This window comes from Planobispora longispora (assembly GCF_016863135.1).
Lineage (GTDB): Bacteria > Actinomycetota > Actinomycetes > Streptosporangiales > Streptosporangiaceae > Planobispora > Planobispora longispora.
Map to the genome: position 1 here is coordinate 226,981 of NZ_BOOH01000001.1, position 112,621 is coordinate 339,601.

The 112,621-nt window shown below is 72.9% G+C and carries 101 protein-coding genes and 3 pseudogenes (2 of these 104 running past the window's edge); 40 read left to right on the plus strand and 64 right to left on the minus strand.

Going from position 1 to position 112,621, the window contains the following annotated elements:
- A protein-coding gene (cydD, locus tag Plo01_RS00990) for a thiol reductant ABC exporter subunit CydD (protein WP_203888515.1) crosses the window boundary here: on the plus strand, window positions 1-435 show its 3' end. Its footprint begins 1,290 nt before the window's first position; only the last 435 of its 1,725 coding nucleotides appear in the window; its start codon lies off the left edge, out of view; its stop codon occupies window positions 433-435.
- A complete protein-coding gene (cydC, locus tag Plo01_RS00995) occupies window positions 432-2,126 on the plus strand; it encodes a thiol reductant ABC exporter subunit CydC (protein WP_203888516.1) in 1,695 nt (564 codons plus the stop codon). Before cydD ends, cydC begins: the two co-directional genes overlap by 4 nt.
- A gap of 47 nt (window positions 2,127-2,173) precedes the next feature.
- On the opposite strand, the gene Plo01_RS01000 is transcribed toward cydC, so the two are convergent.
- From Plo01_RS01000 to Plo01_RS01020, 5 genes are all read right to left on the minus strand, one after another.
- Window positions 2,174-3,331 carry an alpha/beta hydrolase family protein gene (locus Plo01_RS01000; RefSeq protein WP_203888517.1) on the minus strand — a complete coding sequence of 386 codons (1,158 nt, stop codon included), beginning with the start codon at window positions 3,329-3,331 and terminating at the stop codon, window positions 2,174-2,176.
- A 13-nt stretch (window positions 3,332-3,344) separates the two neighbouring features.
- Window positions 3,345-4,763 (minus strand): S41 family peptidase, encoded by a 1,419-nt coding sequence (locus Plo01_RS01005; RefSeq protein ID WP_203888518.1) that lies wholly within the window; start codon window positions 4,761-4,763, stop codon window positions 3,345-3,347.
- Between the two features lie 64 nt (window positions 4,764-4,827).
- The gene (locus Plo01_RS01010) at window positions 4,828-5,871 is read right to left on the minus strand and encodes an ABC-2 membrane transporter-related protein (protein ID WP_203888519.1); all 1,044 of its coding nucleotides are present in this window, start codon (window positions 5,869-5,871) and stop codon (window positions 4,828-4,830) included.
- Complete coding sequence (locus tag Plo01_RS01015; protein WP_203888520.1) at window positions 5,868-6,758, minus strand: ABC transporter ATP-binding protein; 891 nt, start codon at window positions 6,756-6,758, stop codon at window positions 5,868-5,870. Before Plo01_RS01015 ends, Plo01_RS01010 begins: the two co-directional genes overlap by 4 nt.
- Window positions 6,755-7,147 carry a GntR family transcriptional regulator gene (locus Plo01_RS01020; protein ID WP_239315723.1) on the minus strand — a complete coding sequence of 131 codons (393 nt, stop codon included), beginning with the start codon at window positions 7,145-7,147 and terminating at the stop codon, window positions 6,755-6,757. The genes Plo01_RS01015 and Plo01_RS01020 overlap by 4 nt, the downstream gene beginning before the upstream one ends.
- Before the next feature lie 280 nt (window positions 7,148-7,427).
- Here Plo01_RS01020 and Plo01_RS01025 point away from each other — a divergent pair, with 280 nt between their 5' ends.
- From Plo01_RS01025 to Plo01_RS01040, 4 genes are all read left to right on the plus strand, one after another.
- A complete protein-coding gene (locus tag Plo01_RS01025; RefSeq protein ID WP_203888522.1) occupies window positions 7,428-8,069 on the plus strand; it encodes a hypothetical protein in 642 nt (213 codons plus the stop codon).
- On the plus strand, window positions 8,066-8,386 hold the full coding sequence (locus Plo01_RS01030) for a winged helix-turn-helix domain-containing protein (protein ID WP_203888523.1): 321 nt from the start codon (window positions 8,066-8,068) through the stop codon (window positions 8,384-8,386). Before Plo01_RS01025 ends, Plo01_RS01030 begins: the two co-directional genes overlap by 4 nt.
- A gap of 26 nt (window positions 8,387-8,412) precedes the next feature.
- Entirely contained in the window at window positions 8,413-9,387 is a 975-nt protein-coding gene (locus Plo01_RS01035; protein ID WP_203888524.1) for an ABC transporter ATP-binding protein, read from the plus strand.
- A gap of 82 nt (window positions 9,388-9,469) precedes the next feature.
- Complete coding sequence (locus Plo01_RS01040) at window positions 9,470-10,207, plus strand: ABC transporter permease (RefSeq protein WP_203888525.1); 738 nt, start codon at window positions 9,470-9,472, stop codon at window positions 10,205-10,207.
- 166 nt (window positions 10,208-10,373) lie between these two features.
- Here the strand turns inward: Plo01_RS01040 and Plo01_RS01045 are convergent, their stop codons facing one another.
- From Plo01_RS01045 to Plo01_RS01080, 8 genes are all read right to left on the minus strand, one after another.
- Window positions 10,374-11,900 carry a S1C family serine protease gene (locus Plo01_RS01045; RefSeq protein ID WP_239315724.1) on the minus strand — a complete coding sequence of 509 codons (1,527 nt, stop codon included), beginning with the start codon at window positions 11,898-11,900 and terminating at the stop codon, window positions 10,374-10,376.
- A gap of 189 nt (window positions 11,901-12,089) precedes the next feature.
- The gene (locus Plo01_RS01050) at window positions 12,090-13,625 is read right to left on the minus strand and encodes an acyl-CoA synthetase (protein ID WP_203888526.1); all 1,536 of its coding nucleotides are present in this window, start codon (window positions 13,623-13,625) and stop codon (window positions 12,090-12,092) included.
- Window positions 13,626-13,769: 144 nt separating this feature from the next.
- Window positions 13,770-14,381, minus strand: coding sequence for a hypothetical protein (locus Plo01_RS01055; protein ID WP_203888527.1), 612 nt, complete (start codon window positions 14,379-14,381; stop codon window positions 13,770-13,772).
- A gap of 239 nt (window positions 14,382-14,620) precedes the next feature.
- On the minus strand, window positions 14,621-15,469 hold the full coding sequence (locus Plo01_RS01060; protein WP_203888528.1) for a MetQ/NlpA family ABC transporter substrate-binding protein: 849 nt from the start codon (window positions 15,467-15,469) through the stop codon (window positions 14,621-14,623).
- Between the two features lie 100 nt (window positions 15,470-15,569).
- Window positions 15,570-16,226, minus strand: a complete 657-nt coding sequence (locus Plo01_RS01065) for a methionine ABC transporter permease (protein ID WP_203888529.1) — start codon at window positions 16,224-16,226, stop codon at window positions 15,570-15,572.
- The gene (locus Plo01_RS01070) at window positions 16,223-17,185 is read right to left on the minus strand and encodes a methionine ABC transporter ATP-binding protein (RefSeq protein WP_203888530.1); all 963 of its coding nucleotides are present in this window, start codon (window positions 17,183-17,185) and stop codon (window positions 16,223-16,225) included. Before Plo01_RS01070 ends, Plo01_RS01065 begins: the two co-directional genes overlap by 4 nt.
- Window positions 17,186-17,620: 435 nt before the next feature.
- A complete protein-coding gene (locus Plo01_RS01075; RefSeq protein ID WP_203888531.1) occupies window positions 17,621-18,358 on the minus strand; it encodes a response regulator in 738 nt (245 codons plus the stop codon).
- On the minus strand, window positions 18,355-19,626 hold the full coding sequence (locus tag Plo01_RS01080) for a sensor histidine kinase (RefSeq protein WP_203888532.1): 1,272 nt from the start codon (window positions 19,624-19,626) through the stop codon (window positions 18,355-18,357). Before Plo01_RS01080 ends, Plo01_RS01075 begins: the two co-directional genes overlap by 4 nt.
- Window positions 19,627-19,994: 368 nt before the next feature.
- Here Plo01_RS01080 and Plo01_RS01085 point away from each other — a divergent pair, with 368 nt between their 5' ends.
- The gene (locus Plo01_RS01085) at window positions 19,995-21,248 is read left to right on the plus strand and encodes a serine hydrolase domain-containing protein (RefSeq protein WP_203888533.1); all 1,254 of its coding nucleotides are present in this window, start codon (window positions 19,995-19,997) and stop codon (window positions 21,246-21,248) included.
- 253 nt (window positions 21,249-21,501) lie between these two features.
- Here the strand turns inward: Plo01_RS01085 and Plo01_RS01090 are convergent, their stop codons facing one another.
- The 4 genes from Plo01_RS01090 to lon form a co-directional block, all read right to left on the minus strand.
- Window positions 21,502-22,695, minus strand: coding sequence for a cytochrome P450 (locus Plo01_RS01090; protein ID WP_239315726.1), 1,194 nt, complete (start codon window positions 22,693-22,695; stop codon window positions 21,502-21,504).
- Between the two features lie 210 nt (window positions 22,696-22,905).
- On the minus strand, window positions 22,906-23,268 hold the full coding sequence (locus Plo01_RS01095) for a VOC family protein (RefSeq protein WP_203888535.1): 363 nt from the start codon (window positions 23,266-23,268) through the stop codon (window positions 22,906-22,908).
- Window positions 23,269-23,408: 140 nt separating this feature from the next.
- A complete protein-coding gene (locus tag Plo01_RS40800) occupies window positions 23,409-23,744 on the minus strand; it encodes an ATP-binding protein (protein ID WP_275415346.1) in 336 nt (111 codons plus the stop codon).
- Between the two features lie 211 nt (window positions 23,745-23,955).
- Window positions 23,956-26,331, minus strand: a complete 2,376-nt coding sequence (gene lon / locus Plo01_RS01105) for an endopeptidase La (protein WP_203888537.1) — start codon at window positions 26,329-26,331, stop codon at window positions 23,956-23,958.
- Window positions 26,332-26,539: 208 nt separating this feature from the next.
- On the opposite strand from lon, the gene Plo01_RS01110 reads away from it, so the two are divergent.
- The 5 genes from Plo01_RS01110 (at window position 26,540) to Plo01_RS01130 (ending at window position 31,441) form a co-directional block, all read left to right on the plus strand.
- Complete coding sequence (locus tag Plo01_RS01110; RefSeq protein WP_203888538.1) at window positions 26,540-27,868, plus strand: sensor histidine kinase; 1,329 nt, start codon at window positions 26,540-26,542, stop codon at window positions 27,866-27,868.
- A 25-nt stretch (window positions 27,869-27,893) separates the two neighbouring features.
- Window positions 27,894-28,604 carry a response regulator gene (locus Plo01_RS01115; RefSeq protein ID WP_203888539.1) on the plus strand — a complete coding sequence of 237 codons (711 nt, stop codon included), beginning with the start codon at window positions 27,894-27,896 and terminating at the stop codon, window positions 28,602-28,604.
- A 157-nt stretch (window positions 28,605-28,761) separates the two neighbouring features.
- Entirely contained in the window at window positions 28,762-29,502 is a 741-nt protein-coding gene (locus Plo01_RS01120) for an alpha/beta hydrolase (RefSeq protein ID WP_203888540.1), read from the plus strand.
- On the plus strand, window positions 29,495-30,727 hold the full coding sequence (locus Plo01_RS01125) for an acyltransferase family protein (protein WP_239315727.1): 1,233 nt from the start codon (window positions 29,495-29,497) through the stop codon (window positions 30,725-30,727). The genes Plo01_RS01120 and Plo01_RS01125 overlap by 8 nt, the downstream gene beginning before the upstream one ends.
- Before the next feature lie 60 nt (window positions 30,728-30,787).
- A complete protein-coding gene (locus Plo01_RS01130; RefSeq protein WP_203888541.1) occupies window positions 30,788-31,441 on the plus strand; it encodes a biliverdin-producing heme oxygenase in 654 nt (217 codons plus the stop codon).
- 136 nt (window positions 31,442-31,577) lie between these two features.
- Here the strand turns inward: Plo01_RS01130 and Plo01_RS01135 are convergent, their stop codons facing one another.
- Window positions 31,578-32,684 (minus strand): winged helix DNA-binding domain-containing protein, encoded by a 1,107-nt coding sequence (locus tag Plo01_RS01135; RefSeq protein WP_203888542.1) that lies wholly within the window; start codon window positions 32,682-32,684, stop codon window positions 31,578-31,580.
- Window positions 32,685-32,844: 160 nt separating this feature from the next.
- Between Plo01_RS01135 and Plo01_RS01140 the strand changes: the two genes are divergently transcribed.
- The 3 genes and pseudogenes from Plo01_RS01140 to Plo01_RS41260 all read left to right on the plus strand — a co-directional run.
- Window positions 32,845-33,441, plus strand: coding sequence for a TetR/AcrR family transcriptional regulator (locus tag Plo01_RS01140; protein WP_203888543.1), 597 nt, complete (start codon window positions 32,845-32,847; stop codon window positions 33,439-33,441).
- A 191-nt stretch (window positions 33,442-33,632) separates the two neighbouring features.
- Window positions 33,633-33,836 (plus strand): annotated as a pseudogene (locus Plo01_RS41255) (MASE4 domain-containing protein); the annotation flags it as partial.
- A 49-nt stretch (window positions 33,837-33,885) separates the two neighbouring features.
- Window positions 33,886-34,356, plus strand: a pseudogene (locus tag Plo01_RS41260) (MASE4 domain-containing protein); the annotation flags it as partial.
- 258 nt (window positions 34,357-34,614) lie between these two features.
- On the opposite strand, the gene Plo01_RS01155 reads toward Plo01_RS41260, so the two are convergent.
- Together Plo01_RS01155 and Plo01_RS01160 are read right to left on the minus strand one after the other, a co-directional pair.
- A complete protein-coding gene (locus Plo01_RS01155) occupies window positions 34,615-35,088 on the minus strand; it encodes a carboxymuconolactone decarboxylase family protein (protein ID WP_203888544.1) in 474 nt (157 codons plus the stop codon).
- A 35-nt stretch (window positions 35,089-35,123) separates the two neighbouring features.
- The gene (locus Plo01_RS01160; protein ID WP_239315729.1) at window positions 35,124-35,498 is read right to left on the minus strand and encodes an RNA polymerase sigma factor; all 375 of its coding nucleotides are present in this window, start codon (window positions 35,496-35,498) and stop codon (window positions 35,124-35,126) included.
- 109 nt (window positions 35,499-35,607) lie between these two features.
- Here Plo01_RS01160 and Plo01_RS01165 point away from each other — a divergent pair, with 109 nt between their 5' ends.
- From Plo01_RS01165 to Plo01_RS01180, 4 genes are all read left to right on the plus strand, one after another.
- On the plus strand, window positions 35,608-35,934 hold the full coding sequence (locus Plo01_RS01165; protein WP_203888546.1) for a DUF8820 family protein: 327 nt from the start codon (window positions 35,608-35,610) through the stop codon (window positions 35,932-35,934).
- 50 nt (window positions 35,935-35,984) lie between these two features.
- A complete protein-coding gene (locus tag Plo01_RS01170; RefSeq protein WP_203888547.1) occupies window positions 35,985-37,016 on the plus strand; it encodes a DUF6745 domain-containing protein in 1,032 nt (343 codons plus the stop codon).
- Window positions 37,017-37,247: 231 nt separating this feature from the next.
- Window positions 37,248-37,442, plus strand: a complete 195-nt coding sequence (locus Plo01_RS01175) for a hypothetical protein (protein ID WP_203888548.1) — start codon at window positions 37,248-37,250, stop codon at window positions 37,440-37,442.
- A 447-nt stretch (window positions 37,443-37,889) separates the two neighbouring features.
- Complete coding sequence (locus tag Plo01_RS01180) at window positions 37,890-38,087, plus strand: hypothetical protein (RefSeq protein ID WP_203888549.1); 198 nt, start codon at window positions 37,890-37,892, stop codon at window positions 38,085-38,087.
- Window positions 38,088-38,165: 78 nt separating this feature from the next.
- Here Plo01_RS01180 and Plo01_RS01185 read toward each other — a convergent pair whose 3' ends face one another.
- From Plo01_RS01185 to Plo01_RS01225, 9 genes are all read right to left on the minus strand, one after another.
- On the minus strand, window positions 38,166-39,011 hold the full coding sequence (locus Plo01_RS01185) for an STM4011 family radical SAM protein (RefSeq protein WP_203888636.1): 846 nt from the start codon (window positions 39,009-39,011) through the stop codon (window positions 38,166-38,168).
- A 139-nt stretch (window positions 39,012-39,150) separates the two neighbouring features.
- On the minus strand, window positions 39,151-40,479 hold the full coding sequence (locus Plo01_RS01190) for an STM4012 family radical SAM protein (protein ID WP_239315787.1): 1,329 nt from the start codon (window positions 40,477-40,479) through the stop codon (window positions 39,151-39,153).
- A gap of 146 nt (window positions 40,480-40,625) precedes the next feature.
- Window positions 40,626-41,444, minus strand: coding sequence for an STM4013/SEN3800 family hydrolase (locus Plo01_RS01195; protein WP_203888550.1), 819 nt, complete (start codon window positions 41,442-41,444; stop codon window positions 40,626-40,628).
- Window positions 41,441-42,529 carry an STM4014 family protein gene (locus Plo01_RS01200; RefSeq protein WP_239315730.1) on the minus strand — a complete coding sequence of 363 codons (1,089 nt, stop codon included), beginning with the start codon at window positions 42,527-42,529 and terminating at the stop codon, window positions 41,441-41,443. The genes Plo01_RS01195 and Plo01_RS01200 overlap by 4 nt, the downstream gene beginning before the upstream one ends.
- The gene (locus tag Plo01_RS01205) at window positions 42,526-43,536 is read right to left on the minus strand and encodes an STM4015 family protein (protein ID WP_239315731.1); all 1,011 of its coding nucleotides are present in this window, start codon (window positions 43,534-43,536) and stop codon (window positions 42,526-42,528) included. Before Plo01_RS01205 ends, Plo01_RS01200 begins: the two co-directional genes overlap by 4 nt.
- Before the next feature lie 168 nt (window positions 43,537-43,704).
- Window positions 43,705-44,655 carry an STM4015 family protein gene (locus Plo01_RS01210; RefSeq protein WP_203888552.1) on the minus strand — a complete coding sequence of 317 codons (951 nt, stop codon included), beginning with the start codon at window positions 44,653-44,655 and terminating at the stop codon, window positions 43,705-43,707.
- Between the two features lie 117 nt (window positions 44,656-44,772).
- Window positions 44,773-45,726: an STM4015 family protein gene (locus Plo01_RS01215; protein ID WP_203888553.1), complete on the minus strand. Its 954-nt coding sequence runs from the start codon at window positions 45,724-45,726 to the stop codon at window positions 44,773-44,775.
- Window positions 45,727-45,805: 79 nt separating this feature from the next.
- Complete coding sequence (locus tag Plo01_RS01220; RefSeq protein WP_203888554.1) at window positions 45,806-46,696, minus strand: STM4015 family protein; 891 nt, start codon at window positions 46,694-46,696, stop codon at window positions 45,806-45,808.
- A 239-nt stretch (window positions 46,697-46,935) separates the two neighbouring features.
- Window positions 46,936-47,877 (minus strand): STM4015 family protein, encoded by a 942-nt coding sequence (locus Plo01_RS01225; protein ID WP_203888555.1) that lies wholly within the window; start codon window positions 47,875-47,877, stop codon window positions 46,936-46,938.
- A gap of 295 nt (window positions 47,878-48,172) precedes the next feature.
- Here Plo01_RS01225 and Plo01_RS01230 point away from each other — a divergent pair, with 295 nt between their 5' ends.
- The 4 genes from Plo01_RS01230 (at window position 48,173) to Plo01_RS01245 (ending at window position 52,138) form a co-directional block, all read left to right on the plus strand.
- A complete protein-coding gene (locus tag Plo01_RS01230; RefSeq protein ID WP_203888556.1) occupies window positions 48,173-49,648 on the plus strand; it encodes an MFS transporter in 1,476 nt (491 codons plus the stop codon).
- Between the two features lie 120 nt (window positions 49,649-49,768).
- Window positions 49,769-50,224, plus strand: coding sequence for a hypothetical protein (locus Plo01_RS01235; protein WP_203888557.1), 456 nt, complete (start codon window positions 49,769-49,771; stop codon window positions 50,222-50,224).
- Entirely contained in the window at window positions 50,221-50,577 is a 357-nt protein-coding gene (locus Plo01_RS01240) for a hypothetical protein (protein ID WP_203888558.1), read from the plus strand. The genes Plo01_RS01235 and Plo01_RS01240 overlap by 4 nt, the downstream gene beginning before the upstream one ends.
- Before the next feature lie 1,018 nt (window positions 50,578-51,595).
- A complete protein-coding gene (locus Plo01_RS01245) occupies window positions 51,596-52,138 on the plus strand; it encodes a hypothetical protein (protein ID WP_203888559.1) in 543 nt (180 codons plus the stop codon).
- Between the two features lie 136 nt (window positions 52,139-52,274).
- On the opposite strand, the gene Plo01_RS01250 is transcribed toward Plo01_RS01245, so the two are convergent.
- Window positions 52,275-53,507, minus strand: a complete 1,233-nt coding sequence (locus Plo01_RS01250; RefSeq protein WP_203888560.1) for a cytochrome P450 — start codon at window positions 53,505-53,507, stop codon at window positions 52,275-52,277.
- A 117-nt stretch (window positions 53,508-53,624) separates the two neighbouring features.
- Here Plo01_RS01250 and Plo01_RS01255 point away from each other — a divergent pair, with 117 nt between their 5' ends.
- Window positions 53,625-55,076, plus strand: coding sequence for an FG-GAP and VCBS repeat-containing protein (locus tag Plo01_RS01255; protein ID WP_239315732.1), 1,452 nt, complete (start codon window positions 53,625-53,627; stop codon window positions 55,074-55,076).
- Window positions 55,077-55,125: 49 nt separating this feature from the next.
- Here Plo01_RS01255 and Plo01_RS01260 read toward each other — a convergent pair whose 3' ends face one another.
- From Plo01_RS01260 to Plo01_RS01270, 3 genes are all read right to left on the minus strand, one after another.
- Window positions 55,126-55,647: a DUF11 domain-containing protein gene (locus Plo01_RS01260; protein WP_203888561.1), complete on the minus strand. Its 522-nt coding sequence runs from the start codon at window positions 55,645-55,647 to the stop codon at window positions 55,126-55,128.
- Window positions 55,648-55,708: 61 nt separating this feature from the next.
- Window positions 55,709-57,286, minus strand: a complete 1,578-nt coding sequence (locus Plo01_RS01265) for an alkaline phosphatase D family protein (RefSeq protein ID WP_203888562.1) — start codon at window positions 57,284-57,286, stop codon at window positions 55,709-55,711.
- Window positions 57,287-57,457: 171 nt separating this feature from the next.
- Window positions 57,458-58,294 (minus strand): hypothetical protein, encoded by an 837-nt coding sequence (locus tag Plo01_RS01270; protein WP_203888563.1) that lies wholly within the window; start codon window positions 58,292-58,294, stop codon window positions 57,458-57,460.
- A gap of 292 nt (window positions 58,295-58,586) precedes the next feature.
- On the opposite strand from Plo01_RS01270, the gene arfB reads away from it, so the two are divergent.
- A complete protein-coding gene (gene arfB, locus Plo01_RS01275; protein WP_203888564.1) occupies window positions 58,587-59,006 on the plus strand; it encodes an alternative ribosome rescue aminoacyl-tRNA hydrolase ArfB in 420 nt (139 codons plus the stop codon).
- On the opposite strand, the gene Plo01_RS01280 is transcribed toward arfB, so the two are convergent.
- Window positions 58,981-60,249: an MFS transporter gene (locus tag Plo01_RS01280; RefSeq protein WP_203888565.1), complete on the minus strand. Its 1,269-nt coding sequence runs from the start codon at window positions 60,247-60,249 to the stop codon at window positions 58,981-58,983. The two genes, arfB and Plo01_RS01280, sit on opposite strands and share 26 nt — an antisense overlap.
- 95 nt (window positions 60,250-60,344) lie before the next feature.
- On the opposite strand from Plo01_RS01280, the gene Plo01_RS01285 reads away from it, so the two are divergent.
- Window positions 60,345-60,794: an NUDIX hydrolase gene (locus tag Plo01_RS01285; protein WP_203888566.1), complete on the plus strand. Its 450-nt coding sequence runs from the start codon at window positions 60,345-60,347 to the stop codon at window positions 60,792-60,794.
- Window positions 60,795-60,798: 4 nt separating this feature from the next.
- Here Plo01_RS01285 and Plo01_RS01290 read toward each other — a convergent pair whose 3' ends face one another.
- The 4 genes from Plo01_RS01290 to Plo01_RS01305 all read right to left on the minus strand — a co-directional run bounded on the left by Plo01_RS01290 (window position 60,799) and on the right by Plo01_RS01305 (window position 63,804).
- Window positions 60,799-61,698 carry a TIGR03619 family F420-dependent LLM class oxidoreductase gene (locus tag Plo01_RS01290; protein ID WP_203888567.1) on the minus strand — a complete coding sequence of 300 codons (900 nt, stop codon included), beginning with the start codon at window positions 61,696-61,698 and terminating at the stop codon, window positions 60,799-60,801.
- Window positions 61,699-61,747: 49 nt separating this feature from the next.
- Complete coding sequence (locus Plo01_RS01295) at window positions 61,748-62,380, minus strand: hypothetical protein (protein WP_203888568.1); 633 nt, start codon at window positions 62,378-62,380, stop codon at window positions 61,748-61,750.
- A 44-nt stretch (window positions 62,381-62,424) separates the two neighbouring features.
- Window positions 62,425-63,207, minus strand: coding sequence for an HAD-IIA family hydrolase (locus tag Plo01_RS01300; protein ID WP_203888569.1), 783 nt, complete (start codon window positions 63,205-63,207; stop codon window positions 62,425-62,427).
- 165 nt (window positions 63,208-63,372) lie between these two features.
- Window positions 63,373-63,804, minus strand: a complete 432-nt coding sequence (locus Plo01_RS01305) for a nuclear transport factor 2 family protein (protein WP_203888570.1) — start codon at window positions 63,802-63,804, stop codon at window positions 63,373-63,375.
- 185 nt (window positions 63,805-63,989) lie between these two features.
- On the opposite strand from Plo01_RS01305, the gene Plo01_RS01310 reads away from it, so the two are divergent.
- Together Plo01_RS01310 and Plo01_RS01315 are read left to right on the plus strand one after the other, a co-directional pair.
- Window positions 63,990-64,904, plus strand: coding sequence for a phosphotransferase (locus Plo01_RS01310; RefSeq protein WP_203888571.1), 915 nt, complete (start codon window positions 63,990-63,992; stop codon window positions 64,902-64,904).
- 42 nt (window positions 64,905-64,946) lie between these two features.
- Entirely contained in the window at window positions 64,947-65,231 is a 285-nt protein-coding gene (locus tag Plo01_RS01315) for a TFIIB-type zinc ribbon-containing protein (RefSeq protein WP_203888572.1), read from the plus strand.
- 164 nt (window positions 65,232-65,395) lie between these two features.
- Here the strand turns inward: Plo01_RS01315 and Plo01_RS01320 are convergent, their stop codons facing one another.
- The 3 genes from Plo01_RS01320 to Plo01_RS01330 form a co-directional block, all read right to left on the minus strand.
- Complete coding sequence (locus Plo01_RS01320) at window positions 65,396-66,418, minus strand: hypothetical protein (protein ID WP_203888573.1); 1,023 nt, start codon at window positions 66,416-66,418, stop codon at window positions 65,396-65,398.
- A 26-nt stretch (window positions 66,419-66,444) separates the two neighbouring features.
- A complete protein-coding gene (locus Plo01_RS01325) occupies window positions 66,445-68,097 on the minus strand; it encodes an ABC-F family ATP-binding cassette domain-containing protein (RefSeq protein ID WP_203888574.1) in 1,653 nt (550 codons plus the stop codon).
- A 364-nt stretch (window positions 68,098-68,461) separates the two neighbouring features.
- Window positions 68,462-69,001, minus strand: a complete 540-nt coding sequence (locus tag Plo01_RS01330) for a TetR/AcrR family transcriptional regulator (protein WP_203888575.1) — start codon at window positions 68,999-69,001, stop codon at window positions 68,462-68,464.
- Between the two features lie 89 nt (window positions 69,002-69,090).
- Here Plo01_RS01330 and Plo01_RS01335 point away from each other — a divergent pair, with 89 nt between their 5' ends.
- On the plus strand, window positions 69,091-70,938 hold the full coding sequence (locus Plo01_RS01335; RefSeq protein WP_239315734.1) for an AMP-dependent synthetase/ligase: 1,848 nt from the start codon (window positions 69,091-69,093) through the stop codon (window positions 70,936-70,938).
- Here the strand turns inward: Plo01_RS01335 and Plo01_RS01340 are convergent.
- The 15 genes and pseudogenes from Plo01_RS01340 to Plo01_RS01410 all read right to left on the minus strand — a co-directional run bounded on the left by Plo01_RS01340 (window position 70,911) and on the right by Plo01_RS01410 (window position 89,793).
- Window positions 70,911-71,375: a hypothetical protein gene (locus tag Plo01_RS01340; protein WP_203888576.1), complete on the minus strand. Its 465-nt coding sequence runs from the start codon at window positions 71,373-71,375 to the stop codon at window positions 70,911-70,913. The genes Plo01_RS01335 and Plo01_RS01340 overlap by 28 nt on opposite strands.
- 127 nt (window positions 71,376-71,502) lie before the next feature.
- A complete protein-coding gene (locus Plo01_RS01345) occupies window positions 71,503-72,285 on the minus strand; it encodes a polyphosphate kinase 2 family protein (protein ID WP_203888577.1) in 783 nt (260 codons plus the stop codon).
- 70 nt (window positions 72,286-72,355) lie between these two features.
- Complete coding sequence (locus Plo01_RS01350) at window positions 72,356-72,784, minus strand: protease inhibitor I42 family protein (protein WP_203888578.1); 429 nt, start codon at window positions 72,782-72,784, stop codon at window positions 72,356-72,358.
- A gap of 97 nt (window positions 72,785-72,881) precedes the next feature.
- Window positions 72,882-74,906 carry a CehA/McbA family metallohydrolase gene (locus tag Plo01_RS01355; RefSeq protein ID WP_203888579.1) on the minus strand — a complete coding sequence of 675 codons (2,025 nt, stop codon included), beginning with the start codon at window positions 74,904-74,906 and terminating at the stop codon, window positions 72,882-72,884.
- Window positions 74,907-75,025: 119 nt separating this feature from the next.
- Window positions 75,026-75,655 (minus strand): GTP-binding protein, encoded by a 630-nt coding sequence (locus Plo01_RS01360; protein ID WP_203888580.1) that lies wholly within the window; start codon window positions 75,653-75,655, stop codon window positions 75,026-75,028.
- On the minus strand, window positions 75,636-76,022 hold the full coding sequence (locus Plo01_RS01365; protein WP_203888581.1) for a DUF742 domain-containing protein: 387 nt from the start codon (window positions 76,020-76,022) through the stop codon (window positions 75,636-75,638). The genes Plo01_RS01360 and Plo01_RS01365 overlap by 20 nt, the downstream gene beginning before the upstream one ends.
- The gene (locus tag Plo01_RS01370) at window positions 76,019-76,450 is read right to left on the minus strand and encodes a roadblock/LC7 domain-containing protein (protein ID WP_239315735.1); all 432 of its coding nucleotides are present in this window, start codon (window positions 76,448-76,450) and stop codon (window positions 76,019-76,021) included. The genes Plo01_RS01365 and Plo01_RS01370 overlap by 4 nt, the downstream gene beginning before the upstream one ends.
- Before the next feature lie 795 nt (window positions 76,451-77,245).
- Window positions 77,246-79,099: pseudogene (locus Plo01_RS01375) on the minus strand (sensor histidine kinase); the annotation flags it as partial.
- Between the two features lie 212 nt (window positions 79,100-79,311).
- Window positions 79,312-81,045 (minus strand): prenyltransferase/squalene oxidase repeat-containing protein, encoded by a 1,734-nt coding sequence (locus Plo01_RS01380; RefSeq protein ID WP_239315736.1) that lies wholly within the window; start codon window positions 81,043-81,045, stop codon window positions 79,312-79,314.
- A gap of 11 nt (window positions 81,046-81,056) precedes the next feature.
- Window positions 81,057-81,938, minus strand: a complete 882-nt coding sequence (locus Plo01_RS01385) for a terpene synthase family protein (RefSeq protein WP_203888583.1) — start codon at window positions 81,936-81,938, stop codon at window positions 81,057-81,059.
- Window positions 81,935-83,329: a cytochrome P450 gene (locus Plo01_RS01390; protein WP_239315788.1), complete on the minus strand. Its 1,395-nt coding sequence runs from the start codon at window positions 83,327-83,329 to the stop codon at window positions 81,935-81,937. The genes Plo01_RS01385 and Plo01_RS01390 overlap by 4 nt, the downstream gene beginning before the upstream one ends.
- A 321-nt stretch (window positions 83,330-83,650) precedes the next feature.
- Window positions 83,651-84,682, minus strand: a complete 1,032-nt coding sequence (gene meaB, locus Plo01_RS01395) for a methylmalonyl Co-A mutase-associated GTPase MeaB (protein WP_203888585.1) — start codon at window positions 84,680-84,682, stop codon at window positions 83,651-83,653.
- Window positions 84,683-84,685: 3 nt separating this feature from the next.
- On the minus strand, window positions 84,686-86,893 hold the full coding sequence (gene scpA, locus Plo01_RS01400; RefSeq protein ID WP_203888586.1) for a methylmalonyl-CoA mutase: 2,208 nt from the start codon (window positions 86,891-86,893) through the stop codon (window positions 84,686-84,688).
- 133 nt (window positions 86,894-87,026) lie between these two features.
- On the minus strand, window positions 87,027-89,060 hold the full coding sequence (locus tag Plo01_RS01405; RefSeq protein ID WP_203888587.1) for a methylmalonyl-CoA mutase family protein: 2,034 nt from the start codon (window positions 89,058-89,060) through the stop codon (window positions 87,027-87,029).
- A 76-nt stretch (window positions 89,061-89,136) separates the two neighbouring features.
- Window positions 89,137-89,793, minus strand: coding sequence for a TetR family transcriptional regulator (locus Plo01_RS01410; RefSeq protein ID WP_203888588.1), 657 nt, complete (start codon window positions 89,791-89,793; stop codon window positions 89,137-89,139).
- A 359-nt stretch (window positions 89,794-90,152) separates the two neighbouring features.
- Between Plo01_RS01410 and Plo01_RS01415 the strand changes: the two genes are divergently transcribed.
- The 4 genes from Plo01_RS01415 to Plo01_RS01430 are packed head-to-tail and all read left to right on the plus strand — an operon-like array spanning window position 90,153 to window position 95,628.
- Entirely contained in the window at window positions 90,153-91,571 is a 1,419-nt protein-coding gene (locus Plo01_RS01415) for an ABC transporter substrate-binding protein (RefSeq protein WP_203888589.1), read from the plus strand.
- Window positions 91,568-92,503 carry an ABC transporter permease gene (locus tag Plo01_RS01420; RefSeq protein WP_203888590.1) on the plus strand — a complete coding sequence of 312 codons (936 nt, stop codon included), beginning with the start codon at window positions 91,568-91,570 and terminating at the stop codon, window positions 92,501-92,503. The genes Plo01_RS01415 and Plo01_RS01420 overlap by 4 nt, the downstream gene beginning before the upstream one ends.
- Window positions 92,496-94,526, plus strand: coding sequence for a dipeptide/oligopeptide/nickel ABC transporter permease/ATP-binding protein (locus tag Plo01_RS39900; RefSeq protein ID WP_239315737.1), 2,031 nt, complete (start codon window positions 92,496-92,498; stop codon window positions 94,524-94,526). The genes Plo01_RS01420 and Plo01_RS39900 overlap by 8 nt, the downstream gene beginning before the upstream one ends.
- Window positions 94,516-95,628 (plus strand): ABC transporter ATP-binding protein, encoded by a 1,113-nt coding sequence (locus tag Plo01_RS01430; protein ID WP_203888591.1) that lies wholly within the window; start codon window positions 94,516-94,518, stop codon window positions 95,626-95,628. The genes Plo01_RS39900 and Plo01_RS01430 overlap by 11 nt, the downstream gene beginning before the upstream one ends.
- On the opposite strand, the gene Plo01_RS01435 is transcribed toward Plo01_RS01430, so the two are convergent.
- A complete protein-coding gene (locus Plo01_RS01435) occupies window positions 95,621-96,178 on the minus strand; it encodes a peptidoglycan recognition protein family protein (RefSeq protein ID WP_239315738.1) in 558 nt (185 codons plus the stop codon). The genes Plo01_RS01430 and Plo01_RS01435 overlap by 8 nt on opposite strands.
- A 416-nt stretch (window positions 96,179-96,594) precedes the next feature.
- Here Plo01_RS01435 and Plo01_RS01440 point away from each other — a divergent pair, with 416 nt between their 5' ends.
- The 3 genes from Plo01_RS01440 to Plo01_RS01450 all read left to right on the plus strand — a co-directional run bounded on the left by Plo01_RS01440 (window position 96,595) and on the right by Plo01_RS01450 (window position 101,566).
- Window positions 96,595-98,229 (plus strand): serine/threonine-protein kinase, encoded by a 1,635-nt coding sequence (locus Plo01_RS01440; RefSeq protein WP_203888593.1) that lies wholly within the window; start codon window positions 96,595-96,597, stop codon window positions 98,227-98,229.
- A gap of 116 nt (window positions 98,230-98,345) precedes the next feature.
- Window positions 98,346-99,473 carry a DUF5925 domain-containing protein gene (locus Plo01_RS01445; RefSeq protein WP_239315739.1) on the plus strand — a complete coding sequence of 376 codons (1,128 nt, stop codon included), beginning with the start codon at window positions 98,346-98,348 and terminating at the stop codon, window positions 99,471-99,473.
- A gap of 122 nt (window positions 99,474-99,595) precedes the next feature.
- A complete protein-coding gene (locus Plo01_RS01450) occupies window positions 99,596-101,566 on the plus strand; it encodes an FHA domain-containing protein (RefSeq protein ID WP_203888594.1) in 1,971 nt (656 codons plus the stop codon).
- 91 nt (window positions 101,567-101,657) lie between these two features.
- Here the strand turns inward: Plo01_RS01450 and Plo01_RS01455 are convergent, their stop codons facing one another.
- The gene (locus tag Plo01_RS01455) at window positions 101,658-102,209 is read right to left on the minus strand and encodes an SDR family oxidoreductase (RefSeq protein WP_203888595.1); all 552 of its coding nucleotides are present in this window, start codon (window positions 102,207-102,209) and stop codon (window positions 101,658-101,660) included.
- Between Plo01_RS01455 and Plo01_RS01460 the strand changes: the two genes are divergently transcribed.
- Complete coding sequence (locus tag Plo01_RS01460; protein ID WP_239315740.1) at window positions 102,196-103,113, plus strand: helix-turn-helix transcriptional regulator; 918 nt, start codon at window positions 102,196-102,198, stop codon at window positions 103,111-103,113. The genes Plo01_RS01455 and Plo01_RS01460 overlap by 14 nt on opposite strands.
- Here the strand turns inward: Plo01_RS01460 and Plo01_RS01465 are convergent.
- Window positions 103,103-103,636: a SecDF P1 head subdomain-containing protein gene (locus tag Plo01_RS01465; RefSeq protein WP_203888597.1), complete on the minus strand. Its 534-nt coding sequence runs from the start codon at window positions 103,634-103,636 to the stop codon at window positions 103,103-103,105. The two genes, Plo01_RS01460 and Plo01_RS01465, sit on opposite strands and share 11 nt — an antisense overlap.
- A gap of 173 nt (window positions 103,637-103,809) precedes the next feature.
- Here Plo01_RS01465 and Plo01_RS01470 point away from each other — a divergent pair, with 173 nt between their 5' ends.
- A complete protein-coding gene (locus tag Plo01_RS01470) occupies window positions 103,810-104,286 on the plus strand; it encodes a hypothetical protein (RefSeq protein WP_203888598.1) in 477 nt (158 codons plus the stop codon).
- Here the strand turns inward: Plo01_RS01470 and Plo01_RS01475 are convergent.
- From Plo01_RS01475 to Plo01_RS01490, 4 genes are all read right to left on the minus strand, one after another.
- Window positions 104,276-104,782, minus strand: coding sequence for an anthrone oxygenase family protein (locus Plo01_RS01475; protein WP_203888599.1), 507 nt, complete (start codon window positions 104,780-104,782; stop codon window positions 104,276-104,278). The two genes, Plo01_RS01470 and Plo01_RS01475, sit on opposite strands and share 11 nt — an antisense overlap.
- 117 nt (window positions 104,783-104,899) lie before the next feature.
- Window positions 104,900-105,784 (minus strand): phosphatidate cytidylyltransferase, encoded by an 885-nt coding sequence (locus Plo01_RS01480; protein WP_239315741.1) that lies wholly within the window; start codon window positions 105,782-105,784, stop codon window positions 104,900-104,902.
- Window positions 105,781-107,514: a histidinol-phosphate aminotransferase family protein gene (locus Plo01_RS01485; RefSeq protein ID WP_203888600.1), complete on the minus strand. Its 1,734-nt coding sequence runs from the start codon at window positions 107,512-107,514 to the stop codon at window positions 105,781-105,783. Before Plo01_RS01485 ends, Plo01_RS01480 begins: the two co-directional genes overlap by 4 nt.
- Window positions 107,515-107,870: 356 nt before the next feature.
- Window positions 107,871-108,590, minus strand: a complete 720-nt coding sequence (locus Plo01_RS01490) for an ArsR/SmtB family transcription factor (protein ID WP_203888601.1) — start codon at window positions 108,588-108,590, stop codon at window positions 107,871-107,873.
- A gap of 137 nt (window positions 108,591-108,727) precedes the next feature.
- On the opposite strand from Plo01_RS01490, the gene Plo01_RS01495 reads away from it, so the two are divergent.
- Together Plo01_RS01495 and Plo01_RS01500 are read left to right on the plus strand one after the other, a co-directional pair.
- Window positions 108,728-109,399 carry a PadR family transcriptional regulator gene (locus Plo01_RS01495; RefSeq protein WP_203888602.1) on the plus strand — a complete coding sequence of 224 codons (672 nt, stop codon included), beginning with the start codon at window positions 108,728-108,730 and terminating at the stop codon, window positions 109,397-109,399.
- Window positions 109,396-109,839 (plus strand): hypothetical protein, encoded by a 444-nt coding sequence (locus Plo01_RS01500; RefSeq protein ID WP_203888603.1) that lies wholly within the window; start codon window positions 109,396-109,398, stop codon window positions 109,837-109,839. Before Plo01_RS01495 ends, Plo01_RS01500 begins: the two co-directional genes overlap by 4 nt.
- A gap of 18 nt (window positions 109,840-109,857) precedes the next feature.
- On the opposite strand, the gene Plo01_RS01505 is transcribed toward Plo01_RS01500, so the two are convergent.
- Window positions 109,858-112,621: the 3' portion of a DUF7824 domain-containing protein gene (locus tag Plo01_RS01505; RefSeq protein ID WP_203888604.1), read on the minus strand. It continues 113 nt past the right edge of the window; the window shows 2,764 of its 2,877 coding nt (coding positions 114-2,877); its start codon lies beyond the right edge, outside the window — the gene reads right to left on this strand; it ends in the stop codon at window positions 109,858-109,860.

Below are 112,621 nucleotides of genomic sequence, written 5' to 3' on the forward strand. Positions count from 1 at the left end.
CGCCCGCACCTGTTCGCCGCCTCGGTGGCCGACAACATCCGGCTGGGCTCGCCCGCCGCGACGATCGAGGAGGTCTGGGCGGCGGCGCGGGCCGCGCACGCCGACGGGTTCACCGCGGAGCTGCCGGAGGGCTACGACACGGTCCTCGGCGAGCGCGGCGCGAACCTCTCGGCCGGGCAGCGGCAGCGGGTCGCGCTGGCCCGCGCGTTCTGCCGCCCGGGAGCCGACGTCCTGCTGCTGGACGAGCCGACCGCGCGTCTGGACGGCCGGAGCGAGGCCGCGATCGTCGCGGCCACCCGGGACCTCTCCGCGGGCCGGACCGCGGTGATCGTGGCCCACCGGCCCGCGATGATCGACCTCGCCGACCGGGTGATCCGGATCGCCGACGGCCGGGTCGTGTCGGATTCGGCGTCGATGATCGAGGAGTCGCGATGAAGCGGATGGGCGGGCGGCTCGCCCTGGCGGCGGCGGCCGGGGCCGCGGCGGAGCTCGCCGGGCTGGGACTGATCGGGTCCGCGGCGTGGCTCATCGCCAGGGCGGCCGAGCAGCCGCCGCTGGCGGCGCTGAGCGTGGCGATCGTCGGCGTGCGCGCGTTCGCGACGAGCAAGGGCGTCTTCCGGTACGGCGAACGCCTGGCCGGGCACGACGTCGCGCTCCGCGCCCAGGCGACGACCCGCGAGCGGCTCTACCGGGCGCTCATCCCGGCGGGGCCGCGCGACCAGGGCGGGGCCGACCTGCTCAGCCGGATGGTCGACGACACCGACGCGGTCCAGGACCTGCTCGTCAGAGGGCTGCTCCCGGCGCTCGCGGCGCTGGTCACCGGGGTCGCGGCCGTCACGGTCGGGTTCTTCCTGCTCCCGGCGGCGGCGCTGGTGCTGCTGGCCGGGCTGCTGGCCGCCGGGATCGTGCTCCCCGCCGGGGTGACCGCCGTCACGCGGCGCCGGGCGGCGCGGCTCGCCCCGGCCCGCGCCGAGCTGGCCGCCCGGGTCGCCGACCTGCTGCACGGGGCCGCCGACCTGGCCGCCTACGGGGCGGGCGACCGGGCGCTGGCGGCCTCCGCCGAGGCCGACGCCCGGCTGGCCGCGCTGGAGCGGGGCCAGGCGCGGGTGAACGCGGCCGCCGCCTGTCTGGGGGTGCTCGCCCAGGGACTGACCGTCGTCGGGGTGGTGCTGGTGGCCCAGGCGGCGGACGCCGGGTCCGTGGCGACCGCCGTGCTCGCGCTGACCTCGCTGGTCTCCTTCGAGCCGGTCCTGCCGATGGCCGCCGCCGCCGAGCGGATGGCCGGGGTGTCCGCCGCCCTGCGCCGCCTGAGGGAGGTCCGGGCGGCGCCGCCCGCCGTCGCCGAGCCCGGCCGGCCGGCGGCCGTTCCGGCCGGCCCGCTGACGGTGGAGGTCGAGGACCTGGTCGTCCGGCACGCCCCCGGCCGCTCCCCCGCCCTGAACGGCGTCGGCCTGACCCTCACCCCGGGCAGGCGCGTGGCGATCGTCGGCCCGAGCGGCGCGGGCAAGAGCACTCTGCTGTCGGCCCTGATGCGCCTGGTCGAGCCCGAGTCGGGCACGCTCCGGCTGCGCGGGGAGGACGGGCCTGCGGTCGATCTGCGGGAGCTGCCCTCGGACGAGGCCCGGCGGGTGATGACGGGGCTGACGCAGGACCCGTACGTGTTCCAGGCCCCGCTCCGGGACAACCTGCGGCTGGCCGGCCCCGAGGCCGGTGAGGAGGAGCTGGCCGAGGCCGTACGGCGGGCGCGGCTGGACGGGTGGGTCGAGCGGGTCGGGTGGGACGCCGCGCTCGGCGAGGACGGGCGGACGGTCTCCGGCGGCCAGCTGCAGCGGCTGGCGCTGGCGCGGGCCCTGCTGAACGACCCGCCCGTGCTCCTGCTGGACGAGCCCGCCGAGGCCCTCGACGAGGAGACCGCCGACGCGCTCATGGCCGACCTGCTCGACGCCACCCGGGGCCGTACGACGCTGCTGGTCACGCACCGGCTGCGCGGCCTGGAGGAGGTGGACGAGATCGTCGTGCTGGAGAACGGCTCGGTCGTCCAGCGGGGCGCCCACGACGAGCTGGTCGGCGTCCCCGGCTACTACCGGGACCTGTGGCGCGCGGAGGCGATGGTCTCCCGCCGGTGACCGCGGCCGGAGGTCTCCCTCTCCCCGGGAGCCTCCGGCCGCGGGCCTCAGGACCGGCCGCACGCCTCGGGGCAGAACTTGACCTCGGGGTGGTCCGCCGACGGCTCGTCCAGCAGGGGCTGCGGCTGGGACTTCAGGTGCCGGTCGAGGAAGGCGGCCACGTACGTGCGGGTGAGCTCGGCGGCGCGCTTGGCGTCCAGGGCGCCGTAGGCGGGCGTGATGCCGAGGGCGCCCGCCAGCAGCGGCAGGTCGGTGGAGGACTGGTGATCCGCGCCCGTCAGCACGAGCCAGCGCTTCCAGCCGGTCAGCAGCTTCCAGTCGCGGTCCCAGGAGATGTCGCGACCGCCGGGGACGTGCTGCGGCGAACCGATGAACATGAACGGCCGGGTGAAACCGCCCTTGGGGATGCGGGCGTAGGTGGTGCCGTCCATGTCGATCCCGGCGCGCACGCGGGAGTCCTTGATCAGGGTCGCCATGGCGCTGGCCCCGCCGATCGACTGGCCCGCCATCGCGATGCGGGAGCGGTCGATCCGGCCGGAGCCGTCCCACTCCGACGGCAGCCGGTCGAGCACGAAGGAGACGTCGGCCGCCCGGCCCTGGACCACGCCCGTGCCGAAGCCCGGGTCGCTGTCGCTGTCACACGCGATGCATTCGGCGAACCGCCCGTCGGGCAGGGCCGTGACGTAGCTCTCGTAGGGGTGGTCGATCCCGACCACGACGTATCCCCGGCTGGCCAGATCCTCGGCCAGGGACGTGAGGGTGCTCACCGGCTTGGTGAAGCCGGGTGAGAGCACCACCAGCGGAAGCCCGCGCCCGGAGGGGGCGGCGTCCTTGACGGCGTGCGTGCGCGTCTTGCTCAGCGTGTCGTACGGCACGCCGACGATCTTGGAGCCCTTCAGGAGGAGTTCCGATTCCTTCGGCGTCATGTACGGCGCCCGCTGCCCGTCACGCTGCTCGGTCGGATACCAGAGGGTGACCTTGAGCTCCCTGGCGTCGGCGTCGAGGTTCCAGGGATCGGGGCGGGAGGTGTCCTTCAGGTACAGGACGGTGGTGCCGACCGGATGGGGACCGGTGGGGGCCGGCAGGGTGACGGGGCCGGTCGGCGTGGCCGCCGCGCCGGCGGGTCTGGGCGGGGCGGGCGCGGTGCAGGCGGACGCGGCCAGGACGGTCAGGCCCGCCGCGGCGACGGCCAGGAGCTGTCTCATCGGCAGGTCCCTTTCACTTGTGCAGCAAGGTCAGGGCCTTGGCCAGCGCGGGGTCGCGTCCGGCGGCCGCGTCCTCGGCGGTCGGGGGCACGTGGTGGTCGGGCGGCACGCCGATCCGGTCGATCACCTCGCGGTTGGGCCCGAGGTGGTGCTTGGACGGAAAGCCCAGCAGGGTGTTGTTGCTCAGCAGGTAGGAGGAGGCCGGGCCCGATACCGCCCCCGCGGTCCTGGTGCCGACCAGCTGGCCGAGGCGCAGGTCCTTGACCGCGGCGCTGAAGTGCTCGCACGCCGAGGGGCAGCCGGGGCCGATGAGCACCACCAGCGGCAGGCCGAGCAGCTCGACGGTGTCGTCGGTCCGCATGGCCTCGCATTCGCCGTCCACGGTGCACTGGTAGGCGGTGACCTTGCCGTGGCCGAACGCGCTGAGCAGCCGGGTGGTCTCGGCGGGGCTGCCGCCGCCGTTGTCGCGCAGGTCCAGCACGACGCCCGACAGCGTCCGGCCGGTGCGCAGCCGGGCGATCGCCTTGAAGACCCTGTTCGCGGCGTCGGAGGCGAACCCGCGCAGCCGCACGTAGGCGACGTCGTCTTCCAGCAGCTTCGACTGCACCACCCGCAGGGCGGCCGGATCCTGCGGGAAGAGGCCGGGTGTGAGCGTCACGCTCCAGCGGCGGCCGGTGGCCTGCCGCAGCAGCCGCAGCTCGACCGGGCGCGCCTCGGGGTAGTCGGGGTAGAGGGCGGCGACGGCGGGGGTGGCCCTGCCGTCGATGAAGGGCGCCGAGTCGTTGACGGCTTCGATGATGTCGCCGGGGCGCAGCCCGGCGGCCTGCGCGGCGCCGCCCTGCACGGCGGTGACGAACAGCGGGGGGATCGCGGCGCCGGGGTCGCCGCCCGCCTGCAGGGAGGTGACGCTGACCTGCAGGCCCAGGCCGTAGCCGTCGACGTCGTAGGAGTCGGGCGGCCGTCCGGCGTCGTGCGCCCAGCGGGCGTGGTCGTCGCCGAGGGCGGCCACGATGGCCTCCAGGGTGGTGACGGCCAGCTTGTCGCGGAGATCGGGGACCCGGTCGGTGACCTTGCGGTAGGCGGTCTCGAAAGCGGCCCAGTCGGCTTTCCTGTCGCCGGTCAGCGCGGGCATGATCGCCTCGGGCACGTCGCGCCCGTTGCGGTTGAGCTCCTGGGTCAGGGCGAGGAATCCGGCGGCCAGCAGCGAGCGGGCGTCCAGCACGGCGCCGGCGTGGTAGCGGTCGAGGATGCAGAAGTACGCCTGCTCGATCACGTCGACCGTGGTGGGCGTCTCCGCCCCGAGGGATCCCGAAGGCCGCGCGCAGGCCGTACCGGCCGCCGCGCTGGCCTGGCTGCGCGGCGGCGTCGGCGCGGTGCAGGCGGCGGCCAGGAGCAGGGCGAGTCCGGCGGCCGCGGTCCTGACGGCGGTCATGGGCCCTCCTTCGCCGGCCTCATGACCGAGGTGCTGTGTCCGTTGATGACCTCGACAAGCCCGGTCATGAGAGCCGCCTGCGGATCCACCGGAAGCAGAGTCCCGTGAGACCGGCGGTGAGCAGGGCGTAGATCCCGGTCTCGATCCACTGCAGCGGCCAGAAGCGCTCCAGGGGCTGGTAGGTCGCCTTCTGCCGGTAGCCGAGCCGGTTGACCTCGGCCGGGCACCCGTCCGGTGAGCCCGCTGCCGGCGCGCAGGCCCCCGACGTGGTGGAGACCCCCGTGATACGGCCGTCCTGGCCGCTGACGGCGATCGTGCGCCCGGACGGATCGACCAGTTCGCTGGACAGGACCCATGCGCCCGTGTGCCCGGGGATCGCCGCTTTTATGCGGACGTCGAAGGTGCCGTCACGGTTGATGCCGAAGCCGTCCACGTTCTCCCGGCCGAGCTCGAAGGCCGAGGTGACCGGGGGGATCAGGTGGGGCCGGACCAGCAGGGGCATGGCGAGCTGGACGGCGGCGAAGGCGACCAAGGTGAGGGCCATGGCGGGAAGGGTGCGGCGCACCAGCATCCCCACGGTCACCCCGAGGGCGAAGGCGAAGGCCGCATACCCCAGGGGGGCGATCCCGCGCGCGCTGAACACCAGGGGGTCCATGAGCGCGAAGCCCTCCGGGGCGGATTGGTCCAGCGGGCCGGACCACCAGGTCACCGCCAGACCGGCCGTTCCCGCGGCGGCCACGGCGATCAGGCCGGTGAACCCGAGCTTGACCGCCAGCCACCGGGTCCTGGTGATGCTCTGGTTCCACACCAGCAGGTGCGTGTCCGCCTCCAGCTCGCGGGTGATCAGCGGCGCCCCCCAGAAGAGGCCGATCATGGCGGGCAGGATCAGCACGACGAGGATGCTGGCCAGGAAGGGGATCTCGTAGTCGTCGAACAGCTGGTCGTAGAAGCCCACGCAGTCATCGCCCCGTATGCAGGCGGCGAGCCCGCCGGTGTAGTCGGCGGCCAGCTGGGAGCCGGTCGGGACCAGGACCGCGGCGAGCAGCCCGAGCAGGATCGCCGTCATCACGGCGGCGCCGCGGAGCTGGCGCCAGGTCAGCCAGATCATCGCTGGACCTCCAGGGGGGCACGCCGATCGGCGGCGGCGGGCTTGTCCATGTAGGCCAGGACGAGGTCCTCCAGGCTGAGCCGGGTGACCGTCCAGGCGGGGTCGTGGATCGGGGCGTCGGTGCGGACCACGTACGTGCTCTGCCGGTCGGTGTGGCGCGCGGAGACCACGTGCTGGCCTGCGGGGAGCCGGTCGGGGTCGCGGCGCGGGCCGGTGAGCCGGTGGTGGGCGGCCAGCAGCCTGTCGGTCTCCCCGGCGACCTGCACGCGCGAGTCGACGAGGACGATCAGGTAGTCACAGATCCGTTCCAGGTCGGAGACCAGGTGGGAGGAGAGCACGACGCTGAGCTCGTGCTCGGCGGTGGCCTCCATCAGCCCCTGCAGGAACTCGCGGCGGGCCAGCGGGTCGAGCGAGGCCACGGGCTCGTCCAGGATCAGCAGCTCGGGCCGCTTGGCCAGCCCCAGGGTGAGGGCGAGCTGGGCGCGCTGGCCGCCCGACAGCTTGCCCGCCCGCTGGGCGGGATCGAGACCGAGCCGCGCGACGCGCTCCCGCGCCATGCCGTCGTCCCAGCGGGGGTTGAGCCGCGCCCCCAGCCGCAGATGCTCGGCGACGGTCAGTCCCGCGTAGGCGGGGGTGTCCTGGGCGACGAACCCGACCCTGGCCAGCTGCGCGGGCGTGCCCCCGGGCCGCCCGCCCAGCACGGCGATGTCGCCGGCCGTCGGTTCGAGCTGGCCGCTGGCGAGCTTCAGCAGCGTGGTCTTGCCGGCCCCGTTGGGGCCCACCAGCCCGACGACGTGGCCGGCCGGGATGTCGATGGTGCACTCGCGCAGCGCCCAGCGCCTGCCGTACCTCTTGCCCAGTGCCTGGGCCGTTAAGACGGTGGTCACGCTATGTCCTCCTGAGCGGTGGTCCGAAAGGTGGTCATGAAGAGGGCCTCGATGCTCTCCTCGTCGAGGCCGGCCCGGCGCGCCTTGGCCAGCCAGCGCTGCAGCTCCAGCCGGAGCGGGCCGTGCGCGGCCAGCGAGGCGCCGGTGAGGGTCGCGGTCACGAACGTCCCGACCCCCGGCCGGGCGGTGATCAGGCCCTCGTGCTCGAGTTCCCGGTAGGCCTTGAGGACGGTGTTGGGATTGATCGCCAGCTGCGCCACGACCTCCTTGACCGTCGGCAGCTGATCGCCCTCGTCCAGGAGGCCGAGCCGGAGCGCGTGCCGTACCTGCCGGACCAGCTGCAGGTACGGCGAGACGCCGGTCTTGGCGTCCAGATGGAACTCGATCACCGGTTCCTCCATTTATCTAATGTCCTAGGACTTTAGATACTGGCATGTATGGAGCCGGTTAACGATCAGCACGCGGGAAATGCCGCGCCGGGCGGGCCACTCCGCCGCCGAGGCGTCACCGCCCCGCCGCCGTCTCCGGAGGGCGGCGGGCCGCCGGATCCGGAGGGGTCGGGCCGCCGGATCCGGAGGGGGCGGGGCCTTGAGTTGACACCGCAGTGTGGTTTACAGTTCAAACCACAGGTTTGCGATGCAAACTCGTTTGAGCCTTCAAGAGGGTCGCATGAACATGGATGACGACGAGCTCGCGCTGAGTCCGGAGGAGACGCTCCGGCTGATCGAGCAGCAGGAGACGGCGACGGTGAACCGCATCGTCCCCGACCCCGTCCCGCACTACCTGGCATGGGGCGTCGCCTGGTTCGTCGGGTTCGGTATGTTCTTCCTGCACCACGGCCTGTCCGGCACGCCGTACGTGGAGATTCCCATCGGGGTCGTGCTGGCGCTGCTGTTCGGGCTGATGGCGATGGCGATGCTCGTCAGCGCCATGACGACGTGGCAGCTGCGCAGCCCCGTGCGGGGCGCGTCCCAGGAGCGCGGCACGATGTACGGCATGGCCTGGGGCTTCGGCTTCTTCGCCATGTGGGTGATCGCCGTCAGGTTCGGCCCGCTCCTGCCCGCCCCGGAGCGGAGCCTGCTGTGGTCGAGCCTGTCGATGCTGGTGGTCGCCCTCCTCTACATGGCGGGCGGGATCATCTTGTCGTTGCGGCCGATGTTCGTCCTCGGCGCGGGCCTGGCCGTGCTCAACGCGGTCGGCGCCGCCGCCGGGCCGGGCTGGCACGCCCTCCTGATGTCGGTGGGCGCCGGGGGCGGATCCATCGTCACCGCGCTCGTGCTGCGCCGGAAGCGCCGGAGGCTCCGCCGGTGACCCCCGACCTCGACCCGGTGATCCACGCGCAGGCCCGGCTCCGGGTGGTCGCCACGCTCAACACCCTCGCCCAGGGCGATCAGATCACCTTCCCGGGGCTGAAGGACCTCCTCGGCATGACGGCCGGCAACCTCTCGGTGCACCTGAGCAAGCTCGAGGAGGCCGGATACGTGGAGATCGTCAAGACCCACAAGGGCCGCACCCCCGTCACCTACGTCGCCCTCACCCGCCGCGGCCGCCTCGCCTTCGAGGAGTACACCGCGGCGATCCGCGAGCTGCTGGACACGGCCAGGGCGCCGGCGTCCGGCGACACCTGACCCCTCCGAGAAAGGAAACCCCTCCGATGGCGGAGCCCACCGCGGGACCCCTCGCAGAATCCACCGCGGCGCCGGTCGCGGCCCCCTCCACGGACCCGGCGGCCGGAACGCGGGCGCGGCCCGAGACCCTGGCCCGCGCCGTCGGGGTCACCCGCCGCTACGGGGACGTCCTGGCGCTGGACGGCCTCTCCCTCGACATCCGCTCCGGCGAGCTGGTCGGCCTGCTCGGCCCGAACGGCGCGGGCAAGTCCACCCTGATCAACCTGTTCGTCGGGCTGCGCAAGCCGAGCTCCGGCCGGGTGGAGCTGCTCGGCGGCTCCCCCGCCGACCCCGCGCGCAGGCGCGGCATCGGCGTCACGCCCCAGGAGACCGGGCTCCCGGCGACCCTGCGGGTCCGCGAGGTCGTCGACTTCGTCGCCGCCCACTACCCCCGGAGCGTCGAGCGCGGGGCCCTGCTGGAGCGGTTCGGCCTGTCCGGGCTGGAGCGCCGCCAGATCGGCGGGCTGTCGGGCGGGCAGAAGCGGCGGCTCGCGGTGGCGCTGGCGTTCGTCGGCGACCCCCGGCTGGTCTTCCTCGACGAGCCGACCACCGGCCTGGACGTCGAGGCGCGGCGGTCGCTCTGGGAGGCCGTCCGGCACTTCCACGCCGAGGGCGGCACCGTGGTGCTGACCAGCCACTACCTGGAGGAGGTCGAGGCGCTGGCCGAGCGGGTCGTGGTCATCGGGCAGGGCCGGATCCTCGCCGACGGCACCACGGCCGAGGTGCGGGACATCGCGGGCGTGCGCCGCGTCACTCTGACCGCCGGCGACCTTCCCGAGCTGCCGGGCGTGCTCAGCGCGGAGCGCGACGGCGCCCGGACCCACCTGCTCACCACCGACGCCGACACCCTGGTCCGCGCGCTGGTCCGGGCCGACGTCCCCTTCTCCGACCTGGAGATCCGCCCCACCTCCCTGGAGGAGGCGTTCATCACCATCACCGCCCGCCCGTCCCGGGCCGCCTGACCCACCGGCCCCCGGCCACCGGCGGACCGGCCGAACCCGCGCGCCCGGCGGGACGACCTCGCTTCCACGAGAGGACCGTGCCATGGCACTTCTGCTCACCCATACCCGGTACCAGTTACTGGAGACCGTCCGCGTTCCGATCGCCCTGGTCGGCAACGCCTTCTTCCCCGGCGCCGCGATGCTCTTCTTCGTGGTCCCCGCCGCCGGGGACCACCCCGTCGGGGCCACGATCGCCGCCGCGTCGATGATGACCTTCTCGGTCATGACCAGCGGCCTGTTCACCCACGGCCTGGGCGTCGCCGAGGACCGCGCCCAGCCCTGGGACCCCTACACCCGCACCCTGCCCGCCGGGCCGTGGCCGCGGTTCGGGGCCCGGATCCTCACCGCGCTGGGCATGACGCTCATCGGGATCCTGCCGGTGCTGGCCATCGCCGTCTTCCTCACCGAGGCCACCGCGACCCCCCTCCAGCTGCTGCTGGGCCTGGGCGCCCTGGTGGTCGGCTCGATCCCGTTCCAGCTGCTCGGTCTGTTCATCGGCTACGCGCTGCCGATGAAGGCGGCGGTCGCGGTGGTGCAGCTGCTGTTCTTCCCGATGGCGGTGGGCGGCGGCCTGCTGACCAACCCGATGGACCCCCCGGCGTTCATCGCCGCGGTCGCCCCCTTCCTGCCCAGCCGCGGCGCGGCCGAACTGGTCTGGGCGGCCGTCGGGTACAACACCCCCCGGCCCCTGACGATGGTCATGTTCGGCGTCTGGATCGTGGTCGCGGGGGCGCTGGCCCTGTGGGCCTACCGCCGCGACGAGGGCAACCGCTTCTCCTGAGGCGGCGCCTCGCCGAGGGGCGTGCGGCACCCGCCCGTCAGCGGGGCCCGCGAGTGGAGAGAGCGGAGAGAAGAGAGCGCCGCCGGACCCCGCAACGGTCCGGCGGCGCTCTCGCCCCGAGGGAGGCTCTCCCGGGTTTCCCGAGCCCCGGGAGAGCCGGGGGAGTCTACTCGCCGGTCTTCTCGGCGAGGGTCGCGGTGGCGGTGAGGGTCCGGCCGTCGCGGACGTAGGTGAGGGTCACCTTGTCCCCCGGCTTGAGGCCGCGGACCACGCCGACCACCGTGGACGAGCCCTCCACCGCGGTGTCGCCGATCTTCGTGATCAGGTCGCCCTGCTTCAGGCCCGCCTGCGCCGCCGGGCTGCCCTCGGTCACCTGCTGGACCATGGCGCCGCCCGCGTCGCCGATGGCGTCGGCCATGCTCACGCCGAGGAAGGCGTGGGTGACCTTGCCGGTCTCGATGAGCTGCTGGGCGACCTGCTTGGCGGTGTTGATCGGGATGGCGAAGCCGACGCCGATGTTGCCCCCGCCGCCGCTGGTGGCGATGGCGGTGTTGATGCCGATCACCTGCCCGCTGGAGTTGACCAGCGCTCCTCCGGAGTTCCCGGGGTTGATCGCCGCGTCGGTCTGGATGGCCCCGCCGATCGTGGTGCCGGGGCTGCCGCCGCCCTGCTGCCGGCCGTCCCAGCCGGGCGGGAGCTGCTGGCGCTGCTCGCCGCCGACGTTCAGGGTCCGGTCGAGCGCGCTGATGATCCCGGCGCTGACCGAGCCGGACAGGCCGAGCGGGCTGCCGATGGCGAGCACGGAGTCGCCGACCCGGAGCTGGTCGCTGTCGCCGAGCGACGCCTTGGTCAGGCCGGAGACGTTCTCCGCCTTGATGACCGCGAGGTCGGTGGCGGGGTCGGTGCCGACCACCTTGGCGGTGGCGGTCTTGCCGTCGCTGAACTTGACGGTCAGCTCACCGCCCTGGGCGGCGGAGTCCACCACGTGGTTGTTGGTGAGGATCATCCCGTCCTCGCTGAGGATCACCCCGGAGCCCTCGCCGTTCCCGCCCTGGCCCTTGACCTCGATCGACACGACCGAGGGCTGGACGGCCTTGGCGACGTCGGCGACGGTGGCCGAGTTGCCGGCCGGGATGGCCACCGGGGCCGAGGAGGCCGCCACCGGGGCCCTGTCGTCGAAGGCGGTCGCGGCGAAGGCCCCCGCCACCCCGCCGCCCACGGCCATGGCGGCCAGCGCCAGTCCGGCGCCCAGCTTCTGCGCGGCGCTCAGCCGGGCCCGCTGGGCGGGCACCGCGGGCGCCGCGGCGGCGTGCGGGACGAAGGGGCCGGGGATCGGCCCCGTGACCGGCTCGGCGGCGGGCGGGGCGAAGACCGGCTGCTCGGCGGTGTGCTGCGCCGCGGCGGCCTGCCCGGCGCCGGGCTGTGCCGGGATGGGGTGGACCAGCGTCGGCTCCGTTCCGGCGTCCGAGACCGCGGCGCTCTGACCAGCGGCGTCCGGGCTTGCGGCGCTCTGACCGGCGGCGGCCTGGCCCGCGCGGAATCCGCCGGCACGCGGCGGCACCGCGCCGAACTGGGTCCAGCCCCCGTTGCCGGAGGTCTCGTTGCCGGAGGCCCCCTCCCCCGGGGTGGCGTCCTGTGCGGGGACGGAGCCCTGCGCCGGAGTGATGTCCTGCTCGTCCTTGTTGTCGTTCATGTCATCCCCCATGTCTCACGTCCGCCCGTGGACGCCACGGTGACGACCGGTTCCTCCGGTGACATCCACGATGCCGGGGGGCGCATAAACACTGGTTAAGAGGATGATCGGCCTGCGCCGCGCCCCCTGACGGGGGCTTTATCAGCCGTGGTCAGGGGGCGCGGCGCGGGCCGTACGAGAACTAAAAAATCATGATTTGGCGGGCCAGTACTCGTCGCGGAGCAGGCGCTTGTAGAGCTTCCCGGTGGGATGGCGGGGCAGTTCCTCGCGGAAGTCCACGGATCTGGGGCACTTGTACGGCGCCAGCCGGGCGCGGCAGTATTCGATCAGCTCGGCCTCCAGCTCCGGCCCGGCCCGCTCCATGGACAGCGGCTGGACGACGGCCTTGACCTGCTCGCCCATCTCCTCGTCCGGGACGCCGAAGACCGCCACGTCGGCCACCTCGGGGTGGAGCACGAGGATGTTCTCGGCCTCCTGCGGGTAGATGTTCACCCCGCCGGAGATGATCATGTAGGAGCGGCGGTCGGTGAGGTAGAGGAAGCCGTCCTCGTCGACGTAGCCGATGTCGCCCAGGGTCGTCCACCCGCGCCCCTGCGGGTCCCGGGACGCCTTCGTCTTCTCCTCGTCACCGTGGTAGACGAACTGCGGCCCGTCGGAGAAGTAGACGGTGCCGTGCTCACGCGGCGGCAGCTCGTTGCCGTCCTCGTCGCAGATGTGCACGACGCCCAGGAGCGGGCGGCCGACGGTGCCCTTGTGCTTGAGCCAGTCGTCCGAGCCGACGTAGAGGAAGCCGTTGCCCTCGGTCCCCGCGTAGTACTCGTGGATGACCGGGCCCCACCAGTCGATCATCTGCTCCTTGACCGGGACCGGGCAGGGCGCGGCGGCGTGGATCGCGCACTTCAGCGACGACAGGTCGTACTTGGCGCGCGCCTCCTCCGGTAGCTTGAGCATCTTGATGAACATGGTGGGCACCCACTGCGCGTGCGTGACGCCGTACTTCTCGATGATCGCGAGCGCCTGCTCGGGGTCGAAGCGCTCCATCACCACGACGGTCGCGCCGAGGCGCTGGAAGCTCATGCAGTAGCGCAGCGGCGCGGCGTGGTAGAGCGGGGCCGGGGAGAGGTAGACGCTGTCGGCCGAGGGCGCGAACAGGAACTGGATGAGCTGCAGCAGCGGGCCCGGCGTGTCCAGCGGGGCCTGGGAGAGAGCGGGCTTGACGCCCTTGGGCCGGCCGGTGGTGCCCGAGGAGTAGAGCATGTCCACGCCCTGGCACTCGTCCTCGATCGGGGTGGCCGGGTGGGCGGCGACCGCCTCCTCGTAGGAGTCGAAGCCGGGGGCGACGCCGTCCAGCATGAGCCGGAGCCCGACCCGGGGCGTGGCCTCGGTGACGGAGGTGGCGACGTCGGCGAGCGCGGCCGAGGAGATGAAGACCCGGGCCTCGCAGTTGTCGACGATGTAGGCGAGTTCGTCGGCCTTCAGCCGCGAGCTGATCGCGGTGTAGTAGAGGCCGGATCGGTGCGCCGCCCAGGCCACGGCCAGGAACAGCGGGTGGTTCTCCAGCATGAAGGCGATGTGATCGCCCGGGCCCAGACCGGCGGAGCGGAATAGGTGGGCGAGGCGGTTGGATTCTTCGTCGAGCTCACGGTAGGTGACGACCCTGCCGGAACCCGCCATGATCACAGCGGGTCGGTCCGGCGATGCTGCTGCGATGGCTCCGGGGTGCATAAAACCGAACGCTACTCGGTTTGCCTTCCCGTGAGAAGTGTCCGCTTACGCGACGGAGCCGCGACCTCCGTGAAGGAGATCGCGGCTCCGCGCTTGCGGGTGATGGCCTGCTGCTCCGGGAGTACCGGCCAGGCCGCCTTACGGTCAGACCTGGCTGTAGACGCTCTGCCAGCCGCCGAAGTAGCCCTTGGGCCCGTGCGGGTTGCCGCGGCTCACCTGGACGTAGATGGCCTTGGCGTCCTTACCGTGGAAGGTGTAGAACTTCGCGTGCTGGGTGCAGTTCTTGAAGCTCACGAAGTGCGTCGAGTTGTCGAACTTCACGATCTTGAAGGTCTCCCACGCGCAGTGGAACTTCCACTTGCCCCACCACTTGTGGTTGATGAGCTTGCTGTCAACGGTGAAGGGGTACTCGTGAACCCACTTCCAGACCTTCTTCTTGACGACGATCTTGACCCACTTGCACTTCTTGTGGCCGTTAACCCACTTACACTTCTTGACCCACTTGGAGTACTTCTTCCAGTACCACTGCTTGTAGGACTTCTTGTGGACCGTGACCTCACCCTTGGCCTCAGCCTTGTGGTTGGAGGAGGAGTACGGTCCCCAGGTGTCGTGGAAGACAACGGGGGTCGTGGCGGTGGAGGTGGCCTGGACGGGAGTTGCGGGTGTGGCGGTCGAGGCGTTTGCGGCGACCGGGGCGCCCATCGCCAGAAGGGTGGCCACCCCCGCGCCAACCAGGAAACGGGTGACGAATCGCATTGAGGGGTCCTCTCGGGAATGAGGATTTTCTGACGTTCCCGTTGTAGGACCGGACGATTGCCATCCACTTTCAATTCGCTTTAAGCGCCAGGCCACGCCGAAGATTCGATAAGTGGATTTTCCCGATCTTTCCCAATAAAGATCGTTAAATCATCGGCGCGACCTGGCTATTCCCTCACCCGTCAGGGAAACGATCACTTCGCCGCGGCGGAAGTGATCGTTTCACCCGGCGCGATCGATCACTTCCCGTCGGCGGGGATGACGGAGCCGTTGTACGTCTGCTCGATGAACTGCTTCACCTCGGGGCCGGACAGCAGCTCGGCGAGCTTGACCACGCGCGGGTCCTGCTCCTTGCCCGCGGCCACGACCAGGCCGTTGGCGTACGGGTTGCCCTCGGCCTTCTCCAGCACCAGCGCGTCGGTGGCGGGCTTGAGACCGCCCTCGATCGCGTAGTTGCCGTTGATGACGGCGGCGTCGACGTCCTCCAGCGAGCGGGGCAGCTGGGCGGCCTCCAGCGGCTGGAAGGTCAGGTTCTTCGGGTTGGCGGCGACGTCGCGCTCGGTGGCGGCGGTGCCGACGCCCTCCTTCAGGGTGATCACGCCGTTGTCGGCCAGCAGCTTCAGCGCGCGGCCGAGGTTGGTGGCGTCGTTGGGCACGGCCACGGTCGCGCCGTCGGCCAGCTCGGCGGCGGCCTTGATCTTCTTGGAGTACAGGCCCAGCGGCTCCAGGTGCACGTCCTTGACGTAGGTCAGTTTGGTGCCCTTGGAGGCGTTGAAGTCGTCCAGGTACGGCCGGTGCTGGAAGAAGTTGGCGCCGAGCTGGCCGTCGTCGAGCTGGACGTTCGGCTGGACGTAGTCGGTGAACTCGACGATCTCCAGGTTCAGGCCCTGCTCGGCGGCGAGGTTGTCCTTGACGAACTTCAGGATCGCCGCGTGCGGGACCGGGGTGGCGCCGACCTTGAGCACCTCTCCCGCCGCGGGCGCGGCGGCGCCGGTGGACTCGGAGGTGCCGGACCCGGTCGAGCCGCAGGCGGTCAGGGCCAGGGCCAGGGCGGTGGCGGCGGATGCGACGGCGAAGAACCTGCGCATGGTGTGCGCTCCTTTTCGGATGGGAGTCCGGGACCCGCTCATGACGGAGTCCCGGGAGAGAAGCCTCACGACGAGGCTCTGGAAGAGAGGCGGGAGGGCGTCAGCGGCGGGTGAGGCGGCGGGCGACGGCGTCGCCGACGGTCTGCACGAGCTGGACGATGACGATCAGCACGATGACGGTGACCACCATGAGGGTGGTCTCGAAGCGCTGGTAGCCGTACCGGATGGCCAGGTCGCCGAGACCGCCGCCGCCGATCACCCCGGCCATGGCCGAGTAGGAGATCAGCGCCACCACGGTCACGGTCAGCCCCGCCACCAGGCCGGACCTGGCCTCGGGCAGGAGGACCTTGCCGATGATCGTCCAGCGGCCGGCGCCCATGGCCTGGGCGGCCTGCACCGTGTCCCGGCCGACCTCCCGCAGCGCGGTCTCCACCAGCCGGGCGAAGAACGGCGCGGCGCCGAGCGTCAGCGGGACGACGGCGGCGAAGGTGCCGATGGTGGTGCCGACGATCAGCCGGGTCAGCGGGATGACCGCGATCATCAGGACGATGAAGGGCAGCGACCGGCCGATGTTGACGACCAGGCCGAGCACCCGGTTGACCGGCGCGGAGGGCAGCAGCCCGCCCCGGTCGGTGAGGATCAGCGCCACGCCGAGCGGGAGGCCGAGCAGGACGGTGAACAGCGTGGACCAGACGACCATCAGGGCGGTCTGCCCGGTCGCCTCCCACAGCAGCGGGCTCATCTCATCCCAGCTCATGCCGCCTCCTCCACCAGCAGGCCGCGCCCGGTCAGATAGTCGAGGGCGGCGGCGCGCTCGCCGCCGGTGAGACGGACCCGGAGCCGCCCGGCCGAGACGCCGGCCACCTCCTCCAGGGCGCCGCCGAGAATGCTCACGTCCACGTCGAACTTGCGCACGACCTCCGAGATCACCGGCTCGTCGGCCCGCCCGGTGAAGGTGACCGTGACGCTCCCGGGCTCGGGATCGGGCAGGGGGAACAGTTCGGCGGCCAGCCGGGAGCCGGGACGGGCGATCAGCTCGGCGATGCCGCCGGACTCCTCGATCAGGCCGTCGCGCATCACGGCGACCGAGTCGCAGATGCCCTTGACCACGTGCATCTCGTGGGTGATCAGCAGGATGGTCAGCCCCAGCTCGCGGTTGAGGTTCTTGAGCAGGGCGAGGATCGACTGCGTGGTCCCGGGGTCGAGGGCCGAGGTGGCCTCGTCCGACAGCAGCACCGAGGGGTTGCCGGCCAGCGCGCGGGCGATCCCGACCCGCTGCTTCTGCCCGCCGGACAGCTGCGCCGGGTAGGCCCCGGCCTTGCCGGCCAGCCCGACCAGCTCCAGCAGCTCGGCCACCCGCCGGGCCCGCTCCGCCCGGCCGACGTCCATAACCTCCAGCGGGAAGGCGACGTTCCCGGCGACGGTGCGCGACGACAGCAGCGCGAAGTGCTGGTGGATCATGCCGATCCGCTGCCGGGCCCGCCGCAGGTCGGCCTCGCCGAGCGCGGTCAGCTCCCGGCCCGCCACGGAGACGGTGCCCGCGGTGGGCCGCTCCAGCAGGTTCACGCAGCGCAGCAACGTGCTCTTACCGGCGCCGCTCTGCCCCAGCACGCCGAAGATCTCACCCTGGCGGACGTGGAGGTCGACACCGCCCAGGGCGACGACCTCGCGTCCCCGGTCTCGATAGACCTTGCGCAGGCCTGACACATCGATCACAACGGTTCCCCAACATGAATAGATCGCGGAAGAAGACTTCAGGCGGGGGAAGGGCTAGCGCGTGCCGGGAGGGAACGGCAGGTGGCTCAGGCGGCGCAGGACGATGGTGTCCGCGGGGCAGTTCATGGTGCAGGACCTTCTCGGGAGGAACGGGGCCGGGGCTTCGGCGCGAGCGGGGGGCGTCCGGGCTCAGCGCATCGAGGGCATGCCGCCCATGGCACACGCGCAGGGCGTCCCGCACATGCGCGCGGCACGACACATGACCCGGCCCTGCGGGGTCATCCAGATGTCGTGCGCCACGTTCACGTCTGCCTCAACACATCGCTCCTCTCCCGCATTCCCCTCGGTTCACGTGATACCCATCACACACACGAGCAGCCGGCCCGCCCGTGGAACCGGGCCGGACACGCCGGGGAAGAGGCGCTCTCCCCCCCGTCAGGAGGGAGAGCGCGGGAAGGGCTCCATCAGGCCGGCCTCGTGGGCGAGGATCGCCGCCTGGACCCGGTTCTCCAGCCCCAGCCTGGTGAGGATGCGGTTCACCCGGCTCTTCACCCCCGCCTCCGACAGGCCGAGGCTCCTGGCGACGCGAGTGTTGGACATGCCTCTGGCGACCAGGATCAGGACCTCCAGCTCGCGCGCGGTCAGCTCGCCGATCCGCCGCGCCGCCTCCGACCGGGCATCCGGCCGCGCCGCTCCCCCGGCGGGCCGTGGAACGTCGGCGAGCAGGGCGGCGGGCAGGGCCGTGACGGCGCCGATGATCCGCCGGGTGACGCTCGGGGCGAGCGCGGCCTCTCCTGCGGCGACCACGCGGATGGCGTCGGCGAGCCGGTCGGGCGTGGTGTTCTTCAGCACGAAGCCGGAGGCTCCCGCGCGCAGGGAGGCGTGGACGTACTCGTCGAGATCGAACGTGGTCAGCATCAGCACGCGGGGGCGGGGGCCGTCGTGCGGCCAGTCACCGAGGATGCGGCCGGTCGCCTCCACTCCCGTCATCCCGGGCATGCGCACATCCATCAACACCACGTCGGGCCGGAGCGCGAGGGCCGCGGCCACCGCCTCCTGTCCGTCGGCGGCCTCCCCGGCGACCGTCAGATCGGCACGCCGCTCGATCATGAGGCGCAGGGCCGCCCTGACCAGTTCCTGATCGTCGGCGATGAGCACGCGCACGGGCGTCATGCCGCTCCCCGAGGGTCCGTGACGCCCCCGGTGACTCCCGGCGGATTCGCGATGTCCCCGGGAGCTTGCAGCGGGGTCTCGGCATGCGGGGCCGGTTCCGGGAAGGGGAACAGGGCCTCCACCCGCCATCCGCCGCCGTCCCGGGGGCCCGCCCGCAGGAGGCCGCCGAACAGCGCCACGCGCTCGCGCATGCCGACCAGCCCGAGCCCGGAGCCGGTGAGGGGGGTGCGGCCCGGCGCGGGCGGCCCGTTCTCGACGGTGACGGCCAGCCGCCCCTCCTCCCGCACCAGGACCACCCGTACGGCCGTGGCGCCCGCGTGCCGCAGCACGTTGGTGAGCGCCTCCTGCACGACGCGGTAGGCCGACACCTGCACCGCGGGCGGGACCCCTCCCACCGGGTCCGCCTCGATCGCGACCCGGCATCCGGCGGCGCGGGCGGCGGCGGCCAGCCGGTCCAGATGACGCAACGACGGTTCCGGGGCGGGATCCGGCCCGTCCCGGTCGTCGGTGAGCAGGCCCAGCAGGCGCCGCATCTCGGCCAGCGCGGTGTCGGCGGCCGTACCGATCGCGTCCACGCCCCGCCCGGCCGAACGCGGGTCGTCGGTCAGCGCCTCGGCCGTGGCACGCGCCTGCATCGCGATCGCGCTGACGTGGTGGGCGACCAGGTCGTGCAGGTCGCGGGCGATGCGCGCGCGCTCGGCCACGACCGCGCGCCGGGCGCTGACCTCCTGTTCCGCGCGCAGCCGCCCGGCCAGCCCCCGCAGGCGGACCGCGTCGGCGTGGATGTGGCGCCGGGAGGCGCCGAGCCACCACACCCCCGCCGACAACGCGACGACCAGCACCACCCCGAGGGGGTCCACCACCGGCTCACGCGGGGCGGGCAGGCTCAGCCAGGGTCCGGCGAGCTCCGGCGCCAGCACCGCGACCGCCACCACGACGACCGCGGAGGCGCTCGCCGGCGGGCGCGCGTGCCGGGCGACGGCGTAGCCGGCGAACAGGATGCACGCGCCGTCCTTGAAGTCGACCATGGGATCGACCAGCTCGTAGGCGATGTAGGCGGCGGCGACCGCCGCCAGGACCGGCCATGGGCGCGACCGGCGCCATGCCAGCGGCACGGCCTGCGCCAGCAGCAACGCGATCACCGTCGCGCTCCCGGCCCCGTCGGCGGGAAGCCCTTCGCCGCGCCGCATCAGCAGCACCGACGCGGCCAGCGCCGCCGCGAGCAGCGCGTCCGCGAGCAGCGGACGGGCCCGGACGCCCCGTCGCATCACGGAGATCGAGCGGCAGAAGCGGGAGCGCCGCGCCGCGGAGACCGCGCGGGAGAAGCGGGAGCGCCGCGCCGCGGAGACCGCGCGCAGAAACCGCGTCGCGGAGACGGAACCTGGGATGAGTGCCTCATTCGCCTCGGGGGACCGGGCGGCGCCCCCGCCGGGAGCCGGGGGGCGCCTGCTACGCCGCCAAGCGTAGGACAACGGCCTCGCCGGGGGAACGCATCCAAAGTCGCGCCGGGGCCCGCCCGCTCCTCCCAAAGGTCGATGCGGATCCGGGCTTATGGCCGATCCGGCGGACGATCTTCCTTCCTAGGGTCGAACCGTCTGCCGGGACGACCGGCGCCGACCACGGAGGGAACCACTTCATGAACAACACCGCTTCCCGGCACTCCGGCTCGCGGATGGCGGGAGGACGCGGGCGTCGCCTGGCGGCCTTGTCCGCCGCCTGCGCCGTGACCGCCGCCCTGGCCGCTTCCCTCGTCCCCCCGCCCGCCTCCGCGGCCGGGACCGCCGCCCCCGCGTATGGGAACTCCGCCTCCGCGTCCGGGGACTCCGCCCCCGCGTACGGCCGGGCCCGGCTCCAGCGCGACGTCGACGCCCTCCGCAGGATCGGGGTCATCGGCGTCGACGCCCAGGTGGTCACCGCCGACGGCCGCCGCCTGGTCGCCACCGCCGGCGTCGCCGACCTCCGTACCGGGCGGCCCGTCCCCCCGGGCGGCTACACCCGGATCGCCAGCGTGACCAAGACCTTCGTCGCCACCGTGGTCCTGCAGCTCGCCGAAGAGGGCACGCTGTCCCTCGACGACACCGTCGAGCGCTGGCTGCCCGGCGTGGTGAAGGGCAACGGCAACGACGGCGGCGCGATCACGATCCGCCACCTCCTCCAGCACACCAGCGGCATCCCCGAGGCCTACCCGTCCTTCGCCTCGCTGGAGGACTACCTCAAGCACCGCTACGACCCCTTCACCGCCGAGCAGATCGTGGCCGAGGCCGTGAAGCGCAAGCCGGGCTTCGCCCCCGGCAAGGACTGGATGTACTCCAACACCGGTTACCTGCTGATCAGCATGATCATTGAGAAGGCCACCGGGAACCCCTGGCACGTCGAGGTCCGCGACCGCGTCAGCCGGCCCCTCGGGCTGAGGCACACGCGCTGGGCGGGCGCCTCAGTGGGCGTCCCCTCCCCCCACGCCAAGGGCTACCTGGTGGCCGCGGGCAAGAAGCCGGTGGACCTCACCAGGCACTTCGACGGCGACGCGGCCGGTGGCCTCATCTCCACCACCGGCGACGTCAACCGGTTCCTGCGCGCCCTGGCCGGCGGCAAGCTGCTGTCACCCGCGATGCTGGAGCAGATGCGCGCCACCGTCCCGGCCACGCCCTTCGAGGAGGCCTGGCCGGGTGTGCGCTACGGGCTGGGAGTGATGTCACGCCCCCTGTCGTGCGGCGGCGTCTACTGGAGCCACGGCGGCGACGACCCCGGATACCAGACCCGCACCGGCGTCACCGCCGACGGCCGGCGCAGCGTCGTGCTGGCGGTGTCCTCGCAGTTCGGCGACGCCCGCACGCGGGATCAGGAGAAGGCCGCCACCGACCTGGTCGACCGCGCGCTCTGCGGGAGGTGAGCGGGGGTCACTCCACCCGGCCGTACGGCTGACGGGACAGGGCCGCGGGGTCGCGCCGCCCGGCCGTACGGCTGACGGGACGGGGCCGGAGCCGCGGCCTCCCGGCCGGGGAGGGCGTCAGCGGTAGGGGTCGCGGAGCGGCGTGATCCGGGCGGCGAAGGGGGCTCCAGCTGCGGCGTTCCGTACAGCATGGAGCCCATGACAACATGAGCGAATCATTCGGTCGATCAACTTGATGATTCGTCCATATATGTCATCTGCCCATGCGGACCGGCATCTCCTTGATGGAATTGACGAAGTTGGAGCGCAGGCGGCGCGCCTGTCCGGCGGGGGCGATGTCCGGGGCGCGCTCGGCCAGGACCTCGAACAGCACCCGGACCTCCATGCGGGCCAGGTGGGCGCCGAGGCAGAAGTGCGGGCCGCCGCCGCCGAAGCCGATGTGCGGGTTGGGGTCGCGGCCGATGTCGAAGGCGTCCGCGTCGGGGAAGACGTCCGCGTCGCGGTTGCCCGAGGGGTAGTAGAGGACGACCTTCTCCCCCGCCGGGATCTTCTGGCCGCCGAGCTCGGTGTCGGTGAGCGTGGTGCGGCGCATGGTGATCACCGGGGAGACCCAGCGGACGACCTCGTCGGGGAGCGTGCGCAGCAGCGATCGGTCGTCCAGGAGCCGCCGCCACTGGTCCGGGTGGTCGAAGAACGCCTGGAGCCCGCCGGAGGCGGCGTTGCGGGTGGTCTCGTTGCCCGCCACGGCCAGCAGCATCACGAACACGCCGAGGGAGAGGTCGTCCATGCTGGTGCCGTCCTCACCGGGGGCGACCAGCTTGCTGACGATGTCGTCGCGCGGCTCGGCTCGGCGCCGCGCGCCGAGCGCGGTGGCGTAGTCGAGCAGCTCGAAGATCGGCGTCAGGTCACCGGTGGCGAACTCCGGGTCGTCGGCGCCGATGAGCGCGTTCGACCAGGTGAAGATCTTCTCCCGGTCCTCGGGGGGCGCGCCGAGCAGCTCGCAGATCACATACAGCGGGAGCGGCGCGGCGATGTCGGCGACGAAGTCCGCCGAGCCGCGCTCCAGGGCGGCGCCGACCAGGTCGTGGCAGATCTCGCGGATGTGGTCCTCGAGCTTGCCGATCATGCGCGGGGTGAAGCCCCGGTTGACGACGCTGCGGGTGGCGGTGTGCTCCGGCGGGTCCTGGAAGAGCATCATGAGCCGGTTCCGGGAGAGCTGCTCCTCGGTCTGGTCCGGCACCATGATGCCGCCCGCGTAGGAGGAGAAGACCTCCGGGTGCCGGGAGACGCGCTGGATGTCGGCGTGCCGGGTGACGGCCCAGAACCCGGGGCCGCCGGGCTCGGCGTGCCGGTGGACGGGGGAGTTCCGCCGGAGCCAGGCGTAGCCGTCCCAGGGAACGCCGATCTCATACAGCGAGGGGTCGTAGACGTCGATCTCGGTGCTCATCAAGTGCCTTCTGTACGTCATGTCAGCGGATAGCCGATGGCCCTGAACGACCCCATCTTTGTGATCACGCTCTGGGATTGGCAATCGGCGATCGTCGAAGCGCGGGATGGGGGTTCCCACGCGCGTCCGGTCGCCGGCCCGCTCTCGACGATCGGTGACTCGAGGCGAGCCCGGAGGGCGCGGATGCGTGCTGACGAGTACCGCGGCCGGCTACTTCTGGTGGATCTGGATCCGGTGGCCGTCCGGACCGTCCACATGGGCATACGTGCCCCACGGTTCTTCGACCGGGTCGGTGACCGTCGCCCCCGCGTTCCGGAGTTCGGCGACCGTCGCCTGGATGTCGTCGCACGTGAAGGTGAGGTACGCCCCCTCCCCGGGCCGCTTCCCGGACGCCGCGGCGTCGTGGATGGCTATCGCCGTCTGGCCGTTCGGCGGAGTCACCTCGATCCAGCGCGTTCCCTCGGACATCTCCGCGTCGACGGTCTTGTTGAAACCGAGCCTTTCGACATAGAAGTCCACGGACTCCTGCTGGTCGCTGACGTAGAGCACGGCCACGCCGATATGCGTGATCATGGCGACTCCCGAAGTCGAGATCTTGAGAGGCGCTGCCAGCGTACGGCATCCGTCGCCGCGGGGCAGCCCTCCGCCGAGATCGCTCAGCGGCGCGCGGTGGGCTCATGGCGTCACGGCGGTCCCGCCCGGCGGCGGTGACGTCACGCGGTGGGCAGGGTGAAGAAGAACGTGGTGCCTCCTTCGGGGGTGGATTCGACCCAGATGCGGCCGGAGTGCCGGGTGATGATGCGCTGCACCAGGCTCAGGCCCATGCCGACGCTCTGGTAGGTGCCGGTGCCGCGCAGCCGCTGGAAGGAGGAACACGGCCCATCGGCCGCCCAGTCCGCCTTCGCTGTCGGCCTCGGCCACGGCCACAGGCACCTCCCGGATCTCTCACACCTTGACGCCGTCGTGCTGCGCGACAGGCCGGGTGACCGGCTCGCCTCACCAGACGGTCCCGACCGAGAGTGACCGTCGCGCGACAGTCTGTCACCCAAAGCTGCTAAGCGCTCTCAGAGATCAGGCGCCGACCCGAGGGATAGACGGGAACTCTCCACGCCGAGGACGCGGACGGCCCGCCCTCCCCCGCGCCGGGGAGGGCGGGCCGTTCCTGCCTACCCCTCGATGGGGCCGTTCCCACGGGACGGTCAGACCGTTCCTGTGAGACGTCAGGCTGTTCTGTGCGCCGTCGAGCGGTCTTGCGAGACGTCAGGCCGCGGCGGGCTCGGCGACCTTGGCCGGGGCGAGCGCGATCTCCAGGACCTCCCGCACGTCGCTCACCAGGTGGATGGTGAGCTCGTCGCGGACGGCCTGCGGGACGTCGTCCAGGTCGGGCTCGTTGCGGGCCGGGATCAGCACCGTGGTGACGCCCGCGCGGTGGGCCGCCAGCAGCTTCTGCTTCACCCCGCCGATCGGCAGCACCCGGCCGGTGAGGGAGACCTCGCCGGTCATCGCCACGTCGTTCCTGACCAGGCGGCCGGAGAGCAGCGAGGCCAGGGCCGTGGTGAGCGTGATGCCGGCGGACGGGCCGTCCTTGGGCACCGCCCCGGCGGGGAAGTGCACGTGCACCGCGCGGTCCTTGAGGGACGAGACCGGCAGCTCCAGCTCCGCGCCGCGCGAGCGCAGGTAGGACAGCGCGATCCGGGCCGACTCCTTCATGACGTCGCCCAGCTGGCCGGTCAGGGTCAGGCCGGTGTCGCCGGTCTCCGGGTCGGCCAGCGACGCCTCCACGTACAGGACGTCGCCGCCCGCCCCGGTGACCGCCAGGCCGGTGGCCACGCCCGGCACCGCCGTACGCTGCCGGGACTCCGGGAGCGAGGACTCGGGCACGTGGCGCGGGCGGCCGAGGTATCCGACCAGGTCGCCGGCCGTCACGGCGACCGGCAGCGCGTCCTCGCCGAGCGCGGCCTTGGCGGTGACCTTGCGCAGGACGCGGGCGATCGAGCGTTCCAGGGACCGGACGCCGGCCTCCCGGGTGTACTCGCCCGCGAGCTTGCGCAGGGCCTCCTCCTCGACCGTCACCTCCTCGGCGGCGAGGCCGGCCTTCTCCAGCTGGCGCGGGAGCAGGTGGTCGCGGGCGATGGCGACCTTCTCGTCCTCGGTGTAGCCGTCGAGCGTGACGACCTCCATGCGGTCCAGCAGCGGGCCGGGGATGGCCTCCAGCACGTTGGCGGTCGCCAGGAAGAGCACGTCCGACAGGTCGAGCTCGACCTCCAGGTAGTGGTCGCGGAAGGTGTGGTTCTGCGCCGGGTCGAGCACCTCCAGCAGCGCGGCGGTCGGGTCGCCCCGGTAGTCGGAGCCGACCTTGTCGATCTCGTCGAGGAGCACGACCGGGTTCATCGAGCCGGCCTCGCGGACGGCGCGGACGATCCGGCCGGGCAGCGCCCCGACGTAGGTGCGCCGGTGGCCGCGGATCTCGGCCTCGTCGCGGACGCCGCCGAGGGCCACGCGGACGAACTTGCGGCCCATCGCGCGGGCGACGGACTCGCCGAGCGAGGTCTTGCCGACTCCGGGGGGACCGGCCAGCGCGAGCACGGCGCCGCTGCGGCGCCCGCCCACCGCGCCCAGGCCCTTGGCGGCCCGGCGTCCGCGGACGGCGAGGTATTCGATGATGCGGTCCTTGACGTCGTCGAGGCCGGTGTGGTCGGCGTCGAGGACCTCGCGGGCCGCGGTGATGTCGTAGGAGTCCTCGGTCCGCTCGTTCCACGGGATGTCGAGGACGGTGTCGAGCCAGGTGCGGATCCATCCGGTCTCGGGGGACTGGTCGGAGGTCCGCTCCAGCTTGTCGACCTCCTTGAGCGCGGCCTCGCGCACCTTCTCGGGCAGGTCGGCGGCCTCGACGCGGGCGCGGTAGTCGTCCTCCTCCGAGTCGGCGGAGTCGCCGTTGAGCTCCCTGAGCTCCTTGCGGACCGCGGCGAGCTGCTGGCGGAGCAGGAACTCGCGCTGCTGCTTCTCCATGCCCTCCTGGACGTCCTTGCGGATCGTCTCGGCCACGTCCAGCTCGGCGAGGTGCTCGCGGGCCCACTCGACCAGCTTCTCCAGCCGGTCGGCGGGGTCGGGGGCCTCGAGGATCTCGACCTTGCGCTGGGTGCTCAGCCAGGGGGCGTAGCCGGAGTTGTCGGCCAGGACCGACGGGTCGTTCATCTGGTTGACGGCGTCGACGACCTGCCACGCGCCCCGCTTCTGCAGGATCGTGGTGGTCAGCGCCTTGTATTCCTTGGCCAGTTCCTCGGCCCGCTCGCTCGCCGGGACCGGGTCGATCCGGGTGGCCTGCACCCACAGCGCCGCACCGGGGCCGGTGGTGCCGGCGCCCACGCGGACGCGGTCGACGGCGCGCACCACGGCCGCGGGCTCGCCGCCGGGCAGCCTGCCGACCTGCTCCACGATCGCCCGGACGCCGACCGGGCCGTACCGGCCGTCGATCCGGGGAACGAGCAGGACCCACGGCTTGTTGTCGTCGAGTGCCTGGGCGGCCTCGATCGCGGCGCGGATCTCCGTGTCGGACAGGTCCAGAGGAACGACCATCCCCGGAAGCACGACCGCGTCGTCCAGCGGAAGGACCGGGAGGATCAAGCTCTCACTCATCTGCACTCCAGGGGGTTGAGTTATACAGACTCAATTAACAGGAGTCCCTGAATGTTCCCAGAGTTGAGCTGTTTCGCTGTGAGCGATCGTAATTGTGTAATTTCCGTTCGCGGAGGACGGAAGATCCTCCCGAGGACTCTCCGGGATGAGGCGGGGGATCACTCCACGGTGTGATCCGGATGATCGGCGGTCTCCCTAGACTGGCCGGATGGCTTCTCCCCCCGCCCAGCGGGCACGGCTGCGGCCCGTCGCCCGGCTGGGCCGCGCGCTCACCGCGGCCGTGTGGACCGGCAGGGCCGGTCCGCCGCACCCCCGCCCCCGGCGGCTGGCCCCCCGCGTGCCGGGGTTCCTGAGCCTGCTGCCGTTCCGCACGATCGACCTGGTCCTCGTCGCCGATCTCGTGCTGGCCTTCATCCTGTTCCGCGCCGTGCAGGGGCTCATGAGGGACGAGTCGCTGCATCTGGCGACCCCCCTGGACGAGGGAGAGATCGCGTTCATCGCCGTGACCTCCTCGCTGCCGCTGGCGCTGCGCGACCGCTGGCCGCTGGCGGCCTGGCGGCTCGCGGTGGTGCTGATCCCCTGGGGGATCGCCACCCGCGGCCAGGACCTGGAGGCGGCCTTCTCCGCCGACGCCGTGATCATGTACCTGCTGGTGGTCTACGCGGTCGCGGTCCGCTGCGAGCGGCACGTCATCATCGGCGTGTGGATGATCTCGGCTGCCGCCCTGTGGATCCTCGGCATCCAATCCGGCCCCAACCTGCCCGGCGTGACGCTCATCGGCATCGCCTTGGTGACCGTCACCGTCCTGTTCGGCTACAACGTCCAGGCCAGGAGGACGGCCGCCGGGCGGCTGGCCGAGGAGGAACGGCGCAGCGAGCAGGCGCTGGCCGGGCAGGCCGTGCTGGAGGAGCGGGCCAGGATCGCCCGGGAGCTGCACGACGTGGTGGCGCACCACATGTCGGTGATCGCCATCCAGGCGGAGGCCGTGCCGCTGAAGGCGCGGGGGGACGCGCGGCTGCTGGAGGAGGGGCTCGGCGAGATCCGCGCGCTCTCGCTGGCCGCCATGACCGAGATGCGCCGCGTGCTGGGCGTGCTGCGCGACGGGGACGGGCGTACGGACACCGCGCCGCAGCCGGGCCTGGGCCGCCTGGACGAACTCGCCTCCACCGCGCGCTCCGCCGGGCTCGCCGTGGAGCTCAAGCTGGGCGGCGACCTGCTCGAACTGCCCACCGCGGTGAGCCTGTCCGCCTACCGGATCGTGCAGGAGTCGCTCAGCAACGCCATGCGGCACGCGCCCGGCTCGGCCGTCACGGTGAAGATCTCCCGATCCGGCGACGAGCTGAACATCCACGTGGCGGACGACGGCGGGGACCGCGCCGCCGCGGAGGCGGCGAAGGCGGGGCGCGACAAGCACACGGGACACGGCCTGATCGGGATGCGGGAACGGGCCGCCATGCTCGGCGGAAGCGTGTGGGCGGGGCCGGCGGGAAAGGGCTTCGCGGTCACCGCGATACTTCCGATCGCTGAGGAAGCATGACGATCCAGGCGATCATGGAGGACGTATGACGATCAGGGTGCTCATCGCCGACGACCAGGGCATGGTCAGAACCGGCTTCACCGTGTTCCTGGACGCCCAGCCCGACATCGAGGTCGTGGGCGAGGCGGTGAACGGGCGGGAGGCGATCGAGCGCATCGCCGAGCTGCGGCCGGACGTGGTCCTGATGGACGTGCGCATGCCGGTCATGGACGGGCTGGCCGCGACCCGGGAGATCCTCTCCCCCGGCCCGCGCGGGGAGGCCGGGGAGCGCGGGGAGCGGACCGGTTCCGGCGAGGACGAGGGGTGCCCGCCGAAGATCCTGATCCTGACCACGTTCGATCTCGACGACTACGTCTACGAGGCGCTGCGGGCCGGGGCCAGCGGGTTCCTGCTCAAGGACGCCTCCGCGCAGCAGCTGGCCGAGGCCGTACGGGTGGTCGCCGCCGGGGAGGCGCTGCTGGCGCCCTCGGTGACCAGGCGGCTCATCGCGGAGTTCGCCCGCGTCGGGCCGCAGCGCCCGCGCGTCCGGCTGGACGGCATCACCGAACGCGAGACCGAGGTGCTCGTCCTCATCGCCAAGGGCCGCTCCAACCAGGAGATCGCCGAGGATCTCGTGCTCTCGGAGCAGACGGTCAAGACCCACATCGGCCGGATCCTGGCCAAGCTGAACCTGCGCGACCGGGCCCAGGCGATCGTGTACGCCTACGAGTCCGGGCTGGTCCGCCCCGGCGAGTGAGGTTCCCCGGGGACCGTCCCACGCCCGGCTCCCCGGATGGCGTCGCCCCCCTCCCCCCGAGGGGTGACGTGAAGGTGAGCACCGCGGTGTGACGCGAGTTACCGATCTTGATTCGTAGCGTCCTGTCTCGTTCCCCCGAACCGGACAGGAGGCCCCCGTGCTCCGCTCCACGCTCGCCGTCGCCACCGCCGCGGCGCTCACCTACCTGGTCGTCCCCTCGCCGCAGGGCGACCGGATCATCCGGGTCTACGGCGATCTCAGTACGGCGGAGCACGTGGCCGTCATCGTCCCCGGCGCCGACACCACGTCCGCCACCTTCGACGGCGGGCGGGCCAAGCCGTACAGCACCCCGGGAGGCGGGGCCCGGGCGGTGCTCGCCCAGGCGCGGGAGCTGGACCCGGGAGCCCGGCTGGCCGTGGTCGCCTGGCTCGGGTACGACAGCCCGGCGACCGTCAGCCTGAGGTCCGCCACCGGCTGGGCCGCGGAGAAGGGCGCCCCGGCGCTGCGGCGCTACGTGAACGAGACGCTCCGCGGCAAGCGGGTCAGCCTGCTGTGCCACAGCTACGGGTCGGTGGTGTGCGCCAAGGCCGCGCCGGGGATCCGGGCGGACAACCTGGCCGTGTTCGGCAGCCCCGGGCTCGGCGTGTCCTCGGCGGCCGAGCTGGGCGGGGTCCCGCTCTGGGCGGGCAGCGGCACGCAGGACTGGGCGCGCGGCATCCCCAAGATCAAGATCGGCCCGCTGGGCTTCGGCCGCGATCCCGCCGAGCCCGGCTACGGCTCCCGGGTGTTCGCGGCCGGCGCCGCCGGGCACAGCGACTACCTCGCCCCCGGCGGCGAGTCCCTGCGCAACCTCACCCTGATCGCCCTCGGGCGGACCGCCGAGGTGTCCCATGCGTGACCTGGCCGGGCGCCGTACGGCGGCGCCGATCACGCCCGCACCCGCCCTCGCCGCACCGGCGCCGGTCACGGGAAACCCGGACGCGGAGCGGGGGAAGGTCGGCGCGGGATGGGCGGCGCGGGTCGAGGCGATGACGCCGCCGGGGCGGGACCGGGGGGTGGACGCGCTGCGGGCGCTGGCGATCGCCGGGGTGGTGCTGGGGCACTGGCTCGTCACGGCGTGGGTTCCCGGGCCCCGGGGGACGGTCTCCGTCTCCAGCCCGCTCGCGTCCATGCCGGAGCTCGCACCGCTGTCGTGGGTGCTGCAGACGCTGGCGGTGTTCTTCTTCGTGGGCGGATACGCGGCGGCGCGGAGCCTGCGGACTGTGGGTGATCCGGCGCGGGCGGCGGGTCCGGCGTGGGTGCGGGCCAGGATGGGGCGGCTGCTGCGGCCGGTGGTCCCGCTCGTGCTGGTCTGGGCGGGGATCGCGGCGGGGCTGGCGCTGCACGGCGCGCCGTACGCGACGGTCAGGGCGCTGGCGCTCCCCGCGCTCGGGCCGATCTGGTTCCTGGCGGTCTTCGCGGCGCTCACCGCCGCCACCCCCCTGCTGCTGAAACTGCGGCCGGGCGTCACCGCCGCCTCGGCGGCCGCGGTGGTGCTCGCGGTGGACGCGGTCAGGTTCGGCCTGGACGGGCCGGGCTGGCTGGGGTGGGTGAACCTCGCGGCCGGGTGGCTGGTGCCGTACATGCTGGGGGTGGGCTGGGCGGGCGGCGGGCTCGCCTCCCGGCGGACGGCGGTGGCGCTGCTGGCCGGAGGGGCGGCTGGGACGGCGGCCCTGGTGGCCGGGTTCGGCTATCCCGCGAGCATGGTGGGCGTGCCGGGGGCGGGGGTCTCGAACCTCAGCCCGCCCACGCTGGCCGCCGTCGCCTTCGGGCTCGCCCAGGTGGGGCTGGCGCTGCTGGCGCACGGGCCGCTGGGGCGGCTGATGCGCCGGCCCCGACTCTGGGCAGCGGTGGCGCTGCTCAACCTGTCCGCTATGACGATCTTCCTCTGGCACCTGACGGCGGCGGCCGTGACCACCCTGGCGGCACTGCGCTTCGGCGCCGTCCCGGGACTGCTCACCCCGCCCGCCCGCCTCTCCTGGCTGCCGGAGCGCCTGGTCTGGCTGCCGGTGTTCGGGGGACTGCTCGTCCTGGCGGGGGCGGCGGCGAAGCGGTTAAATGACAGGGTGTCGCGATCAGCTTGACGCAGCCTCCGGATGTTTGTGACACTGTGTCATGAAAGGCCCCTGCGACATGGAGCGATCATGACCCAGCCGTCGTTCTCCGAAGTTCTCAAGAACTCCACCTGGAGCGACCACGAGTCAGCCGAGGGCGACGGTTACCTCAAGGCCCTGATGGCGGGCCGGCTCAGCCGCGAGGCCTACGGCGAGATGGTCGCCCAGCACTATTTCGCCTACGTCGCCCTCGACGCCGCCTCCCGCGCCCTCGCCGACGACCCGGTCGCCGCGCCGTTCGTCTTCCCCGAGCTCTACCGGGAGGAGGCGCTGGCCCGCGACCTGGAGACGATCTACGGGGCCGACTGGGCGGACCGGATCGAGCCCTCCCTGCCGACCCGGACCCTGGTCGCCCGGATCAACCAGGTCGCCTCCTGGCCCGGCGGTTACGTCGCCCACCACTACACCCGCTACCTGGGCGACCTGTCCGGCGGGCAGTTCATCCGGATGGCGCTGGAGAAGATCTACGGCTACGGTCCGGGCGGGGGCGTCGACTTCTACCGCTTCGACGCGGTCGGCAGCCTCCCCCGGTTCAAGCAGGAGTACCGCGCCCGGCTGGACGCCCTGCCCGTGGACGAGGCCGAGAAGCGGCGCATCATCCGCGAGACCAAGCTCGCCTACCAGCTCAACACCGAGGTCCTGGGCGACCTCGGCCGGATCGCGCGAGCCGAGGTCGCCGCCTGACGGCCGTCGTCCCCGGCTGAGACGACGCGAGAACACCGCCACCCCGCCGGGGCGGCACGGGAACGCCGCCACCCGGCCGGAGCGATGCGGGACCACCGTCACCCCGCCGGGGCCGCGTGAAAACCGCGGGAACACCTCACCCCGGCTGCGGCGCCGCGAACACGATGTCGTGGGCCTTCGCCCGGGCCGCCACGAAGGCCAGCAGGGCGGTTCCCTCGGCGCTGACCGCCTCCTCCTCGGCGCCGGTCAGCTTCCGGAACGGGCGCACCGTCAGCGTCGCCGTCCCGCGCTGCTTGACGATCCTCCAGGTGGCGGCCGCGAAGCCGTCCACCAGGACCGTGCTCGGCTCCTCCCCGGTCATGCCGAACCCCTGGTCGGCGTAGTCCACCGTGACGACGCGGCTCACGTCGGCGTGCGAGCGCAGCAGGTTGTCGTAGTCGTAGACGAACCGCACGGGCGCGGGCGTGTCCGGGTCGGGCCGGGGGGCGTCCGGCAGGTCGAACAGCTCCCGTCCCTTCTCGTCGCGGAAGACCGTCAGCTCCGGCCGGAGCCGCTCGACGACCTCCGCCAGCCGGGTCAGGCCGCACCAGTGCTGCACGTCGCGGACCGTCGCCGGGCCGAACGCGGCCAGGTAGCGCAGGACCAGCCTCTCCAGCGAGGCCCCGGCGTCCACCGGCTTCCCGAGCCACGTCTCGACCGCCTGGTGGGCGGCGGGCCCGCTCCGGCCCCACAGGCCGCGCGGCGGCACCTGCACCAGCGGCACGTACGCGCGGATCGCCTGGGCCATCGAAGCCGGATCGTTCTCCGGCCACCGCCCGGCCAGCTCGCGGCCCAGCTCACTGAAGGTCAGCGGCCTGCCGGCCAGCAGCTCGCGGCCCGCCGTCACCAGTTCGCCGAGGTCCAGTCCGGTCAGGCCGCGGCGGAAGTTGCTCATCGTCATGCGCTCGATGACCGGCTCCACCAGGGGGCGCAGCCACAGGCAGTCGTCGGAGGTCACCAGGTGGATGGTCGAGCGCATCAGGGCCATGCGCACCGCGCCCCGCTCGCACAGCAGCCGCACCGTGTCCTCCGGGGTGTAGTCCGCGAGCCGTGACCACAGCCCGACATACCACGTGTGCGTGCTCTGGGCCTGGAGGCCGGCCAGGTGCTCCAGGGCCTGCGGCACCGTCAGCTCCGAACGGCGCAGCAGGAGCTGCCTGGCGAGGGTCGCGCGGTTGAGCGCCCTGGAGCTGAGAATCGTCATTCGTGCCCTCCGTGGTCCAGCGGATCCCGCCGCCGGCGACGGAGTCCCGTCGCCGTTGATGACCACGATGTCACCCATCGCGGAAAGGTAGCTTCCGCGATGGCGAGCGCACCGCACAGATCGACGAGCCGGTCCCCGTGCGCTGTGCCACCATGGGACCATGCCCCGGATTTCGGCCGCGACGATCGGCGAGCACCGCGCCCAGACCCAGGACCGCATCCTGCAGGCGGTCTCGCGGCTCTCCCGACACCAGGGCATCGACGCCATCTCGATGACCGACGTGGCCGTCGAGGCCGAGATCACCCGCACCGTGCTCTACAACTACTTCCCCGACAAGGCCGCGCTGCTGCTGGCCTTCACCGAGCGGGTGACGCACTACTTCATCGAGGCCTACGAGCGCGAGCTGCCGGAGAACGCCTCCCCCGCCGAGCGGCTGCGGGTGTTCGTCCGGCTCCAGCTCGCCGGGCTGCTCGCCCACCCGCACCCCGGCCCCGCCGACCTGTCGGCCGCCCTGGGGCCCGACGCCTACCAGCGCCTGGCCGAGCACGTGGCGCCGATGCAGCGCATCCTGACCGGCATCATCAGCAGCGGCGTGGAGGCGGGCGTCTTCCACGCCCCCGACGTGCCGGCCACCGCACGGATCATCATGGCCGTCATCGGCGCCGAGCGGCTGCCCCTGCTCGGCGGCACGGTGACGGTGGACGAGGCCGAGGAGACCGTCGCCGGCTTCGTCCTGCGCGCCCTGACCGCCGCCTGACGCCGTTCCCGGCGTCCTCATCCGGGACCGTCCTGGGACATGGATCACACCGTGGAATCCTCAGCCCGGACGGCGTGACCCCCAGCCCAGCCCCCGACACGCCCCCGACCGCCAGGGTGGGCCGCGCGCCCCTCCTGGCCGCGGTCGTCGTCCCCGTGGTCACCGCGCTGATCTGCATGGGCGCGGACCGCATGCTGGGACAGGTGCCCGCCCTCCTGCCCGCGTTCCTCGCGGTGGTGTGCGTCAGCGACCTGCTCACCGCGTTCCTGCTGATCACCCAGTTCCTGGCGGGCGGCGACCGCCGGCTGCTGGCCCTGTCCTGCGCCTACCTGTGGTCGGCGGCGGTGATCGTCTCACACGCGCTGGTCTTCTCCGGCCTGTTCTCCCCCACCGGGCTGCTCGGCGCGACGATTGGAGGCCGGGGCCGGGAACATTCCCGTGATCATGGCCAACGGGAGCTACCGCGTGCTGACCGAGCGGTTCGGCGCGGCCATCATCGCGCTGAACGTCGTGGCCCTGCTCCTGGCCGCCACCCGGTTCCGCGGCGCCGTACGGGGCCTGGAGGCCTGGGCGATGGTGGCGGTGATCGCCTCCTGCGGAGACGTGATCCTCACCCTGTTCGCCGGGGCGCGCTTCACCTTCGGCTGGTACGGCGCCCGCCTGCCGGCCCTGGTGGCCGCGCTGGTGGTCCTCACCTCGCTGCTGCGCGAGATCACCACGCTCTACCGGCGCGTACGGCGCCACGCCGACGAGCTGTCCCTGCACAACGAGGAGCTGCGGCGGGCCAACGCCCTGCGCGACCATCTCGTCGCCGTGGTCTCGCACGAGCTGCGCTCGCCGCTGGCCGCCGTCAGGGGCTTCCTGGAGATCGTCGACGACCATCCCGACCTGCCGCCCGAGCGCGCCCGGCAGATGATCGCCCGTTCGCAGGTCCTCATCACCCGGCTGACCATGCTCACCGAGGACCTGCTGACCACTCCGGGCCTGGACGCCGGCCAGCTGTCGATGAGCCCGGTCCCGGTGGACCTGCGGGAGGCGCTGACGGAATGCGCCGTCCTGTTCCCGGAGGCGTCGATCACGGTCGACTGCCCGGACGGGCCGCACGCTCGTTCCCGCCCGGATCCCGGAGCGCCGCCGGCGTGCGGCGGCGGCGCTCCGGACCGGGGCTCCCGGTCATCCGAACTGGCCGGGCTGGTAGTCACCGGCGGGCTGCCGGGCGATGACGTTCACGCGGTTGAAGGCGTTGATGAGGGCGATCCCGGACATCAGGGCGGCGAGCTGCTCCTCGTCGTAGTGCTTGGCGGCGTTCGCCCAGGCCTCGTCGGTGACCCCGCCGGCCGCGTCCGCGATCCGGGTGCCCTGCTCGGCCAGCTCCAGCGCGGCGCGCTCGGCCTCGGTGAAGACCGTGGCCTCCCGCCAGGCCGCGACCAGGCTGAGGCGCACCGGCGACTCACCGGCGGCGAGGGCGTCCTTGGTGTGCATGTCGGTGCAGAAACCGCACCCGTTGATCTGGCTCGCGCGGAGCTTCACCAGCTCCTGCGTCGCGGCCGGCAGCGTCGATTCCGACAGCGCCTTGTTCGCGGAGACGAGGTGCTTCAGGAACTTGCCTGCGGTCGGGCTGGCGAAGAGGTTCAGGCGGGCATCCATGGTGGACTCCTCTGTCGTGGTCGGTGGTCGCACACCTACGACGGGACAGCGCCGCGCAATGTGACACGGGTGAATGTGACGTGCGTCTCCTTTCCCGCTCCGCCGGCGCGGGCCGTGGGTGGCCGCCCGGGCCCGCGCCGGCGGCCCGCGCCGGGGGAGCGGCCGTCCACGGCGCGGTAGCGGTGCGCGTCCCGCCAGACGGCGACGGAGGCGTCCTGGATCGCGTCGTCCACGAGGTCGGGGTCGGCGCAGCGGCGGGCCAGCCGTACCCGGAGCCGGGGGGCGTGCCGCCGGTGCAGGATCTTCAGCGCCTCGACCCGCTCCGCGGCGACGGCCAGCAGGAGGTCGGCGTCGCCGCTGTCGGGGGTGATCGGGGGTGGTTCCCGGCGTCTGGCGAGGAATCGGTACACGTTCTGATCTATCGCGGGATCGGGCGCGTCCGGTTCCGCCGGCGGCCGGAAATGTCGGTGGCGAGGACTAGTTTTCCGATCAACCCCGAGATCGAGGAGCCAGCGACCCATGTACCGCCAGGGTGACATCCTGATCGTTCCCGTCCCCGTCGACGCCGTCCCCCTCTCCGTCCAGGCGGCCCCTTCCGTCCCGCGCGACGCCCGCGGCCGCCTGGTGCTGGCCCTGGGCGAGGCCACCGGGCACGCCCACGCCGTGGCCGGCCCCGGGACCCTGGTCCGCTCCCCGCACCCGATGGACCCCGACTACCTGCACGTGCCCTCCGGGGGCCGGCTGGTCCACGAGGAGCACGCCGCGATCTCCCTGCCCAAGGGCTGGTACCGCGTGCAGCGCCAGAGAGAGTACGTCCCCGGCGCCTTCCGCGTCGTCGCCGACTGACCCCTCCCGACGCCTCCTCCCGACGTTCCCTCACACCAGGAGCCCGCTACATGACTGTCACCATGGAACTCGCCGACGTGTTGACCGCGGCGGCCCGGCGCTGGGAGGACGTGGCCTTCCAGACCGGTCCCGCGGACCGGCCCCGGGCCGAGGCGGGAGTGCGGCTGGCCTACCGGGCCGCCGGGCTGGCCGAGCCGGAGAAGATCATCTGGGTTGACTCGCCCGCCGCGGGCGCGCGGGCCATCGCCACGCTGGGCGCCGGGAGATCGGTCCGCGACGAGGTGCGGACCCGGCCGTGGGAGCGGGCCAGGGCCGAGGCGCACGCGGCGCTCGGGCCCGTGGGCTGGCCGCTGGCCTGGTCGCTGACCGCGGGGCGGCTCTGGGACCCGGCGAACGGGCTGATCACCCGGATCCGCCAGGCCGTCGCCGCGCTCGAGGAGTCGGAGGCCGCCGGCGCGGCGCTGCGCGCCTCGACGCTGGACGCCGTGCTGGGCCAGCAGGACGCGCCGTGGTTGTCGCTGTTCGACGCGCTGGAGCGGCCGGAGCTGGAGGGGCTGATCCAGGTGGCCCGGTCGGCGGGCTGGTGGTGGCCGTTCGAGCGGGTCGCCATCGTCTGCGAGCGCCCCGTCGAGCTGCACCGCGACGAGCTGTCGCGCCTGCACCGCGCGGGCGGCCCGGCCCTGCTCTTCCCTGACGGCTTCGCCGTGCACGCCTGGGGCGGCATGCCGGTCCCCGCCGACTTCGCCGACTCCATGGCGACGCTGACGCCCGAGCGCATCCGCGCCGAGGAGAACGCCGAGCTGCGCCGGGTCATGCTGGAGCACTTCGGTTACGACCGCTATCTCGCCGAGTCCGGGGCGACCCCGCTCCACCGGGACGAGACGGGCGTCCTCTGGCGGATCGACCTGCCCGGCGACGAGCCGGTGACGATGGTCGAGGTGGTCAACTCCACCGCCGAGCCCGACGGCACCTTCCGCAAGTACTGGCTGCGCGTCCCGCCCGGCACCCGTACCGCCCGCGCGGGTGTGGCCTGGACCTTCGGCATGTCCGAGGCCGACTACCGCCCGGAGCGGGAGACCTGACCGCTCCTCACCCGTGCCGCCCGGCGTCACCGGCGGCCGGAGGACGGCGGATAAGACAGACGAAACATCGGTGACCGCCAAGAAAACCTCACCGCTTTTTGGCCGAATATGACAGAAAGCAACTGGAGCGTCCTCTACGGCAAGTGAGATTATTCATGGCGATGAGCGATCGACCGAACACGGTCGATTGCAGAAATCAACCATGATTCTCTCTTCCATGGAGGAAAAGCCATGATTCGCCGTTTTCTCGCCGGTGCCGCCATCGCAGGCTTCGCAGGCCTGATCTTCGCCGGCCCCGCCGCGGCCACCTGCGACTGGGGCAAGGGCGGCGGCGGTGGCGGATACGTCTACATCGACGACAGCAACCACAACGAGGTCCTGAACGACCTCCTCGACGTCGCCCTCCTCGGCATCATCGAGAACTGACCTTCTCCGGAAGGCACCGGGCGCCCGGCATCTCATGCCGGGCGCCCCTGTCCGGGGCCGGCTCGCCTCCGGACACCCCTGCCGATCGGCAGACATCGGGAATTCTCCCGAAAACCGGGAGAAGAACGTTCCCTTGCGACACGCTCCCTCTCCGGGGGCACTTCTGGCAATTTCAAATATCAGCAAAAATCGGCTTCATGACCGGGACCCCGGCCATGAAGCCGATTTTTCATGCCCCCGGTGAGACTTCTGCCGTACCGGCGAATCCCGCAGATCAGAGAAAACGATAATCACCAAAAGACATAGCAATCATATGGTCGAATGTGATGAAACTCCCCTAGAGCGACTTCTGGGACAAGTGAGACTATTGAGTACGGCGAGCGATCGACCGACCACGGTCTGTCGCGAAAGTCATCGATGATTCTCTGATCCCATGGAGGAAAAATCATGATCCGTCGTATTCTCGCCGGTGCAGCCATCGCCGGGTTCGCCAGCCTCGCCTTCGCGGGCCCCGCCGCGGCCGACCACGACTGGGACCGCTGGGACCGTGGCCATGGAAATTACATCTACATCGACGACAGCAACCACAACGAGGTCCTGAACGATCTCTTCGACTTCGCGTTCCTCGGCATCATCGAGAACTGATCCTCAGGCGGAAGGCGGCTTCACGGCCACGCGGACAACCGTGGAGCCGCCTTCCGCGCGCCGGCCCGCCCCGCCGGGTCAGCGGTCACATGAGATGTGCGGGAAGTGCGGGATGCGCTCCAGGATGCCGCCGGCGAAGACGTCGTACAGGCCGGTCGGCTCCAGATGCACGTAGCCGATGTGGCAGTCGCACAGCGCCAGCGGGCAGGGCCGGGCCCGGGGGCGGAACGTCCCGTCGTAGAGGTTGCCGAGCACGGCGGGGACGAAGTGGCAGCGCCGCACGGTGCCGTCGCCGTCCACCGAGATGACGCTGTCGCCGGTACGGCACGGCCGCCCGGCGCTGCGGTGCGGGGTGCGGCTGTAGGGGAACAACGGGTCGATCGCCGTCCACTCGGCCGCCTCGGCGTCGGTGCAGGGGCGGCCCTCGGCGGCGTTCACCCACAGGTACACCTGGTCCGGGAGATCGGCCCGGAGCCTGCGGGCGTGGTCCAGATGCTCGGGCAGACCGACGATCCCGACGCTGAACCGCACTCCCCTGCCGGCCAGGTCCCGGCACTTCTCCAGGAACCGCTCGTAGGCGACCTGGCTGGGGTGGTAGGTCACCCAGAGGGCGAGCGTGCCGAGGTCCGCCTCGGCCAGCCAGTCCGGGCGGCAGCTGAAGTTGGTCTGGATGGCCACCCGCCGGACGTGCGGCAGATGGCTGAGCTCCACCATCGCCCGGCGGTACCACGACCGGACGAGCCCCTCGCCCCACGGCGTGAACAGCACCGAGACCGGATGGTCCCGCTCCGCCACCCACCCGGCGAACCGCTCCAGCGCCGCCCGGTCGGCCCGGAGCCGCTCCGGGTCGTCGCGCCGCTTGGCGAACGGGCAGTAGGCGCAGTCGTAGTCGCAGCTCGACAGCGGCCCCCGGTAGAGGATCATCAGGTGCCCGGGGTCGTCCGCCGTCTCCCGGCCCACCGCCCCCGGCCCCGCCGTCTCCCGGCCCGCCGGGCGCCCGTCCCCCGCGCGGTCGGGCTTCGGGCCGATCCGCAGGAACACCGGGGAGGCGGCCCCTCCGGGCTCAGCGGGTTTCATAGGCGGCCATCAGCTCACGGGCCCGGCCGGAGAACAGCGCCGGGCCGATCGCGTCGGAGTGCGCCAGGCCCTCGGGGGTCAGCCGGAGCCGGACGGCCCCGGCTCCATGCCCGGAGCGTCCCCGCCCGTTCCCCTCTGCGACCCCGCTCCCCGCGGCGGGCGGCTCCAGCCAGCCCCGCTCCGCCAGGCGCTCCAGCTCCTCGCCGAAGTCGTCCGTGACACCGGTGCCGAAGCGCTCGCGGTAGGCGGCCGGGTCGAGCCCCTCGGCCTGCAGCAGCGACTGGATCAGGTGACGGCGGCGGCGCTCGCCGGAGTCGAGGCGGAAGCCGACGTTGGCGACCGCGAACTCCTCCGGCGCGAGCCGTACGTAGTCGTCGATGATCGCGCGCACCTGGCCCGCGCCGACCGCGTACTCGTAGGAGTAGTGCAGCCCGGAGGTGTAGGAGCGGGCCCCGCAGCCGAGGCCGACCATGCCGTCGCTCTGGCAGCAGTACTCGGTGGCGCCGCCCGTCCCGGGCAGCCGGAACATCCGCATCGACACCTGCTCGTACCCGGCGGCCAGCAGGTGGTCGCGCCCGTGCCGGTAGAGGCCGAGCCGGTGGTCGTCCCAGTCGCGCGCCCGCCGGCCGAGGCCGGTGAGCGGGCGCACGTACAGCGGGTAGAGGTAGATCTCCTCGGGCTTCCACTCCAGCGCGGCGTCCAGGGAGTACCGCCACGATTCCTCGGTCTGCCCGTCGATGCCGTAGATCAGGTCGATGTTGAGCGCCTCGAACCCGGTCTCCCTGATCCGGCCGAGCGCCGCCTCGACCTCGGCCCGCTTCTGCGGCCGGACCGCGGCCCGCGCCTCGGCGTCGATGAAGCTCTGCACGCCGATGGAGATCCGGGTCGTCCCCCGCTCGGCCAGCACCGCGAGCCGGTCGGCCGTGGCGGTGGCGGGCGAGGTCTCCACCGACAGCGGCACGGCGCGCAGGTCCGCGCCCATGATCCGCTCGGTGAGGTCGAACATCCGGGTCAGCTCGCCCGCGCTGAGGTAGGTGGGCGTGCCGCCGCCGATCGCGGCGGTGACGAACCGCGGGCCGTCCAGGGCGTCCCGTACGGCGCGCGCCTGCCGTTCCAGCGCGTCCAGGTAGGCGGCGACGAGGTCCTCGGGCGCGCCCGTCCTGGTGAACAGGTTGCAGAACCCGCAGCGCATCTCGCAGAAGGGGATGTGCAGGTAGAGGAAGAGGTTGTCCAGCGGCTCGCCCGCCCACACCTCGCGCAGCGCCGGGCGCGGCTCCAGCGGCCGGTAGGCCGTCTTGTGCGGGTAGGCGTACACGTATCCCTGGTAGGGACCGGACGGGGAGCCCTCCTCCGCCCGCCCGCCGGAGCCCGGCGCCGCCGGTTCCCTCCCCGGCGGGGTCGCCGCCGCACCGGGTGCCGGAGCCGCCTCGATGATCTCCAGCGCCCGCCCGGACCTTGCCGTCACCGCCACGCTCCCCGCTCCAGTTCGAACTCTCCGTACGGCACCGTCCAGACCACCTCGTGGCCGATCCGATGCCCGACATATCCGTCTTCACCGTAGGCCGTACCGTGATCGGAGCAGACGATCGCGAACCCCGGCCGCTCCCGGCTCACCAGCGCGAACAACCTGCCGATGTGCCGGTCCACGTACTCCAGCGCGGCGGCGTGGCTCTCCGGGCCGTCCCCGTGCTCGCGGGCCGCCCCGGGCAGGTGGAACCAGTTCGGCTGGTGCAGCGCCGAGACGTTGACGAACAGGAAGACCGGCCCGCCCGTCTCCGCCCTCGCCCGCGCGACCGCCCGCTCCGCGCACGCGACCTGCTGCTCGAACGAGGTCGGCGAGGCGACGCCGTACCCCGGCTCCCAGTGGCTCTCGGCGAACATCCCGGGCAGGACCGACCCGAGCGGGGTGAGCTTGTTGAAGAAGCCCACGCCGCCGACGCAGACCGTGTGGTAGCCCGCCCCCGCCAGCCCCGCGGGCAGGTCGGGCGCGTCGAACACCCAGGTCCCCTCCGCCGTGGTCTCGCTGCCCGGGAACGTGGCGGCGAACAGCCGGGGGTGCGGGCCGGGCGCGGCGGGCGTCGGCAGGAACCCGGCGAGGATCGCGGCGTGCGCGGCGTAGGTGAAGCTCCCCGGGCTGTGCCGCCGCTCCCACCGCCCGCCGGGCAGCGCCCGCGCCAGGTTCGGCAGCCGTCCCGCCCGGACCAGCTCGTCGGCCGCGTCGTAGCGGAGCGTGTCGAGCGTCACCAGCAGCAGATCGTGGCTCCCCACGATCGTGTTCATGTCCCGCATGTGCTCCCCATCATCGCCCGGACCTGGGTGTCGTAGGCGTCCAGGTCCTCGGCGCCGCTCCCGGGGAAGCCGGTCAGGCCGGGCAGCAGGTCGCCGAAGGCGTTGACCTCCGCCACCGCGACCGACGTCCAGTCGGCGCCGATCATCACATCGACCCCGGCCGCCGGGCTCCCGGGGAAGCAGGCCGCCGCCCGCGAGCAGGCGTCCAGCACCCGCTCCCACCCGTCCTCGCCGAGCCGGGCGCGGACCGCGCCGAGGTCGCCGCGAGACCCGCCCAGGTGCAGGTTGGTCATGGGGGCACGGCTCGCGCGGACCACCGCGTGCGTGGGCCTGCCGGCCACGACGACCACCCGCAGGTCGAACGTGAGCCCGTCCATGCCCGCCTTGGGGAACCAGCGCTCGACGTGGAGCCCGTCCCCGGCCAGCCGGTCGACGATCACCGCCAGGTCGGCCTCGTCCTCGTAGCGGCGCACCCGCAGCGAGTTGTACAGCTCCCCCGAGGACAGCGCCGCCGACGTCACCGCCAGGACCCGGCTCCCGGCGGCGTGCAGGGCGATCACCCCGGACGCCGACGAGCCGTGCGCGGGCTTGACGAACACCCGCCCCCACCCGGCCCGGTCCATCCGCTCGCGCAGCGAGCGGTAGTCCTCCACCGGCCCGGGCAGCGCGGGCGGCACCGGCACTCCGGCCGCCGACAGCCGCGCGTGGCAGAGCCGCTTGTCGAACATGACCGCGATCTCGTCGACGTCACCGAGCAGCACCGCCCCGGGCGTGCGTTCCACGGCCTCCCGCACCCGCGCCGTCCCGGCGGTGAACGCGGCGTGCCAGCGCGCTCCCCCGCCGACGCGGGACGGCTCGCCGGGACCGCGCAGCAGCGCGTCGGTCTCGGCGTCCTCGCCGGGCGAGTCGATCCGCACGAGCGTGCCGGGCTCCAGCACGATCTCCTCGCCCCGGAGCACGGAGGCCCACGGGACCACGCGCGGCGCGGGCAGGCCGTACCGGACGCAGGCGTCGGCGAACATCGTCACCCGCCGGTCCCCCGGCGTCCCGACGACCGCCAGGGCCGGGTCGCTCATTCGGCGACCGCCACGAACCGATCGCTCTCGTCCCATTCGTCTTCGTCTTCATCGTCATAGACGAATCCGAAGCGCTCGGCGAGGTCGATCTCATCGCTCATGTCCACCCGCACGCCGGGCAGCGCGGCCGTGATCCGCTCCTGCATCGCCGTACCGAGGTAGTGGTGGTGCAGGTCGAGCACGCGCAGGTGGGTCAGCGGCTGACCGGCCAGCAGCGCCTCGGCGCCCGCGTCGCCCAGCGTGCCCATCGACAGCGCCAGCCCTTCCAACCGGGCCACCACCGGAGCCGACGCCACCGCCGCCGCGATCTCGTCCTGGATCTCGCTGTCCTGCAGACCGAGACGGCGCAGTGACGGCAGCCGCTCGCCCGACAGGATCCCGGCGAGGTCGGCCACGGTGGCGTTCCCGCCGTACTCGGAGATGCCGAGCCACAGTTCGAGGTGCTCCAGCGCGGGGAAGTCCGACGCGCCGACCGCCCGCACGACCCCGGCGGGCAGCCCGCCCGACTCGAAGCGCAGGACCTTGAGCGCCTCGTGGCGCCCCGGCCGCAGCCGCAGACCGCTGCCCCCGCGCACCTCCAGCCGCTCCAGCAGCGGGAACGCCTCCAGCAACGGCGTGACGTCACCCTGTTTGATCCAGGAGATCTCACACTGCTCGTACGACATGTCCCCCAGGAAGAGCGCCCTGAGCGCGGGGAACGCGGCGGCGTTCTCGGCGAGCGCGGCGACGACCAGGTCGGCGCTCTCGGTGTGGGGCTCCTCCCAGGAGGAGATGACGAGTGCCGTCACCCGGGTGGTGTCGACGTTCTCGAGGAACCGGCGCAGGAGCGTTTCGAAGGTGCCCTCGGAGGTGCGGAACTCGACCACCTGCAGGGCCCAGGCGACGGTCTCCGGCGGCGGCGGTTCCGCGGTGATCCCCTTGTGGACGCGGAAGAGCGGCAGGCCCGCATAGCTCTCACGGCGGCGCTGCATGGGGGCGAAGCCGTCCGCCCCGTCGAAGATGTTCATGCCGGGAACTCCATACGCGTAGATTCCCTCGTGAGGTTCCCGACGTGGTCGTCGAACTCGGAACAGTCCATTCCAGGGCTCCCGGGGGTGAAAAACGACGGACCATGTCCTACCAGAGACTGCCGACACTCCTGACATCGCCGATGCCTCGGGCGGATCCGTACGGGATCACTCCGACACGGCGACGTAACGCTCGCCCCCGGTCCTGGCGAGGTCGGCCTGCTGCGACAGGTCCGCCCCGGGAAGAGCGTTCCCCAGGCGTTCCATCATCGCGTCACTCAGATAGTGACAGTGCAGGTCCAGGCGCTTGAGGTGGGTCAGCGGCTGACCGGACAGCAGCGCCTCGGCGCCCGCGTCGCCCAGCGTGCCCATCGACAGCGCCAGCCCTTCCAGCCGGGCCACCACCGGGGCCACCGCCACGGCGGCGGCGATCTCGTCCTGGATCTCGCTGTCCTGCAGCCCCAGATGCCGCAGCGACGGCAGCCGCTCACCGGACAGGATGGGCTCCAGGTCTTCCACCGTGGCGTCGCCGCCGTAGTCGGAGACGCCCAGCCACAGCTCCAGATACTCCAGCGCGGGCAGGTCGCACGCGCCCACCCCCCGCACCGCCTCGGGGGGCAGGCCCCCCGACTCCAACCGCAGGACCTTGAGCGCCTCATGGCGCACCGGCCGCAGTCTCAGACCGCTGCCCCCGCGCACCTCCAGCCGCTCCAGCAGCGGGAACGCCTCCAGCAACGGCGTGACGTCACTCTGCTCGATCCAGGAGATCTCGCACTCCTCGCTCGTCATCGCGCCCAGGAAGATCGAGCGCAGCTCCGGGAGGCGATGCGCGTTGTCCACGAGCAGCCCGACGACCTCGGCGCTGCTCTCCCCGTGGACATGCCACATTCCGGCGATGATCGCTTTGATGGCGGAGGCGTCCGCCTTCTCCAGGAGGCGGATGAACCGGCGCTCGAAGGACTCCTCCCTGTCGAAGACGTCCCTCGCGATCCGCCACGCCGTCTCACCCGCCGCCGGGATCTCCGTGTCCGCCTCACCGGGCACCGGCGCGATCGGCAGACCGGCGTAGATCCCCTCGGAGAGGCCGCTGACGCGGTCGTTGAACTCGGAGTAATCCATCCACGGCTCCTGTCAGGAAAAACACGACGGACCGTGTCCTACCAGACAAACGTGTCCTACGAGGAATAGACGACGCCTCAAGACTTGGCCGGCGCCTCAGGTCCTGACCGGCGCCGTTCATTCGGCGACCGCCACGTAGCGCCAGTCGTTGTCGATGTCCTCCTGATCGGACAGGTCGATCTCCACTCCCGGCAGGGTCTCGCGGACCCGCTTCATCATGGTGTCGCTCAGGTAGTGGTGGTGCAGGTCCAGGCGCTTGAGGTGGGTCAGCGGCTGACCCGACAGCAGCGCCTCGGCGCCCGCGTCGGTCAGCATGCCCATCGACAGCGACAGCGACTCCAGCCGGGCCACCACCGGGGCCGACGCCACCGCGGCGGCGATCTCGTCCTGGGCCTCGCTGTCCTGCAGCCCCAGATGCCGCAGCGACGGCAGCCGCTCACCGGCGAGGATCTCCCGCAGGTCCGCCACCCGGGCGTCGCCGCCGTACTGCTCGACGCCGAGCCAGACCTCCAGGTACTCCAGCGCGGGAAACTCCGACTCACCGACCGTCCGGACCACCCCGGCGGGCAGCCCGCCCGACTCGAACCGCAGGACCTTGAGCGCCTCGTGGCGCACCGGCCGCAGCTCCAGTCCGCTGCCCCCGCGCACCTCCAGCCGCTCCAGCAGCGGGAACTCCTCCAGCAGCGGCGTCACATCGCCCTGCTGGATCCAGGAGATCTCGCACTCCTCCCCCTCCATCGCGCCCAGGAAGATCGAGCGCAGCTCCGGGAGGCGATGCGCGTTGTCCGCGAGCAGCCGGACGATCATCGCGCTGCTCTCCTCGTAGGCGTCCTCCCACTCGCCGATGATGATCGCCTTGACGGCGGAGGCGTCCACCTTCTCCAGGAAGCGAGCGAACTGCTCCGCGAAGGTCTCCTCGGCGTCGTAGGTCTCGACCGAGAGCCGCCACGCCGTCCCGCCCGCGGCCGGGATCTCCGTGTCCTCCTCGTCGGGCACCGCCGCGATCGGCAGACCGGCGTAGCTTCCCCGGGAGAGGTTGTCGACACGATCGTTGAACTCGGTGTGGTCCATCCATGGCTCCTGAGCGGCGGGGACAATGGACCCTGTCCTACCAGAGATCACCGACACTCCAGGGCCTGACGGGCGCTCCTCATTCGGAGATCGCGACGTAGCGCCAGTCGTCCTCGTCGGCCTCCTGGCGGTCGGACAGGTCGACCTCGACTCCCGGGAGCGCCGCGCGGAGCCGCTCCGCCATCTCCTCGCTCAGGAAGTGGTGGCTCAGATCCAACCGCCGCAGGTGGGTCAGCGGCTGGCCGGTCAGCAGCGCCTCGGCGCCCGCGTCGGTCAGCGTGCCCATGGCGAGGGCGAGCGTCTCCAGCCGGGCCACCACCGGAGCCGTCGCCACCGCCGCCGCGATCTCATCCTGGATCTCGCTGTCCTGCAGCCCCAGGCAGCGCAGGGCGGGCAGCCGCTCACCGGACAGGATCGGCCCCAGGTCGGCCACGGTGGCGTCGCCGCCGTACTCCTCGACGCCGAGCCACAGGTCCAGATCCTCCAGCGCGGGGAACTCCGACGCGCCGACCGCCCGGACGACCTCGGCGGGCAGGCCGCCGCTCTCGAACCACAACGTCCGCAGCGCCCCGTGCCGGACCGGCCGCAGCCGCAGGCCGCTGCCCCCTCGGACGTGCAGGTGCTCCAGCTTCGGGAACGCCTCCAGCAGCGGGGTGACGTCGCCGTGCTCGATCCAGGAGATCTCCGCCTCCTCCTGCTCGATGTCACCGAGGAAGATCGAGCGCACGTTCCTCAGCCGGTCGCCCGCCTCGCTCAGCAGCCTGACCGGCAGCTCGGAACTGTGCCCCCGGTATCCGGCTCCCCACCAGCCCACGACGATCTCGCGCACGCGGCCGGGGTCGCGGCCGGCCATGAACGCCTCGAACTCCCGCTGGATCGCGGGAACGGCCTCTTCCTCCTTCTTCCCGTGGTCGAAGGGGTCGGCGGCCAGGCGCCAGGTGACGCCCTCCGTCAGGTCCTCGTCGGTCATCTGCGTTCCTTTGCCTGCTGGAGGGGACGACGACCCATGTCCTATCAGAGATCGCCGGCACTCGGGCGCATTCGGCTCGCCCCTCGCAGGAGCGACCGCGGCGTTTCGGAGGGGAGCCGTCAGCCGCCCCGCCCCGGCCCGTCCGCCATCCGCCGTCCGCGCGGCGACCGTCCCGGCTCGCACCGGCCCGCCCGCCGGCCGTGCGGAGACCGTCCCGGCTCACCCCGCCGTGCGGCCGTTCACTCGGCGACCGCCACGTAGCGCCAGTCGTCCCGGCCCTCTCTCCGGCCATCGGACAGATCCACCTCGACCCCCGGGAGCGCCGCGCGGACCCGCTCCGTCATGGCGTCGCTCAGGAAGTGGTGGTGCAGGTCCAGGCGTTTGAGGTGGGTCAGCGGCTGGCCGGACAGCAGCGCCTCGGCGCCCTCGTCGGTCAGCACGCCCATCGACAGGGCGAGCGACTCCAGCCGTGCGACGACCGGAGCCGTCGCCACCGCCGCCGCGATCTCGTCCTGCATCGCGCTGTCCTGCAGCCCCAGGTGCCGCAGGGCGGGCAGCCGCTCGCCCGACAGGATCGGCTCCAGGTCGGCCGCCGTGGCGTCGCCGCCGTACCTTTCGACGCCGAGCCACATCTCCAGGTGTTCCAGCGCGGGCAGGTCGCACGCGCCCGTCGCGCGCACCACGTGCCCGGGCAGGCCGCCGCTCTCGAACCTCAGGACTCTGAGACTCTCGTGCCGGACGGGGCGGAGCACCAGCTTGTCTCCTCCCCTGACCTCCAGCGCCTCCAGGCGGGGGAACGCCTCCAGCAGCGGGGTGACGTCGGACTGCTCGATCCAGGAGATCTCGCACTCGTCGGCGGGGATGTCGCCGAGCGCCACCAGGCGCAGAGCCGGGAAGCGGTCGGCGGCCCCGGTGAGCAGCCGTACGGCCTCCTCCGACGACGCATGCGGCGACCCCCACAGCTCGAAGATCAACTGGCGGATCACGGTGGTGTCCACCTCGTCGAGGAAACGGGCGAAGTAGTCGGCGAAGGGCTCCTCGCCGTCGTCGTAGTACTCGTTCAGCCAGAGCGACCACGCCTCGGCTCGGGAGGGTTCCTCCGCTTCCTCCTCCACGTCGGCGAGGCAGGGGAACTGTTCCACCTCAGGGGTGCGGAACCTGCTCAGACCGCCACGCGTCATCGGACCGCTCCGTCCCGACGACGCGGCGCCGGAGCGCCGCACCGGCCGGAACCGGCCGCGCGGACATGAAGATCGAGGTGGTCCATCCGTGGCTCCTGGGAGGCGAGAACACAACGGATCATGTCCTACCAGAGATAGCCGACGTTTCCTCTCACATACCCGGGCCCGCCGCCCGGGTGCGCGGCCGCCGGTGATCGGGAATCAGAAGGCGGCCTCCGTTGTTGCGGATCTCCTGTCACGACGGATCACCGGACGCCGCGGATGATCATCGCGGGCATCGGGAAGGACGGGCGCCATGGACAACGGCCACATCCGGTTCGCCTCGCCCGCCGGCCGGTGGGTCCTGCTCGCCACCGTGCTCGGCTCGGGGGTCGCCATGCTGGACGGCACGGTCGTCAACGTGGCGCTGCCCACGCTCGGCACGGCGCTCGGCGCCGACATGGCCGGTCTCCAGTGGACGGTCAACGCCTACACGCTCACGCTGGCGGGCCTGATCCTCCTCGGCGGCTCGCTCGGCGACCGGTACGGCAGGCGCAAGGTCTTCCTCGTCGGCGTCGTCTGGTTCGCGCTCGCCTCGGCCCTGTGCGGCCTGGCGCCCAACGTGGAGACGCTGATCGCGGCCCGGGCGCTGCAGGGCGTCGGCGGGGCGCTGCTCACCCCGGGCTCCCTGGCGATCATCCAGGCGTCCTTCGACCGCGAGGACCGGCCCCGGGCCATCGGCGCCTGGTCGGGGCTGGGCGGGGTCGCGGCGGCGGTCGGGCCGCTGCTCGGCGGGTGGCTGGTGGACACGGCCGGCTGGCGGTGGGTGTTCCTGATCAATCTTCCGCTGGCCGCGCTCGTCGTGGCGGTGACCGTGCGGCACGTGCCGGAGAGCAGGGACACCGAGGCCACCGGGCGCTTCGACGTGCTCGGCGCGGCGCTGGCCGCCCTGTCCCTGGCCGGGATCACCTACGGCCTCATCGATCTCCAGGTGCTCCCCCTCGTGGCGGGCGCGGTCCTCGGCGCGGTGTTCGTCGGGTCGCAGATCCGGCGCTCGCCGCGGGCGCTGGTGCCGGTCGGGGTGTTCTCCTCCCGCGTGTTCACCGCCGTCAACGTGGTCACCTTCGTCATGTACGCCGCGATGGGCGTGGTGTTCTTCCTGCTGGTCGTCCAGCTCCAGGTCTCCGCGGGATTCTCGCCGCTGACGGCCGGATCCTCGATGATCCCGATCACGGTCCTGATGCTGCTGCTGTCGGCCCGGGCCGGCGAGCTGGCCAAGCGGATCGGGCCGCGGATCCCGATGACCGCGGGCATCCTGCTCTGCGCCGCCGCGCTGCTCTGGATGGCCCGGATCGGGGAGGGCTCCGGCTACGTGGCGGACGTGCTGCTGCCGACGTCGCTGTTCGGCCTGGGCCTGTCCGCGGCGGTGGCCCCGCTCACCTCGACCGTGCTCGCCACCGCCGAGGACCGGTACGCCGGGGTGGCCAGCGGCGTCAACAACGCGGTGGCCCGCACCGGCGGGCTGCTCGCGGTGGCCGCGATCCCGCCGCTGGTGGGCCTGACCGGCGACGCCTTCACCTCCGCGAGCGTGTTCACCTCGGGCTTCCGCGCGACGATGCTGATCGGCGCGGCGATGATGGCGGTCTCCGCGCTGATCACCTTCCTCACCATCCGGGAGAACGTCCTGATCGCCTCCGAGCCCTGCATGAGCTGCCCGGTCGATGCCCCACCACCGGCCACCCCCGCCGGCGCGGCCCGCGGAGCGGAACCCGTCCCTCCGGCCCACCCCTGACCCCCGCCCGCGGCCGAGCAGGAGACTCATAATCCCTTGGTCGCGGGTTCGAGTCCCACGATGACCGACTCGGGTGTTCTTTACTTCGGAATGTGTTCCGAAGTACGGTGTGACATGGCCATGCCGACTGTTCCGTTCTCCGACCTCTCGAAGCACTCCAAGCAGGTCGCCGAGACCATCGACCGGTTCCACCGCGTGCATGTCAAACGCCGCGACGGAGAAGACCTGTTCATCTCCACGGCCCGGCACGACCGTCAGCGTGAGGAGACGGCGGATGTCGCCGCCCGCATGATCGCCGCACTCCTGGCCAGTGACGAGGGCGTCCGCGCGGTCCTGCACGCGCTGCCCGCGGTCTTCCCCTGGGTGCGGCACCTGTCCGCGGACGAGAGGCGCGAGTTCGTCCAGGAACTCGTCGACGCCACGCGAGACGCGGTCGATCTGGACGTCCATGCCACCTTGCACCGGGTCATCGTCGAGTGGCGTTCCACCGCCCGGATCCTGGCCGATCCCGCACTGACCGCACAACTCACTCGCCCGCTGCCGGGGGAGGACTACGGCGAGGTGACCGCGCCGTGAGCCCGAAACGCGGCGATGCCGCGGCTCCGCCGCCGGTGGGTGACGAATGGCAGCTGCGGTTCGCCACCAGCGAGGCGGCCAAGGGCTGGATCGACCTGTGCGCCGAGGCGGCGGGCAACACCCGGCGGTGCTTCGAGGCGTTGCGCGCGGATCCACTGTCTCAGGAGGAACCGGACCGGCAGCACCGGCTGCGCGGCCGTCTCGCTACCGGGACATTGGGCGGGCGCGAATATCCGCAGTGGGAGTATGAAGTCACCGCCGGTGGCCGGGTGCGTTATCTCGTTGACGAGTCTCGCCGGACCGTCCATCTCGTCTACGCCTCACCACGTCATCCGAAGGACACCGACGCCTGATCCCAGAGTTTTCCCTAGTGCGTTCCCCGAGGCGGGGCCACGCGCTCGCGCCTATCGTCGGCCGGACGGAGCCAACACGCGTGCCTCGACGACAGGTGACTCTCATGTTGGAAGATCTCGACCAGGTCTTCGCCTGGCTGCTCGCCGTACTCCTCTCCGCCGCCCAGCGCCTCCCCGACGCGGCGGCCCTGCTGGAGGACACGACGGCGGGGAGCGGTTCGGTCAAGGCAGGGCCGGCCGCCGCGTTCCCGGATGTCCCGCCGTTCCGGGTGCGCGTCGAGACCGAGATCATGGAGGTCACCGGCATCGCGGCGGACGGCGCGCTGATCGTGACGCGCGGCGTGGAGGACACCGCGGCCGCCGATCACACAACCGGCACGCAGGTGGAACCGATCCGCTGGTCTGACCGGCTCACTCCGGTTCCCGCCTTCTTCTACGAGCGGTACGCGGGAACGGCCACCGGCGTCGTCAACCCATGGACCCGTTTCGTCCTGCGCCGATGGAAGCAGAAGAGGCGGCGCTGCCCGATCGTGGTGGAGGCGTGGCGGCTCCGGGAGGGACAACCCGAGCGCATCCACACGATCCCGGCCGCCGATGGCCGGCCCGCCCGGCGTGCCGACAACGTATGGGGACATCGTGAGGTCGCCACGAACGAGCCGCGTTTCTACGTCCGGGACCTGACGCGCACGTGGCACCGCCCTGATCGCCCGCCTGTGGTCCCGTCCCGCCCGGAACTGGATGTGACGGGCGACTGGGCCACATACGCGACAGTCTGGGCGGGCCCGCGAGCCACCCCCGACGCCGGTCACACGTGGCGTCCGGAGGCGGAACTGCTGCCCGAGCACCTGCCGCCCGTTCGCGGCGACAGTTCGGGGCCCACACTGCAGCAGCTCGTGGACGCCGCCGAGCGACGTGGCCTCAGCACGTACAAGGTGGTGCGCGCGGTGAGCGAGGTCGAGGCCGTCGGTTATTTCGACGGGCTCAACGCCTACGACACCGCGTTCATGTCACTGGGCCCGTGCCACTGGACGGCGGGCGCGGCCGGCACGGCCTCCGAGGGAACCCCCGTGGGGACGGCGAGCTGTGGGGTTTCCTCAGCTATCTGCGGGCCGCCGACCGGAGCGCCTTCGATCGGGCCGTCGGCCGGTTCGGGCTCGACGTCGCCACCGACTGGGGGCAGAACGGCAAGGATCTGTTCTATGCGAACCAGCGCAAATACGTCTCCCGGCCGACCGTCCCGCAGGAGAACGGTCCCATGCGGGAGCTGCCGCAGGTGGTGGAGGAGTTCGACGTGTTCCGCGGCTGGCACTGGTTCTACCGCTTCCAGATGGCCGCCCGTACGGTGGACGGCTTCCGCCGCAGGATGTGGCACATGGCACGGCTGCGGCTCCGCGACATCGCCGAGACACCCTGGAACGGACCGGCGGAAGCACCCACGTGGACGGTCCCCGATCCGCAGGCTCCCGGCGGTCTCCGTCCCGCACGGATCAAAGACGTGATCACATCCGAGCGGGGCATGGCCCTGGTCTACCGGTGGCACATCAGCCTTCCCGTCCTCTGACTCATGCCGGGAGACCGCATGGGTCGCGAGTCGGGAACAGAAGGCGCGAGACGGTGTCCGCCTCGGCTTCAGCCGTCTGCCAGCCGGGCGACCGGTACCAGGCGTCACGGCGGTAACGATGGCGACCGCCACGGGGTCAGAAGGTGAAGCGCTGGGTGCGGACGCTGTTGTCGAAGTTGGACAGCAGCAGTTCCGGCTCGCCCACCGAGCGGATGCCGGGGAGGCGGGTGAACAGCTCCCGGAACATGGTGCGGATCTCCTGGCGGGCCAGGTTGGCGCCCAGGCAGAAGTGCGGGCCGGGGCCGCCGAAGCCGACGTGGGCCTTGGCGTCGCGGGTGATGTCGAAGCGGTCCGGATCGGGGAAGACCGCCTCGTCGCGGTTGGCGGAGCCGTAGAAGAGCACGACCTTGTCGCCGGGTTTCAGATGCAGGCCGCGCAGGTCGTAGTCCTGGGTGACGGTGCGGCGGAACTGCATGATGGGCGAGACGTGCCGGACCATCTCCTCGATCGCGCCGCCGATGCGCCCGTCGAAGTCCGCCAGCAGCAGCTCGCGCTGGTCCGGGTTGTCGGTGAGCAGCCTGATGCCGTGCGCCATGGTGTTGCGGGCGGTCTCGTTGCCCGCGACGAGCAGCAGGGCGAAGAACGAGCCCAGCTCGCGGTCGGTCAGCCTCTCGCCGTCCACGTTCGCGGTGACCAGCGCCGAGACCAGGTCGCCGCGGGGCTCGCGGGCGCGCTCCCGGCCCAGCTCGATCACCATGCGCTGCAGCGCCAGCAGGGCGAGCATGTTCTGCCCGGCCATCCGGAGGGTCTGCGGCAGGCTGGGCCGTACCCCGGTGTAGGCGGTGGAGACGTCGACGTGCCGGTGGACCTTTTCCCGCATGGCGTCGGGGATGCCCATCATGTCGCAGATGACGTGGATGGGCAGCCGGGCGGCCACCCGGGTGACGAAGTCGCCGCCGGGACCGGCCGCCACCACGTCGTCGACGATCCGCGTGCACGCCTTGTCGATGTCGCCCTGCAGGTTGGAGAGCATCTTCGGGCTGAACGCGCGGGAGACGATGCGGCGCAGCCGGGCGTGCCGGGGGTCGTCCATGTTGACCATCGACTCGCCGAAGACGTGCTTGACCCAGCCCGGCGGCTCGGGGTTGGTCACCGCGGGCTCGCTGGAGAACACCTTGGCGTTGCGGCTGGCCTCCACCACGTCGGCGTGGCGGACCAGCGCGTAGAACCCCTTGCCGGAGCGGAGCAGCGGCACCCGCTTCTCCTCGAAGAAAACCGGCGTGTCCAGGCGTCGCAGCCGGGTGAACGCCTCGTGACGCTCCGCGAGGGGACGCCGCCAGAATCCGAGATCGGCCAGGTCGATGTCCATGTCCCCATCCTGGCACGCGCGCTCCCGGAATCCCGGCACGTGCTCTACTCACCCCGGTCACGTGGATTTCATGTCCCGGTGGGTCGCGTGTCCGCGACGCCGGGAACCATCCCGGGTATGAGAGCCGCGCTCCTCGCCTCTGCCGTCCTCGCCCCCGCCATCCTCGCGACCCCCGCCTCCCCCGCTCCGGCCGTCTCCGGGCCCGCCTCCCCCGTCCCGGTCTCCCTCGTCGCGCGGGCCTGCTCCGGCGTGCCCTCCGACTTCGACGGCGACGGCCGCGCCGACCTCGCGATCGCCGCGCCGTACGCGACGGTGGGCGGCCGCTCACGGGCCGGATCCGTCACGGTCCTGTACGGCATGCGCGCCGAGCGGCGGCTCACCCAGGACGGTCCCGGCGTGCCCGGCGAGGCGGAGGCCGGGGACGCGTTCGGCTCGGCGGTGGCGGCCGGGGACTTCGACGGCGACGGCTGCGCCGACCTGGCCGTGGGTGTCTCCGAGGAGGACCGGCCGGGTCCCGGCTCCGACGGCAAGGGGGCCGTGCAGCTCTTCCGGGGCTCGCCGGACGGCCTGCGCCCCGGCGAGGTGATCGACTCCGGGGACCTCGGGCGCCAGCGCGGCCCTGACCGGTTCGGGGCCGCGCTGGCCGCCGGGGACCTGGACGGGGACGGCGACGACGAGCTGGTGATCGGGGTTCCCGGGCTGGGCGGGGGCGGCGTCGGGGTCTACGGGCACCGGGGGCGCAAGCCGTACGTGATCACGCAGGACAGCGGCTGGGTGGACCAGTCCGAGCGGAAGACCGACCAGTTCGGCCTGGTCCTGGCGACCGGGGACTTCGACGGCGACGGCCGGGCCGAGATCGCTGCGGGCGCGCCCGCCGACACGATCCTGAAGAACGGCCAGGGGTCGGTCACCGTGCTCGACGTCCGGCGGCGCCGGGCGGTGCAGCTCACCCAGGACAGTCCGTGGATCACCGGCCGCGCCGAGGCGTGGGATCTGTTCGGCGCGGCGCTGGCCACCGGCGACTTCAACGCCGACGGCCGCGCGGACCTGGCGATCGGGGTGCCCGGCGAGGGGCTGACCGCCGACCAGCGGGCGATGGACTACGGCGACGGCACCGTGGTGGTCGTCTACGGCGCCCGCGGGGGGCTGCGGACCGCGACCTCCGAGGCCTGGTCGCAGCGGGGGCTGAAGGGCCGTCCGCGCTACTCCGACCGGTTCGGCGCGGCGCTGGCCGCCGGGGACTTCAACGGCGACGGCGACGACGAGCTGGCGATCGGGGTGCCGGGCGAGAACGCCGTCCAGGTGCTCGCCGGCACCCGGTCCGGCGGGCTGACGAAGAAGAACAACCTGCTGGTCACCGGTCGCGGCGGGGACTTCGGCTCCGCTCTGGCCGCCGTCCCCGGACGGGACCTGGTCGTCGCGGCGCCGGGCGAGGGCAGGCTCACCCTGCTGCGCGGGAGCCTGCGCAAGGGGGCCTACCCGGGCCTGCGCCCGGCGACGGCGAGAACCTTCGCCACCGCCGCCGGGGACACGCTCTTCGGCTACGCGGTCACCCGGGCCGGGTCGTGACCCGGGTGGAGCGTCCCTCATGCGGTCCGGTCGTGAGCCGGAGCGGGCGTCACACGACCTTGCTCTTGAACTTCTTGAAGCGCATCTCGTCGATCAGCTCGTCCACGTCCACGTCCGGGCTGTCGGCGTAGGTCACGCCGAACTGCGTGGTGTAGGTGCCGCGCTTGGACGGCGAGAGCCAGGCGCGGACCGTCAGCGTGGTGGTGTCGCCGTTGTCCAGGGAGGCGATCCAGCAGCCGAGGGCACGGCCCTCGACGTCGCAGGTGATGCTCCGCGGCTTGCTGATCACCTTGATCTTGCGTGTCCCGGCCGGGAAGGCCCCGGCGAGCAGGGCGTACGCCTGGCCCTCGTACCCCTTGTTGGTGATCTTGAGTTTGTAGGTCGCGTAGCCGCCCCGGCGGAGGTACTTCTGGTAGTAGACCACGGCCTTGAACTGGGGCGCGGCCGTGGCGGCGGGGGCGGTGACCGCGGGGGCGGCGACGGCCGCCGCGGCCGGGCTCTGCACGAGGAGCGTGCCGCCCAGCACGAAGGCGGCGGCCGCGGCGGTGAACCGCGTGACGAAGTGACTCATGCGGCAGATCATTTCGCACACAACCGACATTTCGCCAATAAGATTCGTAACTCCCGCGCGGTCAGCGGGGATCGAGGGCGCTCTCACCCGACGGCACGGTGAACCGGGCGCCCGTCCCGGCCTCGGCCCCGCGGCGGCTGATGTAGTCCAGGACCCGGAAGTCGGCCTGGAGCTCCTCGGCCGTCAGGCGGCAGGCGATGTAGCCGCGCCGCTGGTCGAGGTAGGAGATGTGCCGGTTCTCGGTCGTCAGCCCGGCGACCCGGCCCTCGTCCCGGTAGCCGTCGCCGTCACTGGAGACGGACGAGGTCACCAGCTCCACCCCCACGCGGGGCGAGTCCGGGTCGTCGAAGTCGAGCCTGAGGTCGGCCGCGTGGTGCATGTGCGCGTCCCCGGTCAGCACCACCGGGTTGGACGCGCCGGAGTCGCGGAACCCGGTCAGCAGGCGGGTGCGCTCGGCGGCGTAGCCGTCCCAGGAGTCCAGGTTCACCTCGGTGCCCGGTCCCACCCGGTGGTCGCGCTGGGCCATGATGATCTGCTGGCCGACCAGGTTCCACCGGGCCTCGGAGGACGCGAGCCCGTCGAGCAGCCAGCGCCGCTGGTCCTCGCCCAGCAGGGTGCGCTCCGGCGCCAGCCGTTCGTCGCAGCCCGCCCTGACGCCGTCCTCGCAGGCCTGGTCGTCGCGGAACTGGCGGGTGTCGAGCAGGTGGAACCGGGCCAGCGGCCCCCAGTCCACCCGCCGGTGCACCCGCATCGACGCCCCGCCGGGCACGCTGGAGCGCCGCAGCGGCATGTTCTCGTAGTAGGCCCGGAAGGCGTTGGCCCTGCGCCGCGCGAACGCCGGCGCGCCGGTGCTGGAGACCCCCGCGGCCCAGTTGTTCTCGACCTCGTGGTCGTCGAAGGCGACCAGCCAGGGCGCGGCCGCGTGCGCGGCCTGCAGGTCGGGGTCGCTCTTGTACTGCGCGTGCCGCATCCGGTAGTCGGCCAGGGTCTCGCACTTGCCGGGCGTGTGCTGCCGTACGGCGCCGCCGATCGCGGTGTACCCCTGCGGCGCGTACTCGTACATGTAGTCGCCCAGGTGCACCACCAGCTCCGGCTCCTGCTCGGCCAGCCGGCGGTAGGCCGTGTAGTAGCCGTGCTCGTAGTGGGCGCACGCGGCCACGGCGAACGTCAGCGGGGACGGCGCGGCGTCCGCGGCCGGGGCGGTGCGGGTACGGCCCGGCGGCGACAGGTGCCCCTCGGCGCGGAAGCGGTAGAAGTACTCCCTGCCGGGCTCCAGCCCCTCCAGCTCGACGTGGACGCTGTGCGCCCGCTGCCAGCCCGCGGTCGCGGAGCCGGAGCGCACCACCTTCGTGAACCTCTCGTCGGCCGCCAGCTGCCAGCGCACCTCCACGTCCCGGGCCGGCATGGCGCCGCGGCCGTTCAGTCCGAACGGGTCGAGCGCGAGCCGGGTCCACAGCACGACCCCGTCCTGGGACGGATCACCGGAGGCGACCCCCAGGATGAACGGGTCGCCGGCGAGGGCGCGGGACCGCATGGCCGGGGTCACGCCCGCGGCCTGTCCCGTCCCGTTGAGCACCAGGCCGCTCGCACCCGCGGCGGCGACGGACATGAACACCCTGCGTGACAGACTCTGCTTCACCCGTCCAGTGCAGACGTTCCAGCTGTCGCGCCCATGACCTGGGATTCAAGGGGAAGTGAACAGTCATCGCACAGGAAAGCGCATTACCCACCGTGATTGAACGGAGGCAGGACTTCAGGTGACATCTCTCCCGCCGGACGGCGAAGATCCGCCGTCAGGGGCAGGGCTCCCTCAGGGCAGGTACGGCTTCAGGTGGTCGTTGAGGGCCCCGCAGCCGAGGTACTTCTCCACGGTGTGGAAGTCGATCCAGTCGAGGTTGACCATGAACTCCTGGTCCACCCCGGTGAAGCACGCCCGCAGGCTCGCCGGGATGGCCGCGATGTCGTCCTTGTCGGCGATGTTCACCCATCGCCGCACCTGACGGGGCCGCTGGCCCCAGCCGTTGACCGGGGAGGGCAGCAGGCGTTCGAAGACGACGTCGCGCATGCCGAGCGGGCTGCCGAGAGTGATCAGCAGTTCCACCTCCAGGTCCGGATTGGCCCAGAGCGTCTCGTAGGTCACCACGCTGCCCAGCGAGTGCGCGATCACCACCCTGGGCCGGTTGCGGCGGATCACCTCGGCCACGGCCGCCCTCGCCGCGGCCCGCGCCTCGCCGTCGGCGGTGAGGTAGGCGGCCACCTCGGGGGCGAAGAACCGGGCGAACTCGGCGGCGTTGCCCGCCAGACGCCCGAGCAGCCAGCCGGTCAGCCGGTGCAGCGCGCCGGTCAGCCCCTCCCCCACCCCGGCGAACTGCCGGGCCCAGGCCACGAAGACCTCCTGCTCCGGGGCGCTCATGCGCTGCACCGCGCGGGGCTCGTCGTCCTGTTTGGCCTCGCCCAGCAGGTGGGCGTAGTAGGCGACCTCGGTGACGTACCGCTGCCCGTTGTGCGGCGCGCCGCCGGTCAGCCCCCTGTGCAGGTAGCGGTCCCACTTGTCGCGCATCGCGGCGGCCGCCCCGGCCACCGAGTTCCCCGCGTCGCGGTAGTAGCGGTACTTGCCGATCCCGTGCACGCCGACGATCGCGTTCATGGCCCCTCGCCTCTCGTCCCCGGTGCGGCCGGCGCGCCGCCCCGGGAGTCACCGTCCGGGAAGTCGCCGTCCGAGGAGTCACTGTGACGGAAGGATGGCGACATCACAAGCCGCCCGGAATGGGTATAGCCCTCTGAATCCCCTGACGAGGCATAAATCATTTGAAATGTGGGTATCAGCCAACGTTACGCTGAACGTCCGTTCCCTGTGAGGGGCGTCCGCTCCCTCCATGGAAGACGTCCGCAGGAGACGCCCGAAGAAAACGTCCGTTCTCCCCGAGGAGTCGTCCGCCATGCCCGGTCCGCTTCAGATCAGCGGCTCGGTCTCCATCCCCGAGACCGAGCTCCAGTGGCGGTTCTCGCGTTCCTCGGGACCCGGCGGCCAGGGGGTCAACACCACCGACAGCCGGGCCGAGCTCAGCTTCGACCTGGCCGCCACCGAGTCCCTGCCTCCCCTGCTCAAGACCCGCGCCCTGGAGCGCCTCGCCTCCCGGCTGACCGGGGGCGTCATCACCATCGCCGCCTCCGAGTTCCGCTCCCAGCTCCGCAACCGCGAGGCCGCCGGGATGCGCCTGGCCCAGCTGCTGCGCGAGGCCGTCGCCCCGCCCCCGAAGAAGCGCCGCCCCACCAAGCCCAGCAGGGGCGCCGTCGAGCGCCGCATCGCCGCCAAGAAGCAGCGCTCCGATCTCAAGCGTCTCCGCCGGGAGATCTGACCGCGGCGTCGGCGGCGGCGAAGCGCCGGGCGGTGACCACCGTCGCCGCCCCGGCCAGGATGATGAGCCCGAACACCGTCATCGCGATCCGGAACCCGGCCGCCTCGCCCAGCGCGTACAGCGGGATCGCGGCCAGCGTGCTCCCCCCGAGGCAGAACACCGCCCACGCGTACGCCTGCGAGCGCACCTCCCCCGGGGAGACCCGGCCCACCAGCGACAGGTAGGGCGGCAGGAAGGCGCCGCCCCCCACCCCCATCACGAACATCACCACGAAGGCCACCGCCGGCCACGGCGACCAGCCCAGGACCAGCAGGCCCGAGGCGAACAGCAGCGCCGCCCGGCCGGCGACCGTCGCCACGCCGTGCCAGTCGTCCCGCGAGGAGGCCCGGGTCGCCTGGCGTCCGCCGACGAACAGACCCACCACCTGACCGGCGCCGGCCACGGTCAGCGCCGCGCCCCGCTCCGCCGCCCCGAGCGCGAAGACGTCGTCGAGGAACAGCGACAACATCTGCGGCAGCGCGACCAGCGCCATTCCCGACAGCAGCGCCGACAGCCACAGCCGCCGCAGCGTCCTGATCCGCAGCAGCAGCCGGGTGGCGACGGCGAACGGCAGCCCGCTCCCGTCGCTCCCGGCCGTGTGCGAGCGGGCGCGTCCGGGCTCGCGGAGCCGTACGGCCATGCCGAGCAGCAGGAACGTCGGGATCGACAGCAGGATGAACGCCAGGCGCCAGTCGTAGGCCGCGGCGAGGGCCCCGGCGACGATCGCGGAGACCTGGCTGAGCGGGTTGGCCAGCCGGTGGAACTGGAAGATCCGGGGGTGGACCCGCGGCGGGTAGTAGTCGGTGAGCAGGCTGGCGTGGACGACCTCGTTGCTCACCCGGCCGAGCCCGGCCAGCAGCCGCACCGCGAACAGCAGCGCCACCGTGGCGACCAGCCCGGTCAGCGCGCTCATCGTGCCCCACAGCAGCGCCGCCCCGGCCACCAGCCACACCCGGTTGACCCGGTCGGCGAGGTAGCCCAGCGGGACCGCCGCCAGCAGGATGAACACGCTGACGATCGAGCCGATCGCGCCGATCCCGGTGGCGCTGAGCCCGAACGCCTCGCGGATCTCCGGCGAGAGCGTGGCGAAGGCCAGCCGGTCGATCTCGTCGACGAAGTTGAGTCCGAACAGCACGGCGAGCGGGAAGGCGGGGGCTCCGCCGGTGACCGCGCCGAGGCGGCCCGGGACAACGGTTCTCGTCACAGAGGGCTCCCTCTTGACCGAATCTTGTTCCGTTGTCTAAATCCCGGCAGGGGGGCACGTCAAGAGAGAAAGGGAGGAATGCGAGAATTCTGAAGATGTCACTGGTCCCCAGCGTCCGCGCCGTCCTCCTCGACGGCGACCGCCTCGTGCTGTTCCGCCGCACCGTGCCCGGCAGGGAGCTCTACTGGTCGGCTCCGGGCGGCCACGTCGAGCCCGAGGACGCCTCCCTGGAGCACACCCTCCACCGCGAGCTGCTGGAGGAACTGGGCGCCACCGTCACCGACGTCACCCCGCTGACCACCCTGAGCTGCCCGCGCGAGGGACTCGTCAAGCTTCAGCACGTGTACGGCTGCCGCCTGGTCTCCATGGACCTCGCCCTGCGCAGCGGGCCCGAGTTCAGCGACCCGGCCAAGGGCGTCTACGAGGTGGTACGGCTCCCGCTCGACCCCGCCGAGATCACCGCCATCAACCTCATCCCCCCGGAGCTGGGCGACTATCTCGCCACCACCGTCACCCGTCTGCCGGAGCTGATCGGCCGGGAGTGACCGCTCAGGGCGCGAGGGCCTCCAGCGCGGCCTCGGCCCGGCGCATCGACTCCCCGGGATCGGCGTCGGGCGAGCCGATCCCCGGATCGAAGTTGAGATCGTGGAAGACGTCGGTCACCCCCTGCGCCGCCAGGACGTCCAGGTCCCCGCGGATCTCCTCGAACGAGCCGCTCAGCAGCCTGCGGCCGGGCTCGCCCGAGGGCCGGACCATGGTGACCGCCCGGGTGACGAAGCGCAGCGATCCGGGATCCCGCCCGGCGTCGCGGGCCGCCTCCTTGACGACGGAGATCTTCTTGCCGAGACCGGCCGGATCCTCCCGGCTCGCGCTCACCCAGCCGTCCGCCAGCCGCCCCGCGCGGCGCAGGGCCGCCTCCGCGCCCCCGCCCAGCAGGATCGGCGGCGGCGGGGCCGGCCGGGGATCCTGGTGCACCGGCGGCAGCCGGTAGAACTCGCCCTCGTGCCGCACGGTCTCCTCCGTCCAGAGCGCCCGCAGCACCTGGAGGAACTCCTCTGCGCGCCGGCCGCGCCGCTCGAACGGCACCCCCGAGGCGGCGAACTCCTCCGGCAGCCAGCCCAGCCCGAGCCCGGCGTCGAGCCTGCCACCGGAGACCGCCTGGAGGCTGGCGAGCTGCTTGGCCAGCAGCGCGGGCGAGAAGAACGGCATGTTCAGCACCGCCACCCCCAGCCGGATCCGGCTGGTCACCCCCGCGAGGTAGGCCAGCGCGACCACCGGATCGTGCACGCTGCGGTAGACGGGCCCCATCGCGTGCCCCTCGGGGTACAGCAGCCGCTGGAACGTCCACACCTCGTGGTAGCCCAGCGCCTCGGCCCTGCGAGCGATCCGGGCCATGTTGGCGGGCGTCGCCCACGACCCCGACACCGGTGCCGCGAATCCGATTCTCATACGGGAACCCTACGCGGCGGGCCGCCCGCGGGCGATCATCCCCGCCGGATCAGAGACGGCGGTCCTGCATCTCCCAGAGATGGTCGATGACGTGCCAGGCCATGCGGCGGACGGCGTACCGGGCGGGCCAGCCGCCCGGCCTGAGCGGCCCGCCGTCCGACGGCCGGGACAGCACCTCGGCGATCTCCGCCCGCATGGCCGCCAGTCCCCCGGCGTCGTGGAACGGCTTGTGCCGGACGCCGATCTTGCGGGCGTAGGCGCGCTCGGCCTCGACCACGTGACCGACCATCTTGTCGCGGTCCCGGCCGCCGCCGCGCGGGCCCTTGCGCAGCTCCTGCGGGGAGTCCGCGGCGGTCTCGCCGAACAGCTCCCACGCCGCCCGCAGCAGGGCCGTGGCCCGGCGCGCCTCCTCCTCGCCCACCGGGACGGAGTCGAGCTCGGGAACGGCCTCGATGGCCCCGAAGTCGGTGGTCGTGCCGCCTGCGACCCGCTCCACGACCACCGGGTCGCCCGGCTCGAACACCAGCCCGGCCCGCTCGGCGACGGTCCGGTAGCGCGGCGCGTAGAGCATGAGCGCCTCCAGCGCCGCCTCCTCCGACTTCCCGATCCGGCACCAGCCGGGCCACTCCGCCGAGCAGGCGAAGACCTTCTTGGGGCCGATCTCCAGATAGACGTTCGTCATACCGGGAAGCCTCGCACCGATAGGTGACAGATGCCGTCAGGAACTCAATCGATCATGTCGATCAGGTCGGCGACCGAGTCGACCACCTGGGACGGGCGGAACGGGTAGCGGTCCACCTGCTCCTTGGCCATCACGCCGGTGAGCACCAGGATCGTGTGCAGCCCCGCCTCCATGCCGGAGACGATGTCGGTGTCCATCCGGTCGCCGATCATCGCGGTGCTCTCGCTGTGCCCGTCGATGGCCCGCAGCGCGCTGCGCATCATCATCGGGTTGGGCTTGCCCACGAAGTACGGCTCCACGCCCGTCGCCTTGGTGATCAGCGCCGCGACCGCCCCGCAGGCCGGCAGGGAGCCCTCGTTGGAGGGACCGACCGGGTCGGGGTTGGTGGCGATGAAGCGGGCGCCGCCCTCGATCAGCCGGATCGCCCGCGTTATCTGGGTGAAGCTGTAGGTGCGGGTCTCGCCGAGGACCACGTAGTCGGGGTCGATGTCGGTCAGGACGTAACCGATCTCGTGCAGGGCGGTGGTCAGCCCGGCCTCGCCGACCGCGTAGGCCGAGCCGCCCGGACGCTGGTCGTCGAGGAACTTCGCGGTGGCCAGGGCCGAGGTCCAGATCGCCTCCGGCGGCACCTCGAGGCCCGCGGCGCGCAGCCGTACGGCCAGGTCGCGCGGGGTGTAGATGGAGTTGTTGGTGAGCACCATGAACCGCTTGCCGCTCTCGCGCAGGCGGCGGATGAACTCGTCGGCCCCGGGCACGGGGTGCCCCTCGTGGACGAGGACCCCGTCCATGTCCGACAACCAGCACTCGATCGGCTTACGGTCGTTCACCGTTCCCCCGCGTTCATCCCAATAGCCCAGACAGTAGGAAACCAGGATGACAGGTGCGGAGCGCTCGCCGTGCAGCGTCACCGCCGGGCGTCGCCGCACGGTGCCACCGCCCGGCATCGCCCGGCGTCGCCGCACGTCACCGCGCGGTTCGCGGGCCGGTCGGCGTCACTGCACGGTGCGCCAGGCCTGCTCCTCGACGAGTTCCCTGCTCCGCCAGCCGTACATCGTGCGGATCATGCGGTGGTGGTACCAGCCGCCGCCCCGGACGAATCCGGCCGCGTCGGCGGCGACCATCTCCCTGGACGGCGCCAGCGTGTCGGTGAAGGAGGCCGTGACCAGGGCCTCCTCCCCCTCGAAGCGGACGGCCGTCGTCCCGATCAGGTGCTGCCTGCCCGGCCACTGGGACAGCACCTCGGCCAGCCACGCCCGCACCTCGTCCCGGGTTCCCTTGATCCCCCCGGCCGCCGTGTAGTCGATCACCGCGTCGGGGGTGAACACCAGGTCGAGGCGGCCCCAGTCGCCGGTGTCGATGGCGTGGGTGTAGCGGGCCAGCACGTCGCCGATCTCCAGGCGGTCCGCGATCTCCTGTGGTCTCATGCCCCACATCCAACCAAACGCTTGGTATGCGCGGGAGGCCCTGAATCCCACTCCTCGCGGATCTCCTCCGTCGGCGCGGCGAGGCTTTCCCCGACGCTCGCGCGGGTTCTGCATGCGAACGACCACGCTCCTTTACATCGTAGATTCGGTGCTGGAACGGTCCCGGCCTGTGATTCACTTGCCGGGTGAGCGAGAGCGACGATCTCATCGGCGAACTGGGCCGGATCGGCCTCCGGTACGGCGACGCGCCCCCCGAGGTGCTGCCGACCCGCCCGGACGTGGTCATCCTCCGGGCCGGCTCCGTCGTGGTCAAGGCGCACGCCCCCGGAGCCGCCGGGGAGCCGCTGGCGCTGCGGATGCGCGCCGCCCGCCACCCGGCGCTGCGCGGGATCCTGCTGGAGCCGGTGACCGAGGAGGTCATGGAGGCGCACGGCAGGCTGGTCACCGTCTGGCCGACCGGCGTCCCGGTGGATCACGACGCCCCGGAGGCCGCCCCCTGGGAGGCCGGCGCCCGGCTGCTGGCCAGGATGCACGCCGTGCATCCCGAGGCCCTCCCCCCGCTCCCCGCCTCGGGCGGGCCCCCGCGGGTGGGCGAGGTCGTCGCCCGGATGAAGGGCGGTTCGGCGGCCGAGCGCGTCGTGCGCCGCGCCTTCGACTGCCTGCCCGGCCTCGGCTCCGCCCCCGCGACCGGAGACGTCCCCCGGTTGCTGGCGCACGGCGACTGGCACATGGGGCAGATGGTCCGCCACGGGGGCGAGTGGATCCTCATCGACGCCGACGACATGGGCGTCGGGGACCCCGCCTGGGATCTGGCCAGGCCGGCGGCGTGGTTCGCGGCCGGGCTGCTGGACCCGCAGGCCTGGCACCGCTTCCTGGGGGCCTACCGCGCCGAGGGCGGGTGCGCGGTCCCGCCGGACGGCGACCCGTGGGAGCGGCTGGAGGTCCCGGCCCAGGCGCTGACCGTACAGCTCGCGGCGGCGGCGGTGGCGACGGCGGCGCGGCAGGAGCGGGAATTGGACGAGGTAGAGAGCGTGCTGATCGATACCTGCCAAAGGATTGTTAAGTTCCGTAGCGCCTGCCATAGTGTGGCGACGCAGTAAGTTGTGGGTACGACCCGACGCCCAGGCAAGGAGATCGACCAAATGCAGTGCCCGAAGTGTCGCGGCAACATGCGCACTTATGAGCGCAATGGTGTCCATATCGACCAGTGCGACGGCTGTCGCGGGATCTTCCTGGACTACGGCGAGCTCGAGACCCTGACCCGCATGGAGAGCCAGTGGTCCCAGCAGCACGCCACTCCCGCGCCTCCGCCTCCTCCGCCTCCCGCCCACGGCGCTCCCGGCTGGGGCGCTCCGGCCCCGCACTACGGCGGCCACTACGGCCACCACCGTCACCGCAGCTGGGTCGGCATGCTCTTCTCCACCTGATCCGATCAGGGGGGACGAGGCCCCGTCCGGGCTGACGACGAGACCGCGATCTCAGCGAGATCGCGGTCTTCGTGTTCTCCGGCCGGATCGCACGCGGAGCGGCTTCTCCGGCGGGGGGCACGCGGAGAAGACTCTCCGGCGGGACCCCCGCGGGACGGCGGGGCCTACTTGGGGAAGGCGTCCGGCTTGACCGGCTTGGACTGGACGGTGCCGCCCTTGACGGCGTGCAGGGTGAGCGTCCAGTTGTTCCAGCGGACATACCCTCCGGAGTAGGTGGTCTTGAAGGGCACCTTCTTGCCGAACTCCGTGAAGTCGCACGAGCGGGTGAACGCGCGGGCCTTGCCGTCCCAGTCGGCGCCCGTGGTGTAGAAGACCCGGTAGGTGCCGTCACGCATGCCGCTGATCGTCGTCCTGCCCTTCTTCCGCACGTAGAAGGAGAGCACCCGCTTGCCGCCGCGCGTCACCACCACGACGGCGTCCTGCTTGCCGCCGTTGTGGACCTTCATCGAGCCGCGGCCGGTGCGGCTCTCGGACTTGATGATCTTCCCGTTGGACAGGCGGCGGTTCTTGCGCTCGGCGACCTTCACCGAGATCACGTCGGCCGGGTACCCCTCCAGCCCCTTGGCGGCGGTCTTCATCTGGGACAGCCGCCCGAGCTTCTCCAGCTCGGCCAGGACCGAGGAGCCGGTGCACACCTTCTGCGACTCCACGTCCCAGCGGGCCGCGCCGACGGCGTCGGCGAACTCGCGCAGCGCTCCCACGTAGGTGCCGTGCTGGGCCGCCAGCTCGGGCGGCGGCGTCAGCCCCGACAGGCGGGCGACGGCGTCGTCCGCCGCGCTCGCGGTGCTCTCGACCCGGCGGTCGAGGCTCTTGAGCCCGCCGGTGCCCGCCAGCTTCCGCAGCGCCTCCTTGACGGGCTTGCCCGCCTTCTCCAGCTCGGCCCGGTAGGCCTCGGCCGTCAGCGCCGACGGGGAGGGCGCGGCGGACGGGCCCGCGGTGGAGGGGGCCGCGGACGGGTCCCCGCCGGAGGCGTCGCCCGCCCCGCCGAAGGAGCCCACGACCCCGCCCGCGGTGGCCTGCCCGCGCACGGGCTCCCGCTCGGGAACGAAGGAAGAACACGCGGTCAGGGCGAACACGGTGACCACGGCGCATGGCAGCAGACGGCGAGCAGCCGGGGGGATACTCATCTGCCCCACTATCTCCGGATCGATCCTTATGAGTCAAACTCCTTTGATTCCACCTTTACCCCCTCCTTCCCTTCCTCCGACAGCCTTCCCGCACGATCGAGGACCAGCCGGCGGGTGATCCCCGCGGCCTCCAGGAACGGCAGGTCGTGGCTGGCCACGATGAGCGCCCCCCGGTACGCCTCCAGCGCCTGCGCGAGCCGGCGGACGCTGGCCAGGTCGAGGTTGTTGGTCGGCTCGTCGAGCAACAGCAGCCACGGCGGCGGCTCCGCCGAGAGCAGCGCCGCCAGCACCGCGCGGAAGCGCTCGCCGCCCGAGAGCGCCCCGGCGGGCAGGTCGGCCCGCCCGCCCCGGAACAGGAAGCGGGCGAGCCTCGCCCGCAGCGCGTTGACCGGGGCCGACGGCGCGAACCGGCGCACGTTGTCCACCACGCTCAGCGTGTCGTCCAGCAGGTCCAGCCGCTGCGGCAGGTACCCCACGCCGGGGACGCCCACCTCGACCGAGCCCTCCGCCGGATCCAGCTCCCCGGCGATCGTGCGCAGCAGCGTGGTCTTGCCGGACCCGTTGGGGCCGAGCAGCGCGATCCGCTCGGGCCCCCGCACGACCAGTTCCTCCACCGTCGTCCCGCTCACGGTCCGCACGTCGGTGAGGGTCAGCACGGTCTTGCCCGCGGGCACGGCCGTCTCGGGCAGCGCGATGCGGATCACGGCGTCGTCGCGTACGGCCGCCTCCGCCTCGCCGAGCCGCTCGCGGGCCCCGGCGAGCTTGGCGGCGTGCATGTTGCGGTGCTTGCCCGCCGCCACCTGCGCCTGCCGCTTGCGCTCCTGCATGATGATCTTCGGTTCCCGTTTCTGCTCGTACATCTTGTTCCCGTAGCGGACCCGGCGGGCCAGTTTCACCTGGGCCCGCTCCCATTCGCGCTTCTGGCGGCGCACGTCGGACTCGGCGACCCGGACCATGCGCTCGGCGGCCTCCTGCTCGGCGGCGAGCATCTCCTCGTAGGCCGGGAGGTTGCCGCCGTACATCCGGACCGCGCCGCCGGTCAGGTCGGCGATGGCGTCCACCCGCTCCAGCAGGGCGCGGTCATGGCTGACCACCACCAGAATCCCGGTCCACGACTCCACCGCCGCGTACAGCCGGTGGCGCGCGTCGAGGTCGAGGTTGTTGGTCGGCTCGTCCAGCAGCAGCACGTCCGGACCGCGCAGGAACAGCGCGGCCAGCCCGACCATGACGGTCTCGCCGCCGGACAGCGTCGCCACCGTCCGGTCGAGGCCGACGTGGTCCAGGCCGAGCCGGTCGAGCTCGGCGCGGGCGCGTTCCTCGACGTCCCAGTCGTCGCCGACGACGGCGAAGTTCTCCTCCGAGACGTCCCCGCGCTCGATGGCCAGCAGCGCGGCCCGCCGCTCCGCGATGCCCAGCAGCTCGGAGACGGTGCGATCGGTGCCCAGCGGGAGGTTCTGCGGCAGGTAGCCGACCTCTCCGGTGACCGCGACGGAGCCCCCGGCGGGGGTGAGCTCGCCGGCGATCAGCCGCAGGAGGGTGGACTTGCCCGAGCCGTTGACCCCGATCAGGCCGGTGCGGCCGGACGGGAACGCGGCGTCGAGGTCCTCCAGGACGGTCGTGCCGTCCGGCCAGGTGTAGGAGAGGCTGTCGCAGACGATCGAGAAAGAGGGGAAAGACATGAGGCGGCTCCCAGAATGTGTCGTGATTTATCGAGACACGGGGACACCGCAGGCACGCACGCCTTCAGAGGGAGACCACGCGAGGGCACGGAAGGCTCCACGCGGGAGAAGCCGTCGCCGGAGAACGGCGGGACGGGTCCGCTGAGGTCGGGTGCGCGCCGGGCCGACGAACGGCTCGCATGGCACGGTGTCCGGAACCTCAGATCTCCAACGGACGCTCCCGGGGGACGGCAGTACGACGCTCCACAGGCTACTGATGCGACTAAAGTCGCGTCAAGGGTTTTCGGAAAACTTCCGGATCTTCACCCGTCCGGCGCGGGCCACGGCCGGGCGATCGCCCAGACCGCGCGCACGCCGGCCCTGGTCACGGCCGGACGATCGCCCAGACCGCGTACTCGACCTCCGGCCGGATCGCCTTCAGGTCGAACCCCTCGGGGTCGGCCAGATAGCGCCGGGCGCACTCGTGGACCGGGGCCATGACCACCGCGTCCAGCGCCCAGAGCGGGACCGGGCGCAGCTCGCCGCGCGCCGTACGCGCCGCGAACCACTCCCCCAGCGGGGCCATGACCCGCGCCTTGAACTCCGCCTTGCCGTTCTCCTCGATCAGGCCGGCGACCGAGGCCCGGTAGACGAACTCCGCGCGGGTCGGCTCGGCCACGACCCAGTCGAGGAAGCGCCCGGCCAGGTCGGGCACGACGGTCCAGGCCGGGCGGTCGTCGAGGGCGGGAAGCATCGCCCCGACGAGCTCGGCGAAGCTCTCCCTGTACAGCGCGCCGACGACACCGCCGCGACTGCCGAAGTGGTGGTAGATGCTCCCGTTCGAGGCCCCGGAGACCTCGGCGAGGCGGCTGATCGTCATCGCCTCCAGGCCGCCCTCGGACACGATCCGCAGCGCCGCACTCATGACCGCTTCACGCGTGGCGCCGTTCGCCACCGCTCCACCCCCGATTGCTAGAGTGACGCTCTAGAGGGCCACTCCAGCGGAGGTGCGTCATGAGCGTCGAGTTCACCGGTTCCCTGCCCGCGATGTTGCGGAGCCGAATCCGAGCGACACCGTACACGGAGGCGTTCCGCCACCCCGCGACAGACCGCTGGAACTCGCTCACCTGGACGGAGCTCGGCGAGCGGGTCCGCGCCCTGGCGCTGGGCCTGCGCGCGCTCGGCTCCGATCCCGGCACCCGGGTGGCGGTGCTCTGCGGGACCCGCGTGGAGTGGATCCTGGCGGATCTGGCGATCCTGTCCACCGGGGCCGCGACCACCGCCGTCTACCCCTCGAACACCGCCGCGGAGTGCGCATTCATCCTCTCCGACTCCGGCAGCGTGCTGGTCGTCGCGGAGAACGACGCGCAGGTGGCCAAGCTCCGCTCCGTCAGGAGCGAGATCCCCGCCGTCAAGCACGTGATCGTCATCGACGGCGAGGCGGACGAGGAGGGCTGGGTGCTCACCCTCGACCAGGTCGCACGGGTGGACCCGGACATCGCCGGGCTGACGGACGGGGCCGCCGCGGACGAGACCTCCACCGGGGGAGAGACCGCCTACGACCGGATGGTGGACGCCGTCACCGAGGACGACCTGGCCACCCTGATCTACACCTCGGGCACGACCGGCCGCCCCAAGGGCGTGGAGCTGACCCACGGCAACTGGCTGGGCGCCGCCCGCGCCGTCACGGAGGTCGGCTTGATCACCCCGGACGACCTGCACTTCCTCTGGCTGCCGATGTCCCACTCGTTCGGCAAGCTGCTGGAGGTGGCGGTGATCGCGGCGGGCACGCCGACCGTGATCGACGGCCGCCTGGACCACATCTCCGCCAACCTCGGCGTCGTCCGGCCCACCGTGATGGCCGCCGCGCCCCGGATCTTCGAGAAGATCCACAACACCGTGGCGGCGACCGTGCAGCGCGAGGGCGGGATCAAGCTGCGGCTGTTCCGCTGGGCGCGGGCCGTCGGAATCGAGGTCAGCCGCGCCCGGCAGGAGGGCCGCGCCCTCTCCCCCGGCCTGCGGGCCCGCCACGCGCTCGCCGACCGGCTGGTCTTCGCCAGGCTCCGCGCCCGGTTCGGCGGGCGGGTGCGCTACTTCATCTCCGGCTCGGCGCCGCTCTCGCGGGAGATGGCCGAGTTCTTCGACGCGGCCGGGCTGACGATCCTGGAGGGGTACGGCCTGACCGAGTCGTCGGCCGGCAGCTTCGTCAACCGGCCCGGGGAGGTGAAGTTCGGCACGGTCGGCCCGCCGCTGCCCGGCGTCACCGTGCGGATCGCCGAGGACGGGGAGATCCTGATCGGCGGGCACGGCGTCATGCGCGGCTACCACGGCCTGCCCGAGGAGACCGCCGAGGCGCTCCGGGACGGCTGGCTGCACACCGGCGACATCGGCGAGCTCGACGAGGCCGGGCGGCTGCGCATCACCGACCGGAAGAAGGAGCTGATCAAGACCTCCGGCGGCAAGTACGTCGCGCCGCAGCACCTGGAGGGCCGGATCAAGGCCGCCTGCCCGTTCCTGTCCCACGTCGTCGTCCACGGCGACCGCCGCAACTACTGCACGGCGCTGGTGACGCTGGACCCCGACGTGACCGGCCCCTGGGCGCGGGCCGAGGGCCTGCCGTCCGACCCGGCCGAGCTGTGCTCGCACCCGAGGATGCGCGAGGAGGTACGGCGGGCGATCGAGGCCGTCAACGCCGATCTGGCCGGCTACGAGACCGTCAAGGAGTTCGTGATCCTGGAGGGCGACTTCACCGTGGAGAGCGGCGAGCTGACCCCCAGCATGAAGGTCCGCCGCCGCGAGGTGGAGGAGCGCTACCGCGACACCCTCGACTCCCTCTACGAGGGTTCCGTGAAACGGCTCTGACCGCCGGGTCCCCGAGTGCCCCGGCGGACGCGCGCGGCCGGTCGGGGGCGGCCGCGCGCCGTGCGGCCGCCGGGGCGGCGGAGCCAGACGGCGAGCCAGGCGATCTCGGCCGCCGCGTCGAGCAGGTAGGTGGGCCGGATCCGGCCGCGCGGCACGTAGACCAGGTCGACGGCCAGGAGGGTCGCCGCGGTGGCGACCCCGATCCGCCGGGCGTCGCGCAGGCCCGCCGGGGTGGCCTCGGCCCGCAGCTGGGTCCAGCCCACTCCGAGCAGCAGCCCGGCCACCGTGCGGACGAGCCAGTCGTCCTGCTTGGGCCCGAAGACCTTCTCGAAGCTGGGCAGGTGCAGCAGGGGCCAGAGCCCCGAGGCCACGTTGAACGCCCCCTGCGCCCGCGCCCGCCGGAGCCCGTCCGGCCGGCCGTCCCCGTCCTTTCCCATGCCCGGGACGCTGCCCCCTCCCCACCCGGGCAAACTCCGCCGAGCTCCGCGGGCTCCGCGAGCTCCGCGAGCTCCGTGACCTGCGCCGGAGTCACGGCGGCTCCCCCGGCGGGCAGCCGCGCCGGGCTCAGTCCTCGTCGGCCGCGTCGGGAGCGGGGTCGGTCAGGTCGTGGCCGCGGGCCGTCAGCTCCTCCTCCACCGCCGCGCACACGGTCTCCACCACCGCGACCCGGGCGTACCGCTTGTCGTCACCGGCGATCACGTGCCAGGGGGCGGCCTCGTGGTCGGTGCGCTCCAGCATGTCCTCCACGGCGAGCTCGTACTGGGGGCGCTTGTCCCGGTTGCGCCAGTCCTCGTCGGTGAGCTTCCAGACCCGCAGCGGGTCGGCGGCCCGGTCGTGGAAGCGGCGGAGCTGCTCCTCCTCCGAGACGTGCATCCAGAACTTGACCATGATCATGCCTTCGGCGGCGAGGGTCCGCTCGAACTCGACGATCTCGTCGTAGGCGCGGGACCACTGCTCCTCGGTGGCGAAACCCTCCACCCGCTCCACCAGCACCCGCCCGTACCAGGACCGGTCGAGCACCGCCATGCCGCCCCAGCCGGGCAGCACCGGCCAGAACCGCCACAGGAAGTGGTGGCGCTTCTCGTCGTAGGTGGGCGCCGCGAACTGGGCGACCCGTACGTGCCGGGGGTCGAGCGGACGGACCAGCCGCTTGATCGCCCCGCCCTTGCCGGAGGCGTCCCAGCCCTCGAAGACCACGCACAGCGGGGGACCGATGCGCTTGTCGCCGATCTGCCCGCCGAGCATGAGGCGGAGCCGGAGCAACCGGCGCAGCGCGGCGTCCAGCCGCTCGTTGCCCTCCTTCTTCGACAGTTTGACGGACAGGTCGGTCTCAGCCAGTCGATTCATGCCCACCAGCATTCCCGATTCCCCCGGCTATCGAGCAATCCCGGCATTCCAGGCGTGGCGCGCGCCCGGCTCACTCCACGGTGATCCGGAAGGTCGCATCCCCCGAGAGGCTCCTGCTCTGCTCGTCGGCGGGAACCCGGCCGGCGCCGCAGCGCCAGCAGTTGGAGACGGTGACGACGACCGTGCCGCGCTGTTTGGCGTTGAAGACGAAGTACCGCGCCCCGCCCCCGCCGGTGACGTCCTCCCCGCCCTCGCTCTCGTACTCCGCGCTGATGAAGGAGGCCACCTTCGGGTCCGGCAGGGGCCCCAGCTTCCAGCTGTCGCCGACCGAGGCGTTCTCGGACACGACGAGCGAGAAGCGCTGACCGGGCGTGACCTCGATCTCGACGGTCCGGCCGACCCCTCCCTCGACGGCCTTCCCGTAGTCGGACACGGCCGATTCCGGGCCGCAGCCCGCGACCGGCCCCGCCAGTGCCAGGGTCAGGGCGGCGATTCCCATTCGGTGTCTCACGCGGGACGTTCGGTGTTTCACGCGGAAAGGCTACCGAGCGGTCCCGCCGGTCCCACGGCAGGTGCCCGTGTCCCGGCGGGAACGGTCAGGTCAGGCGGTCGCGGTAGACCGCGCGGGCCCGCTCGTACAGCGCCAGGTGGTCGTCGAGCTGCGCCGCGGTCTCGAACCTGCCCTCCTCGCGGACCATCGCCTCCAGCGCGTCCAGCCAGTCCAGGCACCAGCGCACGTCCTCGGGGCGGGCCACGTGGCGGCCGTCCACGTCGAGGTAGACCGGGCTGGTGCAGGCGTAGACGCCCGTGGCGTGGAAGCTGCGCTCGTGCGGCCCGCCGGAGGCGATCGCGACCACGTAGTCCGGCCGGTCCGCGGCCAGCTCGACGGCCAGGTGGCCGCCCGGCCCCTCGGCGAGCACCCCGGCGGCGGTGCGGATCTCCAGCCGCTCCACCTCCGGGCCGACCGAGCGGACGGTGATCGTGACCCGGTCCCCGGGCGACGGGCGCAGGGTGTCCCCCGGCCCGTTCCCGTTCACCGACAGCTCCAGCCACGGACCGGTGGTGGCGAAGGTACGGCCCCGCCGGATCGCCTCGGCGAACGCGGCGGCGCTCAGCGGCCCGTCCACCCGGGCGTAGACCCGCTCCCAGCCGGGCGGGCTGGACTGGTTGCCCCGGCGGGCGAAGGAGACCATGCTGTCGGTCCCGGCGGTGACCGCCAGCCGGTTGCCGGCCCCGATCAGCCGCCGGTAGACGAGCGCGGTCGCCTCGATCGAGGAGTGGTTGAGCACGTCGAGGCTGTCGATCAGGCCGAGCGCCGCGTCGGCGACGATCTCCCGGGCCGAGCAGTTGCGCCGCCACAGCAGCGCCGCCCGCGGGCCGTCGGTCTCGGCGAAGGGGACGTGGAAGGGGTGGCTGTAGCCGGTCACCGCGCCCAGGGCCCGCAGCTCCTGGCAGGCGGCGCTGTTGGGCGGCCAGTCGGCGGCGCCCAGGAAGCCGGTGTGGAAGCGGGACGGCGGGGCCTCGGGCGCGAAGGCGTAGAAGTGGCCGAGCAGGTCGTTGCGGTACTCGACGCCGATCCGGGCCAGGTGGGCGGCGTCGGACCAGGGCAGGTCCCTGCCCGCCCAGTGCTCCAGCGCCTCGGCGTCGTAGACCCGCGCGGAGGAGACGTTCCCGGCGACCAGGTTGAGCACGTGCAGGTCCTCGCCGTGCTGCATGGCGGCGGCGAGCGCGGGGGTGCCGACCATGTCCCCGGCCCAGTTGAGGTGGACGTGCATGTCCCCGCCGTACCAGCCCCGGGCCGCGGCGTCGTAGAGCCGCGGGGGGACCAGCTCGACCAGCGTCTCCTCGCCCTCGGCGGGGGTGACGGTCACCTGGGCGGAGCCGTACTCCATGCCGCGCCAGACGCGGACGGCCAGCGGCTCGGCCGGGACGTCGAGCACGAGGTCGTCTCCGTGGAAGTAGGGCCGCACCAGGGCGTCGCGCCGGTGCGGGGCGCCCTCGGGATACCAGCCCTGGCCGTGCGCGCCGGACACGCTCCACCGGCACGGCATCCCGGCGCGCACCCGCAGGCGGGCGGCGGCGGCCGGGCGGGACAGCGGCGCCAGGTCGATCTCCGCGCCGTCCGCGGCGACCCGGCTCCCGCCGGTGATCGGGATCAGCAGGGCGCCGCGCGGGCCGACCTCGTGGGCCTCCCCGTCCACCAGCACGGTCGCCGGTTCGTCCCGGGCGGAGTCGACCAGCAGCGTCGTGCGCAGGACCTGCCCGCCGAGGACGGCCCGCGGCCGCGCCTCCAGCGCGGCCCCGTCCCGCGTGAGGCGGAGCGCGGCGAGGTTGTCGGGCAGGTCCCCGGCGAGGACGTCGCGCACGATCTCGGCCATGTCCAGTTCGAGGAGGTGGTCCTCCAGTTCCTTGACGTCGGCGCCCGGGTGCCGCTCGGCGACCTTGCGGTAGCAGGTGCCCCAGAAGTCGCGCGGGCCCATGAGGTAGGCGTCGGCGGCCATCGACTTCACGTAGAAGATCGGGTCCTCGCCCCAGGTGACGCCGTGGGCGGCGAGCAGCGCCCGGTAGTCGTCCAGCGCCCGCGCCATGGCCGGGGACATGCCGGGATCGTCGTCGCACATGGGTGTCTCCCCGTGTAGAACCTCCATGATCGCCGTCATCGTGACACGGCGAGCGCGGACCGTTGAGGCTTCGCCCGCCCGCTGGGGGGATTTATCGCTACTCGGGTTGATAAATGTAACTACGGGATGGCTTCCAGCCGTCCCGGGCCGGCGGAGAGCGAGTGGCCGAGCCGTACCTTCATGGCGTGCTCCACCAGCGCGATCAGGACATCCTTGCCGGACTCCCGCCTGCGCGCGTCGCAGAGCACGATCGGCACCTGCGGGGGGAGGGTCAGCCCGAGCCGCACCTCCTCCAGGTCGTAGCGGCGGGCGCCGTCGAAGCAGTTCACCGCCACGATGAAGGGCGTCTCCCGCCGCTCGAAGTAGTCCAGGGCGGGGAAGCAGTCGGCCAGCCTGCGCGTGTCGGCCAAGACGACCGCTCCCAGCGCGCCGAGGGCCAGCTCGTCCCAGAGGAACCAGAACCGCTCCTGCCCCGGGGTGCCGAACAGGTAGAGCCGGTAGGCGTCGCCGATCGTGATGCGGCCGAAGTCCATGGCGACGGTCGTGGTGGCCTTGCCCTCCACCCCTGCCAGGTCGTCGACCCCGACGCTGCGGTCGGTCAGGGTCTCCTCGGTGCGCAGCGGCTCGATCTCGGAGACCGCCCCGACCAGGGTGGTCTTGCCCGCCCCGAAGCCGCCCGCGACCAGGATCTTGATCGCCTTGGGCAGGACGGCCCGTCCGGCGTCGCGGTCAGAGCGCACGGAGTCCATCGAGCACCGCCCTGTACATCCTCTCGTCGTGCATGTCCGTCTCCGAATGTGGTTCTTGCAGGGCGATGTATCCCTGGTCGAGCAGGTCGCTGAGCAGGACCCGGACGGTTCCCGCGGGCAGGTTGACGTGGGCGGCGATCTCCGCCACCGACTGCGGCTGGCGGCACAGGTTCACGATGGCCAGGCACTCCGGGCTGAGCCCGATCCCGCCCGGCAGCGCGGGGCGTACGGTCACCGCCAGCGTGATGAGGTCGAACCGGCCGCGGGTCGGCTCGGTCCTGCCCCGGGTGAGGACGTAGGGCCGGACGATCGGCCCGGCCTCCTCGCCGATCCACTGGGCGTTGTGATGCTCGTCACGGGGGTTCATCGCCGAGCATCACCGCCGGCGGAGGCTCCCGGCGTCCGCGCGGGCGAGGTGAGGTACTGGCCGACCCGGGTGACGAGCATGGCCATCTCGTAGGCGACGAGCCCGACGTCGGCCTCGTTCGTGCAGAGCACCGCCAGGCAGGCGCCCTGTCCCGCGGTGGACACCAGCAGATAGGCCGAGCGCATCTCGATGATGGTCTGGCGCACCGCCCCGCCGTGGACCCGGTCGCTGACGCCCCGGCCCAGGCTCTGGATCGCCGAGCCCACGGCGGCCAGGTGCTCCGCGTCGGCCGGGTCGAGGCCCGCCGAAGACGCCATGAGCAGCCCGTCGGTGGAGAAAACGATCCCGTGCTGAGCCTCCGCCACCCGTGTGACCAGGTCGTCCAGCAACCAGGCCAGATCGGTGACGGACCCTGTTCCCTGCACCACTCGTTGTCCTCTTTCTTAGGCCGTCGTTCGGCTCCGGCCGTCCGGCGGGCCGGAGCCTGCATGCGCGGATCGGGGTCGTCTGGGTCACGCGGGCGGCCGATCGCCCCCCGGGGACTCGCCGCTCTCACCGCCCTCGCCGAGCAGCTGGGCGGCGTCGGACCGGCCGCGGCGCGTTCCCGCCTGGTAGGAGGAGAAGGCGGCGCGGATCTCCTCCGGGGAACGGTCGTCGTCCCCGGCGGGCGGTTCCGGGGCCCGCGGAGCCGGCCGCGGCTCGTCCTCGCGCAGCGGTGCGGCCAGGTGGGTCTGGGGGACGCGGCGCGGCAGGCCGCCCGGCGTGTGGCTGGTGTCCGGCGGCGGCAGGATCGGGGCGGGCGCGGGACCGGGAACGGGGTCCGGCCCGGTGACGGGGGCGGGGGCGGGAACGGACCGCGGAGCGGGGTCCGGCCCGGCGGAAGCGACCGCGGCGGGGGTCGGCCCGGTGACGGGGGCGACCGGAGCCGGGATCGGCCCGGTGACGGGAGCGACCGGGGCGGGAGCCGGGATCGGCCCGGGAGCCGGGGCCGGCGACGGCGTGACCGCGGGGACGGCGCCGCCGGGCGCGGCCCCCGCTCCCGGGAACGCCGTCTCCGCGAACGGGTCCCAGCCGCCGGTGGCCGCGACCGTGCCCGGGCGGGCCGGGGAGGCGATCCCGCCCGCCGGGACTGCAGCCCCGGCCGGGGCGCTCACCCCCGCGGGCACGGCGGCCTCCGGCGAGGCCGCCGCGGCGCCGTCGCCGATCAGGTCCTGCGGGATCAGCACCACGACGGTGGTGCCGCCGTACGGCGAGGCCGTGAACGTCACCCGGATCTCGTGCCGCTCGGCCAGCCGGCTGACCACGTACAGGCCCAGGCGGGCGTTGCCCGACAGCTTCAGCTCGGGCGGGTTGGCGATGCGCTCGTTGGTCGCGGCGAGGTCCTGCGGGGTCATGCCCAGGCCCCGGTCCTCGATCTCGATCGCGTAGCCGTGCGCCACGGTGTGCCCGCTGACCTTCACGGTCGTGTAGGGCGGCGAGAAGGAGGCGGCGTTCTCCACCAGCTCGGCCACCAGGTGGATGACATCGCCGACGGCCCGCCCGTCCAGCGCCACGTCCCCCATGGGCAGCACGTCCACCCGCGTGTAGTCCTCGACCTCGGCCAGCGCGCCGCGCACCACGTCGAGCATCGGCACGGCCTCCCGCCAGGCGCGGCCCGGGGCCGCTCCGGACAGGACCAGGAGGTTCTCGGCGTAGCGGCGCATCCGGGTCGCCAGGTGGTCCAGCCGGAACAGGTCGCGCAGCTCGTTCGGGTCCTGCTCGCGGCGCTCCATGGCGTCCAGCACGCTCAGCTGGCGGTGGACCAGTCCCTGGGTACGGCGGGCGAGGTTGCGCAGGATGTCGGCGATGTCCCGGCGGAGCTGGGCCTGCTCGGCGGCGACCCCGATCGCGGTCTGCTGGACGACGTTGAACGCCTTGCCGACCTGGCCGATCTGGTCGTCGCCGAACTCCAGGGGCGGCGCCTCGGCGGCGACGTCCACGTTCTCGCCGCGGCCGATGCGCTCCACCACGCCCGGCAGCCGCGTGTTGGCCAGCTCCCAGGCGGCGCCGCGCAGCTTCTCCAGCTGCTGGACCAGGGCACGGGCGGTGGTGATGGACAGCACGACCGAGGCGATGACCGCGATGAGGCCCAGGCCGCCGGCGAGCACGAGCCGGACGATGACCCCGGCGGCCACCGGGCCGGCGCGCTCGACCACGCCGTTGCCGGCGGTGAGCACGGCCTCGGCCAGCTTGGACTCCGCGGGCTGCGCGTCGGCGCTCCACCGCCTGGCGTCGATCAGCCCGGCCGGGACCGCGCTCGGGTTCTCGATCAGCAGGTCTTCCATGGCGCGCAGCCGGGTGAAGTGCTCGCCCGCGGCCATCCGCCGGTAGGCGTCCTGGTCGGCGGCGGGCAGCTCGTCGGCGACCTGGGCGAGCAGGAAGCGCCGGGTGCCGACGATCTGCGTGAACCGCACGCGCTCGTCCTCGGTCAACCGGCCCGCCGTGAGGGCGCCGATCACCAGGGAGTCCCCCTGGGCCAGCATGTCCCGGGCGCGGTTCATCGCGATGAGCGTCCGGGTGTCCTTGGCGAGCTCCTGGTCGTCCAGGGTGGCCAGCGCGTCGTAGGCGCGGAAGATTGAGTCGACGACGCCGGTGAACGCCCCGATCGCCTCGGTCCTGCCCGTCCGGCCCTCGTCGACCGCCTTGCGCACGGCGGGCAGGCCGTCCAGCAGCCGGCGGACCTCCCCGATGCGGCGTTCCAGCGTCTCGCTCCCGAAGAACGTCACGCCGTTCCCGCCGGTGATCTCGCGGAAGCGCGCTCCCGCCCGGTCGGTGCGCTCGCGCTGGGCGCTCAGCGCCTCGCGGTTGCGGCGCTCCGTGCCCGGAGTGCCCAGCGCGATCGCGGTGAGCCGGCGCTCGGCCTGCAGTTCGACGATGAGCTTCTCGCTCGGGTCGGCCACGCCGGAGTCGAGCGTGGCCACGCCCAGCATGTTCAGGCCGTCACCGACGGTGACCCACGCCGTGAAGGCCCAGAGCGCGGTGAGTGACACCAGAAGTGCCGTGACCTTGGTCCGCAAGCGCGCGTTGCGCAAGCGCATGGCATCCACCCCGGGGGAAGCTGAAATAAATAAACGTCATATCCTACGGCGTCAGCGCATATGCGTTACATATCCGCTAAACGACCGCAGAAGCGCAGGACTAGGGCACCCCACGTCACACCAGCCGAACCCTAGCAATGTCCCTAAACACACTCAAGGCGAGGTCGAGCAAATACGACTTTCTGTCCCTTTTGTGATTCTACGGTCGGTTTTCAACGTGAGTCAGGCTCCGGTAAGTGTCGCAGTTCGCTCCGCGCCAGGTGAAGCGCGCCCAGGACCGCCGCACGGACGATCACCACCGGCAGGTACAGGTCCTTGTCGACCCAGAGGGGCGGCGCGTCGCGATCGCGGATCTCCAGCAGACGCCGGTACCCGCGTCCCACGGCCTCCCGGTCCCGCCGGGCGGAGCCGGTCAGCAGCAGGGTCTGCAGCGCGTAGGCGGTCTCCTCCGCGGTGCCCTCCCAGCGGCCCCACGACCCGTCCGGGCGCTGGCCGCCGAGAACCCAGGCCGCGGCGCGGTCCACCGCGTCCGCGGACTCCTCACCGCCGAACTCGTGCAGCGCGATCGCGCAGCAGGCGGTGGCGTAGTACGGCGAGACGTGCCAGCGGTCCCGCCAGCTCCCGTCGGCCTCCTGGCGGTCGCGGATCCAGGCCGCCAGCCGGGCCACCACGTCCGCGTGGCGGGGTCCCCCGCCGTCGCGGCGCACGTAGGAGCCGAAGGCGTCGAGCACGTGCGCGTTGGTGGTCAGGGACGTCCCCTCCTCCCCGCGCCAGGTGCAGAAGTGGGTCTCCGTCTCGAAGGGCCACAGCCCCTCCGGCTCGCGCGGCTCGCCGAGCAGCGCCAGCGCGTACAGCGCGACGGAGGTGGTGTCGGCGTCGGCCGGCAGCCCCGGCCCGGTCGCCGTCCCGTCCGGGCCGAGCCCGTCCCGCAGGCTCGCCGCCAACTCCGGCGGGACGTCCACGGGGACGCCCGCGCGCCGCAGCCAGCTCAGCGCCCAGCCGCGCTCGAACACGGTGATCGGGAGCGCGCACGGCACCGGCCCCCCGCAGGAGGCCGCGACCGCCTCCAGGTACCGGCGCACGGCCGTCTCCTCCGCCGCGGGCCCGCCGCGGCCGTACGGCACGACGCTCCCGGCACCGGAACCGGCACCGGACAGGGACACGGCGCCCCCGACACCGACACCGGAACCGGACGCGACACCGGAACCGGACGCGGCCAGCCAGGCGGCGCTCGCCGCGGGCGAGGCCCCGACGGCCGCCATCCCGCCGGGCATGGGCGTGGGGACGACCGCGGAGGGGGCCACCGCCTCCCTGCCCGCGACCTCCAGCGCGTGGACCAGCTTCTGCGGGACGGCCGCGCCCGAGGCGAGCCATGCCCTGACCGCGGCCAGCTTGGCGTCGCCCATCCCCGCGGGCGGCTCGGGCCGCGCCGGGCCGGGGCCCTCGCCGCCCAGGCCGGGAGTCCCCGCGTCGAGATGGCCGCCGATCAGGCTCAGCAGGGACGGCACGATGAGTTCGATCGCCGGCATGTCCGGCAGCGAGGCCGCCGGGAGCGAGCAGTCCCGCGCGGCCTCCAGCCCGCGGGCGGCGACCTTGGCCAGGAGCTCGCGGTCGACGCGGGGGGTCTCGCGCCGCAGCTCCGCCAGGAGCGCCTCGACCGCGCTGAGCGTGGGCACCAGGGCGTAGCCGGGCGGGCCCCAGCTCCCGTCCGCCCGCTGGGCGGCGATCAGGAAGTCCACCCGCGCGGCGTGCCCGGCCAGCCACGGGGCCAGGCTCACCACCCGGCCCGTCTCGTACGGCGAGGCGGACACCTGCCCCCACGGCCGGGCCAGCATCCCGGCGACCAGCTCGCGCGCCTCGGCCGCCACGTCGATCTCCGGCGGGGTCGCCGCCACGGCGTCCGGCGACGTCACGGGGACCGCCGACACGGCGTCCGGCGACGTCACGGGGGCCGCCGTCACAGGGTCCCCCAGTAGTCGCCGACCTGGTAGAACCCGGCGCAGAAGTCCATCTGCCGCTCCATGTATCCGGCCAGCTCCGGGCAGGTCTCCCCGAGCGGGGCGAGCAGTTCCCTGCTCCGGGCCGCGAGGTCGGCGATCCGCCGCTCGACCCCGGCCCGGTCGAGGAGCAGCAGGGCGTTGAGATCCCCCCAGGCCAGGTCGCGCTCGTAGGTGCCCAGGTCGTTGAGGAGGCGGATGACCCGCTGCACGGCCCAGCTCGCCTCGCGCGTCCGGCCGGCGTCCGCGACCGGGCCGTCGGCCGTGACGTGGATCCAGTGGGCGGCGAAGGCGAAGGAGAACCCGAGGTTGTCGGCGTTGCCGAGATACTCCTCGAAGGTCGGGGTGACCTTCTCGCTCTTCCAGTCCCACTCCGCGAGCATCCCGCCCAGCATCCGCTCCAGCTCGTCGCGCCAGACCGGCCCCAGCTCGCCGTAGGCGGGCGAGGCGGCCAGCTCGTCGCGGATGTCGGCGAGCATGCGGGTGAGGTCGTCGCCGGGGACGGGCGGTGCGCCCGAGGCCGTCTCCAGGCAGCGCCGGGCGATGTCCGCCACCTCGGCCCGCGAGGTGGCGACGTAGTCGACGAGCCAGTCCAGGCCGAACGCCCACAGGGAGGTCTTGTTCGCCAGCCTCAGCTGCCCGGGGGTGAACCACGGGCCGCTGAACGCCATGGCGAGCGAGAGGGTGCTGTACAGGGCCGCGTCGAACGGCTTGGCGGAGAACAGCCCGGGGTAGGTCTCCGCCCACTCGCGCATGTCCCGCTGGGCCCGCCCGGCCCCCGCGCAGATCATGCCGGACCGCGTCGCCCCCGGCCAGGCGCCGGGATCGGAATGGACCGTCATCGGGTGACCGCGCTCCGATCGCGTGCCGCGAAGGACACTCCCAGCTCGATCCGGCCCTTGGGACGCAGCGAGGCGGCCCAGGCGGTGGTGTGCGGTCCCGGGGTGCGCACCGACACGCGGAACCGGCTGAGGATGGACGCCACCACGAGCGGCGCCTCCAGGTAGAACAGGTGCTCGCCCAGGCACTTGTGCGGGCCGCCGCCGAAGGGGAAGTAGGAGTACCGGTGCCGGCGCTCCCCGCCGGCGGTGTTGCCGGTCCTGAAGCGCTCGGGGTCGAACTCGTGCGGGCGCTCCCAGAACTCCTCCAGCCGATGCGTGGCGTAGGAGCTGAGCAGCACCGTCGAGCCGCGCTTGATCCGCACGCCGCCGACCACGCCGTCCTCCATGACGTGCCGGGGCAGGAGCCAGCCGGAGGGGTACAGGCGCAGGGCCTCCAGCAGGACCATCCGCGTGTAGGACAGCTGCGGGACGTGCTCGGCGCGGGCGGGTCCGTCGCCCACCACGTCGTCGATCTCCGCCTGGAGCCGGGCCGCGACGTCGGGGTGCTCGTCCAGCAGGAGCCACAGCCAGGTGAGGATCATCGCGGTGGTCTCCGACGACGCGGCGTACACGCTGACCAGGGCGTCGCGGATCTGCTTGGCGGTGAGCGGCGCGCCCTTCTCGTCGGTGGACCGGCAGAGCATGGAGATGACGTCGACGCCGTCGTCGGGACGGGCCATCGCCTCGCGGACGATCGGGAGCACCACGTCGTCGATCTGCTTGACGCCCCTCAGGCAGGCCCGGTCTCCGGGGATCCGGACGACGTACGGCATGAACGGCATGAGGAACCGGAAGACGAGCGAGTGGGACACCAGGTCGAAGGCGGGGACGATGCGCTCGGCGTCCTCCCGGCTCAGCTTGTCCCCGAACAGCACCCGGTTGACGATGTAGGTGAGGATGCCCGACATCTCGGCGGTGGCGTCCATGGACCGCCCGCTGCGGGCGTATCCGTCCCACTCCTCGATGCGCCCGGCGACGCGGGCCGCCACCTCCTCGGCGAGGGTGGCGATGTACCGCGTGGTGAACAGGGGCTGCAGGATCGTCCGGCTGATCCGCCACTGCTCGCCGTCGCCCATGATGCTGTTGCCGAACAACCGCTCCAGCGGGCGCCAGAACATCCCCGTGCGCTGGTAGTTCGTCCACTCCATGCGCATGACCTGCTGGACGTGGTCGGGATGGGTCACCAGGTAGGGGCGGAAGGGTCCCAGCTCCAGCCGGACGACCTCTCCCCCGGCCTCCTGCGCGAACTCCCACAGCCCGCCCGCCGGGTCGTCCATGAGCCTGCGCAGGGCCCTGCGCATCGGAACGGGCCTCGCCTTCCGGACGGGCCCGGCCTCCACCTCGATCGACATCGCCACGCGTCTCCCACCTTGCGTGACGTGAGCGCGCAACACGGAAAACCGCCCGCGGTCAGGCGGACGGTTCAGCACATCCAGCGCCGGGACACCCGTTGCGTCCCTTTCCCGTCCCGGATATGGAGCCGGGCCGGGATCGGCCGGCGGCCATTCCGGGACCCCGGAACCTCGCCGTGCGCCCCCTACGGGAGCCGTACGTCAAAGGCGCGTCACATCACAGCATTCGCATTTCTCCGGACGAAGTATCACATGATCGGCCAGTAGTGATCAAGCTCGCATCGACCCCAAATAGTCGCAAATTCGGGTATCCGCTGCTGGTTACCGTCCGTTAACACGACCATCCCCGGCGCTCCGCCCGGACGCCGCCCCGCGCTCACCCTCCGTGAACGCCGCGAGGATGCGATCGGCGGCCAGCGCGGGGGTGAGCGTGCCGGCCAGGACCTCGCGCTCGGCCTCCGCGGTCACGGCCGCCACGCCCGGATGGTCGTGCAGCATCCGCAGGAGCCGGTCGACGACCATGGACCGGGTCCAGCCGACCTGCTGGCGCCGCCGCTTGTCGGCCAGCTCCCCGGAGGCGTCGAGGCCGTCGCGGTGCGCGACGGCCTGCTGCCAGAGCTCCTCGAGGCCGGTCCCCTCCCGCCCGCTGCAGGTCAGCACCGGCACGGCGCGCTCGGAGCGCCCGGAGCGCAGCAGCCGCAGCGCCCCCGCCAGCTCCCGGGCCGCACGGCGGGCGTCCGTCTCGTGCGGGCCGTCGGCCTTGTTGACCGCGATCACGTCGGCCAGCTCCAGCACGCCCTTCTTGATGCCCTGGAGCTGGTCGCCGGTCCTGGCGAGGGTCAGCAGCAGGAAGGTGTCCACCATGTCCGCGACGGCGGTCTCCGACTGCCCGACGCCCACGGTCTCCACGATCACCACGTCGTACCCGGCCGCCTCGACCACCACCATGGCCTCGCGGGTCGCCTTGGCGACCCCGCCCAGGGTCCCCGAGGTCGGCGAGGGCCGGATGAAGGCGTTGTCGTCGGTCGCCAGACGGGACATGCGGGTCTTGTCGCCCAGGACGCTGCCGCCCGTCCGGGTGGACGACGGGTCGACGGCCAGCACCGCGACCCGGTGGCCCCGCCCGGTCAGGTGGGTGCCGAGCGCGTCGATGAACGTCGACTTGCCGACCCCCGGCACGCCGGAGACGCCGAGCCGGCGGGCCCCGCCCGCCAGCGGCGTCAGCTCGACCAGCAGCCGCTGCGCCAGCTCGCGGTGGTCGGCCCTGGTCGACTCCACGAGGGTGACGGCCCGGCCGATCCAGCGCCTCGACCCGGACCGCACCCCCTGGACGTAGTCCTCAAGGGCGCTCAAGGCTCAGGACTCATGGCCGAGCCGGGCCGACAGGTCCGCCAGCAGGCCGAGGGCGGCCTCGGCGATCACGGTGCCCGGCGGGAAGACCGCGGAGGCCCCGGCCTCGCGCAGCGCCTCGACGTCGCCCGGCGGGATGACGCCGCCAACGACGATCATGATGTCGTCGGCGTCCAGCTCGGCCAGGGCCCGCTTCAGCGCGGGCACCAGCGTCAGGTGCCCCGCCGCCAGCGAGGAGACGCCGACCACGTGCACGTCGGCCTCGACCGCCTGGCGGGCGACCTCCTCCGGCGTCTGGAACAGCGGGCCGACGTCGACGTCGAAGCCGAGGTCGGCGAAGGCGGTGGCGATCACCTTCTGGCCCCGGTCGTGGCCGTCCTGGCCCATCTTCGCGACCAGGATGCGGGGGCGGCGGCCCTCGGCCCGCTCGAACGCGGCGCACGCCGTACGGACCTCGTCCACGCCGGATCCCACCTCCTCGCGGTACACCCCGGAGATCGTACGGATCTGCCCGGCGTGCCGCCCGAAGACCTTCTCCAGCGCGTCGGAGATCTCCCCGACCGTGGCCTTGGCCCGGGCGGCGTCCACCGCCAGCGCGAGCAGGTTCTGCTCCAGGCCGGGCGCGCGGGTGCCGTTCAGCGCGGCGTCGGCGGCCTTGGTGAGCGCTGCCAGGGCTTCGTCCACCGCGCGAGGGTCGCGCTCGGCGCGCAGCCGCCGCAGCTTCTCCAGCTGGCTGGCCCGCACCGCGGTGTTGTCGACCTTGAGCACCTCGATCGGCTCGTCGGCGTCCGGCCGGTACTTGTTGACGCCGATGACCGGCTGCCGCCCGGAGTCGATGCGCGCCTGGGTGCGGGCGGCGGCCTCCTCGATGCGGAGCTTGGGCAGCCCGGCGTCGATGGCCTTGGCCATGCCGCCGGCGGCCTCGACCTCCCGGATGTGCCCCCACGCCCGCTCCGCCAGCTCGTGGGTGAGCCGCTCCACGTAGTAGGAGCCGCCCCACGGGTCGATCACCCGGCAGGTGCCCGACTCCTGCTGGAGCATCAGCTGGGTGTTGCGGGCGATGCGCGCCGAGAAGTCGCCGGGCAGGGCCAGGGCCTCGTCCAGGGCGTTGGTGTGCAGCGACTGGGTGTGCCCCTGGGTGGCGGCCATCGCCTCGACGCAGGTCCGCACCACGTTGTTGAAGACGTCCTGCGCGGTCAGCGACCAGCCGGAGGTCTGCGAGTGGGTGCGCAGCGAGAGCGACTTGGGGTCCTTCGCGCCGAAGCCCGCCACCAGCCGGGACCAGAGCAGCCGGGCGGCCCGCAGCTTGGCGACCTCCATGAAGAAGTTCATGCCGATGCACCAGAAGAACGACAGGCGCGGCGCGAAGCGGTCGACGTCCAGCCCGGTCTCCACGCCCGCCCGCAGGTACTCCACGCCGTCGGCCAGGGTGTAGGCCAGCTCCAGGTCGCAGGTGGCCCCGGCCTCCTGGATGTGGTAGCCGGAGATCGAGATCGAGTTGAACTTCGGCATCCGCTCGCTGGTGTAGGCGAAGATGTCGGAGATGATCCGCATCGACGGCCCCGGCGGATAGATGTAGGTGTTGCGGACCATGAACTCCTTGAGGATGTCGTTCTGGATGGTCCCGGCCAGCTGCCCGGGCGCCACCCCCTGCTCCTCGGCGGCCACGATGTACAGCGCCAGGATCGGCAGCACCGCGCCGTTCATGGTCATCGACACGCTCATCCTGTCGAGGGGGATCCCGTCGAACAGCTGCCGCATGTCGTAGATCGAGTCGATGGCCACGCCCGCCATGCCGACGTCGCCGGCCACGCGCGGGTGGTCGGAGTCGTAGCCGCGGTGGGTGGCCAGGTCGAAGGCGACCGACAGGCCCTTCTGCCCGGCGGCCAGGTTGCGCCGGTAGAAGGCGTTGGACTCCTCGGCGGTGGAGAACCCGGCGTACTGCCGGATGGTCCAGGGCTGGTTGACGTACATCGTCGGGTACGGCCCGCGCACGTACGGCACCGCGCCCGGGTAGGTCGCCGGGAAGTCCAGCCCCTCGACGTCCGCGGCCGTGTAGAGCGGCTTGACGCCGATGCCCTCGGGCGTCTCCCACACCAGCTCGTCCGGGCCGTGACCGGTCTCCTCCCGGACCGCCCGCGCCCACCGCTCAAGGCCGTCCGGTACGGCCTCCGCCCGGCCGCCCAGCTCGATCCCCGAGAAATCCGGAATCATCGGGTCACCTCCCCGGTCCTGTCAGTCCTCGTGCTCGTCCCGCCGCCTCCCGGGCGACGCTCTCCCGCCCGGGGCGCCGCGGCGGCGCCGGGCCCGCGCCCGTCCGTCCCGGGCCCCGGCCCTCGGCAGGCTCTCACCGGGCCACCTCCAGGTCGTCGAAGGTCTCGCGGAGCACGGCCAGGGCGTCGCACCCGGCGTAGAGCGCGGCGTCCACTCCCGCGTAGGACCCCTTCCCCGCCAGCCAGACCTTTCGCGCGCCGGCCGCGCGCAGCGCCGCGGCCACGGCCTCGGCGTGCTCGCCGTACAGCCGGTCGCTGGAGCACAGGCAGGCGACCGGCGTGCCGCTCGCGGCGAAGGCGGCGGCGATCCGTCCCGGGTCGGTCTCCGGCCCGGACAGGACGGTGGCGACACCCCCGGCCTGGAACAGGTTGGCCGCGAACGAGGCGCGGGCCGTGTGCGCGGCCACCGGGCCGATCGTGGCCAGGAAGACGCTCGGGCGCTCGTCCCGGGCGTCGGCCAGGTCGCGCAGCGCCTCGAACTCCTGGGCGTAGGCGACCCGCGGCAACCCTCCTGCGGGGCGCTCCGCGCCGTCCGGGGACGGCCCCGACCCCGGCCCCGTCCCCGCGCCTGTCCCCGCGCCCGGCCTGGGCGCCCGCACCGGGAGCTTCTCGGTGAGGTTGGGGAACTCGCTGACGCCGGTGACGGGGTCGCGGCGGCGGGCGATGTTCGCCGCCCGGCGCTCCCGCGTGACCGCCAGGCGGTCCGCGACCAGCCCCGAATCCAGGGCCGCGGCCATGCCGCCCGCGCGCTCGATCTCCTGGAACCACTCCCACGCCCGGACCGCGAGGTCCTCGGTGAGCCGCTCGGCGTAGAAGGAGCCGCCCGCCGGGTCGGTCACCCGCGCCACGCCCGCCTCCTCCACCAGCAGCGACTGGGTGTTGCGCGCGATGCGCCGGGAGAAGGCGTCGGGCAGGCCGAGCCGGGCGTCGAACGGCTGGACGGTCACCGCGTCGGCGCCGCCGACCCCGGCGGCGAAGCAGGCCACGGTGGTGCGGAGCATGTTCACCCACGGGTCCCGGGCGGTCATCATGGCCGAGCTGGTCACGGCGTGCTGCACCTGGCGGCCGGGCGCCGCGCGCCGACCGGCCTCACCGGAACCGTCCTGAGCGGAGCCGTCCTGAGCGGAGCCGTCCTGAGCGGAGCCTGAGCCGGCGGCCCCGCTGACGCCGCACGCCTCGGCGACCCGCGCCCAGAGCCTGCGCGCCGCGCGGAGCTTGGCGATGGTGAGGAACTGGTCGGCGGTGGCGGCGTAGCGGAACTCCAGCTGCCCGAACGCCTGCTCCAGGGTGAGCCCGCCGTCCGTCAGCGCCCGCAGGTAGGCGACGCCGGTCGCGATCGAGCAGCCCAGCTCCTCGGCGTCGCTCCCGCCCGCGTCGTGGTACGGCGTCGCGTCCACGACCATCGCCCGGAGCCCGGGGAACTCCGCCACGCACCGGCGGGCCAGATCCACCGCGACCGCGAGCCCGCCGTCCCGGTGACCGCCCTCGGCCCCGGCCTCGGTTCCGTCCCCACCCCGCGGAGCGGAAGCCGCGGCGGAAGTGCCGGTGCGGGCGTGGTGGGCGAGGGGGTCGGCGCCGAGGGTGCCGGTGAGGGCGGCGGACGCCGCCTCCGCGGACCCCGCCTTCCGGGCCGCGAGGGCGAACAGGGACTCGGCGGCCTCGCGGGTCCGCTCACCCGCCTCCAGTGTGACCGAGACGAGCTCCAGGTGGACCCGGTCGAGGGCGCGCGGCAGATCCTCCGGCGCCAGGGCGAGCCAGAGCGAGGTGACGCCGTTCTCCAGGTCGGCCAGGACGGCCTCGGGGTCGGCCGTCTCGTGGCGCTGCCGTACGTCCCAGCTCCCGGACACCGGGCGGGATCCGCGCGTGTAGGGAGCGGCGCCCGGCAGGCCCGGGTCGCCCGGGAGATCGGAGGGGTCGTAGAGCGGCGCGACGGTCACGCCGTCGTAGGTGGTCGCGGCCAGCGCCTCCTCGGGCGAGCCGGCCTCCACCCCGGACTTGCGCAGGACCCCGAGCGCCAGCTCCCGCCACCGCTCACGGGTGATCGGCGGGAACGACGGGGCCGGCGGGGTCGCTGCGGCCGGGCGGAGTTCCTCAGGCGGCACGGTCATGAACCGGATAGTAGGCGCACCGCCTGTAGAACATTCCTCCGGGGTCCCACGGAGTGGACACCGCGCGCCGGTCGTCTCACCCCTGCGGGTGGTCCGCCCCGTCCCGGCCGGCGGGCGCGCGGAGCGCCCGCAGGCATCCCTTCGAGAAGGCGACGAGGACGTCCACCACCTCCTCCAGGTCCGGGTAGCGCCCCTCCAGATGGCCGACGGCCATCGTGTTGGTCAGCGAGTTGATCCCGTCGGCGACCATCTCCAGGCGGCGGCGGTCGTGCTCGCTCTCGGTGGGGAAGCCCATGGCCGCCAGGTCGGCGGCCAGGTGCGCCCGGTAGGCGGCCGCGGTCTGGATCGCGAACTCCTGAAGCGGGGAGCAGGGGTCGTGCCGGGCGCGCATGCCGATGCGGAACAGCTCCGGATGGCGGCAGATGGCCTCCAGCGGGATGCGGAAGGCGTCGCGGTGGCCCCGCGCGTCTCCGGCCACGTGAGCCTTCAGCCTGGCCTCCCGCATCGTGGCCCGGAGCCGCTCGCCCGCCTGGTCGCCGAGCGCCCGCAGCAGCTCGTGCCGGTCCTTGAAGTGCACATAGAAGCTCGACTGAGCGATTCCGGCCGCCTTGGCGACCTTGACCGTGGTCAGTCCGGCCTCGCCCTCCTCGTCGAGGATGGCGAACGCGGCCCGGATCAGACGCCGCCTGGTCAGCTCCTTGGCCTCGCTGCGGCTCAGTGAAGTGCCGGCCATCGTCCCTCCTCGGTCCCCGACAACCCTACGTGGCACGCGGCTCCCGAAAGCGGTGCGAACAACGGCTTCAGAGGCCTTGTGAGATTTTTCACCGATAGTACTATCGGTGAAATTGCTCTCGGGGGGCTTACCGGGAGGAGGCGCGCATGCGGCGCTCCATGATTTCCATCGTTTCTGTCCTATGCCTTGCCTTGGCCGCCTGCAGCGGCCCCCGCCCCACCGAGGGCGGACCACCACAGGGCGCGGGGGCGTCCCCCGCGGGGTCACCCGTCTCGGGCGGGCGGCTTGTCTACGCGCTCAGCGCCGACGCCGCGGGCTTCAATCCCGTCACCGACCAGTTCGCGTCCCAGAGTTACAGCATGACCGGGACGATCATCGAAGCCCTCGTGGGGGTGGACGCCGAGGGCAACTGGAAACCCATGCTGGCCGAGTCCCTGACGCCCAACACCGACGCCAACGAGTGGACCGTCAAGGTGCGCCCCGGGATCGCCTTCTCGAACGGGGAGCAGCTGAACGCGGAGGTCGTCAAGGCCAACCTCGACGCCCAGAAGGCCTCTCCGCTCAACACGGCGGTGTTCGCACCGGTGAAATCCGCCGAGGTCGTGGACCCGATGACGGTGAAGGTCACGCTGAACAACCCCTGGGTGGCCTTCCCCTACTACCTGGCCGCGCAGATCGGCATGATCGTCCCCAAGTCCTCGCTCGCCGACCCCAAGGCCGCCAGCCGCACACCGGTCGGGACCGGGCCGTTCGTGTTCAAGGAGTACGTGCCCGGCAGCCGCTTCGTGGTGACGAAGAACCCGAACTACTGGCGCAAGGGCTTCCCGTACCTCGACGAGATCGAGTTCCGGATCCTGCCCGACAGCCAGACCCGGGCGCAGACCCTGGAGGCCGGCGGCGTCGACGCGATCGGCACCACCCGGGACGAGGACATCGTCAAGTTCGGCGGGCTCAAGGACGCCTACACCGTCAGCCGGGCCGCCGGGATGGCGGTGCCGGAGTACATGTTCATGCTCAACACCGCCGTGGCGCCCCTGGACGACCTGCGGATCCGCCGGGCGCTCGCGCACGCCACCGACCGCAAGACGGTCATCTCCACGCTCCGCGGCGGGCTCACCCAGGAGGCCGACAGCCCCTGGTCGAAGGAGTCCAAGTGGTACGCCCAGGGCGGCGACTACCCCGCCTACGACCCGGCCAAGGCCACCGAGCTGATCAAGCAGGTCGAGGCCGAGAAGGGACCGGTCAAGTTCGAGATCGTCTCGCCGCCCGACCCCAACACCATGCAGGGCATCGAACTCGCCCAGGACATGTGGCGCAAGATCGGCGTGGAGACGACGATCAGGCAGGTCGACCAGGCCGACCTGATCAACCGGGCGGTGACGGGTGACTACCAGGCCACCGTCTGGGTGCAGTTCTCCTCCCCCGACCCCGACGGCGAGTACATCTGGATGCACCAGAACTACGCCCAGCCGGTCGGCGCCGTCTCCCTCAACTTCACCCGGATCAAGGACGCCGAGCTCAGCAACGCCCTCGACACCGGCCGGAGCAACCCCCAGGAGGACGTCCGGAAGAAGGCCTACGCCACCGTGCAGCAGCGGCTGCGCGCGCTCGTCCCGTACGTCTTCATCGACCACCTCAACACCGGGGCGGTGGTCGCCAAGACGAAGGTCAAGGGCATCGGGCAGCACGTCCTGCCCGACGGCTCCAAGGGGATGCCGCTGACCGGGTCGCCGATCCCGTACCACCCGTTCTCCCAGCTCTGGCTCGACCAGCCGTGATAGCCCTGCGGCTGGTCCGCCTCCTGGTGGTGCTGCTCGTGGTCACCTTCCTCTCCTTCCTCCTGCTCAGCCTGCTGCCGGGTGACCCCACCACGCAGATCCTGGGCCTGTCGGCGAGCGAGGAGGCCCGCGAGCAGCTCCGCCGCGAGCTCAACCTGGACGACCCCCTGTTCACCCGCTACCTGTCCTGGCTCGGCGGCCTGGCCACCGGCGACCTGGGCGCCTCCTACACCACGAGCGTGCCCGTCACCGAGGCCCTGGCCGAGCGGCTCCCGGTCACGCTGGAGCTGCTGATCGCGGCGCAGCTGGTCGCGCTCGGCCTGGCCGTGCCGATCGGCGTCGCGGCGGCCCGCCGGGCCGGCCGGCCCCTGGACCAGGCGCTGACCGCGCTCAGCTTCGGGCTGCTGTCCACCCCGGTGTTCGTGCTCGGCGTGCTGCTGATCCTGGTGTTCGCCGTGAAGCTGCAGGTGCTGCCCGCCACCGGCTGGACCTCGATCTCGGTGGACCTCGGCTGGAACCTGACGTCGGTGCTGCTGCCCGCGATCACCCTCGGCTGCGCGCAGACGGCCGTCTACGCGCGGCTGCTGCGCACGGACCTGATCGCCACCCTGCAGGAGGACTACATCACGCTGGCCCGCGCCCGGGGCCTGTCCCCCCGCCGCATCCTGTGGCGGCACGCGCTGCGCCCCTCCGCCATCTCGCTGATCACCGCCATCGGCCTCAACCTCGGAGCGCTGATCGGCGGAGCGGTGATCATCGAGACGCTCTTCGGGCTGCCCGGCGTGGGCCGGCTCATCGTGGAATCCATCTTCGCCCGTGACTATCTGACAGTGCAGGGAGGCGTGGTGCTGATCTCGGTCGGCTACGTGCTCGTCAACTTCGCGGTGGATCTCGTCTACGTCGCCGTCGATCCCAGGATCCGGCGTGCGTAGGCGGCTGGGCTGGAGTTTCTGGCTCGCGCTGGGCTGGATCACGCTGATCCTCGCCGCGGCGGCCACGGCCGACCTGCTCCCGCTGCCCCGCTACGACGAGACGCTGGTCGGGCCGCCCCAGGCCGGCCCCGGCCCGGACCACCCGTTCGGCACCGACGGCCTCGGCCGGGACGTGCTGAGCCGGGTCGTGTACGGCGCCCGGGTCTCCCTCATCGTCGGCATCGGGGCGGTCCTGCTCGGCGTGCTGTTCGGCGCGCCCCTGGGCGTCCTGGCCGGCTACCGGCGGCGCGCCACCGACGCGGTCATCATGGGGGTCAACGACATCGCGCTCGCCTTCCCCGCGCTGGTGTTCGCGCTGGCCGTGGTGGCGTTCGCGGGGGCGAGCCTGCTCAACGTGCTCATCGTGCTGGGCGTGCTCGGCGTCCCCGCCTGGGTCCGGCTGGTGCGCGGCGCGACCATGGTCTTCTCCGAGCGGGAGTTCGTCGCCGCCGCGAGGGTGCTCGGCGCCCGGGACCGGACCGTCCTGTGGCGCGAGGTCGTGCCCAACGTGTCGCTGCCGGTGCTCTCCTACGCCTTCATCGGCATGGCGGTGGCCATCGTGGCCGAGGGCAGCCTGGCCTTCCTCGGCCTGTCGGTCCAGGCCCCCACCCCCACCTGGGGCGGGCTGATCAACGAGGGCCGGCCCCTGATGGAGGACGCGCCGCACGTCGTCCTCATCCCCTCCTTCGTCATGTTCCTGACCGTGCTGGCCTTCAACCTGATCGGCGACCGGCTGCGGGCGCTGACCGACGTGCGGCAGAGCAACCTGGAGCCGGTACGGCGCCGCCAGGCCGACCGGCTGCCCGCCCGGCCGCACCACGTGGAGGAGGACGTCCTCCTCCAGGTCGCCGACCTGCGCACCCACTTCACCACCGCCCGCGGCGCCGTGCGGGCCGTGGACGGCGTCTCCTTCACCCTGCAGCGCGGCCGGACCCTGGCGATCGTGGGCGAGTCCGGGTCGGGCAAGTCCATGCTGATCCGCTCCGTCCTCGGTCTGACCCCGGAGGCCGGGACGCGGCGCGGCGGGCGGGTGTACCTGGACGGGCAGGACCTGACCGAGCTCGACGACGAGCAGATGCGGCACATCCTCGGGACCCGTATGGCCGCCGTCTTCCAGGATCCGATGACGGCCCTCAACCCGGTCCGGACGATCGGCACCCAGGTCATGGAGCCGCTCATGGTCCACCTGGGCATGAAGCGCAAGGCCGCCCGGGCCCGGGCCGCGGAGCTGCTGGCCTCGGTCGGCATCCCCGAGCCCGCGCGGATCCTGCGCCGCTACCCCCACCAGCTCTCCGGCGGCATGCGGCAGCGGGTGACGATCGCGATGGCCCTGTCGTGCGGCCCGGACATCCTGTTCGCCGACGAGCCGACCACCGCGCTCGACGTCACCGTCCAGGACCAGGTGCTCCGGCTGATCCGGCGGCAGCGCGAGGAGCGCCACATGGCCGTGGTCCTGGTCAGCCACGACCTGTCGGTGGTGGCCGAGTGGTCCGACGAGGTCATCGTGATGTACGCCGGCAAGGTCGTCGAGCGGGGCCCGGCCGACTCGCTGTTCGAGCGGACCCGCATGCCGTACACCGAGGCCCTGCTGCGGGCGGTGCCCAAGCTGACCGATCCCGCCCACCACCCGCTCCGCCTGCTGCCCGGCCGCCCGCCGGACCTGGCGCACCCGCCGTCGGGCTGCGCCTTCCACCCCCGCTGCCCCTACGCCAGGGAACGGTGCTCGCAGGAGGAGCCGCCCCTGTTCCAGGCGGAGACCCTCGACCACCTCTACGCCTGCTGGTACCCCGTGGGAACCGGGGCCGGGGTCGTCGAGACGTCGCCCGAGCTGTCCGGAGCCTCCGGGACGGCCGAGGCGCTCAAGGCCGCCGAGGAGGCCGCGGAGCTCGAGGAGGCGGCGGAGGCCGCGGAGGTCGTGGCGGAGGCCGCGGCGGAACTGGAGACGACCGACGTGATCGAAGGAGCCGACAGCCGTGGCCGGTAGCGGGAACGCCCACCTCCGTCCCCCCGGGGAGGTGGTGCTCCGGGTGGAGGACCTGGTCGTGGAGTTCCCCGCCGGGCGGGGACGCAGCGTGCACGCGGTGTCCGGGGTGAGCTTCGATGTGGCCCGCGGGGAGACCCTCGGCATCGTCGGCGAGTCCGGCTGCGGCAAGTCCACGACGGCGCGGGCGCTGATGCAGATGCCCCCGCCGCTGCGCGGCTCGGTCCGGCTGGACGGCCTGGAGCTGACCGCCCTGCGCGGGGAGGCGCTGCGCAGGACCCGCAGACGGCTGCAGATGATCTTCCAGGACCCGATCTCGTCGCTCAACCCCCGGCGGCGGGTGCGCGACATCGTCGCCGAGGGGCCGCGCGTCTGGGGCGCGGGCGCGGACCGGGTGGACGAGATGCTCACGGCCGTCGGGCTCGACCCCGCCACGGCCGCCACCCGGCGCCCGCACGAGTTCTCCGGCGGGCAGTGCCAGCGCGTCTCCATCGCCCGGGCGCTGGTGCTCGACCCCGAGATCGTCATCTGCGACGAGCCGGTCTCCGCGCTGGACGTCTCGGTGCAGGCCCAGATCCTCGCCCTGCTGGAGGAGCTCAAGGAGCGCTACCGGCTGACGCTGGTCTTCATCGCCCACGACCTGGCCGTGGTCAAGAACGTCAGCGACCGCATCCTGGTGATGTATCTCGGCAAGGTGTGCGAGCTCGCCTCCGGCGACGCCCTGGTCGAGCGGCCTGCGCACCCCTACACCCGGGCGCTGCTGGCCTCGATCCCGCGCGGCGGGCTCGGCCTGCCCCCGGCCGACCAGTTGATCAGCGGCGAGCCGCCGTCCCCGGTGACGCCGCCCAGCGGGTGCCGCTTCCGCACCCGCTGCCCGGCGGCCACGCCGCTGTGCGCGGCCGAGGAGCCGGTGATGCGCCGGATCGGCACGGATCACTGGGTGGCCTGCCATCATCCGCAGGAGACCGGGGAGATCCTGAAGCCCGTGGAGGCCCCGCAGGTCGCGCGGGCCCCGGAGGCCGCGTTCCCGCAGCCGGCGGAGGAGGCGGAGGACGCACGGGTCCCGAAGTCCCCGAAGGTCCCGAAGGTCCCGAAGGTCAGGTGATCGGCGCCTCCCAGGTCGCGTTCCAGGTGGCGCGGTTGACCGCGCCGGTGACCGCCAGGCCCTTCTCCTCCTGGAACGCGCGACAGGCGGCCCGGGAGGCCTCGCCGTAGAGGCCGTCGACGTCGAGGTCCCAGCCGCGCCTGCGCATCTGGCGCTGCCAGGTCCGGACGTCCTCGCCGACCATGACCGGCGGGTATTTGAGCGTGCGGCCGGGGAAGGAGGGGTGCGGCTCGGGCGGCGGCTCGGGGTCCCCGCCGCCGGGGCGGGGGGCGCCGCGCCGTACCCACCGGTAGAGGGGGTCGCCCGGGCAGGAGGTCGAGTAACCGTCGCGGTGGCCCTTGATCTCGCGGCCCGCGCCGCCCCGGTCGCGGAGGTGGTCGACGGCGTCGAGAATGGCGTGCAGCATCGCGTCGTTCGGCTGGACCAGGCCGGACGAGCCGACCAGGCCGAGGACCGCGTAGTGCGCGCTGTTGAGACCGGCACCGTTCGCGGCCGGGAGCCGCTTGGGTCCGCGTCCTTCAAATACCTTTTTATGCGGACACGCGATCATGGAATAGCCGATATCTATCCATCCGTTCCCGTCCATGTGGTGGATTTGGATGGATTTCACCAAATTTACGCACCTAGCGTGATCGTCAAGAATTCTGGGATCGACCCGACCGCCCGTGTAGTGAATTTTCACACCTCTGGTCGAGGTGAGGGAGCTGTAGGAACCACGCGGGGAGCGGGCCCCCCATTCACGGCGGGACACGAGGTCGATGGCCACAGAAATCTCCAGGGGGTTGAGCAATGGTGCCTAATCGGAGCGTAATAGGTGACGCGCGGCACGCCGGGAGGTTTACCGATTGATCTACCTTGGACATCGGTATGACGCGGCTCAGGAAAACGGATCAGGCTCCGCCGTCCATCGCAAATGCCGGAACCCGCCCTATGCCCGTACCGTTCGGTATCGCTAGCCTTGCCACCGTGACGGCGACTCCTCTCGTGCCCGGCGACCCCGTACGGCTCGGCGCGTTCCAGCTGGTCGGCCGGCTCGGCGAAGGCGGTCAGGGCGTCGTCTACCTCGGGCGCGCGCCCGACGGCGAACCGGTCGCGGTCAAACTGCTGTACCGCGCGGACCAGGAGTCCCGCAGGCGGCTCGCCCGGGAGCTGGCGGCGATGGAGAGCGTCGCCGCGTTCTGCACGGCGCGCGTGCTGACCGCCTCGGTGGACGGGCCGCGGCCCTACGTGGTCAGCGAGTTCGTCGACGGCCCCTCCCTCGACCAGCGCGTCAAGCAGGGCGGCCCGCTGCGCGGCGGCGAGCTGGAACGCCTGGTCGTCGGCACGGCCACCGCCCTGGCCGCGATCCACGCCGCCGGGGTGGTCCACCGCGACTTCAAGCCCGCCAACGTGCTGCTCGGCCCGGACGGCCCCCGGGTGGTGGACTTCGGCATCGCCCGGGACGAGAGCGCGGCCACCCACACCTCCGGGCTGGTCGGCACCCCGGCCTACCTGTCCCCCGAGCAGATCTCCGGCTCCCCGGCGTCCCCCGCCTCCGACGTGTTCGCCTGGGCGGCGACCATGGTCTGCGCGGCGAGCGGGCGCGCCCCGTTCGGGGCCGACACCGTGCCCGCCGTGCTGCACCGCGTCCTCACCCTCCACCCGGACCTGTCGGCGCTGCCCGCCCGCTACGGCGCGCTCATCGCCTCCTGCCTCGACAAGGACCCCGCCCGCCGCCCCACCGCCCGCGACCTGATGATCGGCCTGGTGGACCCGGGCACGCGCACCCCGCCCTCCACCGAGGACCTGGTACGGCTCGGCAGCGCGATCGCCTCCCCGGCCGGCCCGCCGGACGGCGGCGCCTTCCCCTCCGGCCGGCCGGACGGCGCCGGCGCCCCGGGGGACACGGGCTCGCCCCGCGATCCGGCTCCCACCGGCTTCCCCCGCTCCGGCCCCGGTCCCGGCGTCCCCGCCACCCCGGAGCGGACCGGCCCCGGCCGGTCCGCCCTCACCACGCAGACGGGGCGGACCCGCTCCCGGGGGCTGGTGGCGGCCTCGGTCCTGGTGGTGGTGGCCGTGCTGGCCACCGCCGGGATCGTCGCGTGGATCGCCCTCGGCGACCGCCTCGACGGCCCCGGCGCCGCCACGTCCACCCCGACGTCCGCGACCGGCTCCCCGCCGGCCGAGAGCACCGCCTCCGGCCCGGACGGAACCGCCTCCGCGGAGCCCTCGGCAGCGGAACCCTCCGCGAGCGCCTCCTCCCCGCCGGCCGGAGACGGGCTGGAGATCCCGGCCGCCTTCGCGGGCACGTGGTCCGGGCACATCAAGCCCAGCATCCCGATCGGGCTGAAGGAGCACGACGTGACGATCAGCCTGGAGGCCGGCGCGAGTTCCGGGAAGTGGACCGAGCCGACCTCAGGCTGCGCCGGAACGCTCAATCTCACCAAGGTCACCGGCTCCACGCTCAGCTTCGATCTGAAACAGGACGATCCCGCCGCGTGCGTGGAGGGTCCGCTGGACCTCACCCAGAAGGGCACGGACGAGCGGACCCTCGCCTACCGCTGGGTCGACGGCCTCGGCCTGGGCACCACCTACACGGGCGACCTGACCAAGAGTTCCTGACCGAGGATTCCCGGCCGCGGGTCCCCGGCCACGGGTTACCGACCAAGAGTTCCCGGCCGCGGCACGGGCCGGGAAAACCCTTCGACCTCCGCGGCCGTGGCCGGGATCATGGCGTCATGTCCGTGTTGAAGGAGGTACGTTTCGCGCCGGAGCAGCACCCGGCGGAGCTGCCGATGAACATCTGGCTCGACGACGCCGACAGCCCCGCCGACGTCATCGACGCCCTCGCGCTGTCCCCGTTCGCCACCGGCTCCCAGCCCTGGGCCCGTACGGCGAACCTGGAGCGGGTCCGCTCCGACGCCCCGCTCATGCCCGCCGGCGGGACGCTCGTCCGGGCGGCCCGCGACGACGACGGCCGGGAGTCGCAGCTGGTGACCGGGGAGGGCTGGACGCTGCGCGTGATCCGGTACCGGAACCGGTCCGCCACCCTCAGCGTGACCGCGGTCAGCGAGGATCTCGCCCGGACGGTGATCGCCGAGATCTCCGAGGGGGCGACGGAGCCCGCCCCGGAGAGCGACCACGTCGAGATGGGCTTCTGGTGGCACAACGGCCACGGCAGCCGCCGCTCCGGCAAGCCGATCACCGCCTCCCCGTGGGCGGAGGTGCGCGGCAACTACGCCAGGTCCCTGCACACCCCGCTCTCCCGGCTGATGGCCCTCACCCCGGACGACATCCACGGCCGTCTGCTCCTGCTGCACGGTCCGCCCGGCACCGGCAAGACCACGCTGCTGCGCACCCTCGCCCGCCAGTGGCGGTCGTGGTGCCAGGTGGACTGCGTGCTCGACCCGGAGCGGCTGTTCGGCTCCCCCGGCTACCTGATGGAGGTGGCCGTCGGCGCCGACTCCCACCACGACGGCGAGGACGGCGAGGACGGCAAGAAGTGGCGCCTGCTGGTGCTGGAGGACTGCGACGAGCTGATCAGGGGCGGCGCCAAGGAGGCGGCGGGCCAGGGGCTGTCCCGCCTGCTCAACCTGACCGACGGCCTCCTCGGCCAGGGCCGCGACGTCCTGGTGGCCGTCACCACGAACGAGGATCTGGCCCGCCTCCACCCGGCGGTGGTCCGTCCGGGCCGCTGCCTGGCCCAGGTCGAGGTGGGCGCCCTCCCGTACGACGAGGCGGCCGCCTGGCTCGGCGCCGCCGAGGGCCTCTCCCCCTCGGGAGCCACCCTCGCCGAGCTGTTCGCCCTCCGCGACGGCGTGACCGCCCAGACCCCCGCCCCCGACACCACCGGCCTCTACCTCTAGGACCTGCCCGGGCGCCTCCGGGGCCGCCCGGGCGCCTCCGGACGGGCGAGTCCTGAGCCGGCTGGAGCCGTGTGCGTATTTTTCAGCGGTACGGCCGGGCACGCTCGCTCACGATGGGACCCATGCCTCCTGTCATCGTCGGAGACGACGGCCCGCTCTCCGGTCAACGCTTCACGCTCGGCGGCACGCCCACCACCTTCGGCCGCGGGCCCGCCTCCAGCGTGGTGATCGCCAGCAGACGCGCTTCACGCTGCCACGCGGAAGTGCGGCACGAGGGCGGGCGCTACGTCCTGCACGACCTGGGCAGCCGGAACGGAACCCTGGTCAACGGCGTGCGCGTGACATCGCACGTGCTCCAGCCGGGCGACCTGATCATGATCGGCGAAGAGCGCTTCCGCTTCCTGGCAGCCGACGAGGCCGTCGACGGAGCCGTCGACGGGGCAGCCGACGGGGCCGCCACGCTCCTCGACCCATCGCTTCCGGTCCTGAGGGTGTCGATCTCGGGCGGCGGTCCCGTCGGACTGAGCCTCGCGCTCCTCCTGGAGGACCTCATGGGCCCGCGGGTCGCCGTCACCGTCTACGACGGGCGCTGGACGGAGAAGGACTCGCGGATCGTGTGGAAGGGGCAGGCCGAGGGCAACGTCCGCCGCCAGCAGGTCGTCACGGTCCAGAGCCGCCAGTACCTGAATCTCCCCGGACCGGTGCAGGAGCGGCTGTTCACCCCCGGGGCGTACTCCGAGATGTGGCCCGCCGGCCCCGACTCCATCCGCGGCCACGCGCCGCGCAACCTCCGCATCGCCGCCATCGAGGACAGGCTGCTGGAGCTGGCCGGCGACAAGCCCGGTCGCATCCGGCTCGTCCCCGCCCGCTTCTCGCCCGAGGAGCACGGCGAGAGCGTGAAACAGGAGCACGTGCTGGCCATTTGCGAGGGTGGGCGGTCGCGCACGCGGGAGCACTTCGCCGGCAAGTTCGGCGCCGCGGACAGCTCCATCTACTCCCTGGACGGCCGGCACCTGCAGGACGTCGTGCTGGGATTGCGGGTGCGGTCCGGCCTGCCCGACGCCATGAGCGTCCTGCTGACCGTGGCCCAGAACCGCTTCCTGCTGAACGCCCTGGACGGCGAGGGCTTCCTCAACATGCGTCTCACCGACGAGGAGGCCATGGAGGTCATCGGGATCGATCCCGTCCGTCACGTCTTCGAGCAGTGCGTCGCCGCCAGCCCCTGCATGATGGGACGCAACGACCACGGCGAGTTCCGCTGCTCCACCCACGGCACGCTGTTCCTGCCCGCTCTGCTCAAGGGCTCCGCCCTGTGGCGGCGGGTCAAGGAGGGACTGGTCATGTTCGGCGTGCGGGAGAGCGACCTGAGCGCCGTCACCGCTTTCCGGCTCGACATGGTGCAGCGGCCGCGGTTCACCGCGCGCCTGCACGCGCCGACCGCGTCCACGCCGGGCACGTACGGCTTCCTGCTCGGCGACGCGGCCAACGCCATCCACTTCTGGCCGGGCCGTGGCCTCAACAGCGGGCTGGCCTCGGCCATCTCGCTGGCCCGCTCGCTCAGCCAGGCCTGGCGCGGGCACCCCTTGCGCGACGCGGACTTCATCCGGCACGAGGCGGCCATGGCGATGCTCCAGTACCGGCACAAGAGCCGCGCCTGGCAGGCGATGGTCACCACCGATGAGCACGGCGTCACCCGGGCCATCAAGGACGACATCGCCACGGCCCTCGCGGGCGGGGGCGAGGACGCGCAGGCGACGCGGGAGGCCGACGTCGAAGTGCTCATGGAGCGGCTGCGGCGTATCCGGACCCGCCTGACCCGGCGCGTCACCGGCCTGCCCGACGACGCCTCCCTCCGCGCCCACCTCGGCGAACTGTCCGCTGAGACCCTGCGCACCCTGGTCGTCAGCGGCGCGTGGGACACCCTGGTCATGGGCGGCGAAGAGGTCGACATCGACATCTTCTACCGCCAGGAGCCCGCGGGCGCCGGCCGCGGGGAACCGCCGTGGGCGCCGCGGCTGGCTCGCGAGCGTGATGAGCACACGAAGGTGATGGCCAGGGGAACCGTCAGGGCGCTCGCACGGGCTCAGCGCTAGGGTCACGCCTCGCCGTACCCGCTCCCAGGTTCAGGACCCACCCGTCCAGGACCTGCCCGGAGCCCGGGGCGTCCGGCCCGGCGGGGTCGCCTCACACCTGCCCGGTGGGCATCGCCACGATCTGCGGGAAGTTGACGTGCCGGGGACGGGCGACGGTGAAGGCGATCAGTTCCGCCAGGTCGGCGTCCGACAGCCAGTCGAAGGCCTCGCGCCAGTCGTCGATCGCCGCGTTCACGTCCGGGTGGTCGACGTGTCCCTGCAGCTCGGTGGCCACCAGGCCGGGCTCGATGCTGGTCACGCGGACCTTCCGCGGGCCGAGCTCCGCGCGCAGGTTGCGGGAGAAGTGGGACAGGGCGGCCTTCGTCGCGCAGTAGACCGCGAAGCTCGGGAAGACGCCGTGGGCCGCGACCGAGGAGATGTTGACCAGGTCGGCGGTACGGCCGTCGGCCGCGGCGGCCAGCAGGTCCGGCAGGAAGACGTCGACCACGCGCAGCGCGCCGGAGAGGTTGGTGTCGATCATGCGCTGCCACTCGCCGGCGCGGCCGTCGGCGAAGGGCGCGGCCAGCATCACGCCGGCGTTGTTGACCACCAGGTCGACCCGGCCGAGCCCGTCGGCGATGATGAGGCGGATGCGCGCTCTCATACTGGACACCGTGAACATGCGCGCGGATCTGGCCGAGTTCCTGCGGACCCGCCGGGCCCGGCTGCGGCCCGAGGATGTGGGGCTGCAGCCGTTCGGCGGCGCCCGCCGCCGCGTCCCCGGGCTGCGCAGGGAGGAGCTGGCCCAGCTCGCCGGGGTGAGCGTGGACTACTACGTGCGGCTGGAGCAGGGCCGTACGAACAACGTCTCCGAGGAGATCCTGGAGGCGGTGGCGCGTGCGCTGCGGCTGGACGAGGCCGAGCGCGCGCACCTGCGCAACCTCGCCCGCCCGGCGCCCGCGCGGCGCCGTCCCGCACCTCGCCCGGAGCGGGTTCGCCCGGGGCTGCGGCGTCTGCTGGACATGGCCGAGGGCATCCCCGCCTACGTCATCGGGCGCCGCGGTGACGTGCTCGCCTGGAACCGGATGGCCGCCGCGGCGTTCCTCGACTTCGGCGCGCTGCCGCCGGCGGAGCGCAACTGGGCACGGATGATCTTCCTGAACGAGGACGTCCGCGCGCTGTTCGCCGACTGGCGGGCCAAGGGGCAGGAGACGGTGGCCTACCTGCGCCTGCGGGCCGGGGCCTACCCGGACGACCCCGAACTGGCCGCGCTGGTCGGCGAGCTGTCGGTCAAGAGTGAGGACTTCCGCAGGTGGTGGGCGCACCACAACGTCAAGGACAAGACCAACGGCCGCAAGGTGCTGCGCAATCCGCTGGTCGGCGAGCTCGTACTGGACTACGAGTCGCTGCGCCTGCCCGACGACCCCGACCAGGTGCTCGTCGTCTACACCGCCGAGGCCGGCTCCCCCTCGGAGACCTCGCTGCGGCTGCTGGGCAGCTGGCGCGCGCGGGAGCCCGGCCGGCCGGGACCGCGCCGGGCCGGGACCGCGCCCTCCGTCAGGGGGTGAGCCGTTCGACGTATGCGGTGACGTCCTCCCGGCTGCTCCACCCGCCGGTCAGCTGGACCTCTCCACCGGTGATCGGCTCCAGGACGGCCGGAGTGCTGATGATCTTCCCGTCCACGACGAGGGCGATCTGGTTGCGGGGGTCGGGCTCCGCCGCCAGGCGGCCGGTCAGCTCGGCGAACGCGGCGCCGTCGGCGGGGGTGAGGGAGACGAGAAGCGCCCACTCGACCCCGTCCAAATCTGCTTCCCGCACCTCCCTGGCCTGCCTGACCGTCATCCCCTCGCCCAGCCGGTAGCACGTGCCGCTCTCGTCTCCCGGCAGCTCCGCACCGGTGCAGGAGTCTCTGTACTCGACTTCCAGCACGGGCCGGAAGACGAGCGGGGTGGAGAGGGTGAAGGGGGGCTTGTCCGCGGCGGGACGGTTCAGCACGACGACCGCCACGACCGCCGCCGCGGCGACCAGGATCGCCGCGCTCACGACGATCAGCGCCGTCCTGCGCCGAGGCCGGGGAAGTGTTCTCTTCATCATCGCTCCATGAGGTGACGACCGGCCGCCGGCGACGACGCGAGCGGACACGGGTCGTCCTTCGCGCGCGCTCGGCTCAGTGGGAGGAACACGAAAGGTAGTCCGCGCCGCGCCGCACGGCGTCCCTCCCGCGGGTGACGGCGGCTCCGCCACCCGGCCGACCGGGAATCGTGTTGCGGTCGCCGCAGGCGCCGTGGCAGCGTTCGGACGACGCGTCCAGCCCGATCCGGGAGGTCGATCGTGGCGACCGAGGTTCTCGGCGAGTCCCCTGCCGCCGTTCCGACCGCGGAGCGCACCGGGGCCTGAGCCCTCTCGCCGCCGACCGCCGACTCACCGGCCCCGAAGGACGGCCCACCACGGTCCTGCGCCACGGCGACACCGTGCTGCGCCCGGCCGGGCCGTGGACCCCCGCCGCGCATGCCCTGCTCCATCATCTGGAGCGCGTCGGATTCACCGGCAGCCCGCGCGTCGTCGGCACCGCCCGGCTGAACGCGCAGCTCCACGACGACGACGTCGCCGAAGCCGTACAGGCCCGGATCACGCCCGAGTCCGCCGATGCCGAACCGCTCTGGGCGGTGGCCTGGCGGGCACGGTCCGCGGCCTGGATGATCCGCCACCGCCCGCTCCTCGAACGCGCCGTCACGACCTGACCTCGATCGCCCCGGGCGTCCCGGCTCGTGAAACCGGCCGGACGACGACGGCGATGGCGATGAGCAGTGCGAATGCGGCCAGCGCGGCCAGTGTGCGGAGGGTGTGGAACAGCTCCCATCGCTGGATGATCTCGGCGTGTCCGGCCGGGACCGCGCCGGCCGCCCACTGCCGGAAGTGCGCGTGCAGCGGGATGTTGCCGAACACGGTGATCAGCAGCGCGGTCAGCGTCAGCGCCCCGGCGCCGAGCGCCAGCCGCCGCGACCGGCCCCGGGCGGCGATCGCCAGGCCGAAGGAGGTGAGGATGGCCAGCGCCATCGTGCTCTGCATGACCGGTTCGTTGACCTTCATCATCATGGTGTGGAAGGTCAGGCGCACATCCATCGGGACGGCCCTGAAGGTGGGGATCACGTTGGCCGCGCCGTACCCGAAGGCGCCCGCGAGCAGCCCCGTGGCCAGCAACGCGGCCCCGTGGACATATCCGGCTGAGGTTCTCATGATCCGCAATCGTCCTCCGGCCGCCGGCCGGGGGCGTCCCCTCCGGGGATCATCCGCCGCTACCACGGTCGGCGCAGCCTCCGGCCGGGCTACGCCCCCGGGAGTAGCGACGATTCATCAGCCGAGGCTGAGCAGCAGGGCCAGGGCGAGGGCGAGCAGGAGGGAGTCGAGCCGGTCCAGCAGCCCTCCCGCGCCCACCAGCCAGGAGGCCGAGTCCTTGACCTCGGCGCCCCGCTTGACCATCGACTCCAGCAGGTCGCCCAGCGGGGCGCCGAACGCCGCTGCCGTCGCCAGGGCGGGGGTGAACGCGTCCAGCAGCGCCAGCACCCCCAGGCCCGCGGCGGTCCCGGTCAGGACGCCGCTCCAGTGCTTGGCCGGTGACAGCGGCGAAAGACGCGGCCCGCCCAGCAGACGGCCGCCGAACGAGGCGGTGATGTCGGCGACCGACACCGCGGCGAACAGCGCCAGGGCGGCCGGGCCGAGCAGGACCACCCCGATCAACGGCGCGAACCAGACGACACCGAGCACGCCCAGGCACAGCCGCTTCAGCCCGCCGGCCGCGTCACCGGCGAACAGCGGGACCAGGGCGACGCTCAGGACGGCGCCGCCGAACACGCGGGGCGACTGCGCCGGGGCCAGCCAGGCGGTCACCGGCAGCGCGGCCACGGCGGTGGCGAGCATCACGCGGTCCGGCCGGGGCAGCCGGGTCAGCAGGCCGTACTCGGCGGCGCACACCACGCCCACCGCAGCGGCGAGGGCCGCGGCCCCGCCGGGGCCCGCGTGCAGGATGGCGATCACCACCGGTACGGCCACCGCCCAGACGCACCACCGCAGGATGTACTCCCGCCGCCGGGACAACGCGACGGCGATGCCGCCGATCACGAGCGCGCCGGCGATGTAGGGGATCAGGTCGCCGACGCCGGTCACCCCACCGCCCATCACATCGACGTCCATCACATCGACGTCCATCACATCGACGCCCGTCGTCCCGCCGCCCGTCACACCGTGTTCCGCAGGTCGCGCAGCGCCTCGGCGACGGCCGCGACGATCCGGGCGTTGGCGGCGGCGTCGCGCACCGCGATCCGTACCGTCCTGCCTTCGAAGGCCGGTGACATCGGCGACAGGTCGCGCAGGAACACGCCCCGGCCGCGGCACCGGCGGACCAGGCCGGCGGCGCCGGGGCCGCCGCGCGGCAGCCCGAGGAGGACGAAGTTGGCCACCGACTCCTGGACGTGTACGTCCTCGTCGATCGCGGCGAGCGCGGCGGCCAGCTCGGCGCGGAGCTTCCCGGTCTGCGCCCAGCGGCCGGTGTAGTAGGCGGGGTCGCGGAGTGCGTGCACCGCGGCGATCTGCGCCGGCAGGCTCACCGCCCAGGGCGGGGTCCAGCGGCGCAACTCGGCCGTGATCTGCTCGGGCGCGGTGAGGTAGGCCGCCCGCAGGCCCGACAGCGCGTACATCTTGGACAGGGAGGTGCACACGACGGTGTTGTCGGCGGTCGCGGCGTACGGTTCCAGCGACTGTCCCGGACCGGCGTAGCCGACGTAGGCCTCGTCGATCCAGAACCGGGTCCCGCCCGGGGCCGCCGCCAGCACCTCGCGCAAGTCGTCCGCGTCGAGGTGCACCCCGGTCGGGTTGTTGGGATTGACGACGACCACCAGGTCGTAGCGCTCGCGCAGCGCGTCGGCGAGGCGGTCCGGGTCGATCCGCCACCCCTCCTCGCGCCGGAGCGCGAACCGGTCGGCGCGGCAGCCGATCACCCGCTCGGCCACGTGGGCGTATTCGCCGTAGGAGGGGTCCACCAGCAGCACCCGGGAGGAGGCGTCCAGCCAGCCGCGGAACGCACGGAAGATCAGGTCGGACGACCCGGCCCCGACCGCGACGGCCTCGGCGGGCAGGCCCCGGCGGGTCCCGATCTCCTCGATGAGTCCCTCGGCCTGCGCGGGCGGGGAGGTGTGCGCGATCCAGTCCTGGTGGTCGGCCAGAGCCGCGGCGGCTCCGGGAGCGGGCGGGAACCAGGCGTCGAGCACGTCGGCGGGCACGACGTCGCCGTGCGCCGGCAGGGTGTCGAACCGGCGGCCCAGCGCCTCGATCGAGGTGCCGCCGTGCTCGCAGGCGCCCGCGGCGGGCAGGAAGGGCGTCTCCAGGGTCCAGCGCAGCCCCGGTTCCAGGGCGCGCAGCACCGGCTCGTACGTCCGCAGTGTCCGCTCGGCGAGGTCGGCCACCTCACCGGTCAGCAACTCGAAGGTGAGGGCTCCCGAACGCACCGATGCGCCGGTGGGGGTCAGTCCGAGCGTCAGGTACATCGGGAGGAGCTCGGTACGGCCCAGCGCCACGATGGTGCGGCCCCCGTGCGCCATCACCCAGCGCAGCGCCGCGTACATCAGCAGTTTCCCGGTCAGCCCGCCCCGCCGGTCCGGGTCCACGGTCAGGATGCGGAGTTCGAACAGGCCATCCCCGTTCAAGACGGGGTGCTCCTCGCGCCGGAGGTATTTGTCGATCGAGTAGCGCCCCCGCCACGGGGGCGTCACGCTGATGAACCCGACGGGTCGTCCCCGCCGGGCCGCCACGAGGTAGACGTTGCCCTCGTCGAGCTCGTCGCTGAGCCGCCCGGCCTCGTTGACGGCGTGCTGGCCGAGCTCGCGGGCGTACACCTCATGACGGAGCCGGTAGATCCACTCACGGTCGGCACGCGACCCCAGGCGTAGTTCCAGCTCGTCGGCGCCCACGACCATGTCCTCGCTCCGTATTCGACGGCCTGTTCCGCGTCTGCCGGGGCCGGGCGCCGGAGGCGATCGACCGCCGATGGAACCGGCCCGCGCCCATCGTCGCCGACGCGTGGCGCGATCCGGGTGCAAGGACGTTCGGCACATCCGTTCTGTGGGTTTATCCGTAGCTCCCGCTATCGACGCTTTGCCGTACTGGAGTCCAGACGCCCCCGGGAAGGCGTGCGACATGCGAAAAGCGCCCACGATCGCCGGACTGGTCCCGGTGACGGCCGGGCCCGGCGGCGGCACGGGCACCGACAGATGCCTGTCCGACGCGGGCGACGGCGAAAGCCTCTGCGAGCTCGGCCGGCGTCCGGGATCGCTCACTTCCGCGCGAGGAGTTCCTCGGGCAGGCCGAGGTGGTCCTGGAACGCGTGCCGGCCGGTGGCCGTGACCGTCACGGCGCGCGTGGTGCCGATGCGGGCGATCCACCCCGCGTCGAACGCGTGGCGGCACATGGCGGCGCCGACGGCGCCCGCCAGGTGGGAGCGGCGCTCGGTCCAGTCCAGGCACGACCGCACCGCCGGCCGGCGCGTGCCCGCCGGGACGGTGACGCCGAGCCGCCCGAGCCACGCCTCTCCGTCGGCGGTGAGACTGAGCCCGCGTTCCCAGTCCAGCAGCCCCCGCTCCGTCATCGTGTCGGTGATCGCGACCGCGACGGCTCCGGCGAGGTGGTCGTAGCAGGTGCGGGCGTGGGCGAGCGCCCGCCGGCGGCCGTCCGCCGACAGGGAACGGGGCGGCGCGGTACGGCCGGGCGCCATCGCGGCGAGGCTCTCGATCAGCTCGGCGACGTGGGGACCGGCCAGCCGTACGTAGCGGTGCCGCCCCTGCCGCTCCTCGGCGAGCAGGCCCCCGCGCACGAGCGCGTTCAGGTGCTCGGTGGCGGTCGAGGCCGCGACCCCCGCATGGCGCGCCAGTTCGGTCGCCGTCCAGGCCCGGCCGTCGAGCAGGGCCACGCAGAAGCTCGCGCGGGTGCCGTCGGCCAGCAGCCTGGCCACGGAGGCCAGGTCGGTGCCCGCCGGATGTGCGTGCAGGGTGTCCATATGTTCGATTATCACCCTCATTACTTCGGCACCCGCCGAAATATCTGACCGTTGGGCGCCGCGCCGGGGGTGCCGCCCCGCACGGGCCGCCCATATGAGACTTGTCATATATTGGATGAGTCTCATATCGTACGGTCATGTCCCTCCGCCACGCGGTGCTCGGGTTCCTCTCCCTCAAGCCCCTCACCGGCTACGACTTGAAGAAATACTTCGACGGGAGCGTCGGGCACTTCTGGAACGCCGATCAGGCGCAGATCTACCGGGCGCTCACCCAGCTGACCGAGGACGGGCTCGTCCACGTCCGCGTCGTCCCGCAGGAGGGGCGGCCCGCCCGCAGGGAGCACCACCTCACCGACTCCGGCCGGGCCGAGCTCGACGCGTGGTTGCGCGCCCCGGCCGGACCGCAGGCCGTGCGGGAGCCGTTCATGGTGCAGGTGTTCTTCGCGGGCCGCCTGCCGGTGGCCGAGACCACCGCGCTCCTGGACGCGCGGATCGCCGCTACCCGGGAACGGCTCGGCGTCCTGCGCGCCATCGCGGCGCAGTCGGCGACCGCGCTCGACGCCATCGCCGACACCGACACCACCGGCACCGGCACCACCGCCTCCGGCGCCGTACCCTCCGCCCTGGACCGGCTGCTGGCCACCGCCACGCTGGAGAACGGCATCCGGCACCTGACCGCCGAGCTCGACTGGCTGCGCGATCTCCGTACCGACCTCGATGATCTTCACGCGGCCCCGGCCCGGATCCGGCGGCGCCTGGACCGCGCTGTGAGCGACGGCCACGCGCACCACCCGGGGCAGGACGCATGAGCGCGTCGATCATGCGGATCGCGGCGGCCGCCGCCGCCACCGGGCTGGCCGGTGTCGCCGTCTTCCACATCGTCCTGGCGCTGGGCGCCCCGCTGGGCCGGGCCGCCTGGGGCGGCAACCACACCCGCCTGCCCGTCGCCCTGCGCCTCGGCAGCGTCGCCTCGGCCGTCGTCCTGTGCGCCGCCGCCCTGATCGTGCTCGGCCGCGCCGGGTTGTGGACGGCCGACGGCCCCGCCGGCCTCTACCGGTGGGGCGTCTGGGCGCTGGCCCTCCTGCTCGGCCTCAGCTCCGTGGGCAACTTCGCCTCCGCCGGCCGGTGGGAGAACCTCCTGATGGGCCCGCTCGCGCTCACGTTGGCGCTGCTGTGCCTGCTCGTCGCTCTCGGTCCCGCCCATCCGCCCGGCGGGCCCCCCGGTGCCGCGGGGCCGGGCGCCCCGTAGAGGACCGGCCCCGGCCGGTCAGGGGCGGGTGAGGAGGGTGTGGAGACGGCGGCATCCGCGGGTGACGCGGCTGGAGCCGGGCCGGTCGGCGGCCGCCGCGACCTCGGGGATCTCTCCCCGCGCCCCGGCCCATCCGGCGGTGACGACGCCCAGCTCGGCCAGGCCGGCCAGCCCGCGGGGCGCCTGCCGGCCGGGGGCCGGGAGCAGGACGGGGAGCATCGCGGCGACCACCGCCCAGACGTCCCGATGGGCGCCCTGGTGGGCGGCCCGCTCCAGCGCCGGTGTGATCTCGCCGAGGGCGAGCCCGTCCCACCGGACCCTGGCCGCGAGCTGCTCGCCCAGGCCGGCGGCGGGCAGCCGGTCGCGGGCCGCGAGCGCGAGCAGCTCGCGCAGGGCGGCGTCACGGTCGTGACCGGTGAGCCGGTAGGCGAGCAGCAGGGCGAGCGCGGGCCCGGCCGGGCCGTCGGACTGGGCCAGCTCGGCCGGGGACCGGGCCTCCGCCCGCGTCCTGTCCCAGTTCGGCACCAGATAGGTCACCAGGTGCGCGGCGACCGCCTCCCGGTGCGATGGCATGACCGCCGCCCACCAGCCCATGTGCCCGCCGCCGTCTGCACATTCGCGGCCGGCGTCGTTCATGAGGGCGTCGACCAGGTGCAGGCCCGTCGAGACCGGCTCGACGGACACCTCGGGCGTACGGTTCCCCTGCGACCCCTGCGACCCCTGCGACCCCTGCGACCCAGCGTCCACCGGGGACAGGGGCATCGGGGACAGCGCCGCCGAGAACGGGGTTCCCGGGGCCGGAGCCCCCGGGACGGCGGGCCACGTCCCCGTGCCGCCGGCGCCGGCGCCGGCCCAGTGCACCGTCACCGCAGGGTCGGCGCCGGCCCAGTGCACCGTCACCGCGGGATCGGGCGGCGGGCCCGTCCGCAGCAGGCGCGCGGCCCGCCGTCCCGCGCGTGAGGTCAGCCGTCCCGCCCGCGCCACGACCTCCGGGTCCGCCCGCCGCGGCACCCGCAGCATCGCCTGCTGGAAGTCGGCCTCCAGCGGCTCGGCCCCCGCGGCTTCCAGCGCCTCCAGCCGGGCCACCAGTTCCGCCGCCTCCAGATGCCCGTTCATGAGCGTGGGCGTGGCCAGCAGCAGCGGCGGGAGCGTGCCCTCCCGCAGCGCGGTGAGGATCTCCGCGCACCGCAGCAGGAGGAACCGGTGCGGAGCCGAGATCTGTCCCACGTGGGGCACCCGGCGTGCGGCGTGGTCGGCGGGAGCGGCGGATTCCCCGTCCTCCCCGTCCCGGCGCGCCTCGATGACGACCGTTCTCGTGGCCGCCGGCGGGGGCCGGCTCCAGAGCCGCTCCGCCCCGGGCTCGGCGACCTCCCAGCCGAGAGCGGAGATCCAGTCGTCCACCCAGCGCCAGCTGCCCTTGCGGAAGAGCCGCATGCCGCTCTGCGGCGGATTCGCCACGAGATTCGCGCGCAGGCCTTCGGGGTCGAGGGCCAGGAGGCGGACGAACCCGGCGAGATAGCGTTCGGCGGCCGCCCAGCCGCCGGAGTCCCGCAGCGGCTCCAGCTCCTCAGGGGTGGCGGGCGGCGGCGGGAACGGCGAGGGAGACGGCGGCGCGGGCAGCGCGGGAGGGACGGGGCCCGGTTGCCGAGTGCGCCGGCCGGTCGCCTGCGGCGCCTCCGGGAGTCCGGGGGATCCGGCTCCGAAGGCGATCGCCAGCCGGGCGGTCAGCTCCGGAGGGAGGCCGGCCGCGGCCTCGGTGAGAAGTTCCGCCGCGGCGGGGGTGAAGCGCCCGGCGTGCCTGGCCGCGATCCGGACCCCGTACTCACGGATGTCCCGTTCCTCGTGGCCGAGGGCCGTGGTCAGCGCCGGGGCCAGGTCGTCGGCCAGATCGGGCGCGCGGCGCACCGTCCGGTCGAGCCAGGTGAGCCCGGACCGCGCCAGTTTGCGCTCCGGCCGGAACACCGCCGCCTCCACCCCCTCGACCAGGTCGGCCGGGCCGAGCCCCGCGAGCTCGCGGAGCTCGCGGAGCTCGCAGACATCCCGGACATGGCGGAGGGCGAGCTCGGCGACCGGGCCGGGCGCGGCGGGGATCAGCCGCAGGTAGTCGCGGACGTGGACGGCGGTCTCGACCGGGAGCGGTTCCAGCGCCCGGTGGAGCCGGACGAAGAACCGCAGGTCCGCGGCCTCTCCCCCGCGCAGGAAGCGGCGGACGCACCCGTCCAGCAGCATCCCGCGCGCGATCGCGCCGCCGGCCGCCGCCCTGACGAGACGGACCAGCAGCGAGTCGTGACGGTCGCCTGTGTCCCACGTCAGGGACCGGCCGACGCCTTCGGCCTCGAAGAGCCTCGGCGCCATCACCGTCAGCAGCGGGTCTTCGGCGAGATTCCCCTCTCCGGGAGCACGCCGCTCGTTCGCCCAGACGACGACCAGCGGATCATGCGGAGGCGGCTCGACCCCCAGGGCGCGCAGGAGGTTCAGGGCGAGGGACGCGTCGCGGTCCGGGCGCACCCGCGACGCCAGCCGTACGACGACGTCGGCCCGCCACTCGCGGGGCCGCAGGGCCAGCACCCCGGCCAGCGGGCCCGCCTCGCGCACCGGGGCGAACTCGGCCCGGCCCAGCCAGGAGGCGACGGCCGCGGCGCCGCCGATCGTGCCCGCCCCGGCCAGGAGCAGCGCCTCCCCCCGCGCGCCGAGGTCGCCCCAGGGCAGCCGGGTGGCCCACATCGTCCGCAGGTGGCCGGGAACCTCGGCGGCGACCTCCCTGCGCTCCGCCGCGCTGAGC

Coding starts and splice junctions, on each gene's coding strand:
- Plo01_RS01305 (WP_203888570.1), bottom strand. CDS start 63,804: ATGAGACCACAGGAGATCGCGGACCGCCTGGAGATCGGCGACGTGCTG.
- Plo01_RS01025 (WP_203888522.1), top strand. CDS start 7,428: ATGAACATGGATGACGACGAGCTCGCGCTGAGTCCGGAGGAGACGCTC.
- Plo01_RS01205 (WP_239315731.1), bottom strand. CDS start 43,536: ATGAACATCTTCGACGGGGCGGACGGCTTCGCCCCCATGCAGCGCCGC.
- Plo01_RS01195 (WP_203888550.1), bottom strand. CDS start 41,444: ATGAACACGATCGTGGGGAGCCACGATCTGCTGCTGGTGACGCTCGAC.
- Plo01_RS01345 (WP_203888577.1), bottom strand. CDS start 72,285: ATGAATCGACTGGCTGAGACCGACCTGTCCGTCAAACTGTCGAAGAAG.
- Plo01_RS01115 (WP_203888539.1), top strand. CDS start 27,894: ATGACGATCAGGGTGCTCATCGCCGACGACCAGGGCATGGTCAGAACC.
- Plo01_RS01325 (WP_203888574.1), bottom strand. CDS start 68,097: ATGTCTTTCCCCTCTTTCTCGATCGTCTGCGACAGCCTCTCCTACACC.
- Plo01_RS01485 (WP_203888600.1), bottom strand. CDS start 107,514: ATGGTCGTGGGCGCCGACGAGCTGGAACTACGCCTGGGGTCGCGTGCC.
- Plo01_RS01350 (WP_203888578.1), bottom strand. CDS start 72,784: ATGGGAATCGCCGCCCTGACCCTGGCACTGGCGGGGCCGGTCGCGGGC.
- Plo01_RS01135 (WP_203888542.1), bottom strand. CDS start 32,684: ATGACGATTCTCAGCTCCAGGGCGCTCAACCGCGCGACCCTCGCCAGG.
- Plo01_RS01000 (WP_203888517.1), bottom strand. CDS start 3,331: ATGAGACAGCTCCTGGCCGTCGCCGCGGCGGGCCTGACCGTCCTGGCC.
- Plo01_RS01035 (WP_203888524.1), top strand. CDS start 8,413: ATGGCGGAGCCCACCGCGGGACCCCTCGCAGAATCCACCGCGGCGCCG.
- Plo01_RS01320 (WP_203888573.1), bottom strand. CDS start 66,418: ATGAGTATCCCCCCGGCTGCTCGCCGTCTGCTGCCATGCGCCGTGGTC.
- Plo01_RS01460 (WP_239315740.1), top strand. CDS start 102,196: ATGCGCGCTCTCATACTGGACACCGTGAACATGCGCGCGGATCTGGCC.
- Plo01_RS01220 (WP_203888554.1), bottom strand. CDS start 46,696: ATGACCGACGAGGACCTGACGGAGGGCGTCACCTGGCGCCTGGCCGCC.
- Plo01_RS01415 (WP_203888589.1), top strand. CDS start 90,153: ATGACCGGGACGATCATCGAAGCCCTCGTGGGGGTGGACGCCGAGGGC.
- Plo01_RS01060 (WP_203888528.1), bottom strand. CDS start 15,469: ATGCGCAGGTTCTTCGCCGTCGCATCCGCCGCCACCGCCCTGGCCCTG.
- Plo01_RS01260 (WP_203888561.1), bottom strand. CDS start 55,647: ATGAGTCACTTCGTCACGCGGTTCACCGCCGCGGCCGCCGCCTTCGTG.
- Plo01_RS01475 (WP_203888599.1), bottom strand. CDS start 104,782: ATGAGAACCTCAGCCGGATATGTCCACGGGGCCGCGTTGCTGGCCACG.
- Plo01_RS01010 (WP_203888519.1), bottom strand. CDS start 5,871: ATGATCTGGCTGACCTGGCGCCAGCTCCGCGGCGCCGCCGTGATGACG.
- Plo01_RS01445 (WP_239315739.1), top strand. CDS start 98,346: ATGTCCGTGTTGAAGGAGGTACGTTTCGCGCCGGAGCAGCACCCGGCG.
- Plo01_RS01005 (WP_203888518.1), bottom strand. CDS start 4,763: ATGACCGCCGTCAGGACCGCGGCCGCCGGACTCGCCCTGCTCCTGGCC.
- Plo01_RS01290 (WP_203888567.1), bottom strand. CDS start 61,698: ATGAGAATCGGATTCGCGGCACCGGTGTCGGGGTCGTGGGCGACGCCC.
- Plo01_RS01335 (WP_239315734.1), top strand. CDS start 69,091: ATGAGCGTCGAGTTCACCGGTTCCCTGCCCGCGATGTTGCGGAGCCGA.
- Plo01_RS01255 (WP_239315732.1), top strand. CDS start 53,625: ATGAGAGCCGCGCTCCTCGCCTCTGCCGTCCTCGCCCCCGCCATCCTC.
- Plo01_RS01185 (WP_203888636.1), bottom strand. CDS start 39,011: ATGATCCTCTACCGGGGGCCGCTGTCGAGCTGCGACTACGACTGCGCC.
- Plo01_RS01155 (WP_203888544.1), bottom strand. CDS start 35,088: ATGGATGCCCGCCTGAACCTCTTCGCCAGCCCGACCGCAGGCAAGTTC.
- Plo01_RS01085 (WP_203888533.1), top strand. CDS start 19,995: ATGAACAACACCGCTTCCCGGCACTCCGGCTCGCGGATGGCGGGAGGA.
- Plo01_RS01250 (WP_203888560.1), bottom strand. CDS start 53,507: ATGGACATCGACCTGGCCGATCTCGGATTCTGGCGGCGTCCCCTCGCG.
- arfB (WP_203888564.1), top strand. CDS start 58,587: ATGCCCGGTCCGCTTCAGATCAGCGGCTCGGTCTCCATCCCCGAGACC.
- Plo01_RS01180 (WP_203888549.1), top strand. CDS start 37,890: ATGATCCGTCGTATTCTCGCCGGTGCAGCCATCGCCGGGTTCGCCAGC.
- Plo01_RS01360 (WP_203888580.1), bottom strand. CDS start 75,655: ATGGACTCCGTGCGCTCTGACCGCGACGCCGGACGGGCCGTCCTGCCC.
- Plo01_RS01235 (WP_203888557.1), top strand. CDS start 49,769: ATGCCGACTGTTCCGTTCTCCGACCTCTCGAAGCACTCCAAGCAGGTC.
- Plo01_RS01175 (WP_203888548.1), top strand. CDS start 37,248: ATGATTCGCCGTTTTCTCGCCGGTGCCGCCATCGCAGGCTTCGCAGGC.
- Plo01_RS01110 (WP_203888538.1), top strand. CDS start 26,540: ATGGCTTCTCCCCCCGCCCAGCGGGCACGGCTGCGGCCCGTCGCCCGG.
- Plo01_RS01450 (WP_203888594.1), top strand. CDS start 99,596: ATGCCTCCTGTCATCGTCGGAGACGACGGCCCGCTCTCCGGTCAACGC.
- Plo01_RS01285 (WP_203888566.1), top strand. CDS start 60,345: ATGTCACTGGTCCCCAGCGTCCGCGCCGTCCTCCTCGACGGCGACCGC.
- scpA (WP_203888586.1), bottom strand. CDS start 86,893: ATGATTCCGGATTTCTCGGGGATCGAGCTGGGCGGCCGGGCGGAGGCC.
- Plo01_RS01125 (WP_239315727.1), top strand. CDS start 29,495: ATGCGTGACCTGGCCGGGCGCCGTACGGCGGCGCCGATCACGCCCGCA.
- Plo01_RS01455 (WP_203888595.1), bottom strand. CDS start 102,209: ATGAGAGCGCGCATCCGCCTCATCATCGCCGACGGGCTCGGCCGGGTC.
- Plo01_RS01075 (WP_203888531.1), bottom strand. CDS start 18,358: ATGACGCCCGTGCGCGTGCTCATCGCCGACGATCAGGAACTGGTCAGG.
- Plo01_RS01050 (WP_203888526.1), bottom strand. CDS start 13,625: ATGCACCCCGGAGCCATCGCAGCAGCATCGCCGGACCGACCCGCTGTG.
- Plo01_RS01045 (WP_239315724.1), bottom strand. CDS start 11,900: ATGAACGACAACAAGGACGAGCAGGACATCACTCCGGCGCAGGGCTCC.
- Plo01_RS01215 (WP_203888553.1), bottom strand. CDS start 45,726: ATGGACCACACCGAGTTCAACGATCGTGTCGACAACCTCTCCCGGGGA.
- Plo01_RS01405 (WP_203888587.1), bottom strand. CDS start 89,060: ATGACCGTGCCGCCTGAGGAACTCCGCCCGGCCGCAGCGACCCCGCCG.
- Plo01_RS01385 (WP_203888583.1), bottom strand. CDS start 81,938: ATGACGGTCCATTCCGATCCCGGCGCCTGGCCGGGGGCGACGCGGTCC.
- Plo01_RS01340 (WP_203888576.1), bottom strand. CDS start 71,375: ATGGGAAAGGACGGGGACGGCCGGCCGGACGGGCTCCGGCGGGCGCGG.
- Plo01_RS01500 (WP_203888603.1), top strand. CDS start 109,396: ATGAGCGCGTCGATCATGCGGATCGCGGCGGCCGCCGCCGCCACCGGG.
- Plo01_RS01365 (WP_203888581.1), bottom strand. CDS start 76,022: ATGAACCCCCGTGACGAGCATCACAACGCCCAGTGGATCGGCGAGGAG.
- Plo01_RS01315 (WP_203888572.1), top strand. CDS start 64,947: ATGCAGTGCCCGAAGTGTCGCGGCAACATGCGCACTTATGAGCGCAAT.
- Plo01_RS01490 (WP_203888601.1), bottom strand. CDS start 108,590: ATGGACACCCTGCACGCACATCCGGCGGGCACCGACCTGGCCTCCGTG.
- lon (WP_203888537.1), bottom strand. CDS start 26,331: ATGAGTGAGAGCTTGATCCTCCCGGTCCTTCCGCTGGACGACGCGGTC.
- Plo01_RS01295 (WP_203888568.1), bottom strand. CDS start 62,380: ATGACGAACGTCTATCTGGAGATCGGCCCCAAGAAGGTCTTCGCCTGC.
- Plo01_RS01355 (WP_203888579.1), bottom strand. CDS start 74,906: ATGTGCGACGACGATCCCGGCATGTCCCCGGCCATGGCGCGGGCGCTG.
- Plo01_RS01435 (WP_239315738.1), bottom strand. CDS start 96,178: ATGATCGCGTGTCCGCATAAAAAGGTATTTGAAGGACGCGGACCCAAG.
- Plo01_RS01225 (WP_203888555.1), bottom strand. CDS start 47,877: ATGACGCGTGGCGGTCTGAGCAGGTTCCGCACCCCTGAGGTGGAACAG.
- Plo01_RS01095 (WP_203888535.1), bottom strand. CDS start 23,268: ATGATCACGCATATCGGCGTGGCCGTGCTCTACGTCAGCGACCAGCAG.
- Plo01_RS01200 (WP_239315730.1), bottom strand. CDS start 42,529: ATGAGCGACCCGGCCCTGGCGGTCGTCGGGACGCCGGGGGACCGGCGG.
- Plo01_RS01130 (WP_203888541.1), top strand. CDS start 30,788: ATGACCCAGCCGTCGTTCTCCGAAGTTCTCAAGAACTCCACCTGGAGC.
- Plo01_RS01495 (WP_203888602.1), top strand. CDS start 108,728: ATGTCCCTCCGCCACGCGGTGCTCGGGTTCCTCTCCCTCAAGCCCCTC.
- Plo01_RS01065 (WP_203888529.1), bottom strand. CDS start 16,226: ATGAGCTGGGATGAGATGAGCCCGCTGCTGTGGGAGGCGACCGGGCAG.
- Plo01_RS01040 (WP_203888525.1), top strand. CDS start 9,470: ATGGCACTTCTGCTCACCCATACCCGGTACCAGTTACTGGAGACCGTC.
- Plo01_RS01090 (WP_239315726.1), bottom strand. CDS start 22,695: ATGAGCACCGAGATCGACGTCTACGACCCCTCGCTGTATGAGATCGGC.
- cydC (WP_203888516.1), top strand. CDS start 432: ATGAAGCGGATGGGCGGGCGGCTCGCCCTGGCGGCGGCGGCCGGGGCC.
- Plo01_RS01170 (WP_203888547.1), top strand. CDS start 35,985: ATGACTGTCACCATGGAACTCGCCGACGTGTTGACCGCGGCGGCCCGG.
- Plo01_RS01390 (WP_239315788.1), bottom strand. CDS start 83,329: ATGTCGATCGAGGTGGAGGCCGGGCCCGTCCGGAAGGCGAGGCCCGTT.
- Plo01_RS01055 (WP_203888527.1), bottom strand. CDS start 14,381: ATGCGATTCGTCACCCGTTTCCTGGTTGGCGCGGGGGTGGCCACCCTT.
- Plo01_RS01165 (WP_203888546.1), top strand. CDS start 35,608: ATGTACCGCCAGGGTGACATCCTGATCGTTCCCGTCCCCGTCGACGCC.
- Plo01_RS01410 (WP_203888588.1), bottom strand. CDS start 89,793: ATGGCCGGCACTTCACTGAGCCGCAGCGAGGCCAAGGAGCTGACCAGG.
- Plo01_RS01330 (WP_203888575.1), bottom strand. CDS start 69,001: ATGAGTGCGGCGCTGCGGATCGTGTCCGAGGGCGGCCTGGAGGCGATG.
- Plo01_RS01270 (WP_203888563.1), bottom strand. CDS start 58,294: ATGAACGCGATCGTCGGCGTGCACGGGATCGGCAAGTACCGCTACTAC.
- Plo01_RS01210 (WP_203888552.1), bottom strand. CDS start 44,655: ATGGATTACTCCGAGTTCAACGACCGCGTCAGCGGCCTCTCCGAGGGG.
- Plo01_RS01465 (WP_203888597.1), bottom strand. CDS start 103,636: ATGAAGAGAACACTTCCCCGGCCTCGGCGCAGGACGGCGCTGATCGTC.
- Plo01_RS01140 (WP_203888543.1), top strand. CDS start 32,845: ATGCCCCGGATTTCGGCCGCGACGATCGGCGAGCACCGCGCCCAGACC.
- Plo01_RS01080 (WP_203888532.1), bottom strand. CDS start 19,626: ATGCGACGGGGCGTCCGGGCCCGTCCGCTGCTCGCGGACGCGCTGCTC.
- Plo01_RS01230 (WP_203888556.1), top strand. CDS start 48,173: ATGGACAACGGCCACATCCGGTTCGCCTCGCCCGCCGGCCGGTGGGTC.